At 45.2% G+C, this 115,343-nt stretch carries 92 protein-coding genes and 2 tRNA genes (1 of these 94 running past the window's edge); 37 read left to right on the top strand and 57 right to left on the bottom strand.

The annotated features are described in order from the left end of the window. From VHA02S_RS00475 to rlmE, 16 genes are all read right to left on the bottom strand, one after another. Positions 1-230: the 5' portion of a MarR family winged helix-turn-helix transcriptional regulator gene (locus VHA02S_RS00475; RefSeq protein ID WP_038898001.1), read on the bottom strand. 184 nt of this gene lie to the left of the window's left edge; 230 of the gene's 414 nt are visible here — the first part of the coding sequence; the start codon lies at positions 228-230; the stop codon falls past the left edge of the window. Between the two features lie 97 nt (positions 231-327). Then, positions 328-1,251 (bottom strand): lipoprotein NlpI, encoded by a 924-nt coding sequence (gene nlpI / locus VHA02S_RS00470; protein ID WP_005449143.1) that lies wholly within the window; start codon positions 1,249-1,251, stop codon positions 328-330. 183 nt (positions 1,252-1,434) lie between these two features. Beyond that, complete coding sequence (gene pnp / locus VHA02S_RS00465) at positions 1,435-3,567, bottom strand: polyribonucleotide nucleotidyltransferase (RefSeq protein ID WP_005449145.1); 2,133 nt, start codon at positions 3,565-3,567, stop codon at positions 1,435-1,437. 313 nt (positions 3,568-3,880) lie between these two features. Next, the gene (gene rpsO / locus VHA02S_RS00460) at positions 3,881-4,150 is read right to left on the bottom strand and encodes a 30S ribosomal protein S15 (RefSeq protein ID WP_005449146.1); all 270 of its coding nucleotides are present in this window, start codon (positions 4,148-4,150) and stop codon (positions 3,881-3,883) included. 149 nt (positions 4,151-4,299) lie between these two features. Beyond that, the gene (gene truB / locus VHA02S_RS00455; RefSeq protein WP_038898000.1) at positions 4,300-5,244 is read right to left on the bottom strand and encodes a tRNA pseudouridine(55) synthase TruB; all 945 of its coding nucleotides are present in this window, start codon (positions 5,242-5,244) and stop codon (positions 4,300-4,302) included. Further along, complete coding sequence (rbfA, locus tag VHA02S_RS00450; protein ID WP_005449148.1) at positions 5,244-5,651, bottom strand: 30S ribosome-binding factor RbfA; 408 nt, start codon at positions 5,649-5,651, stop codon at positions 5,244-5,246. The genes truB and rbfA overlap by 1 nt, the downstream gene beginning before the upstream one ends. A gap of 109 nt (positions 5,652-5,760) precedes the next feature. Beyond that, positions 5,761-8,448 carry a translation initiation factor IF-2 gene (infB, locus tag VHA02S_RS00445; protein ID WP_005449149.1) on the bottom strand — a complete coding sequence of 896 codons (2,688 nt, stop codon included), beginning with the start codon at positions 8,446-8,448 and terminating at the stop codon, positions 5,761-5,763. Positions 8,449-8,469: 21 nt separating this feature from the next. After that, a complete protein-coding gene (nusA, locus tag VHA02S_RS00440; RefSeq protein WP_005449151.1) occupies positions 8,470-9,957 on the bottom strand; it encodes a transcription termination factor NusA in 1,488 nt (495 codons plus the stop codon). Positions 9,958-9,993: 36 nt separating this feature from the next. Further along, complete coding sequence (rimP, locus tag VHA02S_RS00435; RefSeq protein WP_005449153.1) at positions 9,994-10,449, bottom strand: ribosome maturation factor RimP; 456 nt, start codon at positions 10,447-10,449, stop codon at positions 9,994-9,996. A gap of 231 nt (positions 10,450-10,680) precedes the next feature. Then, a tRNA-Met gene (locus tag VHA02S_RS00430) sits at positions 10,681-10,757 on the bottom strand. Between the two features lie 56 nt (positions 10,758-10,813). Beyond that, a tRNA-Leu gene (locus VHA02S_RS00425) sits at positions 10,814-10,897 on the bottom strand. A gap of 18 nt (positions 10,898-10,915) precedes the next feature. Next, on the bottom strand, positions 10,916-11,254 hold the full coding sequence (gene secG / locus VHA02S_RS00420; RefSeq protein ID WP_005449155.1) for a preprotein translocase subunit SecG: 339 nt from the start codon (positions 11,252-11,254) through the stop codon (positions 10,916-10,918). Positions 11,255-11,479: 225 nt separating this feature from the next. Further along, the gene (gene glmM, locus VHA02S_RS00415) at positions 11,480-12,820 is read right to left on the bottom strand and encodes a phosphoglucosamine mutase (protein WP_005449157.1); all 1,341 of its coding nucleotides are present in this window, start codon (positions 12,818-12,820) and stop codon (positions 11,480-11,482) included. Between the two features lie 18 nt (positions 12,821-12,838). Further along, positions 12,839-13,669, bottom strand: a complete 831-nt coding sequence (folP, locus tag VHA02S_RS00410; RefSeq protein ID WP_009698723.1) for a dihydropteroate synthase — start codon at positions 13,667-13,669, stop codon at positions 12,839-12,841. 68 nt (positions 13,670-13,737) lie between these two features. Continuing rightward, positions 13,738-15,717 (bottom strand): ATP-dependent zinc metalloprotease FtsH, encoded by a 1,980-nt coding sequence (gene ftsH, locus VHA02S_RS00405; protein WP_009698724.1) that lies wholly within the window; start codon positions 15,715-15,717, stop codon positions 13,738-13,740. Between the two features lie 108 nt (positions 15,718-15,825). Next, entirely contained in the window at positions 15,826-16,455 is a 630-nt protein-coding gene (rlmE, locus tag VHA02S_RS00400) for a 23S rRNA (uridine(2552)-2'-O)-methyltransferase RlmE (RefSeq protein ID WP_005439450.1), read from the bottom strand. A 138-nt stretch (positions 16,456-16,593) separates the two neighbouring features. Between rlmE and yhbY the strand changes: the two genes are divergently transcribed. Further along, positions 16,594-16,890, top strand: coding sequence for a ribosome assembly RNA-binding protein YhbY (yhbY, locus tag VHA02S_RS00395; protein ID WP_005425257.1), 297 nt, complete (start codon positions 16,594-16,596; stop codon positions 16,888-16,890). A 91-nt stretch (positions 16,891-16,981) separates the two neighbouring features. Here the strand turns inward: yhbY and greA are convergent, their stop codons facing one another. Beyond that, positions 16,982-17,455: a transcription elongation factor GreA gene (gene greA / locus VHA02S_RS00390; RefSeq protein WP_005439449.1), complete on the bottom strand. Its 474-nt coding sequence runs from the start codon at positions 17,453-17,455 to the stop codon at positions 16,982-16,984. A gap of 537 nt (positions 17,456-17,992) precedes the next feature. Here greA and VHA02S_RS00385 point away from each other — a divergent pair. Then, the gene (locus tag VHA02S_RS00385) at positions 17,993-19,003 is read left to right on the top strand and encodes a porin (RefSeq protein WP_038897999.1); all 1,011 of its coding nucleotides are present in this window, start codon (positions 17,993-17,995) and stop codon (positions 19,001-19,003) included. Positions 19,004-19,119: 116 nt separating this feature from the next. Further along, positions 19,120-20,544 (top strand): serine-type D-Ala-D-Ala carboxypeptidase, encoded by a 1,425-nt coding sequence (gene dacB, locus VHA02S_RS00380; RefSeq protein ID WP_009698726.1) that lies wholly within the window; start codon positions 19,120-19,122, stop codon positions 20,542-20,544. On the opposite strand, the gene VHA02S_RS00375 is transcribed toward dacB, so the two are convergent. Next, positions 20,523-21,368 (bottom strand): magnesium transporter, encoded by an 846-nt coding sequence (locus tag VHA02S_RS00375; RefSeq protein ID WP_038897998.1) that lies wholly within the window; start codon positions 21,366-21,368, stop codon positions 20,523-20,525. The genes dacB and VHA02S_RS00375 overlap by 22 nt on opposite strands. A gap of 424 nt (positions 21,369-21,792) precedes the next feature. Next, a complete protein-coding gene (gene tyrS / locus VHA02S_RS00370; protein WP_005449169.1) occupies positions 21,793-22,980 on the bottom strand; it encodes a tyrosine--tRNA ligase in 1,188 nt (395 codons plus the stop codon). A gap of 130 nt (positions 22,981-23,110) precedes the next feature. Between tyrS and shyC the strand changes: the two genes are divergently transcribed. Then, positions 23,111-24,400: a peptidoglycan DD-endopeptidase ShyC gene (gene shyC / locus VHA02S_RS00365; protein WP_005449171.1), complete on the top strand. Its 1,290-nt coding sequence runs from the start codon at positions 23,111-23,113 to the stop codon at positions 24,398-24,400. Positions 24,401-24,436: 36 nt separating this feature from the next. Here the strand turns inward: shyC and VHA02S_RS00360 are convergent, their stop codons facing one another. From VHA02S_RS00360 to erpA, 3 genes are all read right to left on the bottom strand, one after another. Further along, positions 24,437-27,571 (bottom strand): efflux RND transporter permease subunit, encoded by a 3,135-nt coding sequence (locus tag VHA02S_RS00360; protein WP_038897997.1) that lies wholly within the window; start codon positions 27,569-27,571, stop codon positions 24,437-24,439. Between the two features lie 9 nt (positions 27,572-27,580). Next, positions 27,581-28,696 (bottom strand): efflux RND transporter periplasmic adaptor subunit, encoded by a 1,116-nt coding sequence (locus VHA02S_RS00355; RefSeq protein ID WP_038897996.1) that lies wholly within the window; start codon positions 28,694-28,696, stop codon positions 27,581-27,583. A gap of 113 nt (positions 28,697-28,809) precedes the next feature. Next, entirely contained in the window at positions 28,810-29,151 is a 342-nt protein-coding gene (gene erpA / locus VHA02S_RS00350; protein ID WP_005449174.1) for an iron-sulfur cluster insertion protein ErpA, read from the bottom strand. 246 nt (positions 29,152-29,397) lie between these two features. On the opposite strand from erpA, the gene hemL reads away from it, so the two are divergent. From hemL to rsmC, 3 genes are all read left to right on the top strand, one after another. Continuing rightward, positions 29,398-30,693, top strand: coding sequence for a glutamate-1-semialdehyde 2,1-aminomutase (gene hemL / locus VHA02S_RS00345; protein WP_005449175.1), 1,296 nt, complete (start codon positions 29,398-29,400; stop codon positions 30,691-30,693). Between the two features lie 359 nt (positions 30,694-31,052). Further along, positions 31,053-32,138, top strand: coding sequence for an AI-2E family transporter (locus VHA02S_RS00340; protein WP_005449176.1), 1,086 nt, complete (start codon positions 31,053-31,055; stop codon positions 32,136-32,138). Positions 32,139-32,214: 76 nt separating this feature from the next. After that, the gene (gene rsmC / locus VHA02S_RS00335; protein WP_009698733.1) at positions 32,215-33,240 is read left to right on the top strand and encodes a 16S rRNA (guanine(1207)-N(2))-methyltransferase RsmC; all 1,026 of its coding nucleotides are present in this window, start codon (positions 32,215-32,217) and stop codon (positions 33,238-33,240) included. Here the strand turns inward: rsmC and VHA02S_RS00330 are convergent. After that, positions 33,237-33,470: a hypothetical protein gene (locus VHA02S_RS00330; protein WP_029790366.1), complete on the bottom strand. Its 234-nt coding sequence runs from the start codon at positions 33,468-33,470 to the stop codon at positions 33,237-33,239. The genes rsmC and VHA02S_RS00330 overlap by 4 nt on opposite strands. On the opposite strand from VHA02S_RS00330, the gene VHA02S_RS00325 reads away from it, so the two are divergent. The 11 genes from VHA02S_RS00325 to VHA02S_RS00275 all read left to right on the top strand — a co-directional run bounded on the left by VHA02S_RS00325 (position 33,469) and on the right by VHA02S_RS00275 (position 52,238). Beyond that, entirely contained in the window at positions 33,469-36,855 is a 3,387-nt protein-coding gene (locus tag VHA02S_RS00325) for a response regulator (protein WP_009698734.1), read from the top strand. The two genes, VHA02S_RS00330 and VHA02S_RS00325, sit on opposite strands and share 2 nt — an antisense overlap. 820 nt (positions 36,856-37,675) lie before the next feature. Beyond that, a complete protein-coding gene (locus VHA02S_RS00320) occupies positions 37,676-39,358 on the top strand; it encodes an ABC transporter substrate-binding protein (protein ID WP_005446317.1) in 1,683 nt (560 codons plus the stop codon). 170 nt (positions 39,359-39,528) lie between these two features. Further along, on the top strand, positions 39,529-40,515 hold the full coding sequence (locus VHA02S_RS00315) for an ABC transporter permease (RefSeq protein ID WP_005446316.1): 987 nt from the start codon (positions 39,529-39,531) through the stop codon (positions 40,513-40,515). 2 nt (positions 40,516-40,517) lie between these two features. Next, positions 40,518-41,543 carry an ABC transporter permease gene (locus tag VHA02S_RS00310; protein WP_005446315.1) on the top strand — a complete coding sequence of 342 codons (1,026 nt, stop codon included), beginning with the start codon at positions 40,518-40,520 and terminating at the stop codon, positions 41,541-41,543. 2 nt (positions 41,544-41,545) lie between these two features. After that, complete coding sequence (locus VHA02S_RS00305; protein WP_005446313.1) at positions 41,546-42,529, top strand: ABC transporter ATP-binding protein; 984 nt, start codon at positions 41,546-41,548, stop codon at positions 42,527-42,529. A 48-nt stretch (positions 42,530-42,577) separates the two neighbouring features. Next, positions 42,578-43,573 carry an ABC transporter ATP-binding protein gene (locus VHA02S_RS00300; RefSeq protein ID WP_005446311.1) on the top strand — a complete coding sequence of 332 codons (996 nt, stop codon included), beginning with the start codon at positions 42,578-42,580 and terminating at the stop codon, positions 43,571-43,573. 71 nt (positions 43,574-43,644) lie between these two features. Further along, on the top strand, positions 43,645-45,384 hold the full coding sequence (locus VHA02S_RS00295; protein WP_038897995.1) for a glycoside hydrolase family 9 protein: 1,740 nt from the start codon (positions 43,645-43,647) through the stop codon (positions 45,382-45,384). Between the two features lie 2 nt (positions 45,385-45,386). Continuing rightward, complete coding sequence (locus tag VHA02S_RS00290) at positions 45,387-46,277, top strand: glucosamine kinase nucleotide-binding domain-containing protein (RefSeq protein ID WP_009698737.1); 891 nt, start codon at positions 45,387-45,389, stop codon at positions 46,275-46,277. An 8-nt stretch (positions 46,278-46,285) separates the two neighbouring features. After that, the gene (locus VHA02S_RS00285; protein ID WP_009703765.1) at positions 46,286-48,205 is read left to right on the top strand and encodes a beta-N-acetylhexosaminidase; all 1,920 of its coding nucleotides are present in this window, start codon (positions 46,286-46,288) and stop codon (positions 48,203-48,205) included. Positions 48,206-48,291: 86 nt separating this feature from the next. Beyond that, complete coding sequence (locus VHA02S_RS00280; protein ID WP_009703764.1) at positions 48,292-50,700, top strand: glycoside hydrolase family 94 protein; 2,409 nt, start codon at positions 48,292-48,294, stop codon at positions 50,698-50,700. A 125-nt stretch (positions 50,701-50,825) separates the two neighbouring features. Then, on the top strand, positions 50,826-52,238 hold the full coding sequence (locus VHA02S_RS00275; RefSeq protein ID WP_009698740.1) for a phosphoglucomutase/phosphomannomutase family protein: 1,413 nt from the start codon (positions 50,826-50,828) through the stop codon (positions 52,236-52,238). A 103-nt stretch (positions 52,239-52,341) separates the two neighbouring features. Here the strand turns inward: VHA02S_RS00275 and VHA02S_RS00270 are convergent, their stop codons facing one another. The 10 genes from VHA02S_RS00270 to hrpB all read right to left on the bottom strand — a co-directional run bounded on the left by VHA02S_RS00270 (position 52,342) and on the right by hrpB (position 68,809). Beyond that, positions 52,342-53,373 (bottom strand): ABC transporter ATP-binding protein, encoded by a 1,032-nt coding sequence (locus VHA02S_RS00270; RefSeq protein ID WP_038897994.1) that lies wholly within the window; start codon positions 53,371-53,373, stop codon positions 52,342-52,344. Continuing rightward, positions 53,373-54,998 carry an ABC transporter permease gene (locus tag VHA02S_RS00265; RefSeq protein ID WP_038897992.1) on the bottom strand — a complete coding sequence of 542 codons (1,626 nt, stop codon included), beginning with the start codon at positions 54,996-54,998 and terminating at the stop codon, positions 53,373-53,375. Before VHA02S_RS00265 ends, VHA02S_RS00270 begins: the two co-directional genes overlap by 1 nt. Positions 54,999-55,097: 99 nt before the next feature. Next, positions 55,098-56,111 carry a Fe(3+) ABC transporter substrate-binding protein gene (locus VHA02S_RS00260; RefSeq protein ID WP_005446300.1) on the bottom strand — a complete coding sequence of 338 codons (1,014 nt, stop codon included), beginning with the start codon at positions 56,109-56,111 and terminating at the stop codon, positions 55,098-55,100. A 152-nt stretch (positions 56,112-56,263) separates the two neighbouring features. Beyond that, entirely contained in the window at positions 56,264-57,493 is a 1,230-nt protein-coding gene (gene amtB / locus VHA02S_RS00255) for an ammonium transporter AmtB (protein ID WP_005446299.1), read from the bottom strand. A 25-nt stretch (positions 57,494-57,518) separates the two neighbouring features. Beyond that, complete coding sequence (locus VHA02S_RS00250; protein ID WP_005439398.1) at positions 57,519-57,857, bottom strand: P-II family nitrogen regulator; 339 nt, start codon at positions 57,855-57,857, stop codon at positions 57,519-57,521. A 188-nt stretch (positions 57,858-58,045) separates the two neighbouring features. Then, a complete protein-coding gene (locus VHA02S_RS00245) occupies positions 58,046-58,414 on the bottom strand; it encodes a YacL family protein (protein WP_009698742.1) in 369 nt (122 codons plus the stop codon). A gap of 281 nt (positions 58,415-58,695) precedes the next feature. Further along, positions 58,696-61,284 (bottom strand): bifunctional aconitate hydratase 2/2-methylisocitrate dehydratase, encoded by a 2,589-nt coding sequence (gene acnB, locus VHA02S_RS00240; RefSeq protein ID WP_009698743.1) that lies wholly within the window; start codon positions 61,282-61,284, stop codon positions 58,696-58,698. 270 nt (positions 61,285-61,554) lie between these two features. Then, the gene (locus VHA02S_RS00235) at positions 61,555-63,873 is read right to left on the bottom strand and encodes a patatin-like phospholipase family protein (RefSeq protein ID WP_038897991.1); all 2,319 of its coding nucleotides are present in this window, start codon (positions 63,871-63,873) and stop codon (positions 61,555-61,557) included. A gap of 87 nt (positions 63,874-63,960) precedes the next feature. Further along, on the bottom strand, positions 63,961-66,348 hold the full coding sequence (gene mrcB, locus VHA02S_RS00230) for a penicillin-binding protein 1B (protein WP_009699580.1): 2,388 nt from the start codon (positions 66,346-66,348) through the stop codon (positions 63,961-63,963). Continuing rightward, positions 66,341-68,809, bottom strand: a complete 2,469-nt coding sequence (gene hrpB, locus VHA02S_RS00225; RefSeq protein ID WP_038897990.1) for an ATP-dependent helicase HrpB — start codon at positions 68,807-68,809, stop codon at positions 66,341-66,343. The genes mrcB and hrpB overlap by 8 nt, the downstream gene beginning before the upstream one ends. A gap of 66 nt (positions 68,810-68,875) precedes the next feature. Between hrpB and sfsA the strand changes: the two genes are divergently transcribed. The 7 genes from sfsA (at position 68,876) to panC (ending at position 74,837) form a co-directional block, all read left to right on the top strand. Then, positions 68,876-69,592, top strand: a complete 717-nt coding sequence (sfsA, locus tag VHA02S_RS00220; RefSeq protein WP_005446293.1) for a DNA/RNA nuclease SfsA — start codon at positions 68,876-68,878, stop codon at positions 69,590-69,592. Between the two features lie 136 nt (positions 69,593-69,728). Beyond that, positions 69,729-70,175, top strand: coding sequence for an RNA polymerase-binding protein DksA (gene dksA, locus VHA02S_RS00215; RefSeq protein WP_005439389.1), 447 nt, complete (start codon positions 69,729-69,731; stop codon positions 70,173-70,175). A 113-nt stretch (positions 70,176-70,288) separates the two neighbouring features. Then, complete coding sequence (gene gluQRS, locus VHA02S_RS00210) at positions 70,289-71,173, top strand: tRNA glutamyl-Q(34) synthetase GluQRS (protein ID WP_005446291.1); 885 nt, start codon at positions 70,289-70,291, stop codon at positions 71,171-71,173. 81 nt (positions 71,174-71,254) lie between these two features. Continuing rightward, on the top strand, positions 71,255-72,622 hold the full coding sequence (pcnB, locus tag VHA02S_RS00205; RefSeq protein WP_005446289.1) for a polynucleotide adenylyltransferase PcnB: 1,368 nt from the start codon (positions 71,255-71,257) through the stop codon (positions 72,620-72,622). Further along, complete coding sequence (gene folK, locus VHA02S_RS00200; protein ID WP_029790349.1) at positions 72,619-73,104, top strand: 2-amino-4-hydroxy-6-hydroxymethyldihydropteridine diphosphokinase; 486 nt, start codon at positions 72,619-72,621, stop codon at positions 73,102-73,104. The genes pcnB and folK overlap by 4 nt, the downstream gene beginning before the upstream one ends. A 24-nt stretch (positions 73,105-73,128) precedes the next feature. Next, entirely contained in the window at positions 73,129-73,923 is a 795-nt protein-coding gene (gene panB / locus VHA02S_RS00195; protein WP_017189142.1) for a 3-methyl-2-oxobutanoate hydroxymethyltransferase, read from the top strand. Positions 73,924-73,934: 11 nt separating this feature from the next. Further along, the gene (gene panC / locus VHA02S_RS00190) at positions 73,935-74,837 is read left to right on the top strand and encodes a pantoate--beta-alanine ligase (protein ID WP_029790348.1); all 903 of its coding nucleotides are present in this window, start codon (positions 73,935-73,937) and stop codon (positions 74,835-74,837) included. 61 nt (positions 74,838-74,898) lie between these two features. Here panC and VHA02S_RS00185 read toward each other — a convergent pair whose 3' ends face one another. The 4 genes from VHA02S_RS00185 to VHA02S_RS00170 form a co-directional block, all read right to left on the bottom strand. Then, entirely contained in the window at positions 74,899-75,828 is a 930-nt protein-coding gene (locus tag VHA02S_RS00185; RefSeq protein ID WP_005446281.1) for a Kdo(2)-lipid IV(A) acyltransferase, read from the bottom strand. Positions 75,829-75,969: 141 nt separating this feature from the next. After that, a complete protein-coding gene (locus VHA02S_RS00180) occupies positions 75,970-76,740 on the bottom strand; it encodes an ABC transporter permease (RefSeq protein WP_005446280.1) in 771 nt (256 codons plus the stop codon). Continuing rightward, entirely contained in the window at positions 76,740-77,657 is a 918-nt protein-coding gene (locus tag VHA02S_RS00175) for an ABC transporter ATP-binding protein (RefSeq protein ID WP_005446278.1), read from the bottom strand. Before VHA02S_RS00175 ends, VHA02S_RS00180 begins: the two co-directional genes overlap by 1 nt. Positions 77,658-77,890: 233 nt before the next feature. After that, entirely contained in the window at positions 77,891-79,561 is a 1,671-nt protein-coding gene (locus VHA02S_RS00170; protein ID WP_009698752.1) for a SulP family inorganic anion transporter, read from the bottom strand. Positions 79,562-79,843: 282 nt separating this feature from the next. Here VHA02S_RS00170 and can point away from each other — a divergent pair, with 282 nt between their 5' ends. Further along, a complete protein-coding gene (gene can, locus VHA02S_RS00165; protein WP_005446273.1) occupies positions 79,844-80,512 on the top strand; it encodes a carbonate dehydratase in 669 nt (222 codons plus the stop codon). Positions 80,513-80,600: 88 nt separating this feature from the next. On the opposite strand, the gene hpt is transcribed toward can, so the two are convergent. Then, entirely contained in the window at positions 80,601-81,131 is a 531-nt protein-coding gene (gene hpt, locus VHA02S_RS00160; protein ID WP_005446271.1) for a hypoxanthine phosphoribosyltransferase, read from the bottom strand. A 321-nt stretch (positions 81,132-81,452) separates the two neighbouring features. Between hpt and opaR the strand changes: the two genes are divergently transcribed. Further along, positions 81,453-82,067, top strand: a complete 615-nt coding sequence (gene opaR / locus VHA02S_RS00155) for a transcriptional regulator OpaR (RefSeq protein WP_005446268.1) — start codon at positions 81,453-81,455, stop codon at positions 82,065-82,067. A 321-nt stretch (positions 82,068-82,388) separates the two neighbouring features. On the opposite strand, the gene lpdA is transcribed toward opaR, so the two are convergent. From lpdA to ampD, 5 genes are all read right to left on the bottom strand, one after another. Next, entirely contained in the window at positions 82,389-83,819 is a 1,431-nt protein-coding gene (lpdA, locus tag VHA02S_RS00150) for a dihydrolipoyl dehydrogenase (RefSeq protein ID WP_005446266.1), read from the bottom strand. Between the two features lie 243 nt (positions 83,820-84,062). Beyond that, positions 84,063-85,964 (bottom strand): pyruvate dehydrogenase complex dihydrolipoyllysine-residue acetyltransferase, encoded by a 1,902-nt coding sequence (aceF, locus tag VHA02S_RS00145; RefSeq protein ID WP_017817680.1) that lies wholly within the window; start codon positions 85,962-85,964, stop codon positions 84,063-84,065. A 30-nt stretch (positions 85,965-85,994) separates the two neighbouring features. After that, entirely contained in the window at positions 85,995-88,658 is a 2,664-nt protein-coding gene (gene aceE, locus VHA02S_RS00140; protein WP_005446262.1) for a pyruvate dehydrogenase (acetyl-transferring), homodimeric type, read from the bottom strand. 55 nt (positions 88,659-88,713) lie between these two features. After that, positions 88,714-89,481 carry a pyruvate dehydrogenase complex transcriptional repressor PdhR gene (gene pdhR, locus VHA02S_RS00135; RefSeq protein WP_009699648.1) on the bottom strand — a complete coding sequence of 256 codons (768 nt, stop codon included), beginning with the start codon at positions 89,479-89,481 and terminating at the stop codon, positions 88,714-88,716. A 404-nt stretch (positions 89,482-89,885) separates the two neighbouring features. Further along, a complete protein-coding gene (gene ampD / locus VHA02S_RS00130; RefSeq protein WP_038897989.1) occupies positions 89,886-90,437 on the bottom strand; it encodes a 1,6-anhydro-N-acetylmuramyl-L-alanine amidase AmpD in 552 nt (183 codons plus the stop codon). A 92-nt stretch (positions 90,438-90,529) separates the two neighbouring features. Between ampD and nadC the strand changes: the two genes are divergently transcribed. The 8 genes from nadC to yacG all read left to right on the top strand — a co-directional run bounded on the left by nadC (position 90,530) and on the right by yacG (position 97,674). Continuing rightward, complete coding sequence (nadC, locus tag VHA02S_RS00125) at positions 90,530-91,417, top strand: carboxylating nicotinate-nucleotide diphosphorylase (protein ID WP_029790346.1); 888 nt, start codon at positions 90,530-90,532, stop codon at positions 91,415-91,417. Between the two features lie 264 nt (positions 91,418-91,681). Next, complete coding sequence (locus VHA02S_RS00115) at positions 91,682-92,146, top strand: pilin (protein ID WP_005446258.1); 465 nt, start codon at positions 91,682-91,684, stop codon at positions 92,144-92,146. A 3-nt stretch (positions 92,147-92,149) separates the two neighbouring features. Next, positions 92,150-93,835 (top strand): type IV-A pilus assembly ATPase PilB, encoded by a 1,686-nt coding sequence (pilB, locus tag VHA02S_RS00110; RefSeq protein WP_005446257.1) that lies wholly within the window; start codon positions 92,150-92,152, stop codon positions 93,833-93,835. 33 nt (positions 93,836-93,868) lie between these two features. Further along, the gene (locus VHA02S_RS00105) at positions 93,869-95,092 is read left to right on the top strand and encodes a type II secretion system F family protein (RefSeq protein ID WP_005446256.1); all 1,224 of its coding nucleotides are present in this window, start codon (positions 93,869-93,871) and stop codon (positions 95,090-95,092) included. Between the two features lie 72 nt (positions 95,093-95,164). Continuing rightward, the gene (locus VHA02S_RS00100) at positions 95,165-96,034 is read left to right on the top strand and encodes a prepilin peptidase (RefSeq protein ID WP_005446255.1); all 870 of its coding nucleotides are present in this window, start codon (positions 95,165-95,167) and stop codon (positions 96,032-96,034) included. After that, positions 96,035-96,649, top strand: a complete 615-nt coding sequence (gene coaE, locus VHA02S_RS00095) for a dephospho-CoA kinase (RefSeq protein ID WP_038897988.1) — start codon at positions 96,035-96,037, stop codon at positions 96,647-96,649. A 27-nt stretch (positions 96,650-96,676) separates the two neighbouring features. After that, a complete protein-coding gene (gene zapD / locus VHA02S_RS00090; protein ID WP_038897986.1) occupies positions 96,677-97,417 on the top strand; it encodes a cell division protein ZapD in 741 nt (246 codons plus the stop codon). A 62-nt stretch (positions 97,418-97,479) separates the two neighbouring features. Further along, the gene (gene yacG, locus VHA02S_RS00085; protein WP_005446249.1) at positions 97,480-97,674 is read left to right on the top strand and encodes a DNA gyrase inhibitor YacG; all 195 of its coding nucleotides are present in this window, start codon (positions 97,480-97,482) and stop codon (positions 97,672-97,674) included. A gap of 366 nt (positions 97,675-98,040) precedes the next feature. Here yacG and rplS read toward each other — a convergent pair whose 3' ends face one another. The 5 genes from rplS to ffh all read right to left on the bottom strand — a co-directional run bounded on the left by rplS (position 98,041) and on the right by ffh (position 101,625). Then, on the bottom strand, positions 98,041-98,394 hold the full coding sequence (rplS, locus tag VHA02S_RS00080; protein ID WP_005379971.1) for a 50S ribosomal protein L19: 354 nt from the start codon (positions 98,392-98,394) through the stop codon (positions 98,041-98,043). A gap of 41 nt (positions 98,395-98,435) precedes the next feature. After that, positions 98,436-99,179 carry a tRNA (guanosine(37)-N1)-methyltransferase TrmD gene (gene trmD / locus VHA02S_RS00075; RefSeq protein WP_005446247.1) on the bottom strand — a complete coding sequence of 248 codons (744 nt, stop codon included), beginning with the start codon at positions 99,177-99,179 and terminating at the stop codon, positions 98,436-98,438. Positions 99,180-99,206: 27 nt separating this feature from the next. Further along, a complete protein-coding gene (gene rimM, locus VHA02S_RS00070; RefSeq protein ID WP_005446245.1) occupies positions 99,207-99,755 on the bottom strand; it encodes a ribosome maturation factor RimM in 549 nt (182 codons plus the stop codon). Between the two features lie 28 nt (positions 99,756-99,783). Beyond that, positions 99,784-100,032, bottom strand: a complete 249-nt coding sequence (gene rpsP, locus VHA02S_RS00065) for a 30S ribosomal protein S16 (RefSeq protein WP_004410028.1) — start codon at positions 100,030-100,032, stop codon at positions 99,784-99,786. A 210-nt stretch (positions 100,033-100,242) separates the two neighbouring features. Continuing rightward, entirely contained in the window at positions 100,243-101,625 is a 1,383-nt protein-coding gene (gene ffh / locus VHA02S_RS00060) for a signal recognition particle protein (RefSeq protein ID WP_005446242.1), read from the bottom strand. A 213-nt stretch (positions 101,626-101,838) separates the two neighbouring features. Between ffh and VHA02S_RS00055 the strand changes: the two genes are divergently transcribed. Then, the gene (locus VHA02S_RS00055) at positions 101,839-102,633 is read left to right on the top strand and encodes a cytochrome C assembly family protein (RefSeq protein WP_038897985.1); all 795 of its coding nucleotides are present in this window, start codon (positions 101,839-101,841) and stop codon (positions 102,631-102,633) included. Between the two features lie 154 nt (positions 102,634-102,787). Further along, entirely contained in the window at positions 102,788-104,062 is a 1,275-nt protein-coding gene (locus VHA02S_RS00050; protein ID WP_005446238.1) for an HlyC/CorC family transporter, read from the top strand. 92 nt (positions 104,063-104,154) lie between these two features. On the opposite strand, the gene luxS is transcribed toward VHA02S_RS00050, so the two are convergent. From luxS to VHA02S_RS00005, 9 genes are all read right to left on the bottom strand, one after another. Continuing rightward, positions 104,155-104,673, bottom strand: coding sequence for an S-ribosylhomocysteine lyase (gene luxS, locus VHA02S_RS00045; protein ID WP_005448429.1), 519 nt, complete (start codon positions 104,671-104,673; stop codon positions 104,155-104,157). Positions 104,674-104,759: 86 nt separating this feature from the next. Then, positions 104,760-105,365, bottom strand: coding sequence for a transglycosylase SLT domain-containing protein (locus VHA02S_RS00040; RefSeq protein ID WP_029790340.1), 606 nt, complete (start codon positions 105,363-105,365; stop codon positions 104,760-104,762). A gap of 19 nt (positions 105,366-105,384) precedes the next feature. After that, positions 105,385-106,953: a glutamate--cysteine ligase gene (gshA, locus tag VHA02S_RS00035; RefSeq protein WP_017817672.1), complete on the bottom strand. Its 1,569-nt coding sequence runs from the start codon at positions 106,951-106,953 to the stop codon at positions 105,385-105,387. A gap of 163 nt (positions 106,954-107,116) precedes the next feature. After that, a complete protein-coding gene (locus VHA02S_RS00030) occupies positions 107,117-109,960 on the bottom strand; it encodes a M16 family metallopeptidase (protein ID WP_038897984.1) in 2,844 nt (947 codons plus the stop codon). A 9-nt stretch (positions 109,961-109,969) separates the two neighbouring features. Next, complete coding sequence (locus tag VHA02S_RS00025; RefSeq protein WP_009698760.1) at positions 109,970-110,431, bottom strand: YqaA family protein; 462 nt, start codon at positions 110,429-110,431, stop codon at positions 109,970-109,972. Then, entirely contained in the window at positions 110,425-111,375 is a 951-nt protein-coding gene (locus VHA02S_RS00020) for an NADP-dependent oxidoreductase (RefSeq protein ID WP_005448434.1), read from the bottom strand. Before VHA02S_RS00020 ends, VHA02S_RS00025 begins: the two co-directional genes overlap by 7 nt. 148 nt (positions 111,376-111,523) lie before the next feature. Further along, positions 111,524-112,654 (bottom strand): sodium ion-translocating decarboxylase subunit beta, encoded by a 1,131-nt coding sequence (locus VHA02S_RS00015; protein ID WP_005438059.1) that lies wholly within the window; start codon positions 112,652-112,654, stop codon positions 111,524-111,526. A gap of 9 nt (positions 112,655-112,663) precedes the next feature. Continuing rightward, positions 112,664-114,457 carry a sodium-extruding oxaloacetate decarboxylase subunit alpha gene (oadA, locus tag VHA02S_RS00010; RefSeq protein WP_038897982.1) on the bottom strand — a complete coding sequence of 598 codons (1,794 nt, stop codon included), beginning with the start codon at positions 114,455-114,457 and terminating at the stop codon, positions 112,664-112,666. A 33-nt stretch (positions 114,458-114,490) separates the two neighbouring features. After that, positions 114,491-114,748, bottom strand: coding sequence for an oxaloacetate decarboxylase subunit gamma (locus VHA02S_RS00005; protein ID WP_005448441.1), 258 nt, complete (start codon positions 114,746-114,748; stop codon positions 114,491-114,493). Positions 114,749-115,343: the final 595 nt, after the last annotated feature.

Raw genomic sequence — 115,343 nt, 5'->3', positions numbered from 1 at the left:
ACCAAGCCCTTTCTCTCCAAACGAACCACCATGTTTGAAGCCGAAGGCTTGGTAACTTGAAGCTCTTCCGCCAAGTCAGTAATGCGTATACCTTCTGGATGAAGCTGGATCACTCGCAAGTAATCAAACTCATTAAAGCTCAGATGCGAAAGCGGATCTTCTTTGGCATACACTCGCCACGCCTTTGCACAAAAGCGTTCTAAATCGATCAGGCTTTTTTCTAATGCCATTACGTTCCGCCTATTTAGTTAGCAAGGCTAACTATTTTAGAGAAGCTCACCAAATTCTTCAAGCACAAAAAAGCCGCTCTAGTTGAGCGGCTAATGGCTATTTTTCTTCTTGCTTCTGTTGCTCAGCTTTGAGCTTAGCAAGTTGTTCTTGCTGCAACTGATCGTAGATTTGCGCCAGTTCCAAGAAGGAGTAACGGTGCTCTACGTATTCATAAACGTTGAAAGAGATTGCTAGCTTGTACAATGAAATCGCATCAGCAATATCACCTTCTAGTTGGTAACGCTTACCAAGGTAGAAGTAAGTTTCTGTTAGACGCTCAGCAAGACGGTAGTTTTCACGCGTACCATCCATGATGGCTTTTAACGCTGCGTCATCAGATACATCACGCAACATGATGGCAACTAGAACCCAGCCCCACTCTTCACTGCGATCGCGTTGGTAACGCTTTTCTAGGTTCGCTTTCGCTTGCTCTGGATTTTGTTCTGCTTCGATGATGTACAACCATAACGCGCGGAATGGGTCGCTCGGCATTTCTTGGTAATGCTTGGTCATGTCTTCTAAAGCCAGATCGATACGACCACCATAGTAAAGCGCAATCGCGCGGTTACGCTCTGCGTATGAATTCTCTGGTGCAAGCTCTAATGTCGAATCAAATGCTTCGTAAGCCGCATCAAACTCACCAACTTGAGTGAAATACACCCCTAGTAGGTTAAAGATATCTGGTTGAGCAGGGTTAAGTTGCAAAGACTGATTAAAATCCAAACGGGCAAGATCACGCAAACCAACGCTGTCGTAGTAGTTACCGCGCTCGTAATGCATCTTAGCGCGAACTTCGTCACTCAAATCTGGACGTTGTAATAACTGAGAAAGACGAGCAATCTGGACTTCTTGTTGCACGCTTGGTTGTAGCGGTACCGCCATCGGAGGATAGATCCACTTTTGTGCCGATTGTTGAGAGGTGTTAGCACAACCGGTCAGCGCGATAGCGACACATAAACTTGCGGTTTGAAACCATTTCACTAATTGGTACTCCTGTTTGGACCGCTCTGGGTCTGTTTCTCTTTATGCACTATAGGATATTTAACTTCGCTTGAGGCTAAACTTGACGAAACAGGCCAAAAAAAAGGGGAGCGAAAATGCTCCCCTTTTATAGCATGCTTTCAGGCTCTTAAGCTAATAAAAGACCAAAAGTCGAATCTTAGATTACTCGCCTTTAGCTTCAGATGCGTCAGACGCTTCTTCTGCTGGCTTCTCTACTGCTTCTTTCATGCTTAGACGTACGCGACCTTGACGGTCGATTTCAAGAACTTTAACTTGAACTTCTTGACCTTCAGTTAGGTAGTCAGACACTTTCTCAACGCGTTTTTCAGCGATTTGAGAGATGTGTACTAGACCATCTTTACCAGGAAGAACCGTTACGAATGCACCAAAGTCAGCTAGACGTGCAACTTTACCAGTGTAGATACGGCCTACTTCAACTTCAGCAGTGATCTCTTCGATGCGGCGGATAGCTTCTTTCGCTGCTGCACCTTCAGTTGCAGCAATCTTGATCGTACCGTCGTCTTCGATTTCGATAGTAGTACCAGTCTCTTCAGTTAGAGCACGGATAACTGCACCACCTTTACCGATAACGTCTTTGATCTTCTCTGCGCTGATCTTCATTGTGTGAATGCGAGGAGCGAATTCAGAGATGTCTTCACGAGCACCAGAGATAGCTTCATCCATTACAGATAGGATGTGCTTACGTGCGCCTTGAGCTTGGTTAAGCGCAATTTGCATGATCTCTTTAGTGATACCTTCGATCTTGATGTCCATTTGAAGTGCAGTGATACCAGTGTTAGTACCCGCTACTTTAAAGTCCATGTCACCTAGGTGGTCTTCGTCACCAAGGATGTCTGAAAGAACAACGAAGTCGTCGCCTTCTTTAACAAGACCCATTGCGATACCCGCAACAGAAGACTTGATTGGCACACCTGCATCCATAAGAGCAAGAGAAGTACCACATACAGAAGCCATTGATGATGAACCGTTAGATTCAGTGATTTCCGATACAACACGTACTGTGTATGGGAACTCATCAACAGAAGGCATTACTGCTGCGATACCGCGTTTAGCCAGTTTACCGTGACCGATTTCACGACGCTTAGGAGAACCTACAAAACCAGTTTCGCCTACACAGTACGGAGGGAAGTTGTAGTGTAGTAGGAAGTGATCTTTACGCTCACCCGTTAGTTCGTCGATGATTTGAGCATCACGCTGCGTGCCTAGAGTCGCAGTTACTAGCGCCTGAGTTTCACCACGAGTAAATAGTGAAGAACCGTGTGTACGTGGAAGAACACCAGTACGTACGTCTAGCGCACGAACCATGTCTTTTTCACGACCATCAATACGTGGGTTACCAGCGATGATGCTACGACGTACAACTGTCTTCTCTAGATCGTGGAAGATAGTGTGGATTTCTTTTGTGTTTGCTTCTGGATCTTCAGCAAGAAGAACTTCGTTAACTTCACCAGCAATCTCGTGGATGCGGTCGTAACGAGCCATTTTCTCAGTGATTTGGTAAGCTTCAACCAGTTTAGCTTCAGCAAGTTCAGCAATCTTAGTTACAAGCGCTGTGTTTTCTTCTGGTGCAACCCAATCCCAAGCAGGAGTAGCGACTTCAGCTTTGAATTCGTTGATTGCTTTGATTACCGCTTGTTGTTGATCGTGACCGAATACAACAGCAGATAGCATTTCTTCTTCAGTTAGGTTGTCAGCTTCTGATTCAACCATTAGTACTGCAGATTCAGTACCCGCAACAACTAGGTCTAGCTTAGATGCTTCTAGCTCAGTGTTGCTTGGGTTAAGTACTAGCTGACCGTCGATGTGACCAACACGTGCAGCACCGATAGGACCGTTGAACGGGATACCAGAGATAGCTAGCGCAGCAGACGTACCAATCATCGTTGGAATGTCTGGTTGAACGTCTGGGTTCACAGATACTACTGTCGCGATAACTTGAACTTCGTTTTTGAATGCATCTGGGAATAGAGGACGGATTGGACGGTCGATTAGACGAGCCGTTAGCGTTTCGCCTTCAGAAGGACGACCTTCACGCTTGAAGAAACCACCAGGGATTTTACCTGCTGCGTAAGTACGCTCTTGGTAGTTAACTGTTAGAGGGAAGAAGTCTTGACCTTCAACCGCTTCTTTTTTACCAACTACAGAAACGAATACTGCTGTATCGTCCATAGTAACCATTACTGCAGCCGTAGCTTGACGTGCGATAACGCCAGTTTCTAGAGTAACTGTGTGGTTACCGTACTGGAACGTTTTAACAACTGGTTTTTCGAACATTGTTATTCCTTGTTTCCAAGCGCATCGATTGATTTGCTTAGAGAGTATTGATTGATACCCAAGGCATTACGAATCGCGACTAGTAAAAACAAACTAACTTAGTATTCAGTTCACTTTTAATAGTCGCGACCTTTTGGTCGACGAGGTTGACTGTAATGCAATGAGCTTAGTGAAAATCTCTAAACGAGATTAAGCCGCGTGTAGTATAACGGCATAAGTCTGATTTGGCTAAGCTATAGCAGTCAAAATAAGTAACAGGCAACAAAAAAGGGGCATAAAGCCCCTTTTAGACAAACTGCTATGCAGTCGCTTATTAGCGACGTAGGCCTAGACGCTTGATTAGGTCTTGGTAGCGAGCTAGATCTTTACCTTTTAGGTAATCTAGAAGCTTACGACGACGAGAAACCATACGTAGAAGACCACGACGGCTGTGGTGATCGCCTTTGTGTGCTTTGAAGTGACCTTGTAGGTGGTTGATAGAAGCTGTAAGTAGAGCTACTTGAACTTCTGGTGAACCAGTGTCGCCTTCGCCTTGTGCGTATTCTGCAACGATTGCTGCTTTAGTTTCTGCATTCAGAGACATAATTCTCTCCTAATAAGAGTAGGTTAATATTTGTGCCAGCCAATCTCTGATTCAGCCGACACGAGGAGCGCGAATTATAAGGAAGTTTCCTCACTCGCGCAATATAAAAATACCGGCAATGATGCCGGTATTTTTTAAGCTTTGCGAAGTTACTCTTCGTCGCGGAAAACCACTAAACGTTTTGGTGCTACTTTTCCATCGTCGTTAACTTCTGCTACACCGATAAACAGCTTCTCTTCACCAGAAGTCATACGAATTGGCGTACCCTCTGGCGCACCAAACACCTGCACGGGCATACCGTGTTGTACTAGGTTAGTCAGCTCTGCGTTTAGGTTTACCTCGGGTAAATCTTCAACGGCAGTGTCCATTGGCAGTAGCAGTGGATCAAGCAACTCTTTTGGTGCCACTTCATCACGATGCGCTTGCTCAAGCAGCTCATTAAGTTGCTCTAGCGTCACCATTTTTTCGTACGGGTATTTAGCAACACCAGTACGACGAAGCATAGTCACGTGTGCGCCACAACCAAGCATCTCACCTAGGTCATCAACAATTGTACGGATGTAAGTACCTTTTGAGCAGTGCACTTCCATCTCAACTTCATCACCTTCAAAACGGTGAAGTACGATTTCATATACCGTGATCTTGCGAGATTCACGTGGTACTTCAATGCCTTTGCGAGCGTACTCGTACAACGGCTTGCCTTGGTATTTCAATGCTGAGAACATTGAAGGTACTTGGTCTGATTCACCACGGAACGTATCAATGCACGCTTCTAGCTTCTCCAGATTCACATCAATAGGACGTGTCTCTACCACTTCGCCATCAGAGTCAGACGTATCAGTGCGCTCACCCAGTTTTGCGATTACACGGTAGCGCTTGTCTGAATCCAACAAGAACTGAGAAAACTTGGTTGCTTCGCCTAAGCAGATTGGCAACATGCCCGTCGCTAATGGGTCCAATGCACCCGTATGACCCGCTTTCTCAGCAAAGTAGATACGCTTTACTTTTTGCAGTGCATCATTTGAAGAAATACCTGTTGGTTTATCCAACAAGATAACGCCATTAATTGGACGACCTTTACGACGACGAGCCATTACTCTTCCCCTGCCTGATCTTCTTCGCGACCAGAATCTTGTTGTTTGCGTTTATCTTCGCTCACAACTTCAGAAACTAGGTTCGACATGCGCATACCTTCTACTAGCGTGTTATCGTAGTAGAAACGGATTTCAGGCGTTAGACGTAGGCGAATACGCTTACCTAGCATCATTCGGATGTGCACTTCGTGCTCACGTAGCGCTGCTAGGCATGATTCTGGCGTCTGCTCACCCACGCATAGGAAAGTAACGAATACTTTTGCGTAAGCAAGATCTCGTGATACTTCTACATCTGAAATCGTAACCATGCCTAGGCGAGAGTCACGAACTTCGCGTTGAAGGATCATCGCTAGTTCTTTTTGCAGCTGCTGTGATACGCGCTGCGTGCGGCTAAATTCTTTTGACATATTCATTCTCTTAGATAGAAAGAATGGGGGGATGGTCAAGCCAGCCCCCCATGGTGTATTCAACAACCAATTACTATTTGTCTTTCAGACGGTTAGTAATTTTAGTCAATTAGTCTAGAGTACGTTTTACTTCAACGATTTCGAATACTTCGATCTGGTCGCCCACGCGAACGTCGTTGTAGTTCTTAACGCCGATACCACACTCGTAGCCATTCTTAACTTCTTGAACGTCATCTTTAAAGCGACGAAGTGATTCTAGCTCACCTTCGTAGATAACAACGTTGTCGCGTAGAACGCGGATTGGGTTGTTACGCTTAATTAGACCTTCAGTAACCATACAACCAGCGATTGCGCCCAGTTTCGGTGACTTAAATACGTCACGTACTTCAGCAAGACCAATGATTTCTTGCTTGAATTCTGGAGCAAGCATACCGCCCATTGCTTGTTTAACTTCGTCAATCAATTGGTAAATGATTGAGTAGTAACGTAGATCAACGCTTGCTGCTTCAATCGCACGACGAGCAGATGCGTCAGCACGTACGTTAAAGCCAAGGATGATTGCGTTAGAAGCTTCTGCAAGAACTGCATCAGTTTCTGTAATACCACCAACACCAGAACCAACGATGTTTACTTTCACTTCGTCAGTAGACAGTTTCAGTAGTGAGTCAGCAATCGCTTCCACAGAACCTTGTACGTCTGCTTTAAGAACTACGTTTAGCTCAGCAACTTCACCAGCAGTCATGTTAGAGAACATGTTCTCTAGTTTAGATTTCTGCTGACGAGCAAGTTTCACTTCACGGAACTTACCAGCACGGTAGTTCGCTACTTCACGTGCTTTACGCTCGTCACGTACTACTGTTGCTTCGTCACCTGAAGATGGTACGCCTGAAAGACCTAGGATCTCTACAGGGATAGATGGACCAGCTTCTGTGATTTCTTTACCTAGTTCGTCACGCATTGCACGAACACGGCCGTATTCTTGACCACAAAGAACGATGTCGCCTTTGTTTAGCGTACCTGATTGAACAAGTACTGTTGCTACTGGACCACGACCTTTATCTAGACGAGATTCAACAACAACACCAGACGCCATGCCTTCTGCTACAGCTGTAAGCTCTAGAACTTCAGACTGAAGAAGGATTGCTTCTAGAAGACCGTCGATATTTGTACCCTGTTTAGCAGAGATGTGAACGAACATGTTCTCACCACCCCATTCCTCAGGGATTACGTCGTATTGAGCTAGCTCATTCTTAACGTTGTCTGGGTTCGCGTCTTCTTTATCGATCTTGTTCACAGCAACAATCAAAGGAACGCCTGCCGCTTTCGCGTGCTGGATCGCTTCAACTGTTTGTGGCATTACACCATCGTCTGCTGCTACTACAAGAACAACGATATCTGTCGCTTGAGCACCACGAGCACGCATAGCGGTAAACGCCGCGTGTCCAGGAGTATCAAGGAACGTGATCATGCCGTTATCAGTTTCAACGTGGTAAGCACCGATGTGCTGCGTGATACCGCCCGCTTCGCCTGAAGCAACGTGAGTACGACGGATGTAGTCAAGTGTTGACGTTTTACCGTGGTCAACGTGACCCATGATTGTTACAACTGGAGCACGAGGTACTGCTTCTGCGTTTGTATCACGATCAGATAGTACTGCTTCTTCCAGTTCGTTCTCTTTACGAAGAACTACCTTGTGACCCATTTCTTCAGCAACAAGTTGTGCTGTTTCTTGGTCGATCACTTGGTTGATAGTCGCCATAGCGCCCATCTTCATCATTACTTTGATAACTTCTGTCGCTTTAACCGACATCTTGTTAGCAAGTTCAGAAAGAACGATTGTCTCACCAATTACTACATCTTGTTTCGCTACAGTCGCAGACTTGTCGAAACCGTGTTGCATAGAAGTTGGTTTAGCAAGTTTGCCTTTGTTACGACCCTTGCCACCACGTTGGTTACGACCACCACGTGATTGTTCTTCTTTGCCAGCTGGTTTCTTCTTCTTACGACGTGCACCGCCTTCTTGTTGACGGTCAGCTGCATCTTCAGCTTCACGTGCGTAACGAGAAGTAGTTACGTGGTAGTCAGAGTTCTCTAGCTCTTTCTTCTTAGTCTCTTCTTCAGACCAACGAGCTTCGTTCTCTTCTGCAAGCTTACGAGCTTCTTCAACGAGTTTTGCAGCTTCTTGCTCTGCTTTACGTTGAGCTTCTTGTTCCTGACGTGCTTTTAGCTCATCAGCTTCTTTCTTAGCTTGCGCATTAGCATCCGCATTTTTTGCATTCATTTCTTTCTTAGCCTTATCAGCTTGTGCGCGTTTTGCCTTTTCTTCAGCTTCACGTTTTGCATCCGCTTCACGTTTCGCTTTCTCATCGGCTTCGCGCTGTGCTTTCTCTGCAGCTTCACGTTTGGCTTGTTCTTCAGCCTCACGCTTCGCAAGCTCTTCAGCTTCACGTTTTGCTGCTTCCTCAGCCTCACGTTTTGCGTCGTCTTCGATAGTGCTGCGCTTCACATATGTGCGCTTCTTACGCACTTCTACTTGAACATCCTTACTTTTGCCGCCACCTGCTGCAACACTTAGCGTGCTACGAGTCTTACGTTGAAGCGTCAGTCTAGTAGGTTCAGATTCGCCCGACTTATCGCCGTGCTCTTTCTTCAGGTGAGAGAGAAGCTTCTGCTTCTCCTCATCCGATACATGGTCAGAACTCGCTTTGTTCATGCCAGCGTCAGCAAGTTGTTCCATTAAGCGGTCGACTGGAGTACCAATCTCTTCACTCAGAGCTTTAACTGTTAATTGTGTCATGCCGCTTCCTCCTTGCTGATATTATGCTTCTTCGCCGAACCAACAGATGTTACGTGCAGCCATGATAAGCTCGCCTGCACGCTCTTCTGTCAGGCCTTCAATACCTTCTAAATCGTCGATACCTTGGTCAGCTAGGTCTTCTAGTGTTGCCACGCCTTTAGCTGCCAGTTTAAACGCCATTTCGCGCTCTAGACCTTCAAGACCTAGCAGATCTTCAGCAGGCTCTAGACCTTCGAATGACTCTTCTTGTGCTAGAGCGATTGTCGTTAGTGCGTCTTTCGCACGGCTACGAAGCTCTTCTACAAGCTCTTCGTTCAGACCATCAACTTCTAGTAGTTCGTTAACAGGAACGTACGCAACTTCTTCTAGTGTTGAGAAACCTTCTTCAACAAGCAATTGAGCGAAGTCTTCTTCAATGTCTAGGTACTTCATGAAGTTTTCGATAGACGCTTGAGACTCTTCAGCGTGTTTCTTCTGAAGATCTGCCACAGTCATTACGTTCAGTTCCCAACCAGTTAGTTGAGACGCTAGACGTACGTTCTGACCGTTACGACCGATAGCTTGCGCTAGGTTGTCCGCTTCAACAGCGATGTCCATTGAGTGAGCATCTTCATCAACGATGATAGAAGCAACGTCAGCAGGAGCCATTGCGTTGATAACGAATTGAGCTGGGTTATCGTCCCAAAGAACGATATCAATACGCTCACCACCAAGTTCGCCAGATACTGCTTGAACACGAGCACCACGCATACCAACACACGCACCTACAGGGTCGATACGTTTGTCGTTTGTTTTAACAGCGATCTTAGCGCGAGAACCTGGATCACGTGCAGCGCCTTTCAGTTCGATGATTTCTTCAGCGATTTCTGGCACTTCTACGCGGAATAGCTCAGCCAACATTTCTGGCTTAGAGCGAGTGATGAACAGTTGGAAACCACGTGCTTCAGGAGCAACTTTGTACAGAAGACCACGAACACGGTCACCTGGACGGAAGTTTTCACGAGGAAGTTGGTCATCACGTAGGATTACCGCTTCAGCGTTGTTACCTAGATCAAGTACAACTGTATCGCGGTTCACTTTTTTAACAACACCAGTGATCAGATCACCTTCGTTGTCGATGAACTGTTCTACGATTTGTGCACGCTCTGCTTCACGTACTTTTTGTACGATAACTTGCTTAGCAGTTTGAGTCGTAATACGGTCGAATGTAACTGACGGGATATCGTCTTCTACGAAATCACCTAGTTGAATGTCTGCATCTTCGTATTGTGCAGCTTCTAGAGAGATTTCTTTTGTTGGGTTTTCAACGTCTTCTACAACCAACCAACGGCGGAATGTTTCAAACTCACCTGTTTTACGGTCGATAGCTACACGTACATCGATTTCGATTTCGTATTTTTTCTTTGTAGAAGTCGCTAGAGCAATCTCAAGAGCTTCAAAGATACGCTCACGAGGTACCGCTTTTTCGTTCGATACCGCTTCTGCTACCGCTAAAATTTCTTTACTCATTGTATTTAGCCTCTAAGCTTCAAATTTTTTAGGGAACTAAAATTTAGGGATCAGGTTAGCTTTTGAAATGTTACTTAGAGCAAACTCTTCTTGTTGCCCTTCACAAGTAACTGCGATTGTCTCACCATCTACGCTGTGGATAATACCTTTCCACTTACGACGGTTTGCAACAGCCATTTTCAATACGATGCTGACCTCGTGACCAATAAATTGCTCGTAATGTGCTGCTTTGAAAAGTGGTCTTTCTAAGCCTGGAGAAGAAACTTCTAGGCTGTAAGCAACAGAAATTGGATCTTCAACGTCTAGTACTGCGCTAACCTGATGGCTTACTTCTGCACAAGCATCTACGTTGATACCATTTTCATGGTCGATGTAGATGCGTAACGTTGAGTGCGCACCCGCACGAATAAATTCTAATCCAACCAACTCGTAGCCTGATGCCTCTACTGGAGCTTCAAGCATTTCAGTAAGTTGTCTTTCTAAACCAGTCATTTGAACCACTCCAGAAACAAAAAAAGGGCTCAGAGCCCAATCAAAAAACCAAGCAGTATCTGAGTTCATTTACAAAAACTCAGATAACAAAAAACCCCGAAAGTCGGGGTTTTATGCTGCTGGACCCTGATACGTTAAGAATAGCCAAGAAATGCTTTTCTTAACTCACAGTGTGGTTAGCACTGTGCAAACTTGCCAATCGAATCATCCTTTCCAACTGAAAGAAGAGATTGGTTGCGGGGGCCGGATTTGAACCGACGACCTTCGGGTTATGAGCCCGACGAGCTACCAAGCTGCTCCACCCCGCGTCCGACTTGATGAGCATTATACGCTCACACAAGTGATTTACAAGTTTGTAAATTCATGGTGCCGAGAGAGGGACTCGAACCCTCACACCTAAGGCACTAGCACCTCATGCTAGCGTGTCTACCAATTTCACCATCTCGGCTACATAAACCTTTACAGCTTATTGTGGAATCTCATCACCTGCTGGTGCTGGAACTTCACTTGCTGCATCTTTAACTTGTTCTACAACTGGTTGACCTAGTGTTGGGTCTACCCATTGTGACTCAGTCTTGTGCGTAGACATACGACCAAGTAGCAAGCTAACGATAAAAAATACGGTTGCTAAAATAGCAGTTGTTCGGGTTAAGAAATTACCTGAGCCGCTTGCACCAAACACTGTGTTTGAAGCACCTGCACCGAACGAGGCTCCCATATCTGCGCCTTTACCTTGTTGAATCAACACAAGGCCAATCACACCAAGCGCCGCCAACAGGTAAATCACAAGTAGAACTGAAAACATTTTTTTCCACCTATGTTCCAAATTGTTGAGCCAGCGCCGTTCAAAAACAATCGTGTTTATTTATGAACAAGGCTAGCGACCTCCTAACGGGAGGCGGAGCAATACTAGCGAAAGCCAGTAACGCTGACAAGGGAAAATTAGTAAAAAGTCACCACTAACGCATTAAGCGCTCAAAAAAAGGGCAAAAGATGCCCTTTTCTCTCGCAAAACAGGTTAAAGCAATGATTAACAACTTGCTTTTACAGCTTCTGCAATCTTAAGCGCAGAGCTTTGTACAAGTTCAGCATCTTCACCTTCTACCATGACTCGGATTAGAGGCTCTGTACCAGATTTACGTAGTAATACGCGACCTTTGTCACCAAGCTCAGCTTCCACTTCCGCTACTGAGTCTAGTACAACCTGCGCTTCAAGTGGGTTACTTTGACCTGCAAAACGCACGTTTTCTAGTACCTGAGGATAAAGCGTCATGCCTTGTGACAAGTCGTGTAGTGTCATATCACTGCCAACTACAGAAGCAAGAACTTGCAGTGCAGCAACAATTGCATCACCCGTAGTGACTTTGTCTAGTAAGATAACGTGACCTGAGTTTTCAGCGCCAATCTTCCAGCCTTTAGCAAGTAGTTGCTCCATCACGTAACGGTCACCAACTGCGGCACGAACAAATGGGATACCCAGTTGTTTTAGACCATTTTCCATACCTAGGTTGGTCATTAGCGTACCAACAACACCGCCTTTTAGTTCGCCACGACGCAGAGCATCACGAGCGATAATGTAGGCAATTTGGTCGCCGTCAATCTTGTTGCCCAAATGGTCAACCATCATGATGCGGTCGCCATCACCATCGAATGCAAGACCAAGGTGAGCTTGCTCTTCCACAACACGCTTTTGTAGGGCACGAACGTCTGTCGCACCGACTTCTGCATTGATGTTAGTGCCGTTTGGCTCAACACCCATAGCAATCACTTCTGCACCTAACTCTTTGAATACGTTAGGAGCGATGTGGTAAGTCGCACCATGTGCACAGTCAACAACGATCTTAAGGTTTGCTAGGCTAAGTTCTGACGGGAAGGTGCTCTTACAAAATTCAATATAACGACCAGCGGCGTCATTAAGGCGAGTTGCTTTACCAAGTTCAGCAGACTCTACACATTCGATATCTTTATCTAGCTCAGCTTCAATAGCCAGTTCGATGTCATCAGGAAGTTTAGTCCCCTCAGATGAGAAGAACTTAATACCGTTATCGTAGTATGGGTTATGTGACGCTGAAATAACGATACCAGCTTCCGCTCGGAAAGTTTGTGTTAGGTATGCAACTGCTGGCGTTGGCATCGGACCAGTAAAGGTAGCCTTTAGACCTGCAGCAGCAAGACCAGCTTCAAGTGCAGACTCAAGCATGTAACCTGAAATACGGGTATCTTTACCGATGATAACTTTCTTAGTGCCTTGTTTTGCTAGTACACGACCAGCCGCCCAGCCAAGCTTTAGTACAAAGTCCGGAGTAATTGGGTATTGTCCTACTTTCCCGCGTACACCGTCAGTACCAAAATAACGTCTTTTATCAGACATAAAATTTCCTTAATTTTTTTAGATATTATTGTTCGTCATCTCAACAACTTTCATTGCCTCAATGGTTTCTTCAAAGTCATGTACTCGAATGATCTGCGCACCTTTCATCGCAGCAATTGTCGCGCAGACAACGCTAGCATTTGCGCATTCTGCTGCTGGTTTTTCCAACAATTTAAAGATCATTGATTTACGTGACATACCGGCCAAAATTGGCAGACCGAATTCATGAAACTTATCGAGGTGTGCCAGCATATGATAATTGTGTTCAATGGTTTTGCCAAAGCCAAAACCTGGATCAAGAATAAGTTGAGACTTATCGATGCCCACGGACTCACAGGCAGCAATGCGTTCTTGAAGAAATGCAGAGACATCATCCATCAGATCATCGTATTGAGGATTAGTCTGCATAGTGCGCGGTTGACCTTTCATATGCATCAAGCAAATAGGAAGGTTTGCTTTCGCGGCAACTTCTAACGCCCCCGGCTCTTGGAGAGCACGCACATCGTTAATCAAGTCTGCCCCAGCTTCAATAGCTTGACGCATGACTTCCGCTTTACTGGTATCAATAGAAATCCACACATCATGTTTTGCGCGAATCGCTTTGATTACAGGGACCACACGCTGCAACTCATCTTCTAATGCAACATCTGGAGCCCCTGGACGCGTAGACTCCCCGCCAACATCAATAATGCTAACGCCAGCAGCAATCATTTTTTCGACTTGAGCAAGTGCACGCTCTAACGAGTTGAATTTACCACCATCAGAAAACGAGTCTGGAGTGACATTGAGGATCGCCATAACATGCGAGTGGGAAAGGTCGAGAGATTTGTTGTTTGCTTTAATAATCATAGCTTTAATAATCACAACAGAAACAAAAACCCCGAGCCTAACTCGGGGTTTTTTATTAACGCTACTCTTTATTCAGAGTCTTTCTTTTCTGGAGCTTCACTTGAAGTCGCTTCTTGAGACGTTGGTTGTTCTACCGGTTTAGTCGGTTCAACTGGTTTCTCTTCCGCTTTCACTTCAGGTTTAGCCTGAGGCTTATCGTTATCTTCTGGTTTGTTTGCAGGCTTATCACCCCAACCAGCAGGTTCACGAATCTCAGTCTTACGCTCCATCAGGTCATCAATCTGGCCAGCATCAATGGTTTCATACTTCATTAGCGCATCTTTCATCGCATGCATGATGTCCATGTTGTCTTCCAGAATTTGCTTCGCACGGTCGTAGTTGCGGTCGATGATCTTACGAACTTCATCATCGATTAGCTTCGCTGTGTCATCAGACATATGTTTAGTCTGTGTCACGCTACGTCCTAGGAACACCTCACCTTCTTCTTCCGCATATAGAAGCGGGCCAAGTTTTTCAGAGAAGCCCCATTGCGTCACCATCTTACGAGCAATATCAGTTGCACGCTCGATATCGTTCGATGCACCCGTCGATACTTTATCAGCACCGTAGATTAGCTCTTCAGCAAGACGACCACCGTACAAACTAGAAACCATAGATTCTAGGTGTTGGCGAGACATGCTCACACGGTCTTGCTCTGGTAGGTACATAGTCACACCAAGCGCACGACCACGTGGAATGATAGAGACTTTGTACACAGGGTCATGTTCTGGTACTAGGCGACCAACAATCGCGTGACCTGCTTCGTGGTAAGCAGTTGACTCTTTTACTTCTTCAGACATCACCATTGAACGGCGCTCTGCACCCATCATGATTTTGTCTTTCGCTAGTTCAAATTCAACCATAGAAACGTTGCGCTTGTTGCCACGCGCAGCAAATAGGGCTGCTTCGTTTACTAGGTTTGCTAAGTCAGCACCAGAGAAACCAGGTGTACCACGTGCGATTAGAGAAGGCTCTACGTCACCTGCTAGAGGTACTTTGCGCATGTGTACTTTAAGAATCTGTTCACGACCACGTACGTCTGGAAGACCAACAACAACTTGACGGTCAAAACGACCAGGACGCAGTAGTGCTGGGTCCAACACGTCTGGACGGTTAGTCGCTGCGATAACAATGATACCTTCGTTACCTTCGAAACCATCCATTTCAACGAGCATTTGGTTTAGGGTTTGTTCACGTTCATCGTGACCACCACCTACACCAGCACCACGCTGACGACCTACTGCATCAATCTCATCGATAAAGATGATACAAGGTGCCGCTTTCTTCGCTTGTTCGAACATGTCACGCACACGAGACGCACCAACACCAACAAACATTTCTACGAAGTCAGAACCAGAGATAGTAAAGAAAGGCACTTTTGCTTCACCAGCAATGGCTTTCGCTAGAAGCGTTTTACCAGTACCTGGAGGACCAACCATAAGTACACCTGTCGGGATCTTACCGCCCAATTTTTGGAATCGGCTTGGATCGCGTAGGTAGTCAACCAGTTCTTTAACGTCTTCTTTTGCTTCATCACAACCTGCGACATCTGCAAAAGTCGTCTTGATCTGCTCTTCGCTCATCATACGAGCTTTACTCTTACCGAAAGACATGGCGCCTTTACCGCCGCCGCCTTGCATTTGACGCATGAAGAAAATCCACACACCAATCAGTAAGATCATAGGGAACCAAGAAATGAAGATTGTGCCAAGTAGGCTTTGCTCTTCAGGAGGTGTACCTTGCACTTTCACGTTTTGGTTAATTAGGTCATCTAGAAGCTTTTGATCGTACACAGGCATGTAAGTGACCATTTTGGCACCGCCGCCACGACGAACAAAACTAATTTCACCGTCTTTAAAAGTTGCTTCTTGAATCTGGCCTTGGCCAACTTCCTGTACAAACGTGGTGTAATCCACGGTTCTGCCATTGCTCTCTCCAGGGCCAAAGCTCTGGAATACCGACATCAACACGACAGCGATAACAAGCCACAGAATTAAATTTTTTGCCATGTCACTCAAGGTGTCAGCCTCTCGATAACTAATTGTAATTAAAGGTAGGGTACTACAGTTTATTAGCTGTAGCTATAGTGTTAACCATGCTCTAAACGAGCGAAATAGTTAACCTTTGTAACCAGTGGCTACAACAAAGACTTCTCGTGAGCGAGCTCGCGATGAGTCTGGTTTTCTGATTTTTACGACTTTAAACATGTCTCGGACTTCTTTCACAAATTGATCGAAGCCTTCACCCTGGAAAACCTTTACGACAAAGCTACCATTAGGTGCTAGAACTTGTCGACACATATCTAAAGCCAATTCAACTAAATACATAGCTCGTGGCTGATCTACGGAATTGTTACCAGCGATGTTTGGAGCCATATCAGACATTACTACGTCCACCATCGAAGGTTGGATTCTTTCCAATAGAGCGTCTAAAACCGCCTCGTCACGAAAGTCGCCTTGCAAAAAACTTACACCAGCGATTGGATCCATAGGTAATAAGTCACATGCGATGATTTGACCTTCTTCACCTATTATCTTAGCAGCATATTGAGACCATCCACCTGGAGCTGCGCCTAAATCGACGACTGTCATCCCAGATTTCAACAATTTATCTTTTGTTTGGATCTCTTCAATTTTGAAGTAAGCACGAGAACGATAGCCTTTTTTACGAGCTTCGTTCGCATATTTATCGTCAAAGTGTTCTTTCAACCAACGACCAGAACTAGCCGAATGTTTTTGTTTACTCATCTTAATCCCAACAAGGCGTAATTAGGAGCTATTGTTTTAATAGGCTCAACCTATTACTCAATAAATTATAGTCTTCAGCAATAGATGGCGTTAAAATAGCTTTTTTCAACCCTTATTTTAAAGAAAATTGGCCGCGTAATGAACCTAAGCACCAAACAAAAGCAGCACCTAAAAGGCCTGGCTCACAGTTTAAAACCTGTTGTGCTAATGGGCGCAAATGGACTTACAGAAGCCGTGCTAGCAGAAATTGAAATCGCTCTTGACCACCACGAACTGATCAAAATTAAAGTTGCATCAGAAGACCGTGAGACAAAACAGCTGATCATCGACGCTATCGTACGTGAGACGGGCGCTGAAAAAGTTCAGACAATCGGTAAGGTACTTGTGCTATACCGCCAGTCTGAAGAGCGTAAAATCGAAATCCCACGTAAGTAATATCTGCTTGCGCAGCGGAAGAAGAAAAGGTCGCCATGGGCGACCTTTTTTGCATCTAGAGTTTATTTCAACTAACCGTTAGAACACGAAGTTAGATGTACTCAACGCTGTCGATTTCGAAGTCTTTCGCTCCGCCAGGAGTTTGAATAACAACTTCGTCACCTTCCATTTTACCGATCAAGCCACGAGCAATTGGCGAGCTAATCGAAATACGACCCGCTTTAATATCTGCTTCGTCATCACCCACGATTTGGTAGGTTTTCTCTTCTTCTGTATCACAGTCAATCAGAGTAACGGTTGAACCAAAAATCACCTTACCAGTGTTGTCCATCGTTGTTACGTCAATGACTTGAGCAACAGATAGCTTGTATTCAATGTCACGAATTTGTGCTTCACAGATCCCCTGCTCTTCACGAGCGGCGTGGTATTCTGCGTTTTCCTTCAAGTCGCCTAGTTCACGCGCTTCTGCGATTGCTTCTGAAATTTGCGGGCGAAGCTTTAGTAGACGATCGAGTTCTGTACGTAGCAACTGTTCGCCACGTAGTGTCATTGGAACTTTTTCCATTATATAACCTCAAGGCCAAAGGTGTCTTTGGACAAAAAAATCCCACCCAATCATAGGGACTGGGTAGTACGTTCAAAGATTCTGTTTTGGTTAGTTTAAACAAACTAGGGTGTGAAATCACCTTAATTCGATTTCGCGACTCAGTTGTGTGGTTAATACCACGCCATCAATCGTTTTTAGATTTACGCATCATCGCAATTTATTGAAAAACAACACTGTTCATTACACTAAAAACATCAAAAAAGATAAAAACAAATCAATGTCAGACCAATGTTAGGCAAGATATAATCATTTAAAAACAACACTTTAAGATGAAATAACAACCAATTGAACAGTGTTCATTAGTTGGATTTATATCATTTTACTAACTCATAAGGAAACTTTAGCAGTAAAACATGTCCGGCAAGTTATTTCGTTATGGCTTTTTCGAGTGTGGGCATTTGCCGCGAATGAAACTATACGAACAACAATAGCTTGTGAGAGATAACCTCTCCCCCATAAAACAATGATTATGGACAGCTAACTAGGACAAATAAGATGAAAAAGACTCTAATTGCTCTTTCTGTATCTGCAGCAGCTATGGCAACTGGCGTTAACGCAGCTGAACTTTACAACCAAGACGGCACTTCTCTAGAAATGGGCGGTCGTGCTGAAGCACGTCTATCTATGAAAGATGGCGACGTAGCGGACAACTCTCGTATCCGTCTAAACTTCCTTGGCACACAAGCAATCAACGACAACCTATACGGTGTTGGTTTCTGGGAAGGTGAATTTACTACTGCTGAAGAAGGCGGCGTAGACGGCAAAAGCAACCTTGACACTCGTTACGCATACGCTGGTCTAGGCGGTGCATTCGGTGAAGTTACTTACGGTAAAAACGACGGTGCGTTAGGCGTTATCACTGACTTCACAGATATCATGGCGTACGCTGGTAACTCTGCTGCTGACAAACTAGCTGCAGCTGACCGTTCAGACAACATGCTGTCTTACAAAGGTCAATTCGAAAACCTAGCAGTTAAAGCTAGCTACCGTTTCGCTGACCGCGTAGAAAACGCAGCTGGTACTGAGTACACTGATAACGGCGAAGATGGCTACTCTCTATCTGCTATCTACACTCTAGGCGACACTGGTCTTGACCTAGGTGCTGGTTACGCAGACCAATCTGACGCTAACGAATACATGCTTGCTGCTTCTTACACAATGAACGACCTATACTTTGCAGGTCTATTCACTGACGGTGAAAAAGAAGCAACATTCAAGAAAACTGTAGATTACACTGGTTACGAACTAGCAGGTGCTTACACTCTAGGTCAAACAGTGTTCACAACGACGTACAACAACGCAGAAACTAACAACGAAACTTCTGCAAACAACTTCGCAGTTGACGCGTCTTACTACTTCAAGCCTAACTTCCGTGGTTACGTATCGTACAACTTCAACCTAATTGATGCTGGCGATGCTATGGGCTCAACGACTTCTGCTAACTACAAAGCAACGAAGATCGATTCTGAAGACGAGCTAGCTCTGGGTCTACGTTACGACTTCTAATTCAGTCTTACGACTTGAAGATAAAATGCTCGCTTATGCGGGCATTTTTTATATCCAGAATTCTGCGATTTTTCGGTATATACTCAATTGCATAACTAACCTCACGAACTATTACTATGCGCTTACGTTGGTCATTGTTACTACTCTCTAGCCTTACTCCACTTCTCTCTTTTGCTTATCCCCACCAAGAGGTGCTGCCAGACGGAGCACGTATCAGTTTGGTTGCTGAAAAACTTAATGGGCAAAGTGAGCTAAAAGGCATTCATCCTACTGAGCAGTATTTCCCCCCAGCAAGTACATTAAAAGTTGTCACAGCCTTGGCTGCAAAGCTTGAGCTGGGCAATGGCTTCACTTTTCGTACAACGTTAGAAAGCTCCAACTCTGATGCCGTCTTTACTTTTTCCGGCGATCCTACGCTTGTAACGCAAGATCTTAAAACCATGCTGACACGAGCGAAGAAAAACGGTCTAAACCGAATCAATGGGGATCTTTGGTTAGATAACAGCGCTTTTACTGGCTACAACCGTGCCGTTGGATGGCCATGGGATATTCTAGGCGTTTGCTATAGCGCACCAGCATCTGCTGTGACACTGAATGAAAATTGCGTTCAAGCATCGATATACACACAAAAAAACGGAACAACTCGTGTTTATGTTCCTGAGCATCAACCAATTAATGTCGCCACCAGCGCTCAAACCGTGTCAAAAAGCGTCCAGAAGAGCCGTCATTGTGATTTAGAGCTCATCGCTAACCCAAACAACCAATATCAACTAACCGGCTGCTTAGTAGACCGTGGCGATAAACCACTCCCCCTCAAATTTGCAGTGCAAGATCCTGAAGGCTACACAAGCCAAAAAGTAGAGAAATTGCTCAAGCAAGTCGGCATTTCATTAAAAGGAAAAATTCGAGTCGGCAAAGCACCTGAAAAGTCACGCAAGTTGTTGGCAGTACACAAATCAAAACCATTACCACAGTTGCTTGATGAGATGTTAAAACGCTCAGATAACTTAATTGCCGATACTCTTACTAAAACACTTGGCGCTAAGTTCTTTGTGCAACCTGGCAGTTTTACTAACGGCACTGAAGCAATCAAACAAATCATTTTCTCCAATACGGGGATCGACATTCGCAATGCCCGATTAGAAGATGGGTCAGGTTTATCACGCAATAACCGCATTTCAGCGAAGTCGATGGCTGCTATCTTGCGCTACATTTGGCAACACGAACAAGAACTCAACTTGATAGCAATTATGCCAAAGTCCGGTGAATCAGGAACATTGCAGTACCGCCAGAGTATGCGTAAAGCTCCTATTAAAGGACAGTTGATTGCAAAAAGCGGGTCCTTGTACGGCACGTACAATATGGCGGGGTATGGGCTTGATAAAAACGGCAAACCAAACACGCTATTTGTTCAGTTTGTGTCGGACTATTTCCCAGAAAAAAGGGACGATAACAAGCCTGTCGTCGCCCCTATTACTCGTTTTGAGAAATTGTTTTACCAAGACATTGTGAGTTTTAGTCAGGCAATGCCTAAGAAGTAGTTCACCACGGTAAAGTAGATCCACATACCTGAGATATCGACGATCGATGCTAATACTGGGCTCACCAATACGGCGGGGTCCAGTTTACATGCACGCGCTATGATAGGAAGTAATCCTCCAAGTGTGGTTGAGATAGTCACCTGAATAAATAACGCAACCGCAATGGCTAATGCGATATCTTCCAGTGCAAAGCCCCCTGTTGATTGCCCACCACTAAATAGCATGATTCGACCAATCATCACGATCGCAATCGCCAAGGCAATAAACAGCGCTACGCGACTTTCTTTCCACAAAACTTCTAACCATTGGCGTTTCTTTAACTCTCCAGTGGCGAGTGCGCGAATGACTAAGGTCGCAGCCTGAGTTCCGGTATTACCACCAGCAGCAGCGATTACGGGCATATACACGGCAAGCAATACAAGTTGACTTAAAGTGTTCTCATACTGAGCAATGATCAAACCCGACACTATCCCTAAAAGGGCAAGAGCAATGATCCAACCAATACGCTGCTTCACATGTTCCAACACACTAGTCGATAAGTAGCCATCTGGTGTATCGACTTCCGACATATGCAAACCTAATTGGTGAGCATAGTGACGAGCACGTTTATCATATCCAGCTTGTTCAAGTTGAGCGATAAGGCTATTCACATAGCCAACCGAGCAGTGCTGCAAAATACCAACCGCCTCATCAATAGGCATGATCGTTAGTAGGTGCAATTGTTGCTCTTGTTCGTATTGCAAAAAGGCATTACGAGCGGCACCAATCTCCACTTCTGAGAAGTTTGGTGTTGTTTCAATAAAAGTGTTGTTCATTACCGTCATGGCGAATCTCCCGATTGGCATTGGTAACGACCATCGACAACGCACGCAAAAAGCTTTCTGCACACCCGACTCGTATAAATACAAATGCAGGACGCGCGAAAACATCAATGCCAAAGCACTGTCTATTCAGAATTTATGAAAGGAAATAATAAAAGGAAAACTAGAAGAAAAGATGCCTCACCACTAAGGTAAGGCGGAGATCGCCAATACCGAAGCGGGTTATTTCGCTCCCTTAATCTTACTCACCCAACAACTGGGAGGATGGTCGGTATTGTTCATGTAAATCTCCGATAAAGCTGCTCACGTAGCAGCGCGCGTATAGTAACAAAGTTCGACCATTTTTACAGTCAATCTCGCGTGTATTCACCAAATTTTAATACAAAAAAAGCGCCTATAAGGCGCTTTCATTTTGAACAGTTATTGATTACTTAATAGTAATACGTGCGAATTTACGTTTACCTACTTGGAATACGTAAGTGCCTGCTTCAGGAACAAACTTCGCATCAGCAACTTTCTCGCCTTCGATCTTAGCTGCGCCTTGCTTAACCATGCGCATAGCTTCAGAAGTTGAAGCACATAGACCCGCTTCTTTCAATAGATTTGCTACTGGCGTGCCAGTCTCAAAATCAAACTCTGGCATTTCGTCAGGAATTTGATTTTTCGCGAAACGGTTAACGAACTCTTGCTCTGCCGCATCTGCATCTGCTTCACTGTGGAAGCGTGCAATGATTTCTTTTGCTAGCAGTACTTTGATATCACGAGGGTTCTTGCCTGCTTCTACATCCGCTTTAAATTGTGCAATTTCTTCTAGAGGACGGAAAGACAACAGCTCGTAGTAGCTCCACATTAGATCATCAGAGATTGACATGATCTTACCAAACATTTCGCTTGGTGCTTCGCTGATACCAATGTAGTTACCAGAAGATTTAGACATCTTCTTCTCACCATCTAGACCGACTAGAAGTGGCATCATAAGAACAACTTGTGGTTTTTGACCGTGAGATTTTTGCAACTCGCGACCCATCAGTAGGTTGAACTTCTGGTCAGTGCCACCCAGTTCAACGTCAGTTTCCATTGCTACTGAGTCCCAACCTTGAAGTAGTGGGTACATGAACTCATGGATAGCAATTGGCTGACCACCAGCGTAACGCTTTTTAAAATCATCACGCTCTAGCATACGAGCAACAGTTTGGTTTGCAGCAAGGCGGATCATGCCTTCTGCACCAAGCTCAGATAGCCACTCAGAGTTGAACTGAATTTTTGTCTTAGCTGGGTCTAGGATTTTGAACACCTGTTCTTTGTACGTTTCTGCGTTACGTAGCACGTCTTCACGGCTTAGCGGTGGACGAGTTGTGTTCTTACCTGTTGGGTCACCAACCATTGCAGTGAAATCACCGATAAGGAATGTCACTTCATGACCTAGTTCTTGGAACAAGCGAAGCTTATTGAAAATAACCGTATGGCCTAGGTGAATGTCAGGTGCTGTTGGATCGGCGCCCAATTTAATACGTAGAGGACGACCTTCTTTAAGTTTTGCGATCAGCTCTTCTTCTGGAATCAGCTCTTCAACACCGCGCTTAATCTCGGCTAGTGCAGCTTCAATGCTCGCCATTCTTGTTCACTCCCACAGATTTGGCAAAAATATAATAGCTGAACATCTTACTTGAATAGCGATGCATTTTGAAACACGTTAGACTAGGTAGTTGTCAATTTTTACGTTTAATTTAGTAATCAAGTACCTCATGCATTCGATTTTTGTCCGACTCCCACTCTTGCACAAAGTACTGATCGGCTTTTTTAGTGCGCTTATCATCGTCGCGCTATTTTTCTTACCCGATCCGCAAGACCTCGATCCGCAGCAAAGCCGCCTTAAAGTTGGCGAGCATTATCCAGTGTCGATATCTGTCGAATCACCAGAGCGCAGCGCTTCTTCTAATCTTCCTTCTGTCTTGCGTTGGGAAACATATAAGGTCAAAAATGGGGAAAGTGCAGCGGTACTTTTTAACCGCGTCGGCTTATCCCCTCGTCTTTTGCATGAACTGATCACTTCAGATAAAGAAATCAAACAGCAGCTCTCTCGTCTTCGTCCAGGAGATAAGCTGAAATTTGGGTTTGATGAAAACAACGACTTTGTTCAACTTCAACGTACGCTGAATGCGTTTGAAACTTTCCGCATTAAGCTGCAAGGCAACAAATACGTCTCAGAGATCGATAAAAAAGAAGTCGATTATCAGTACAACTACGCTGAAGCGACGATTAAATCTAACTTCTGGAATGCCGGTATTTCATCTGGGTTGAATGCAAACCAAATTATGGAACTGGCAGGCATTTTTGGTTGGGACATCGACTTTGCATTGGATATTCGTAAAAACGATACTTTCCGTGTGCTTTACCAAGAAGAAGTCGTCGAAGGTGAAGTCATTGGGCGAGGAAAAATTATTGCTGCAGTGTTTAAGAACCAAGGTGATACCTTTACTGCAATTTTGGATGAAAAGAGCGGCAAGTATTACGATGAAAATGGTCGAGCCATGAAGAAAGCCTTTTTGCGTGCGCCATTGGACTTCCGTCGCGTAACGTCTAATTTCAACCCTCGTCGTTTACACCCTGTCACTGGTAAGGTTCGTCCTCACCGAGGCACCGACTACGCTGCGCCTGTTGGCACACCGATCTGGGCTGCTGGTGATGGTGTGGTACAAAAGTCTGCCTACAATAAGTTTAACGGCAACTATGTGTTCATCAAACACAGCAACACTTACATTACCAAATACCTGCATTTAACTAAACGCATGGTTAAGACAGGACAACGAGTGAAACAAGGACAAACCATTGGTACGCTCGGCGGCACTGGGCGGGTTACGGGACCTCACTTGCACTACGAATTCTTGGTAAACGGCGTACACAAGAACGCTAGAACAGTTAAGCTTCCGCAGTCAAAATCTTTAACGGGTAAAGCAAAACAAACCTTCATGGCGAACGCAAAAGTGAGCATGGCAAAACTAGAACGCTACAGTAAGTTGCTCGCAATGAAATAAATAAGTCGTGATTCACGACAATACCTAAGAGGCAGCTTACGCTGCCTCTTTTGTTTCAGGTTCAGGTTCATCAATATTGTGCTCTCTACCTAGCATCAATAAACATGGAGTAAGCACTAGAGTTAACACGGTTGCAAATGCGAGCCCACCAGCAACTGCAGTTGCTAATTGAGACCACCACTGCGTACTCGGCGCACCAAATTCAATCTTCTGGTTAACTAAGTCGATGTTCATCTCTAGCACCATTGGCAGCAAGCCAAGTATCGTCGTTACTGTGGTCAACAATACAGGTCGCAGACGCTGTACTCCGGTACGCAAAATTGCCTCTGACTTTTCTAGCCCTCGTTTACGCATCTGATTGTAGGTATCTATCAATACAATATTGTTGTTCACAACAATCCCGGCCAGTGCGATCACCCCAATGCCCGACATAATAATGCCGAATGGTTTTTGGAAAATCAGCAATCCAGCAAACACACCGACCGTAGAGAAAAGCACTGCACTTAGGATCAAAAAGGCTTGATAGAAGCTATTAAACTGAGTAATCAAAATAAGCGCCATCACACCAAGAGCAACCATAAAAGCATTTTGCAAGAAAGCGGAAGAGTTCTCTTGCTCTTCGTTTTGCCCACGAATTTTAAACTCAATCCCAGCAGGTAAACCCAATTGCGCCACTTCCGCCGTTATCTTTGGTAGCTCCAGTGCGAGGTTATACCCCTCAACCATATCCGCTTTGATATTTACCACTCGGCGCCCATCAACTCGGCGAATCGTATCCTGCTTATGATCCGGTTTAATTTGAGCAAAGTTAGTAATCGGTACTAAGCCCGCAGCCGTTTTCACTCTTAGCTGATCAAAACGCCCAATATCACGCTTATCTTGCGGATAACGTACTAAGATATCGACTTCTTCATCGGCATCATCCGGAAGATAATCACCAATCTTCAAACCGTTGGTAACAAACTGAACGGTGTTTCCAACCAACGTTGCATCGGCCGCAAAGCGAGAAGCATCGTCTCTGCGGATATCAATCTGCCAATCAATTCCTTCTTTATTCGTTGTATCACTTAAGTTAGTTAACGCAGGGTTACGATCAGCCCAGTAACGAACCATTTTGGCGGCACTGTCCAATTGATCGATACTTGAGTTTTGCGCCGACATTTCAATCACGAGATCATGCTCAACTGGTGGTCCTGCATCGGGGAATTTGTATTCCAACTCAACACCGGAGAATTGATTGGTGGTTTGCTTAAGTTCCTCAATAATATCTTTGACTTTACGGCGATATTGCCAATCCACCGGCGTGATCTGAATTTGACCAATCTCATCACCGTCATTTGAATCGGAACCGGTACGTGTGTAGACGCTTTCAAACTCATCATGCCCTAACATTACTTTCTCAATCTCTTTCATTACGATGTCTTTCTCATTGATCGACAAATCACCATAAGAACGAACTTTGACCGTAAAGAAGGCGGGATCCACTTCAGGAAAAAACTCCGCACCTAAGCCGGCTTTGTTGTAAGTAAAGCCAACACCACCCGCGAGCAAAATTGCGCTGAGTAACACTTTCAATGGATGTCGGATCGCGATAGACAGGGTTTTGTAATAAAGCTTGGTAATGCCTGTCGCTTTATCAAATTCACCATTATGCAGGTCAACCATCTCTTGCTGACGCTGTGCATCGACGACTTGAGGCTTACCAATGATTCCACCAATCACAGGGACGAAAAGTAATGCCATCATTAGCGAAGCACTGAGGGTTGCAATGAGAGTTAATGGTAAGTATTTCATGAACTCACCAGTAATATCCGGCCAAAATAGCAATGGTGCAAACGCTGCCAAAGTGGTTGCTGTAGAAGCGGTAATCGGCCATGCCATACGTTTTGCTGCATCCCTATATGCTTCTTTACGTGGTGTGCCCTCTTGCATCCGCCTATCAGCAAATTCCGTAACAACAATGGCACCATCGACTAACATGCCTACAGCCATAATCAGTGCGAATAGCACCACGATGTTGACGGTCAAACCAAAAACCGACAACACCAATAAGCCAGTTAAGAAAGAGCCCGGAATAGAAATACCAACTAACAGTGCAGTTCGAACACCCAGAATGGCAATGATGACAATAACGACCAGAATAATTGCAGACAGAATGTTGTTTTGCAGATCGCTAAGCATCAGCTTAACGTCATCAGACTGATCCCAAGTGTATTTAACTTGCAGGTTATTCGGCCAACCAGTCTGCTTTTGCGCTTCAATCAGAACTTGTTTAACGAGCTCAACCGTTTCTATGATGTTTTCACCGGCACGCTTTTTCACATTGAGCACCACCGCTGGTTCACCATCTAAACGAGCAAAACTTTCAGGGTCACGGAAGGCTCGGCGCACTGTCGCGACATCACCAAAAGTGATCACCTCTTTGCCATTTACCTTGATCGGTAGTTCTAATACATCTTTTAACGAATCGAATACGGAAGGGACTTTAACCGAGAAGCGACCATAACCAGTATCGACAAAGCCAGCAGCAACCACTCGGTTGTTTAAAGCAATCAAATTGTAGATATCGGCTTGATCCAAACCGTAACTTTCCATCAATAACGGATCGACCACGATCTCAACGATATCTTCGCGATCCCCCGCAATATCGACTTCCAATACCTGACGATAGCTTTCCAACTTATCACGTAAAGCTCGTGCGATTTGTACTGTTGTACGCTCAGGGACTGTGCCATACAGAACCAGAGTGAGGACAGGCTCTTCAGATGCGAATGTTACTTCGTTAACTGTTGGCTCATCACTGTCTTCAGGCAATTTAGGTTTAGCAAGATCCACCGCATCACGAACATCAGCCATAGCTTCAGCTAAGTCAACGCCGACACTGAACTCTAGAGTAACCGACGCATGTCCCTCTGAAGCAATCGCGGTCATCTCCTTAACGCCTTCTATTGAACGAAGCTCTTGCTCTATCGGACGAACCAATAAGCGCTCCGCATCGGTCGGGGAAATACCTTGGTGGCTAACCGAAACATAGATAATAGGGATGGTAATGTCGGGGCTCGACTCTTTCGGAATCGTAATGTAGGTGATCACTCCGGCAATCAAAATCATCACCAACAATGTAAGCATGGTACGTGCACGCGATAACGCAGCATCAATCAAAGCAAACATATTGCCTCCTTATTGCTGGTTCGCAGCTTCAATGGCATCGTCGACTTTTGTCGCCATCACTAAATCGCCATCACGTGCAAAGCCTTGTCCAAGCACAATGATGTCAACTTGGTCTCCTAAGCCGGATAACCAGACACCGTCTTTCTCAGCTTTGACCAGTTGGATAGGCACAAAGTGAACATGCTGATCACGAAGCGTTTTGATACCAAGATTGCCTTCTTCATCTAACGCCAACATGGCTGCGGTCACTTTCACTGCCAGAACTTCACTTAGCGACAGTACCACTTCAGCACTGACACCCGCAGGCATCGCACTCTCTCGATTATCAATCTCGATTTCTATAGGGAATGTATTGGTCGAAGTTGAAGATACGCGCCCAATATAACGAATGGTGCCTTGATGATGGATGTTATCAATGGTTCTAACATCGGCTTGCTGACCTTGTTTTAAATACTGAATATGACGTTCACTCACATCCGCTTCAATGACTAACTTCTCTAAGTCAATTACAGTGGCTATTGGGTCGCCGACGCCAACGAAATCTCCCACTTCAACGAATCGATGGTCCAGAATGCCGTCAAAAGGGGCTCTTACTTTGGTATTTTTAAGTGCAGTTTCAACATTGCTTAAGTTTGCTCGGGCATCGACAAGTACCGCTTGAGCAGTGGCAAAAGCAACTTCACCTTGCAACCCTCTATTCTTCAAAGATTCTGCGGCTTTAAATTCTTTTTCTTTTACACGCAGCATTGCTTTGGCACGTTTAAGTTGAATATCTAGATCGCGCTCATCAATGTTGGCAATCACCTGCCCTTGTTTAACACTTTGTCCTTTTTGCACGTTCAAGCTCACAATCTTACCTGCGACTTCTGCCCCTAAACGAGCTTGCCGATTCGGCGCAGTTCGACCGTAAAGTTCAATCGTTTTACTGGTTGGTTGTGCTTCAAAAGAGTTGAACATCACCTTTGCGACAGGCGTATCATCTGATTGAGAGGATGGAGAAGAGACCGATTCGTCTTGTGCATTGAGTTGACCCATTGCGAGCCAAGCAGCCAAAGTGATAACAAGCGTTAGAGAGACTAGCCATGGACGTTCGACAAAACGACGTCCGAAAGAAGTTCCAGACATATAAAGTCCTTTTTATTTTTACCCCCACTTCATCATGAAAGCGAGGGGGCGTTTACGTGACTTCCTGCTACGTAAAACTCAGGCAGCCGATTGGCTGCCTGTTGTCGTATTAATTACACACTGAATGATGCACCACAACCACAGGTTGTCGTCGCATTTGGGTTATTAACGAAGAAGCGAGCTCCTTCTAAACCTTCTGTGTAATCAACCACGCCACCGATTAAGTATTGCAGGCTCATTGGGTCTACAACCAGTGTTACGCCACTGTTTTCGATCGTAGTATCACCTTCATTTACGCTCTCATCAAATGTGAAGCCATATTGGAAACCGCTACAGCCGCCGCCAGTAATGTATACGCGTAACTTCAGTGCTGGGTTTTCTTCTTCCGCAATCAGCGCTTTAACGCGTGATGCTGCTGCATCAGAAAAAGACAATGGTACGTTTACTTCGCTCACGAAGACCTCTCTCACTCGTGTAATGCGTCAAGCCTGTAGCGAGACGTCAAATTTGTGCTAATTAGAGCGATTATCCAATACCTGACCAACTCGTTCAAGTATTCACCGACGATTCTTTAGATCAGATGCTGATATGTAAGATTACACCGCCAGACAACACATAAATTACCCAAAACGTTTCTAACTTGAGATTAGCTAGGTACAATGCGCTCCACTTGGTCCGAGCAATCAAAAGAGGATAACCCCATGACCAAATCATCAGAGCTATATCAAAAGGCTCAGCAAACCATTCCTGGCGGTGTGAACTCACCAGTTCGTGCATTCAACGGCGTTGGCGGTTCTCCGCTATTTATCGAACGAGCAGACGGTGCCCTGATTTTTGATGCCGATGGTAAAGCGTACATTGATTACGTTGGCTCTTGGGGTCCTATGATTCTAGGTCACAACCACGCAGTTATCCGTGAAGCAGTTATCGATGCTGCACAACGCGGTCTAAGTTTCGGTGCGCCAACTGAAATGGAAATTGCCATGGCCGAGCTTGTATCTGAGCTAGTGCCATCTATGGAACAAATCCGCATGGTAAGTTCTGGTACGGAAGCAACAATGAGTGCTATCCGTCTTGCTCGTGGCTTTACTGGTCGTGACAAGATCATGAAGTTCGAAGGCTGTTACCATGGTCACGCAGACAGCTTGCTAGTAAAAGCAGGTTCAGGTGCACTAACTCTAGGTCAACCAAGTTCTCCTGGCGTTCCTGCCGATTTTGCAAAGCACACACTAACGGCAACATTCAACGACTTAGATTCAGTACGTGAACTATTCGCCGCAAACAAAGGCGAAATCGCATGTATCATCGTTGAGCCAGTAGCGGGCAACATGAACTGTATCCCTCCAGTAGAAGGCTTCCACGAAGGTCTACGCGAAATCTGTGACCAAGAAGGTGCTCTACTGATTTTTGATGAAGTAATGACAGGCTTCCGTGTAGCTCTAGGTGGCGCGCAAGCACACTACAACATCAAACCAGATCTAACGACACTAGGTAAAGTGATCGGTGGCGGTATGCCAGTGGGTGCTTTTGGTGGTCGTAAAGAAGTCATGCAATATGTTGCGCCAACAGGTCCTGTATACCAAGCGGGCACACTTTCCGGTAACCCAGTAGCAATGGCGGCAGGCTTTGCATGTTTGAACCTGCTAAAAGAAGAAGGTAACGAGAAACGTCTTGCTGCAAAAACCAAACAACTTGCTGAAGGCTTCAAAGCTCTTGCTGAAAAACACGGCATCCCAATGGTAGTAAACCAAGTGGGTGGCATGTTTGGTTTCTTCTTCACTGACCAAGAAACCGTAACGTGCTACGAAGACGTGACTAAGTGCGATGTCGAGCGCTTTAAGCGTTTCTTCCACCTAATGCTAAAACACGGTGTATACCTTGCACCATCAGCATTCGAAGCAAGCTTTACCTCTCTTGCTCACGGTTCAAAAGAAATCGACGCAACACTAGAAGCTGCGGATCGTTGTTTCGCAATTCTGGCAGAAGAATCAAAATAAGCGTTCCTTACCAGAACATAAATTCCAAAAAAAGGACCTTCGAGGTCCTTTTTTATTATTTGAATTATGCTTGCCAATTAAAGATGACTAAGATAGCAAGAATCCCAAGAACAATCCCAAACCAAGGAATGCGTCTGGCCTTCTTTTCGCTCTGGCATTTCTTATCGCTGTTACAACAACCCATTTTTCCATCTCTTGATTGATAACCACCTGATTTGTGGTCATTATAACAAGGTCAACTGCACCTTCCCAATTCAGCTATGTCATAAGCTTGAAAGAATCGTCGGTGCAAAGTAATAAAGATTTTGCGCTGTGGTATAAGGCGTAAACGTAAATATTCCGTAATTTGGATTAATCACATGCCGAATAATGTAAAAATCACGTCGAGTCATCGAGTGCTAGTTGTTGCGCTGCTCGCCGCTGCTTTTGCCTGCTATTTGTTGGTCGAACCTTACATCAACTCGATCGTCATGGCGTTTATCATTTCACTGCTCATGTTCCCAATACATGAATGGTTTGAACGAAAACTACCTAATCACAAAAACTTGGTCTCACTGCTCTCTTGTGTGGTTTTAACCTTTATTATCGTGATTCCATTACTATTTGTTTTTGCCGCTATCGTGCAGCAAGGCTCGGTATTTTCGCAAAATACCTACAAGTGGGTAACCAATGGTGGCATCCAAGATATTTTCCAACATCCTTGGGTAGTCAAAGGTTTAGCGTTGGTTAATGAGTACTTACCTTTCGACAAAATCGAACCACAAGCCATCGCAGAAAAGATCGGGCAATTCGCAACATCATTTGGTTCAAACCTTGTAGCTATAAGCGCAAAAATCCTGGGTGATGCAACGAACTTCCTAATGGATTTTTTCCTAATGTTGTTCGTTTTGTTCTTCCTGTTACGTGACCACGACAAGATCATTTCAGCAATGCGTCATATTCTGCCCCTCTCACGCAGCCAAGAAGACAAAATTCTGACCGAGATTGAACAAGTCTCGAAATCCGCTGTAATGGGGTCATTCTTAACCGCGATTGCTCAAGGCTTTGCTGGTGGTATCGGTATGTGGCTTGCAGGCTTCCCTGGTTTATTCTGGGGAACCATGATGGGCTTTGCATCATTTATCCCTGTAGTTGGCACAGCACTAATTTGGATTCCAGCCGCAGCGTACTTGTTCTTAACCGGTGACACCACTTGGGCAATCTTCTTGACGGTATGGAGTGTCGTGGTAGTCGGCTCTATCGACAACCTATTACGCCCTCTGCTAATGCAAGGCAGCGCAGGTATGAACACGCTAATGATATTTTTCTCTCTATTGGGTGGTTTGCATCTATTTGGTTTGATCGGTCTTATCTACGGTCCACTGATTTTTGCCGTCACCATGGTGTTGTTTAACATCTACGAAGAAGAGTTTAAGGATTTCCTCAACCAACAAGACAACAGTTAGTCGCTGCTTAATCACTTCAAGCTTGGGGCAGATTGTGCGAAAATCTGCCCCTAATTATTTCTGATGAACCAAATTTATGTCTGCTTATATTGCTCCTAGCCAAATAGCTCAGCGCCAACTTGAGTACTTTAACGGAAAACACGTTTTAGTCGCTGGTGAAGTTGAAGATCTATTTCCTCTCGAGTTAGTGGCTCATTGTGAGTCAGTGGAGGTTTTTACTTCTAACTACAGCTACTACCGTCAAATTCGCACATCGAACAAGGTGAAGAGCCACTTTGGCTCAGAGTTTGATATTGAGACACAAGCAGACATGGTGCTTCTGTACTGGCCAAAAGCTAAATCTGAGGCAGAATACTTGCTGGCAATGTTGATGGCGAAACTTGGCATCAATACAGAAATCGTCGTCGTTGGTGAGAACCGTTCAGGTATCAAGAGCATTGAGAAAATGTTCAAAGAGTACGGTCCAGTGAACAAGTACGACTCAGCTCGCCGTTGCTCATTCTACTGGGGTACTTGCCTTAACCAGCCAAAGCCTTTCAATCAAGCAGATTGGTTTAAATCCTACACCGTCACTTTGGGTGAGCAATCACTTACAGTTAAGAGCCTTCCTGGTGTATTTAGCCATGGTGAGTTTGATTTAGGCAGTCAATTACTGCTTGAGACTTTACCTAAACTATCTGGCAAGGTGCTCGATTTTGGCTGTGGTGCAGGAGTGCTGGGTGCATTCATGGCCAAAGCCAACCCAGATATCGCGATTGAGATGTGTGATATTAACGCTTATGCCATCACATCAAGCCAAGCAACATTAGAAGCGAATGGCATAACTGGACGTGTGTTTGCTTCAGACATCTATTCCGATACGGCAAAAGATTATCGCTTTATCGTCAGTAATCCGCCGTTTCACAGTGGTCTAGATACAAACTACAACGCTGCGGAAACACTCTTGGGTCAAGCACCACAATACATGACTAAACAGGGTGAAATGGTGATTGTGGCAAACAGCTTCTTAAAATACCCACCAATTATTGAGCAAGCATTCAATAATTGCGAGACGCTAAATAAGACCAATAAATTCTCGATATACTACGCGAAAAAATCCTAATCTCTCTTTGCGCAGGTGAAATCCTGCGCAAACCTTTGCCAAAATTCATTCAACTCAACGAAAAACTGCGTCTCTCCCCACGCTTTCCAATCAACTTTCTTGTCAAAGAAAAAAAACTCGTTAATTTTGTTAATTCTATCGAATTTAACTTCTTGTCCGTTTTTAACGAGAACCTTGGCAAGCCCCAGTAAATTGGTCGCTGCCCTTTTATGAGTTGTAATCTTATCCATGTTTAAATTCTACAAAAAGCAGAAATTTAAGCGCCTGCAAAGCACGCTAATGACCGCGTTTTTGGTTCTTAGTATCACGCCACTGACGATAACTGCGATTTTCTTCCTGCAATCACACAGTAAAGATCTTCAAGAACAAAGCACATCGCACCTTCTTTCAGTTCGTGATACCAAACAACAACAAATCATCGACTACTTTGCAGCTCAAGAGACTGAAGTCATGGGCTTCGTACGCTCCGAACTTGCTTACGCCAGCGGCGGACGATTCTACGGTTTGGTCAATGCGTTTAGTCGCTTGGGTCACGATATTGATGAAGCCAGAGAAAACGCACAGCAGCGCTATATCAAAGGCAGTGGCGATCAAATCAAAACCTCGATTTTACCGGAATCATCTAACTACGTTGGCAGCGAACGTTACCGCCTATTGCACAAACGTTACCACTGGGCATACCTAGAGCTGTTAAAGCGATCTGATTTTAATGACATTTTATTGGTTGATATCGATGGTAATGTCACTTACTCAATCAATAAAGACGACAACTATGGCACTAACCTACTGACAGGACGCTACAAAGATACGGCGCTAGGGCGCACCTTTAAACGTTTGTCTGAAGATGTGAGTGCACGTCGTAAGGTCAATGAAGATTACACGCCAGTTGTCGTGTCTGACTTTGATATCGAAAACGGTAAACAAGTCGCTTGGCTCGGCGCACCGATTGTCCAACAAGGCTACCTGCACAGCTATGCGATGTTCCGCTTACCAAACAACGGCATTACTAAGCTTATTGCTGAAATCAACCGCGATTCCTCGATTGAAACCTTACTAGTGGGCAGCGATCATAAACCTCGCACCATTAACACCAAACAGGAAGAAATCCAAAACAGCTTAGAGATTGTCGATAAAGCACTCGCAGGCGACACAGAAGTAGGTACTTACAGCAACCGCTTGGGTGAAGAGATGATTGCGGCATTTGCGCCAATTGAAACTCGCGGTCTAACTTGGGCGATTGTCGTACAACTTCCAGAAAAAGAAGCCTTTGCTCGAGTCCACCAGCTCGAGAAGCTGTTTGTTATTGCGATGCTGATTGCGATCATCTTGGTTGTGATCGCCTCACACTACTTATCTAATTTCATCACCTCCCCGCTTCTTAAGCTGACTTGGGCAGCAGAGAAAGTATCTGCTGGTGATCTGGACGAAACGACCTTTAATACAGAGCGTAAAGATGAAATCGGTCGACTCGCGATCAGCTTTGAGCGCATGCAACGCTCAATTCGAGAAAAGATCCAAACCATTAAGCAGCAAAATGAAGAGCTAGAAAGCAACATCAAATTGATCCAAAAGCAAAACGAAGAATTGCAGTTGGCAGACAAGCTGAAAGATGAGTTCCTAGCGACAACCTCTCACGAGTTACGTACACCATTACACGGTATGGTCGGCATTGCAGAGACTTTAGTATCTGGTGCTAATGGTGCAATTCCTGCGAGTCAAAAATACCAATTGGATATCATCATCAAAAGTGGTCAACGTTTGGCAAATCTTGTTGACGATTTATTGGATTACCACAAGATGCGCTATGGCAGCATGGATATCCAAAAATCGGCAGTGAGCCTAGCAAGTGCGACTCGCTTGGTGCTTGAGCTTTCAAGTCATCTACTAGGTAACAAGACGATTCGTATCATTAACCAGGTCCCTGCCGATCTAAAAGCGGTGTCTGCCGATCCACAACGCTTGGAACAAGTACTGTACAACCTAATTGGTAATGCAATTAAATATACTTCTGAAGGTAAGATCGTAATTTCTGCCACCGTCGTGGACGATCAAGTCCGCGTACAAGTGGTTGATACTGGCCAGGGTATCCCGGCTGAACATCTTGAGCATATCTTTGAACCTTTAATTCAAGCCGGCCAAGACGCTAGTCGCTACCGTCAAGGCGCTGGTTTGGGTTTATCAATCAGCCGTCAACTAATCGAATTGATGGGTGGATCGTTATATGTAAGTAGTCAACCAATGGTCGGCACTACATTTAGCTTTACTCTGCCACTTGCTAATGAAGAAGAGATTCAAGCAACACAGAGCCTTGCGGCGCGTGGACACTTCCAAATTCCAGAAGCGAACTTTGAAAACAACGACGACTTATCATTACCAGAGAACCCTGATGGTCCGCTGTTGTATGTTGCTGATGACGAACCGGTTAACTTACGCGTTCTTGAAAGCTTCCTAAGGCTTGAAGGCTACCGCGTACGCACTATTTCTGATGGTCCTGAAACACTTGCTTTAATCGAGCAAGAAAAACCAGAGTTGCTTCTACTCGATATCATGATGCCAGGCATGAGCGGCTATCAAGTATGTAGTGAGCTTCGAGAGACCTATGATCACGCAGAGCTTCCGATCATTATGTTGACGGCCTTAAGTCAGACAGAAGATCGAGTAAGAGGCTTCGAAGCAGGTGCGAATGACTACTTAACCAAGCCATTCAATAAGCAGGAACTCGCCGCACGTATTCAAGCGCACTTGACCGCAAGTAAAGCAGAAATGCGCCACATCGAGAACAAGTTACTGGAATCGGAGCTGCGCCAGCGTGCTGAAGTAGAAGCTAGCTTGCTTGAGACTCAAGGTCGATTATTAGAACAACTAGAATCAGCACCTGAAGCCATTATTTGCCTTCGCGAGGATCAACGTATTCGTTTTGCGAATGAAGCGGCATGTAAGCTATTTAAACGCAGCTTAGAGCAGTTAAAACGCTCTTCGGCAGATGAACTTATTGCACCTAAATTCCTGACAGTTAAACAACCACATTACTGTGGCAAGATTGATATTTACATCGAAGATATTCGTCAAAACATTGAAGCAGACATTCTCAAATTACCTGAAGGCTCTGGTCTAGATGTTATGTACATCTTTAACGTAGGCGGTGGTGCAAACGCAGCTCGTATCCATAATCTAGAAACCGCGGTTGAAGTTCTATCAAGTTATGCGTTTGATGGTGATAAAGACCAATTGCAGAAGCTGAAAGAACTTGGCGGTGAGTTTACTCGCCTTGCAGATAAAGCATTGGGGAACAAGAAAGATAAACAAGAGCTGATGCGCGAAGTGTTGGTCGATACGATGACTCATGCATTGGAATACTGGGAATCAGTGACTGGAGAAACTAAGTTTGCTTTTGCGGAGCAAAGTGGTTTATGGCGTGTCTACCTCGACCGCAGTACGTTGCAAACTCGGACACTCGATAAATACATGCGCATTGAGACATTACCAAAAACACCGCGCTGGAGAACGGTTCTAAGCTCAATCGAGTTCATTCTTGAGCACTGTAAAGAACAAAGCCCTGAACGAGCTTACATTGAAGCGCAACGCGATAAAATGCAAAGGCTCCTTACAAGTTAATACCAAACAGCAAATACTAGCCCCGCCACTTAGGCGGGGCTTTTTTATCCCTGCCATTATCCATTGCGCAGTAATGCTTCTCCATACTCACCGTAAGAAGCAAGCAATGGAGCTTACAGAGCAGCGATGGGACTGAGCAATTAACGTATAAGAAGCTGGAAGCAAGCTATCAAAACCAAAAGCAACGGCATTTGTAGAAACAATTCAAGTCGTGTTATTCCTTGCTCATTCCTTACCGTAAATTTTCTTAAAAAGTACCTTTAAAACACTTCCTTTCCTGAATAAAAAAAGCATAATCAGCAGCCCATTTTTGCTGTTAAAACGCACTTATTTTTCCTCAACAAGGGAAAATTGAGCAACATTTGATACAGATTGCGAAGTCAATCACAACAGAACGGCAGATTAAATTTCACCTAGTTAATTAACAAAAATTTCAGGTGTGAGCCAGATCCCCAATGCAATACAACCACAGAAAAGCCTCTACATGACTACATAGTTAAGTAAGCGAACACTAACACACAATGTTAAAGTGGATATAAACTGCGACGCATATCAACGTTTATTTTTTAGCCTTGAGTGACTTAAAAACGAGCAAAATGACGTTTATGACGGAGTTGGTATGGTTTTTAACGTTTTTAACGGGAATCGAGTTTGATTATTTTGTGGATAAGGTGTTTTCTTACTCCTGCCTAAGGCCTACAGGCCACTCTTAGAGCGACGCAAATTACAGTGAAGCGAAGAGGTGGGTCTTGGAGAGTGTTTATCAATTGATGACATTCAATTCCATTAGTGAAATGAAAGCAAATAGTAAGGAACAGCTATGCTTGCCAATATTAAAAAAACAGCACTAGCAACAGCAATTATTGCAACGGCTACTACAGGTTTCGCATCAGTAGCTACAGCCGCTGAGCGCAGTGAACTGACTATCCACCCTAAAGAGTTTACAACTTTTGTTCGTAACTTTAACCCTTTCTTGGGTGCAACAAACCTGCACACAACTACTGACTTTATCTACGAGCCACTAGTTGTTTTCAACGAAATGCACGGCAACACGCCAGTATTCCGTCTAGCAGAAAACTTCCAAATGTCTGACGACCTAATGAGCGTAACTTTCGACATTCGTAAAGGCGTGAAATGGTCTGACGGTCAAGCGTTTACCGCTGATGACGTTGTTTACTCTTTCAACCTAGTAAAAGAGAAGCCAGAACTAGACCAATCTGGTATCAACTCTTGGGTTACTGGCGTAGAGAAAGTTAACGATTACAAAGTTAAGTTCCGTCTAAGCGAAGCAAACTCAAACGTTCCTTACGAAATTGCTAAAGTACCAGTCGTACCTAAGCACGTATGGAGCAAAGTAAAAGATCCTTCAACGTTCACGAACGAGAACCCAGTAGGTACTGGTCCGTTTACAGAGATCGACACTTTCACTCCGCAACTATACATCCAGTGTGAAAACCCGAACTACTGGGATGCAGCTAACCTAGACGTTGACTGTTTGCGTGTTCCTCAAATCGCGAACAACGACCAGTTCCTAGGTAAGATTGTTAACGGCGAAATGGACTGGACTTCTTCATTCGTTCCAGACATCGACCGCACTTACGCAGCAGCAAGTCCTAAACACCACTACTGGTACCCGCCAGCAGGTACTCAAGCGTTCGTAGTTAACTTCAAGAACCCAGATGCAGCGAAGCACGAAGCACTAACTAACGTTGACTTCCGTCGCGCATTCTCTATGGCTCTTGATCGTCAAACTATCATTGATATCGCATTCTACGGCGGCGGTACAGTGAACGACTTCGCATCAGGTCTTGGCTATGCATTCGAAGCTTGGTCTGACGAGAAGACTCACGACAAGTACAAAGGTTACAACTCGTACAACGCTGAAGGTGCTAAGAAGCTTCTAGCGAAAGCTGGCTTTAAAGATGTAAACAAAGACGGTTTCGTTGATACGCCATCTGGTAAGTCTTTCGAGCTACTGATCCAATCTCCAAACGGTTGGACTGACTTCAACAACACTGTACAGCTTGCTGTTGAGCAACTTGCAGAAGTAGGCATCAAAGCACGTGCTCGTACGCCAGACTTCTCTGTGTACAACCAAGCAATGCTTGAAGGTACTTACGACGTTGCGTACACCAACTACTTCCACGGTGCAGACCCATATACTTACTGGAACAGTGCTTACAACTCAGCACTACAATCTGGTGACGGTATGCCTCGCTTCGCGATGCACTTCTACAAGAACGACAAGCTAGATGGTCTTCTAAACAGCTTCTACAAGACAGCTGACAAGCAAGAGCAGCTAGAAATCGCTCACGGTATTCAGCAAATCATCGCTCAAGACCAAGTTACTATCCCTGTGATGTCTGGTGCTTACATGTACCAATACAACACAACTCGCTTCACTGGTTGGTGGAACGAAGAAAATCCTAAGGGCCGTCCAAACATTTGGGCTGGTATCCCAGAGCGTCTACTTCACGTACTGGACCTAAAACCAGTTAAATAAGTAGAAGTTCATTTCTAGCGGCACACATCCCGTGTGCCGCCTATAAAAATCCCCTTGTGACCAAACCAACATATGGCGCTCGTCGTCAGGGGATTTTTCGCTCTAAATTTCGCTAGGAGCGACCTGAAACCAGAAACAGGGAAAAAATCTGGGTGAGTAAGGTGTGAGTTATGGGTTATTTTTTAAGACGTTTGTCGTTCTATCTTGTCGCGCTCTTGGTTGCAGCGACGTTAAACTTCATTATTCCGCGAGCAATGCCTGGTGACCCAGTTACCATGATGTTTGCTAACGCATCAGTACAGGTAACGCCAGAGCGAATCGCAGCAATGAAAGAGCTGCTAGGTTTCGTAGATGGTCCAATTTACATTCAGTACCTGTCATACATCAAAAACATTCTAAGCTGGGAGCTAGGTACTTCTATCCAGTTCTACCCGCTTTCAGTTAACTCTCTACTAGGTGGTGCATTCGGTTGGTCATTGTTCCTAGCAGGTACTGCAGTAGTGCTATCGTTCTCGATTGCTTCTGTACTAGGTATCTTCGCAGCTTGGAAACGTGGTAGCCGATACGACGCATTCGTAACACCGGGCACACTTATTGTTCAGGCGATTCCACAAATGGTAATCGCGATGCTAGCACTGTTCATCTTTGCCATCGGTCTTAAGTGGTTCCCATCAGGCTACGCATACACCCCGGGTACTGTGCCAGATTGGACAAGCTGGGAGTTCCTAAAAGACGTTGGTTACCACGCTATTCTTCCATTGTTCTGTGCGACGATTGTTCAGATCGGTGGCTTCCTAGTAAACATGCGTAACAACATGATCAACCTTCTTGCTGAAGACTACATCACGATGGCAAAAGGTAAGGGTCTGAGTGAAAACCGTGTGGTATTCAACTACGCAGCTCGTAACGCACTACTACCAAGTGTAACCGCACTTTCAATGTCTCTAGGTATGGCAATCGGTGGTCAGCTAATCATCGAAATGATCTTCAACTACCCAGGTCTAGGTACGGTTCTTCTTAACGCAATTCACGCACGTGACTACCAAGTACTTCAAGGTCAGCTAATCATCATGACGATGTTCATGCTTTGCTTCAACCTAATGGCTGACATGCTGTACATGATTCTAGACCCTCGCCTACGTAAGGGAGGCAAATAATCATGAAAGAACTATTTAAACTGATTTTAGGTAACGCGTTCGCACGTGTTGGTTTGGCAATTATCTCGGTATTCATCTTTGTAGCAGTAGCTGCACCTTTGATTACTCAACATGCGCCAGATAAGCGCACTGGTAACCCACATGAATACCCTGGTTTTGTTGTAAAACAAGCACAAAATAACCCTGATGGCTGGGTTGCAAAAAACCTAGCAGATGATCGTCGCACGCTGCTGATGTCGAAAAAAGCAGACCACGTTCTAGGTACATCTCGTATGGGGCGTGATATCTGGTCTCAAGTTGCTTACGGCGCTCGAGTATCGCTGGGTGTTGGTTTCGGCGCGGGTATTATCGTGTGTTTCTTAGCAACAGTTATTGGTATCTCAGCGGGTTACTTCGGCGGTCGTGTCGATGACGTATTGAGTGCTGCAATGAACATTATGCTGGTAATCCCACAATTACCATTGCTCTTTGTACTCGCAGCCTTCATCGGGGAGGCTGGACCGCTCACCATTGCATTGATTATCGCCGGTACCTCCTGGGCTTGGGGTGCACGTGTTGTGCGAGCTCAAACCATGGCACTACGCGAGAAAGAATTCGTTAAAGCAGCAGAGGTTCTTGGTGAATCATCCATTCGCATCATCTTCGTTGAGATTTTGCCAAACCTTATCCCAATCGTAGGCGCAAGCTTCATCGGTTCGGTAATGCTAGCAATCAACACAGAAGCCGTCATCTCGTTCCTAGGTCTAGGCGATGCCAATACCATCAGTTGGGGCATCATGCTGTACAACGTACAAACTTCATCAGCAATGCTTATCGGAGCATGGTGGGAAGTGCTAGCTCCTTGTATTGCACTGACTCTATTGGTTACTGGTCTTGCTCTACTGAACTTTGCAGTAGATGAAATTGCTAACCCACAACTTCGTTCTCACAAAGGCATGAAGCGCTGGAAGAAAATGGCAGCACAAGACAAGAAAGAGCGTGAGCCAGAATTGGCACCACAAAATGCACTATGGAGCGGAGATAAATAATCATGACTGCACCACTAATTTCTATCCGTAACCTATGCGTAGACTACATTACAGACGCGGGCGATGTCCGCGCATGTAACAACGTTAGCTTCGACATTGCACCAGGCGAAGTATTCGGTCTGGCTGGTGAATCTGGCTGTGGTAAATCCACTGTTGCTTTCTCGCTAATGCGCCTTCATAAGCCGCCAGCATTTATCACAGGTGGTGAGGTTATTTTCAATGGTGAAGATATCCTCAAATACAGCGATGAACGCATGCAAGCGTTCCGCTGGAGCGAAATGTCGATGGTATTCCAAAGTGCGATGAACGCTTTGAACCCAGTACTAACGATGGAAGAACAGTTCTGTGACGTCATTATGCGCCACACCAACATGACTCGCGCTCAAGCAAAAGTACGTGCAGAAGGTCTGTTGGAAATCGTAGATATCCACCCTAGTCGTCTGAGCGATTACCCGCACCAGTTCTCTGGTGGTATGCGTCAGCGTCTGGTTATCGCTATCGCTTTGGCTCTGAATCCAAAAATGATCATCATGGATGAACCAACAACAGCGCTAGACGTTGTGGTTCAACGCGAAATCCTGCAAAAGATTTACGCACTTAAAGAAGAATTTGGCTTCTCGATTCTGTTCATCACCCATGACTTGTCATTGATGGTCGAGTTCTCTGACCGCATCGGCATCATGTACTCGGGCGAGTTGATTGAAGTCGCGCCTTCTAAGCAAATTTTGGAAAGTCCTTACCACCCTTACACCAAAGGTTTGGGTAGCTCTTTCCCTCCACTAACTGGTCCTAAGACCAAATTAACTGGTATTCCGGGCAACCCTCTGAACTTATTAGAAGTTCCACAAGGCTGCCGTTTCCAAGCTCGCTGTGACCGCGTCCATGAAGCTTGTACAAGAGTACCAACTCAGCTACGTCAAATAGAACCTGGTCGTCTCTCAAACTGCCACTTGTACGGCGACACCATTGCTCAAGCTAAGGTTTAACAACAAAAAATAACGCTAGCTAAGAAGAAAATTACACTGGAGAGAATTATGAGCAAACAATTCGGCGAACTGCTGATTGAAGGTAAAAATGTCGTTAAAGACTTCCCTTTAAACAGTAACTCAATCAAACAATCTAAGATGCGTGCAATCAACGACGTATCTTTCAAAATGTACAAAAGCCGCGGTTTGTCAGTAGTAGGTGAATCTGGTTCAGGTAAATCTACTACCGCAAAAATGATTGCGAAAATGTATGCACCAACGGATGGCATCATCGAATACAAAGGGCGTGACATCCAAGACATCACCTCTCGACACGATTTGATGACCTACCGCGAAGGCGTACAAATGGTATGGCAAGACCCGTTTGGCTCGCTAAACCCAACACACAACATCTTCCACCATATTGCTCGCCCACTGCTGATCCACAAAAAGATCGCTCCGGGCAACAAGAAAGAGTTGGAAGAGCGCGTGTATGATTTGTTGGAACAAGTTGGTCTGATTCCACCAAAAGAGACGGCACAAAAGTTCCCGCACCAGCTTTCTGGTGGTCAGCGTCAACGCGTGAACTTGGCTCGCAACATTGCGGTTGGTGCAGAAGTGGTATTGGCTGACGAACCAACATCAATGCTTGATGTATCGATCCGTGCTGGTGTTCTCAACCTAATGGAAGAGATGAAGTTTGAGAAGCAAATGTCTCTGCTTTACATCACTCACGATATCGCGACAGCACGTTACATTGCTGAAGATCTTGCAGTTATGTACGTGGGTCACATGGTTGAATGGGGAGACACTGAAGAAATCATCCACGATCCGCAACACCCATACACACAACTACTGGTTTCAGCGGTACCCGATCCATCGAAGTCAATTCACGAGAAGTTGAAAGGTAACAAAGGTGAAATCCCACTGTGGACACCAGAATCAGTCGGTTGCCCATTTGCAGGACGCTGCGTTCATGCCACAGAAAAATGTCGTGAGCGACTGCCAGGTGTGACTCAATTGTCCGATAACCATTTTGTTCGTTGTTACTTATTCGAAGATTAATCATAACGAGGGTCAGGTATCAATCTGACCCCTTTTTCCCTTTGTATTTTATTGTTTCCCGGAGAAATTGAATGCTGCTACTGACTAACCATATTGGTTACGAGCGTCTGGGTCCTAAGAAAGCGATCATCCAGACGAGTCAACCACGTCTGTCTTCTTATACTGCTTTATTGGTTTGTGCCGACAGCCACCAAACTGTTGCGACACTGACAGTAGAAAAGCAAGGCAAAGTGGCAAATTGGCATCAAGGTCATTTTTACCTTGTCGACTTTTCTTCATTTAACACTCCCGGTAACTACTACCTTCGCTTCGATCATTTGCGCTCATCTCACTTTGAGATTGGAGAGCATGTTCTTCTCGATCGTACGCTGTCTGATGTGATCCATTATTTTAAATCTCAACGCTGCGGCGGCATTTTCGATCAACAAGATCGCCAAGCACCGCTACTTAACTCTAGCGAAACCGCAGATGTTCACGGCGGTTGGTATGACGCATCAGGCGACGTCAGTAAATATCTAAGCCATTTGTCATACGCAAACTACCTAAATCCACAACAGACACCGATGGTAGTTTGGAACATGTTGAAAGGATTATCTCTGCTCGAAGGTAACGACAAACTGGCTAAGTTCACGGCCACTCGTCTTGTTGAAGAAGCGTTATTTGGCACAGACTTCCTTGTTCGTATGCAAAATGAAAAAGGCTTCTTCTACATGACCGTGTTCGACAAGTGGAGTAAAGATACAGCGCAACGCGAGATTTGCGCGTACGAAACTCAACTTGGTCATAAGTTCGATGACTATCAAGCAGGCTATCGACAAGGTGCAGGCATCAGCATTGCAGCATTAGCTTCAGCAGCACGCCTAGATGTTCATGGCGAATTCGACCAACAAAAATACCGTAATGCGGCAGAAAACGGTTACTGGCACCTAAAAGAACACAACACCCAATACTTGAACGATGGTGAAGAGAACATCATCGATGAATACTGTGCGCTTCTTGCCGCTGTAGAGCTATTTAAGACCACCAAAGAGATACGCTACCTAGAAGAAAGCCGCGTATGGGCAAAACGTCTTTCAACTCGCCAAACAAGTGATGAGAACATTCAACACTTTTGGAGCGCTAATCAAGATGGCAGTCGACCTTACTTCCATGCAGCAGAAGCAGGACTTCCTGTGATCGCACTATGTGAATACTTAACCATCGAAGACGACTCTGAGCGCGCATCGGTAGCAAAGCAAATCATCACTCAAGCGTGTGAATTTGAAGTCTCTATCACCAACAAAGTTAAGAACCCATTTGGCTACCCACGCCAGTACGTTAAAGGCGTAGATGAAGCGAAACGTGATGCGTTCTTTGTCGCACACAACAACGAATCAGGTTACTGGTGGCAAGGTGAAAATGCTCGCCTAGGTTCACTGGCAACCATGGCTTATGGGGCACTCCCTTTCATTGAGTCAAAAGCGCTAAAACAGCAGCTTTCTAAACTCGCACAAGATTCTATTAACTGGATTGTGGGGCTGAACCCATACGACATGTGTATGTTGGATGGTCATGGTCGTAACAATCCGGACTATCTTCCTCAATACGGTTTCTTCAATGCAAAAGGTGGCGTGTGTAATGGCATTACCGGCGGTTTCGAAGATGAGGAAGACATTGCATTTAATCCACCAGCGCAGAAAGACGACATGCTTCAGAACTGGCGCTGGGGTGAACAATGGATCCCACATGGTGCTTGGTTCCTACTCGCGGTGATGAGTCAGGCTCAGCACATCTCGACTTTAGCCAACTCTCAAGCCTTCAAGGAGCAATAAACATGGGGATGTATTTTGTAGGTATTGATGGAGGCGGCACGTCATGCCGCGCTCGAATCAAAGATGCACAAGGCAACTTCATTGGTGAAGCCAAAAGCGGCAGTGCAAACATCATGCTGGGCGCAGACATCGCGATGGCGTCGATTCTGGAATCTATTGCTTCAGCGGCAGCACAAGGCGGGCTAACTCAACAAGATTTCGCTTCTATGCACGTAGGGCTGGCTCTAGCAGGTGCGGAACATAAAACCTCTTGGCAAGCATTCATGGCTTTAGAACACCCATTTGCCAGTATGACACTCAATACCGATGCTTACGGAGCATGTATTGGTGCGCATAACGGTGAAGATGGCGCAATCATGATCGCAGGAACAGGTTCATGCGGCATTTTCCTCAAAGGTCTCGAGCAACATGTCGTTGGCGGTCGTGAGTTCCCAATCTCCGATCAAGGTGGCGGCGCAGTCATGGGGTTGCGTCTGATCCAACAAGTCTTGCTGGCAGAAGACGGCATTCGTGAAAAAACACCTCTAGCAGCACACGTAATGGCACATTTTGAAAATGATATCGACAACGTAGTGGCATGGTCTAAGCAGGCTCTACCTCGCGATTACGGTCAATTCTCTCCAGCAATTTTCCAACATGCTGAACAAGGTGATGCACTGGCGATTGAAATGCTAAAGCAAACCGCAGCCGATATAGAAATGTTCTTAGTCGCGCTGAATAAGCGTGGGGCTACTCGTATCTGCCTAATGGGCAGTATCGCAGAGCGAATCCTGAACTGGTTATCTCCACCAGTTCAACAGTGGGTGGTTGAACCTCAGTTTGATGCGATTGAAGGAGCCATTATGTTTGCTGGTAAGCCAGAACATAACCTTTACTCGGTGAGTGTTGAGTAGGAGTGAACATGGAATATCGTGTTGATTTAGTGGTCCTTTCTGAACAAAAACAAAACTGTCGCTTTGGACTCACCTTTCATAATTTGAGCGACCAAGACCTAAACAGCTGGGGCTTAACTTTTGCTTTCGATCGTTACATTCTTCCAGATAGCGTTTCAAATGGTCAACTTACTCAGATTGGTAGTTTTTGCACACTCAAACCAGAAGGTATAGTGCTGGCTGCCAACCACCACTATTACTGTGAATTCAGCATTGGCTCTAACCCATTCCGTTATTATTCGGATGGCTTTAATGAAGCGATGATCGACTTTGTTGTTGATGGTCAACCTCAACGTGCTCAGGTCGATGTTACCCCTATTGTTTTGGCTTCACCATATCGGGAACGCAGCGATATTCCAGCAAGCTTAACGCACGCTCAACCGTTATTGCCAAAACCAAACCATATTGAAGTCAGCGACCACTCGTTCACTTTTGACGAACAAGCTGGCGTTGCAATTTATACCGACTTAGCTAACTCAGCAAAAGCGTGGTTACTAGAAGAGCTCCAGCGTATTCACCAATTTACACTTTCTTCTTCTAACAGCGGCAAAATCATTTTCAAAAGCAACCCAACACTGGATGAGGGGGCATATAAGCTCAAAGTATCAGAAGAGTCGATCAAGATTGAAGCAGGCTCTTCATCTGGCTTTACCCATGCTTGTGCAACTTTATTGCAGCTACTAAAACGAGATGAAGCAACCAAAACCATGGAAGCAGTGTGCTGTTCGATTATAGATAGCCCACGCTTTCGTTATCGCGGCATGATGTTGGACTGTGCTCGCCATTTCCATTCCGTAGAGCAAGTAAAACGCCTGATCAACTTGTTGGCGCATTACAAGTTCAACACGTTCCATTGGCATCTCACTGACGATGAAGGCTGGCGTGTCGAGATCAAATCACTGCCTCAGCTTACGGAAATTGGCGCATGGCGTGGTATCGATGAAACCATCGAGCCACAATACACCCATTTATCTCAACGCTACGGCGGCTTCTACACGCAAGAAGAAATCCGAGACGTTATCGCATTTGCAGAGCAACGTGGTATCACCATCATTCCTGAAATTGATGTACCTGGTCATTGCCGCGCCGCAATTAAGTCTCTGCCTCACCTGTTAATTGAAGCAGAAGACACCACTGAGTACCGCAGCATTCAGCATTACAACGATAATGTCATTAACCCAGCTCTTCCGGGCAGTTACGAGTTTATCGACAAAGTACTTGAAGAGATCGCTGCTCTATTCCCTGCTCCTTATGTTCACATTGGCGCGGACGAAGTGCCTAACGGCGTGTGGTCGAAAAGTCCTGCTTGCCAAGCCCTAATGGAGCAATTGGGTTACACCGATTACAAAGAGCTGCAAGGTCACTTCCTGCGTCATGCAGAAGACAAACTGCGCAAACTGGGTAAACGCATGCTGGGTTGGGAAGAAGCTCAACACGGCAACAAGGTCAGCAAAGATACCGTGATTTACTCATGGTTGAGCGAAGAAGCAGCATTGAACTGTGCTCGCCAAGGCTTTGATGTGGTGCTGCAACCTGCACAAACTACTTATTTGGATATGACCCAAGACTACGCACCAGAAGAGCCTGGAGTGGACTGGGCTAACCCGCTGCCATTAGAGAAAGCTTACAACTACGAGCCGTTAGCAGAAGTGCCTGCTGACGATCCAATCAGAAAACGCATTTGGGGCATTCAAACCGCTCTATGGTGCGAAATCATCAACAACCCATCGCGCATGGACTACATGATTTTCCCTCGCCTGACTGCCATGGCAGAAGCATGCTGGACTGAAAAACAACACCGCGATTGGACCGACTATTTATCACGGTTGAAAGGACACCTACCTCTGCTTGACTTGCAGGGGGTGAATTACCGTAAACCGTGGAAGTAATACCAAGCCAGATGCCAACGCATCACGCTTAAAGAGTTTTTAAATTTTTGGCTGCAGGCGCAGCTTAGTAAAAAGGAAATACACAAATGAAATACGGCTATTTCGATAACGAGAATCGCGAATACGTCATCACTCGCCCTGACGTACCAGCACCATGGACAAACTACCTAGGTACTGAGAAGTTCTGTACAGTTATCTCGCACAACGCGGGTGGCTACTCGTTCTACAACTCTCCAGAATACAACCGTGTTACTAAATTCCGTCCAAACGCGACATTCGATCGCCCAGGACACTACGTTTACCTGCGTGATGATGAGACAGGTGATTACTGGTCAATCTCTTGGCAACCTGTTGCGAAAAGCCTAGATGAAGCAAACTACGAAGTTCGTCACGGCTTGTCTTACTCTAAGTTCAAATGTGAATACAGCGGTATTACCGCGACGAAAACATTGTTCGTTCCAAAAGGTGAAGACGCTGAAATCTGGGATGTAGTGATTAAAAACACCTCCGACAAACCACGCACGATCAGCGCATTCTCATTTGTTGAGTTCTCATTCAGCCACATTCAATCTGATAACCAAAACCATCAGATGTCTCTTTACTCAGCAGGTACGGCTTACAACGAAGGCGTGATTGAGTACGACCTGTACTACAACACGAACGATTTCGAAGGTTTCTACTACCTAGCTTCAACATTTGACCCAGATTCATACGACGGTCAACGTGACAGCTTCCTTGGTCTATACCGTGACGAAGCAAATCCGTTAGCAGTGGAACAAGGTAAGTGTTTCAACACCGCACAAACTTGTTACAACCACTGTGGCTCTCTGCACAAGCAATTTACCATCCAACCAGGTGAGGAAGTTCGCTTTGCTTACATTCTAGGTATCGGTAAAGGCAACGGTGAGCGTCTGCGTGCTAAGTACCAAGATCTTGCAGAAGTTGACAACGCATTTGCTGGTATCAAAGCACACTGGGATGAGCGTTGTGGCAAGTTCCAAGTGAAATCACCAAACGAAGGTCTAGACACCATGATCAACGCTTGGACGCTATACCAAGCGGAAACTTGTGTCGTTTGGTCTCGCTTTGCTTCATTCATCGAAGTGGGTGGTCGTACTGGTCTGGGTTACCGCGATACAGCGCAAGATGCGATCTCAGTTCCTCATGCTAACCCTGCAATGACGCGTAAACGTATCGTTGACCTGCTACGCGGTCAGGTGAAAGCGGGTTATGGTCTACACCTATTTGATCCAGATTGGTTCGATCCAGAAAAAGCTGACGTTAAACCATCGAAATCACCGACAGTTGTTCCTACTCCGTCTGATGAAGACAAGATTCACGGTATCGAAGACACATGTTCGGATGACCATCTATGGTTAGTCCCAACCATCTGTAAGTACGTGATGGAAACGGGTGAACATAGCTTCTTCGACGAAGTGATCCCTTATGCTGACGGGGGTGATGCCACGGTTTATGACCACATGAAGGCAGCACTAGACTTCTCGGCTGAATACGTAGGTCAAACCGGTATCTGTAAAGGTCTGCGTGCAGACTGGAACGACTGTCTAAACCTCGGTGGTGGTGAATCTTCAATGGTTTCGTTCCTACACTTCTGGGCACTGCAAGAGTTCATCGACCTAGCGAAATACTTAGGTAAACAAGCTGACGTTGAAAAATACACGGAAATGGCAGCAAACGTTCGTGAAGCATGTGAAACACACCTTTGGGATGACGAAGGTGGTTGGTACATCCGTGGTCTAACGAAAAATGGTGACAAGATCGGTACAGCGCAACAAGCGGAAGGTCGAGTACACCTTGAGTCAAACACGCTTGCGGTACTTTCAGGTGCGGTATCTCAAGAGCGCGGTGAAAAAGCGATGGACGCAGTCGATGAGAACCTGTTCTCTGAATATGGCTTACACCTAAATTCACCATCATTCGCAACACCAAACGATGACATCGGCTTTGTGACTCGCGTTTATCAAGGCGTAAAAGAAAACGGGGCAATCTTCTCACATCCAAACCCATGGGCTTGGGTAGCTGAGGCTAAATTAGGTCGTGGTGACCGTGCAATGAAGTTCTACGATGCACTAAACCCATACAACCAGAACGACATCATCGAAAAACGTATTGCAGAACCTTACTCGTACGTACAGTTCATCATGGGTCGTGACCACCAAGACCACGGTCGTGCAAACCACCCATGGTTAACAGGTACATCTGGTTGGGCTTACTTCGCCGTAACCAACTTTATCCTCGGTGTGCGTACAGGCTTCGATGGCCTGACCATCGATCCTTGTATCCCAACGAACTGGCCAGGTTTCGAAGTGACTCGTCAATGGTTAGGTGCAACGTACAACATCAAAGTCGTTAACCCTGATTCAGTGAGCAAAGGTGTTAAGTCGATTACCGTAAACGGTGAAGCGGTAAGTGGTGCATCGGTGCCAGTTCAAGCGCAAGGTTCAGTAAACGAAGTTATCGTTACTCTAGGTTAATCATCTTTTAGGGGAGTCCTTCTCCCCTTTTGGTTTATCCGGTGCACTTGAGTTTGATAAGCGCATCGGTTCGCTAGCAAAGATTTAAGAAGCGGTGGGATGCCGCTCTTATAGAGGATCGAATTATGATCAAATTTGGTACAGGTGGTTGGCGTGCATTTATCGGTGAGGAGTTCACCAAAGATAATGTACGTTTGGTTGCTCAAGCAGTCGCAAACATTACGAATAACGAATCCGTGGCTGATCGTGGTTTTGTCATTGGTTATGACCGCCGCTTTCTTTCTGATAAAGCTGGTCGTTGGTTCGCTGAAGTACTAGCAGCAAACGGCATTGTGGTTAGCTTTATCGACAAGTTTGTTCCAACGCCTATTGTGATGTTCAAAGCGAAGGAAATGGGTTGTGCTTACTCAGCATGTATTACCGCATCACACAACCCTGCCGATTACAACGGCATCAAAGTCTTCATTGAAGGCGGTCGCGACGCTGATGAAATCATCACACAAAAAATCGAATCACAAATATCAACGCTAACGACACAAGATGTAAAAAGCGTCGACTTTGAACAAGCGGTTGAAGATAAGCTGATTCAAATCATCAACCCGATGAACGAGTTTGTTGACTCAATCATTGACTTTATCGACATCGAGGCGATCAAAAAGGCAAATCTACGCGTATTGATCGACCCTATGTTTGGTGTTGCAAAAAACGCACTTCAAACGGTACTGATTAATGGTCGCTGTGAAGTCGACGTGATCAACGACGGCAAGAACCCAGACTTTGGTGGATTGATGCCATCGCCAAGTGCAGCAACGCTTTATCGCTTGATGCACCTTGTTGAGCAGGAAGGCTATGACATTGGTATCGGTACCGATGGCGATGCAGACCGTCTTGGCATTATCGACGAGAAAGGTAACTTCATTCATCCAAATGAAGTGTTACTGCTGCTTTACTACTACTTGCTTGAATACAAAGGCTGGACAGGCTCAGTAGTGCGTAATATCGCAACTACACACTTACTCGACAAAGTCGCGGAAGACCACGGAGAAAAGTGCTTTGAGGTTCCTGTCGGCTTTAAGCATATCAGTTCTCAAATGGAAGCTGACGATTCACTGATTGGCGGTGAAAGTTCTGGCGGTCTAACCATTCGCGGTCACATCAAAGGTAAGGATGGCGTATTCGCATCAAGCCTATTGGTGGAAATGATTTCAGTAACCGGTAAAAAACTGTCTGAGTTACTCGATGAAATCTACGGTAAGTACGGCTATGCGTATATGGCTGAAGGCGATTGCAAATTCAAACCTGCGCAAAAAGACGCGTTGTTCAACAAGATTTATATTGAGAAGCAGTTACCTGAGTTTGAGTTTGAGATCGAAAAAGTCAGCTACGAAGATGGTGCGAAAGTTTACTTCAAAAACGGTGGTTGGATTATCGCTCGTTTCTCTGGTACCGAACCGTTGCTACGTATTTTTGCAGAGATGCAAGATAAGGACACTGCGGAACGTGTTCTTCAACAGTTTAAAGACTTCTTGTCTTTATAACTGACACCTTGTGCCTGCTTCGAGCACATAACCTATAGGTGAAGAACACTTGCCCGGCTTTAGCGCCGGGCTTTTTTATGGTGCTGAATTTGGGCTTAACTGATTACGCAAAAGCCAACACGCCTTGTGTTTCCAATTTCACTGCTACGCTATCACCGACATTCAACGCTTGCGTTGACGTCGCTAATAAACGGTCGCCGTTAACATCAATCACATAACGGCAGTGATCACCCATAAAGTGTTGCTCAAGCACTTTGACCGCACTTTCTTCATCAGCGGCAATCTGTACATGCTGAGGACGAAGTAACAGCGCACAGTCTCCATTCATCTTAATGTCTTGCTGAGCGTTCGCTTCCACCACGCCAAGGTGTGTATCAAATTCGTTCTCAGAGATTCGCTTTGCAGCAAGGTAGCTACCACCACCTAGGAAGTCAGCAACAAACTTACTCGACGGTTGATAGTAAAGTTCAGAGGCAGTGCCGTACTGTTCAATCACACCATGGTTCATCACGGCCATCTTATCGGCAAAAGCAAAAGCTTCTTCACGACTGTGAGTTACAAAGATCGCAGTAACTCCCTGCTCCTTAAAAATCTTGCGAATTTCACGGATCAGCTCGTGACGCACCTGAGTATCGATGTTAGAAAATGGTTCATCAAGCAACAGAAGATCCGGCTTATACGCCAGTGAACGAGCAATCGCAACACGCTGTTGCTGACCACCTGACAGCTGATGCGGGTAACGTTCACCAAAGCCTTTAAGATGAACTAAGCCCAACATTTCCTCTACTTTCAGCAGCTTTTGTTGCGCTGTTTCATTCTTTAAACCAAACGCAATGTTCTCGGCAACCGTCAGGTGCGGAAACAAGGCGTAATCTTGAAAGATCATGCCAATATTACGCTGCTCTGGTGGTAACCAATTTTGACCGTCATCAATAGTGAGGCAGTTCAGGCTCATTTGACCTGAACTTAGCGGAAGGAGACCTGCAATGGCTTTCAGAAGCGTTGTCTTACCACAACCACTTGCGCCTAATAGACAAACAATTTGCCCCTGTTCCACTTCTAAGGACAAAGACTCAAGAACAGTTTGTGACTCATACTGGCAAGTAAGATTTTGAATGGATAATGCACAGCTCATTAATGACTTTGCTCCAGTGAACGGTTAACAACAACAAGCGGGATTAACCCAACAAGAACCAGTAATACGGCGGGTAATGCAGCAAGTTCTAAATGCTCATCCGAGGCAAAGTTATACACGTACGTCGCCAAGGTTTCGAAGTTAAATGGGCGCAGCAATAACGCGGCATTGAGTTCTTTCATCGACTCAATGAACACCAACAGACCAGCAATTAAGGCACCACGCTTAACCAATGGAAAATGCACGCGCCACAACATAGTGTTTGGTGTACAACCCATCGTACGCGAAGCCATATCCAACGATGGCGAAATCTTATTTAGGTTACTCTCAACGCTACCGATCGCGACAGCAGAGAAACGAACAACCATCGCGAAAATCAGAGCAAACATAGATCCTGAGAAGATCAGTCCCGGTCTACCCCACTCCATCGCTTTAGCAATATCGTTCACGCGATGATCCATAAACAGCACCGCTACCATCACACCTATGGCGAGCACAGTACCAGGTACCGCATATCCCATTGAAGATAGGCGCATAAAGGCTAAACTTGAACGTCCACCATTGACTCGCTGACTAAAGTTTACCGTTAAAGCAATCGCAACACCGATGATTGCAGCCACGACTGACACCACCAAACTATTCCATGCATATTCACGAAACTCCGGTGTCCAGCTTTGCGCAAAGTAAGTAATAGCGTAATCAATCAACTGTAGCAGAGGGAAAATAAATGCGATCGCAACCAAGCCCCAACACCAAACTAATGCGCCCCACTTTTGCCAACCTTGAAGTTCATAGCGAAAATCTTCATGACTATTAAACTGGCTTTGGAACAGCTTCTGCTTGCGGCGACTGTAGCGCTCAGCACTTAACAACAACACAACTATCACCAACATCATGGCTGAAATTTTCGCTGCGGCATTCAGGTTCGAATACCCAAGCCAAGTATCATAAACCGCAGTGGTAAGTGTGTTCACTGCAAAATAGCTGACGGTGCCGAAGTCACCAATGGTTTCCATCGCGACCAGAGACAAACCAACGGCGATAGAAGGTCTAACAAGCGGTAAAGAGATACGCCAAAAGCTCTCCCAAGGAGAACACTTCAGTAAGCGTGCACTTTGTAACAAAGAGACGTTCTGTTCCATAAATGCCGCTCGGCAGAGTAAGTAAACATATGGATAAAGAACCAGAGAAAGAACAAAGGTCGCACCACTCAAGGTACGAATATCAGGAAACCAGTATTCACCAGGTCCCCATCCGGTTATATCACGTAAGAAGATCTGGATCGGTCCGGCAAAATCAAACCAATCCGTAAAAATGTAACCAATGATATAACCCGGCATAGCAAGAGGCAGAACCAATGCCCATTGTAACCATTTCTCGGTTGGCAGTTTGCACATAGCCATAAACCAAGCGCTTGGGATACCGAGAATCAAAGAAAGAATCATCACACCAGAGGTCAGAGCAACGGTGTTATAGATGTAGGTTGGCATGACCGTCGACATCAAATGCGTAAACAAGTCATCCGTCTCGCCAATGGCGGTATAGAAGATCGCTAAGATCGGCAAAACCAGTAACAGGGTGATCACCCCACTACTGGTTTTCCATAGAGAATATTTATTCTTCATTGCCTAAATACTGCAAGGCTTTATGAAATACAAATGCAGTTGCAAATACATCTCATATCCTTTAATCAAATGGGGGTATAGTTATACCCCCACATGGAATTAAAGGTCAAATTTCACTTCATCTAGTAGCTTAATTGCAGCTTCGTGGTGAGAAGCAATGTCATCTAGAGAGATAGTATCTGCTTTGAAGTCACCCCAAGATTCCACAAGTTCAGAACGCTTAACGCCTTCTTTTACTGGGTACTCGTAGTTTACTTCTGCATACATTTGCTGCGCTTTGTCACCCGTTAGGAATTCCATTAGCTTCACAGCGTTGTCTTTGTTTGGAGAGAACTTCGCCATTGCCATACCAGAGATATTTACGTGAGTACCTGTTGTCTCTTGGTTAGGGAAGTTGATGTATACCGCGTCAGCCCAAGCTTTTTGCTCTTTGTCGTTAACCATCTTACCTAGGTAGTAGCTGTTACCTAGAGAAACGTCACATAGACCTTCTTTGATTGCTTTAACTTGAGCACGGTCGTTACCTTGAGGCTTACGAGCTAGGTTCGCTTTAACGCCTTCTAGCCACTCTTTTGTTTCAGCTTCACCGTGGTGCGCGATCATAGAAGACACTAGAGATACGTTGTAAGGGTGCTTACCGCTACGTGTACAGATTTTACCTTTGAATTCAGGCTTTGCTAGGTCTGCATAGTTGAAATCGTTACCTAGCTTACCAACACGGTCACGTGAAGAGTAAACGTTACGAGTACGTAGAGTGAGAGCAAACCACTCGTTTTCTTTATCTTGGTACTGTGCAGGTACGTTTTCTTCGATGATTTTGCTGTCTACCTTTTGAACCAGACCTTTGTTTGTCAGTTCAGCTAGACGGCTGATATCTGTAGTAAGGATTACGTCAGCAGGGCTGTATTCGCCTTCCTGAGCCAACTTCTCTGCTAGACCTTTTTTCGCAAACTTAACGTTTACTTTGATACCAGTTTCTTTAGTGAACTCGTTGAACATAGGTTCAACTAGGAAAGGTTGACGGTAAGAGTAGACGTTCACTTCTTCAGCAGCCATTGCTGTTGGAGCTAGAGTTGCGCAAGTAATCGCTGAAAGAGTTAGCAGTTTTTTCATTGTTTAATCCTTTACCATGCTAATGATAACGTTTATCAGTTGCGTTATTATATGCATGTTCAATAAGAAAACAATTAATCCATAAAAAAAACCTACTCGTCAGAGCAGGTTTTTGATGATTTACTTTGTAACGAATTGTGTCGTTATGACTGTTATTTCACAGTCACGAATTCTGGGTAAGCGCCAACACCACAGTCGTGCATATCCATACCTTCCAACTCTTCGTCTTCCGACACTCGGATACCAATTGTTGCCTTCAGAATTGCCCATACCACAAGGCTTGCACCGAATACCCAAGCGAAGATAACAGCAGCACCTAGAAGCTGTGCACCAAATGTGGCATCACCATTACTTAGCGGCACAACCATAAGACCAAAGAAGCCACACACACCATGAACTGAGATAGCACCTACAGGATCATCAATCTTCACTTTATCCAGACCAATGATACTGAACACAACTAGCGCACCAGATACCGCACCGATAGCCACAGCATAAAGTGGTGATGGTGATAGAGGATCGGCAGTGATTGCTACAAGACCTGCCAAGGCACCGTTCAGAATCATCGTTAGGTCAGCTTTACCCCAAGTGGTTTTACACACTAGTAGAGCTGCAATTGCGCCTGCCGCTGCCGCAGCGTTAGTGTTCAAGAAAATTTGACCTACCGCTGTCGCGTTCTCAAAGTCAGAAACCATTAGTTGAGAACCGCCGTTGAAACCGAACCAACCAAACCAAAGGATGAATGTACCTAATGTCGCTAGAGGCATGTTTGAACCTGGAATTGGGTAAATTTCACCATTTTTGCCATATTTACCTTTACGAGCACCCAGTAGTAATACGCCAGCTAACGCTGCTGCTGCACCCGCCATGTGTACAATGCCTGAACCAGCAAAGTCACTAAAGCCAGCTTCTGATAAGAAACCACCGCCCCAAGTCCAGTAACCTTCCATAGGGTAGATAAATGCCGTCAGTACCGCAGAGAAGATAAGGAAAGACCAAAGCTTCATGCGCTCAGCAACTGCACCAGATACGACTGACATTGCTGTAGCTACGAATACAACTTGGAAGAAGAAGTCCGACTCTAGAGAATGATCTGCCCCTTCACCTTGTGTGCCAATTAACGCACCAAATGATGGTAGCCAGCCGCCTTCGCCATTATCAACATACATAATGTTGTAGCCGACCAATAAGAACATGGTACAGGCAATCGCATATAGACAGATATTTTTGGTTAGAATTTCGGTGGTGTTTTTAGAGCGAACTAAGCCCGCTTCCAGCATAGCAAAGCCTGCTGCCATCCACATTACCAACGCACCGGAAATGAGGAAGAAAAAGGTGTCGAGTGCGTAACGTAATTCCGTTACCGTTGTTGTTAATTCCATGATAGTTCTCCAATCCCTTGAATTCTTAAAGTGCTTCTGCGTCCATTTCACCAGTACGAATACGCACGGCTTGGTTTAGGTCGTAGACAAAAATCTTGCCATCACCAATTTTTCCGGTTTGAGCCGCTTTAGTGATGGCTTCTACCACGCGTTCCACATTGTCTGCATGGGTCGCGATTTCTAGTTTTACTTTTGGTAGAAAGTCGACTTGGTATTCAGCACCACGATATAGTTCCGTGTGCCCTTTTTGGCGACCAAAACCTTTAACCTCTGATACTGTCATCCCTTCAATACCGACATCAGCCAATGCTTCGCGCACATCGTCTAATTTAAAAGGCTTTATAATGGCATTAATGATTTTCATTGAATCTTCTCCGCAGCTTTCATCCTGAAACACTTGTATTAATCCAAGCTGCGTGCCAACTTTTTATCTATTTGATTTATATGAACTTATTAAAAATAATAATCTTGCAAACAAAAAGGGCGCACCACATCGGTGCGCCCTTTTCACAAATATAAGGCAACCCTAATTAGACTACCCAAAATTGTGCATTAAATGTTCAAAAAGTCTTTCCACTGCTCTATCAAGGCACAAAAGTCCTCAATACCACAACTCGCAGTACTCTCAGCATCATAGAAATCGAACTCACTTTCCATCTCGACTTCATAGTCGTGACCCAGTACGTTTTCTTGAACCAGAACTTCATCGCCGACGATCATTAAACTTATCTCAGATCCAGTTAATCTATGCTCTTGAGATGGCGAAGAAAATGCCTGTTCAACCAAGCTTTCAACTTGCGCAATCTTAGCCGGATCTTTGCCAATTTCTTCTTGTAGCCAGCGACCTACAATCTCATGCCCCATACTGCATTTGACATAATATTCGCCCATCAATGTATTGCGGATGAATTCAAACTCCATCGAGATCGCCTTTTCGTATCAATTTGGTGCGGAGTATACAGGGAGATATGGGATGGGAGAAGCGCGAGACGCGGAGCTCTCTCAATCGCTTGTTTAAAAGAGATTCCCGACAGCACTCCTTTGTCGTTTTCGGGAATGACATCGTTTTTACTCTTGGCTATTTAATCGTCATCCTCAAGAGCGAGGTACGAGCGAGCTGGGGATCTCTCGCAATGCGTTATCTAAAAAAACGCCCACCAAATGGTGGGCGCTTATCAAGTATTAGCAAAGCTCACTAAGAATTATGCAGGCTCTTGGAAAATCACTTCTGCCGCTTTCTTGGTGTACTGATCCATCTTGTGGAAGTTCAAGTAGCGGTATGTGTCTGCTGCTGTCGCATCAATTTGCTTCGCGTATTCTAAGTACTCTTCTTTGGTTGGAATCTTACCTAGAATTGCACCTACCGCTGCTAGCTCCGCAGACGCAAGGTAAACATTAGCACCCGTACCAAGACGGTTCGGGAAGTTACGCGTTGAAGTCGACATTACCGTCGCTTTATCTGCTACGCGTGCTTGGTTACCCATACATAGAGAACACCCTGGCGTTTCAATACGTACACCAGCACGACCATAGATACCGTAGTAACCTTCCTCTGTCAGTTGGTCACGGTCCATCTTGGTTGGCGGTGCCACCCATAGACGAGTATCTAATTGACCACCGTATTGCTCTAGCAATTTACCTGCTGCACGGAAGTGACCAATGTTAGTCATACAAGAACCGATAAACACTTCATCAATCTGTGTACCTTGAACTTCAGATAGAAGACGAGCGTCATCTGGATCGTTCGGTGCACATAGGATTGGCTCGTGAATATCTGCTAGGTCGATTTCAATGATGTGCGCATATTCTGCATCCGCATCTGCTTCCATCAACTCTGGGTTTGCTAACCACTCTTCCATCGCTGTGATACGACGCTCGATAGTACGACGATCGCCGTAACCTTCCGAGATCATCCACTTAAGCATAGTGATGTTCGAGTTTAGGTATTCCTCGATAGACTCTTGAGATAGCTTAACTGTACAACCTGCCGCAGAACGCTCTGCTGATGCATCAGACAGCTCGAATGCCTGCTCTACAGTTAGGTGCTCAACGCCTTCAATTTCTAGTACACGACCAGAGAATTCGTTGATCTTACCTGCTTTCTCAACCGTCAGTAGACCTTGTTGGATTGCGTAGTAAGGGATGGCATGTACCAAGTCACGCAGCGTGATACCTGGCTGCATTTCACCTTTAAAGCGTACCAAGATTGACTCAGGCATATCCAGTGGCATAACACCTGTCGCAGCTGCGAATGCTACGAGACCTGAACCTGCTGGGAATGAAATACCAAGAGGGAAACGAGTATGTGAGTCACCACCCGTACCAACGGTATCAGGTAGAAGCATACGGTTTAACCATGAGTGAATTACACCATCACCAGGACGAAGCGATACACCGCCACGGTTCATAATGAAGTCAGGTAGTGTATGGTGCGTATTTACATCGACTGGTTTTGGATAAGCAGACGTGTGACAAAATGACTGCATCACGAGATCAGCAGAGAAGCCTAGACACGCAAGGTCTTTTAGTTCGTCACGTGTCATTGGACCGGTAGTATCCTGAGAACCTACCGTTGTCATCTTCGGTTCACAGTATTGACCTGCACGCACACCTTCTACGCCACATGCTTTACCCACCATCTTCTGAGCCAAGGTGTAACCTTTATCAGAAGCTGAAGGGTCAACAGGCTTAGCAAAAAGATCGGTTTCTTCTAGACCAAGTGATGCACGAGCACGGCTTGTTAAGCCACGACCAATAATCAGTGGAATACGACCACCAGCACGAACTTCATCAAGCAACACTTTGCTCAGTTCAAAGCTAGAGATCTCTTCACCGTTTTTACGCACAACACCTTCGTATGGGAAGATATCAATCACATCACCCATGTTCATGTTTTGCACGTCTAGTTCAATTGGTAGTGCACCAGAATCTTCCATCGTGTTGTAGAAAATTGGGGCGATCTTACCACCTAGACAGATACCACCCGTGCGCTTATTTGGTACAAATGGGATATCTTCACCCATAAACCAAAGCACTGAGTTAGTTGCTGATTTACGCGAAGAACCGGTACCAACAACATCACCTACGTATGCTAGTGGAATGCCGTCTTTTTGCAGTTCTTCAATTTGATTGATAGGACCAACGCTGCCTGGTTGATCCGGTACAATGCCATCACGTTCCATTTTCAGCATCGCTTTTGCGTGTACTGGAATATCTGGACGAGACCAAGCATCTGGAGCTGGAGACAAGTCATCGGTGTTGGTTTCACCGGTTACTTTAAATACTTTAACAGTAATCTGATCCGCGACTTTCTTCTTCGATGTGAACCATTCAGCATCAGCCCACGATTGTAGAACTTGTTTCGCGAATGCATTACCTGCTTTAGCCTTCTCTTCAACATCATAGAAAGCGTCAAACATCAGTAGAGTATGAGACAGCGCTTTTACAGCAATAGGCGCTAGTAGGTCATCTTCTAGGAATTCAACTAGAGGAGCGATGTTGTAACCGCCTTGCATTGTACCTAGTAGCTCAGCTGCCTTTTCACGGCTCACAAGTGGTGATTCCACTTCACCTTTTGCTACCGCCGTCAGGAAACCCGCTTTTACATAAGCAGCTTCATCTACACCTGGTGGGATACGGTTCTCTAGTAGGTCAAGAATAAAAGCTTCTTCACCTTGCGGGGGATTTTTCAGAAGTTCAACAAGTCCAGCAACTTGTTCAGCGTCTAGCGGTTTAGGAACAACTCCTTCGGCAGCACGCTCTTCGACGTGTTTACGGTAGGCTTCAAGCACGACTTTTTTCCTCTCATTGCGGTTCCTCCTTTTTAATTACTATTTTTCAAAGTAAAGGAGTGAACATCCTTGGAAACTTGGCTCTCCATTGCCCTTGTTTTCATTCAATTCTGATTGAGAAACAGCGCCGTAGAGGCCAAACTGTGGGCGAAAGGATAGCAAATTTAACGTTAAATTAAAATCTCATCATTTTGACCAACATAGCAACTTACGACTAAAGTCCTGTGAATTTCGGCTAAATATGCGGAGATTTTGCTGTCCTATTCCCGGTTATTTAAATGATGTTCCAACGATCAAGTACACAGCATCTAAATTCTGCTCTGTACGACCGTATGCCAACATAACGGGTCCTATTGGCGAATCAACACCAAAGAAAATTGATGCGGCATTGTACAGCGGTGCCTCATTCAGCTTGAGATCGTTATCCGACCAAACACCACCATGTTCAAGGGATGCACCAAGGTAAACTGGCGCTTCAAACAGCCCAAAATCGTTATCCATCCATTTATAACGATACACCAAACTGGTATAGAATAAGTTTTGTCCAATCAGACTGTTACGAGGGATACCAGACAAATTTAAGAAACCACCTAGCTCTCTAGGGTCCAAAGGTACAAAAGAGTTTTTACTCTCAACAAAGCTGTATTCCGCTTGACCGACTAAAGTATGACGACTGTGAGTCACCGCCCCCTTAAAACGAGCGGTAATTTCATAAACCGTATCTTCAATACTGTTTTTTGCGTTTTCACCTCGGAGACCTTCTGGAGTTTTGTCGTGAGAAACAAGGTAGTCCAAGTCAATCAGCATGCCACGAGTCGGAAATGCAAAATCATCCAGTGTATCTAAGCGATAGTTGGCAAATAACCCCAGTCGCTCGTAATCTAAATTGCCCGCAGACTGAATGGTGGAGGCTTCTATCGTCCCTTTGGTATAACGACCACCAACTCGGAACTCTTGCCACAAGGTTGGTTGCACACCCGCTGCTAGCTCAGTAATAAACTCGGTGTAAGAAAATGGTAGGTAATCGTAAACTGAGCCGATATCCGGATTTTCAAACTCGTCATCGAGAGGTAAGTTCCGGTTTTCAGTGTTGTAATTGAGTTTTCCAGAAACAAACAATTCCTGACTCGAAAGCACTGGAGAGTACAACTCCGCTTCAATCAGTTTATCAGTGCCCATATCAACATTTAGAGTCAGTTCCGCACCGTGAGAGTTCAGATTGGTGAAGTTTGCTGACACGCCGATTCCGTACTGGCTGTCAGTGTTAAAGTCATCTTCTAGGAAGAAGCGAAAATTGAGGTAGTTCGGTCCCCATGACTTTTCGTTTACCTCAAAGACCAATAAATTAACGTCATCGATCTCTTCGAAGTGGTAAGTGATCAATTCAAAGCGATCCAGCGCATAAAGGTTTTCGACCGCTTTTTCGATTTCGTCTGTTTTTAATGGTCGCCCAGTATCAAGCTCTAGACGGTTAGTCAGCAACACATCGCTATAGTGCGTATTGTTCACCAATACAATCTGATCAACCACGCGCTGATCACCATATTCCAGATTTTTACGCGCATCTTGCTTGTGCTCAATGTACTTTTGGTACTCGGCATTCGACACACTCAAGCCTTTCAATTTGGACTCAAGACTCTTGGTGATCTCATAACCAGCCTGAAACGCATCGGGCATTTTATTGAACTCAACCGTCTCCATTTGCCCTACATTAGGACGAATATAAACATCATCTCCGCTTAGTGTTTCGGCTTGCTCTTGGGTACTACGACGAACAAGATAGTTAGAAAGCTGATCAGCAACGGTAAACAAACCGGTAAAGTCTTCTTTGCTTTTGTAGTCAGTACTGATATCCACCGCAATAACGATGTCGGCCCCCATAGCACGAGCGACATCTACGGGCATGTTATTGACCACACCGCCATCCACCAGCATATGACCATTTAGTTCATAAGGAGGGAGTGCGCCTGGAACAGACATACTTGCCATCATTGCATCAACAAGATAGCCGTTATCAAGCACCACTTCTTCCAATTCAACAATGTCAGTGGCGACTGAGCGGTATGGGATAGCAAGGTCATCGAAAGAGTCAAAACGACCAAGGTTACCTGTCGTTTCACGCAAAATACGAAGCATATTCTGCCCTTGAACGACACCAGTCGGTGAACGAACTTCACCAAACCTTAAGCCTAGATCTGTCGTGATTTGATAACGGTCTTCATATTCTTTGTCGCGGACGCGACGTTGGCTGCGGTCAACACGGTCTCGATAGCCGCTGTTCCAATCCACACTGTAGATAAAGCTTTCAATTTCATCCGCGCTCATGCCAGTCGCATATAAACCACCGACATAAGCGCCCATGCTAGTGCCGGTAATGATATCAACCGGAATATGCATCTCTTCAAGCGCCTTCAAAACCCCGATATGAGCGGCACCTTTTGCACCACCACCAGCAAGCACGACGGCAATTTTAGGGCGAGGATGATCATCACTGATGTGTTTGGCAAAGGAAGGAGTGGCAATCAAAAAGGAGCAGACCCACAGTGCAATAAAACGCAACCATGAGCTTGAGATCGACTTTTTGAACATTCACTTCTTCCTTTATTGAATATTTAACACCTACTTGTACTAAGAATTGAACAACTGCACAAGTCAGTGATGGTGTTTTTGATGGTCTTACCAATCAAATAAATTATTCAACCAGTTCGACTTTTTCTCGCATTGTTGTTTGATTTGCCCTGTTTTGTCCCACACTGGCAATTTGTACTCACTACGACAATTGATTTCTAACGCGCCGTTCGCTGCTTTTTGGAAGCCAAGTGTCGTCACCTCTTTTGGCCAAGGTAGCTCCAACCTTTCAGGAATACGCTGTTTCAAGTATTCCGCGTAAACACGCAATGCACCGCTTGAACCTGTCAACTTGGTAGACTTATTGTCATCGCGCCCAAGCCAAATCGTGGTAACTTCACGCCCATCAATACCCACAAACCAACTGTCACGACTGTCGTTACTCGTACCCGTTTTTCCTGCTAGTGCTGCCCAAGCAAACTGACTTTGTAGGAATCGTCCTGTCCCTTGTGCGACACCTTGCTTCATAGCATAGGTCGTTAACCAAGCCGCTTGTTCATCTACTGCTGGGGCTGACCGAGGGAGAGATTGATAAAGCACATTGCCGTCCATATCGACAACCGAACGCAGCGCCGACAGCTTGGCACGCTTACCAGAGTTAGTCAGCGTTTGATACATTTGCGCTACTTCAAACGGTGTTAATGAAAATGAGCCCAAGAACATGGATGGCACAGGGCGAATTTCATTCTTATCAACACCAAGGCGTTCTAAGGTATTAGACACCTCTGGGATACCAAGCTGCATCCCCAAACGAACGGTTGGTACATTCAATGATTTTGCCAAGGCTAAATACAACGGAACATCACCACGAAACTTACGGTCAAAGTTGCGTGGCGACCAAACGGAGCCTTTGCTCCCCTTCAAACTCAGAGGCGTATCATGAAGCGTTGTCCCAAGGTTGTATTTTTCAGGTTGCTCCAATGCCGTCAGATAGATAGCAGGTTTAACCAATGACCCAATTGGACGACTGGCATTCAGTGCACGGTTAAAGCCTTCATACCCGACACGTTTACCGCCAACCATTGCGCGAATTTCACCGCTATGACGATCCACGGCAACAGCAGCCGCTTCAAGCTCCTTACCCGCACGTTTTGCCAGTTCAGGGACTTTCTTCGCAATGGCTTTTTCGAGTTTACTTTGCGATACAGGATCAAGAGAGGTAAATAAGCGTAATCCGGTTTCTGCTTTGAAGTTGTCACCCACCTTCTCTTTCAGTTCGATATTCAGTTGTTGGAAGTACGCGGGCTGTCGACTAGCAATACGTGGCTTACTTTGTGTATCAAGTGGACGATTCACCGCTTGTTCGTATTGCTGCGCAGTCAGCATGTCTTGTTGCATCAGTAGACGCAGTACTAAGTCACGACGCGTCTTAGTACGTTCTGGGTAGCGAATAGGGTTGTAGTAAGATGGTCCTTTTACCATTCCCACTAGCATTGCAAGCTGATCGATACGTAGCTCTTGGATAGGCTGACCGAAGTAATAGCGTGATGCCAAAGCGAAACCATGAATCGCATCACCGCCGCTCTGACCTAAATATACCTCGTTGAGGTAAGCTTCCAGAATACGGTCTTTGCTGTAACGATAATCGAGAATTAATGCGATATACGCTTCACGTACCTTACGCCACAAGGTTTTATCACGAGTCAGGAACAAGTTTTTCGCCAACTGTTGAGTTAGCGTACTGCCGCCTTGTACGGTACGACCCGCTTTGATGTTCGCCACTAAAGCACGTGCAATGGCAAGTGGTGATACACCATCGTGTTGATAAAAGTCGCGATCTTCCGTCGCTAATAATGCATCAACTAAGATCTCCGGGAATTGATCGCGGCGTAAGAACAAACGTTGCTCATTTTGGTCTTTTTCCAGCATTCCCAACATCTTAGGTTCAATGCGTAAGTAGCCAAGATCACCTTTCGACTCTAAAGATTGAATACGTTGTAAGCCGCTGCTTGAGAAATGCAACATCACATGACGATCAGGCTCTGGTCCGTCAGCAAATTCAAACGGACGACGAATCAGTTCAATACGCGTTGAAGAGGATGAATACTCACCTGGGTAACGAGGCTGGCTGACTTTACGGTAGTTCAGCACATCGAGTTCATTACGCATCTCTTTAATCGTAATGTTCTGTCCCGGACTTAAATTGAGAATGCGGGCGTAAACCACCGTAGGCAGATCAAACAACTGACCATCAAAGCGATCTTTAACCACACTATCTAGGTAAATACCGACAAACAATAACACCGCAGCCAAGGCAACGCCGGCTTTCCAACTGAACGACCAAATGACTTTAAGCCAAGAACGTTTACCATTGTTTGTTTTTTTCGCTGGTGATTTTCTTGGGCGTTTTGCGCCACTTTTCTTAGTCGTCGTTTTACTTGACGCGGTCTTCTTGGCTGGCGCTCGCTTTGCACCGGGCTTTTTAGTATCAGTCATTGTTCAATTGTCTTTTTGTTTTGGTTGTCGCTACATGCGTCGCTGGCTCGTCAGGCCAAACATGCTTAGGGTAACGACCTTTCATTTCTTTCTGTACTTCTTTGTAGCTTCCCACCCAGAATGCGGCGAGATCTGTCGTCACCTGAAGAGGGCGTTGTGCTGGAGAGAGTAATTCAAGCACCAGGCGCTTTCGTCCCTGTGCCACAGTTGGTGAAGTACTTTCACCAAACACCTCTTGCATACGGACAGAAAGCACAGGCTCATGACCACACTGATAACGAATTCGCTTTTTCGAACCAGTTGGCAGGCGGTACTCTTCAGGCAACCACTCATCAATATGCTGATTCAACGGCCATCCCAATCGAGCATTTAGTGCTTCCACTAAATTTACCTTTGCCAAGTCTTTCACTGAGGCAACCGTACTCATGTATGGCTCTAACCACTCTTCTAAGCTCGCCAGCAAATCAACGTCATCAAAACTTGGCCAAGCCTGCTCTGGTAACCATTCCACTGCGCAGCGAATACGTTCTAGTAAATTCTCCGCTGCTGGTGTCCAGTTTAGACTTTGTAAGCCCTGACGGCGGACATAGGTGAGTAAAGCTTGTGTCATTTTTTCTTTGCCTGGGCTTGGCAAGGCATCCCGCTTGATAATCAAACGCCCAAGCTTAACTTGACGCTCAGCCATCAATCGACCTTTTTTCTCATCCCAATCAACCACATCATCTGTTGTAAAGAGATGCTCAAACACTTCTTCTAACTCATTGATATCTAGTTCACAAGCCAGATTAATTTGACTAGAGTTGGAATGCGATCGCATTAAATCAATCGCGATTAAGTAATCACAATCGCCTAAAGTTTCTTCTGGTCGGCACTCAGCACCATGTCCGTTGGACAATGTAAAACGCCCATGTTGATTCGAACGTTGCTGCGCGACACGATCAGGAAATGCAAGGCTTAATACTAAAGGCAGTGCTCGCTCATCAACCTCTGATAGACTGAACATCGTATCCAGTTTAAGGGCGACGGTTTGAGATCGCTTATGCAATATCGATTTTTTCGGATGTGTACCACTCACCCAACGATGTAAGCTGTGTGCGATATTCGTGATATTACGCTCTGGCTCTTCAATAAGAGCGACCGCAGCCAGTGCAGTGTTTAGCATTTTTACGTCATGTTGCTGTGCTTGAATTAGCATAGCTGCCGAGCGAGGTTCTACGCCAAGCTCATGAGCAATTTTGCCCTCAGGAGTCAGTTGACCTTGCTCAGAAAGCAGCCCTAACGCAATTAACAACTGCTTAGCTTGAGCAAGAGATGCCGCCGAAGGAGTGTTGAGCCATTTGAGCTCGGAAATATCTCCCGCTCCCCAAAAGGCTAACTCCATCACTAGGCTCGCTAAGTCTGAGTGCAGTATTTCTGGCTGTGGCACTTGTGGTTGCTGCTTAAATTGGCTTTCAGAGTAAAGGCGAACGCAAATCCCCTCTTCAATACGCCCTGCACGACCAGAACGTTGAATCGCAGACGATTGTGCCACTCGTACTTGCTCTAATCGCGTAAGCCCATTCTTCAAATCAAAACGCGCCACACGCTCTAATCCAGAATCAACAACTAGTCGAATACCTTCAATGGTCAAAGACGTTTCGGCAATGTTAGTCGCGAGCACGACTTTGCGTTTATCTCCAGAAGCAGGAGCGATGGCTTTTTGCTGCTCGGCAAAGCTAAGTTGACCGTATAACGGACACACTTCTACGTTATCTGGTAGGTGTACTAAACGCTCTTGCACTTGCTTGATGGCACCAACACCCGGAAGAAAAGCAAGCAAAGAACCAGACTCTTTCTGAATTAAACTTTCTATTGTTTTTGCCATTGATGTCGGTAGGTGATCGTTGACTCCTAGCGGCAAGTAACGAGTCTCTACCTCAAAACTACGACCTTGAGACTCTATGTATGCGGCCTCTGGCAGCAAGGTTTGCAACGCACCTTGATCGAGCGTTGCCGACATCACAACAAGCTTTAAATCATCTCGTAATGCCTCTTGAACCTCTAAACTGAAAGCCAACGCGGTGTCTGCGTGAATGCTGCGCTCATGAAATTCATCAAAGATCAGTAAATCGATGCCGTTTAATTCAGGGTCACTTTGGATCATACGGGTCATGATCCCTTCAGTCACAATTTCAAGTTGCGTGTTTTTACTCACCTTCGTTTCACCGCGAACTCGGTACCCAACACGTTCTCCGACTTGTTCACCTAACTGCTGTGCGAGATAACGAGCGATATTACGCGCCGCCAGACGTCGAGGCTCCAGCATCACGATTTTGCCTGTCACAGATTGTTTTTGTAGAAGTTGCAGTGGGAAGTACGTGGATTTACCAGCACCTGGTGCGGCTTTGAGGATCACTTGATGTTGATTTTTGACCGCCGTAAGTAATTGTGGCATCACGGCTTCAATCGGCAATTGTGACAAAGGAAATACCCTGTGGTGTAATGTTGGCAACATTGTACATAAAAACACTCTTGGCTAAATAAGCAAATGCAATTCGAACCCGCTCTAGAGTCAGCGACTCTGCTCAAACGCTACAAACGCTTTCTTGCCGATATCGAACTGGATAACGGTGAGATTCGAACAATTCACTGTGCGAACACTGGCGCAATGACAGGCTGTGCCACTCCGGGCAACAAAGTTTGGTACTCCACTTCCGATAACCCAAAGCGCAAATATCCGAACAGCTGGGAACTCAGTGAAACCGCACAAGGGCATCGGATCTGCATTAATACCGCTCGCGCAAACCAATTAGCCGTAGAAGCAATTGAAAATAATGTCATTTCAGAATTGTTGGGATATGACCAACTTCAAACTGAGGTGAAATATGGCAATGAAAATAGCCGAATTGATATCTTGCTCAGCGCAAGCGACAAATCAAAGTGTTATATAGAAGTGAAGAGCGTCACCCTACTTGATGAAGAAAGCTCATCAGGACAAGGTTATTTCCCTGATGCCGTGACTACCAGAGGGCAAAAGCACCTGAGAGAGCTCACAGAAATGGCACAAAATGGAAGTAGAGCCATACTTTTATTCACTGTTTTACATTCAGGTATTGAAAAAGTATCCGCGGCGCACCATATAGACGCGAAATATTCAACGTTACTAAAACAAGCACAAGACGCTGGAGTGGAAGTTCTCTGCTATAAAGCTGAGTTAAGCAACACTGAAATCAAACTAATCTCGGCGATTGAATTTATCAATTAAGAGAAAAAATGATGTCATCTTCACAATGATGATAAGTTTGCAATTCAGTAATTGCCTGCACCGCCTCTTTTTGCTATAGATACCCGCCTTAAATTGACTGCAAAGCAGTTGACTAGGTGTAAGTAGGAGATGCTGTATGCCAGAATCAAAGAAGAAAACGATAGGCATCCTAGCCATTGCCGGTGTGGAGCCATATCAGGAAAAGCCTGGTGAAGAATACATGTCACCAGAGCAGGTTGAACACTTTACAAAGATCTTAACAGCTTGGCGTAATCAGCTCAGGGAAGAAGTCGATCGCACTGTACACCACATGCAGGACGAAGCAGCAAACTTCCCAGATCCAGTTGACCGTGCTTCTCAAGAGGAAGAGTTCAGCTTAGAACTGCGTAACCGTGACCGTGAGCGTCGTCTGATCAAGAAGATCGAAAAGACTCTAGATAAAATCACTGAAGACGACTTTGGCTTCTGTGAATCTTGTGGCGTAGAGATCGGCGTTCGTCGCCTAGAAGCGCGTCCAACTGCAGACCTTTGTATTGACTGTAAAACACTTGCAGAGATCAAAGAGAAACAGATGCAAGGTTAATCAATCTGGCATTATGATTATTGAAAGGGAGCTCAGGCTCCCTTTTTGTTTTAGCTAACTTCGCAACGTCGAGTTTGTCGCTTTTTATACCCGTATAATTTCGAGATATACGCATGACACGCTATGTAGGTCGATTCGCCCCATCCCCTTCTGGTCCATTACATTTTGGTTCCCTCGTTGCTGCATTGGGCAGCTATTTCCAAGCGAAAGCTAACCAGGGTACTTGGCTCGTTCGTATTGAAGACCTTGATCCACCAAGAGAGATGCCAGGAGCGGCTGAGGCTATATTAAATGCGCTAAAAGCATATCAACTGCATTGGGATGGCGAAGTGGTCTATCAAAGTGACCGTCACGACCTTTATCAGACGCAAATTGATACTTGGTTAGAGAATGGTGATGCTTACTATTGCCAATGCACGCGCAAGCAAATCAAAGAGCATGGTGGTTATTATCCCGGCACTTGTCGCGACAAAGGCTTGAAAGAAGGCGCGATTCGCCTAAAAATGACCAAGCCCATCGCTAATTTTCTCGATCAGAAGCATGGCTTGATGACCATGCCTCCTGCGTTAGTAAATGAAGATTTCATTATTAAACGTCGAGATGGATTATTTGCCTATAATCTTGCGGTAGTATTAGATGACATTGACCAAGGGGTGACTGAAGTCGTCCGTGGAGCCGATTTAATTGAACCTACAGGTCGTCAAATCAGCTTGTACCAAATCCTTGGAAAACCAGAAGTTAGCTACTTACATTTGCCATTAGCGATGGATACTAATGGCAACAAGCTGTCGAAACAAAATCATGCGACAGCGATTGATGTCGATAATCCGAAGCCTGCTCTGCTGCACGCCATGACGTTTTTAGGCTTCCATATTCCAGAAGCCATTCAAGCCGCTAATGTAGATGAAATACTGCGTTGGGGATGTAAAAATTGGTGTTTAGAGCAGCTTCCAGCAGAGATCGAGATCACACCGAGATTCTCAAACGGCACTGCGTAGGCTATTATTAGCCGCAAAATTGGCCCTAGAGGCGTAAAAAACTAACCAAAGCAAGATTGGATTAAACCCAGTTATTGCCAGATGCACATGAATACAAACGACTATACAACAAGCGAATCTGCCATGATCCCAGAACTCGCTCTCAATGTAATTACTCGTGAAGAGCACAACATTTCGCGTAAGCAGATCAGTGACAATGCACTGAAGGTGCTATACCGACTAAACGGTGCCGGTTTCGATGCTTTTCTTGTGGGTGGCGGGGTTCGAGACTTACTGCTTGGACAGAAACCAAAAGACTTTGATATCGCAACCAACGCGACTCCAGAACAAATCAAGCAACTGTTTAGAAACTGCCGTTTGATTGGTCGTCGCTTCCGTCTCGCCCACATTATGTTTGGACGTGACATCATCGAAGTTGCGACTTTCCGCGGTCACCACCAAGAGCAAAAAAACAAGAACGTTTCACAGCAGTCTAAAGAAGGCATGCTGCTTCGTGACAATGTTTACGGCACGATTGATGAAGATGCAGAGCGCCGTGACTTCACGATTAACTCGATGTACTACAACATCGCAGACTACTCAATTCACGACTACGCGCGTGGTATTGAAGACCTAGAAGACCGCCTTGTTCGCCTGATCGGTGATCCAGAAACCCGCTATCGCGAAGACCCTGTGCGTATGCTGCGTGCGATTCGCTTTGCCGTGAAACTCGACTTCGACATCGAAGAAGACACCGCCGCACCAATTGAAGAGATGTCAACGCTACTACGCGACATCCCATCTGCGCGCTTGTTCGAAGAATCGTTAAAGCTGCTTCAATCAGGTCATGGTCTAGAGACCTATCACCTCCTGCGTGAGTACAACCTATTCCAACAGTTGTTCCCAGCAATTGCTGAGCACTTCACGGAAGAATACGAATCTCACACCGAGCAAATGCTCGATTTAGTGCTTGATTCAACCGACATGCGTATTGAAGAAGGCAAGCGCATTAACCCAGCATTCATGTTTGCTGCAATGCTGTGGTACCCGCTATGTGCGATGGCAGATAAGTTAATGGAACAGCGTAATCTGTGCCATTACGATGCCATCATGGAAGCGAGCAACATCATTCTTGATGACCAAGTTCGTACGATTGCTATTCCACGCCGTCATACCGCTACTATCCGTGAAATTTGGCAACTGCAATTACGTCTTCCTCGACGTAATGGTAAGCGTGCATTCCGCCTAATGGAGCTCAACAAATTTAGAGCTGGCTTTGATTTTCTTGAAATGCGCGGTGAAATTGAGGGTGGCGAGACTCAGAAGCTTGCCAAGTGGTGGGAAACTTTCCAAAATGCAGGCCGAGAAATGCGCCAAGCAATGGCAGGTGACCTTGATAGCCAAGCACCTAAAACCGGTCAACGCCGCCGCAAAACCTATCGCAAGAAAAAGAGTAAGCCAAAATCATGATCACAGCATACATTGCGGTAGGCAGTAACTTGGCTGATCCCGTCAGCCAAGCGAAACAAGCGATTGAGGCTCTAAAATCAATCCCAAACTCTGAGTTTGTGCAAGCCTCTTCGCTCTACAGCAGTACGCCGATGGGACCACAAAACCAACCGGATTACATCAATGCGGTTGTGGCGATAAAAACCAATTTGACGCCTCTTGAGCTACTCGATTGCACCCAAGCGATTGAGCAAGAACAAGGGCGTGTCCGTAAAGATGAACGTTGGGGACCAAGAACCTTGGATCTCGATATAATTCTTTACGGCAATGAGGTGATTGATTCCGAAAGACTGACAGTTCCACACTATGGAATGAGAGAGCGCGAGTTCGTACTCTACCCTCTTGCGGAAATTGCACCAAGTTTACAACTCCCAGACGGGACCGAGGTATCGTCACTACTTGAGCAAGTAGATCGTAACGGCCTCAGCATTTGGCAGTCATAGCCAACTCCTAGTGAGGAAAAAACAATGAAAAAAATGACCATTAACGACCTGATTAAGTGGAAGCAAGAAGGTCGTAAATTTGCTACTTCAACTGCATACGATGCGAGCTTTGCCCAACTTTTTGAAAGCCAGGACATGCCTGTTTTATTGGTAGGTGACTCTCTAGGTATGGTTCTGCAAGGTAAATCAGACACGTTACCAGTTACTGTTGAAGATATCGCTTATCACACCCGCTGTGTACGCGCAGGCAGCCCAAACTGTCTATTGATGGCTGATATGCCATTCATGAGCTACGCAACGCCAGAGCAAGCGTGTGAGAACGCAGCAACGCTAATGCGTGCTGGTGCAAATATGGTAAAAATCGAGGGCGGCGACTGGTTAGTTGATACCGTTAAGATGCTAACTGAACGTGCTGTACCAGTATGTGCTCACCTTGGTCTAACCCCTCAATCAGTCAATATCTTTGGTGGTTACAAGGTGCAAGGCCGCGATCAAGAAAAAGCCGATCGTATGGTAAAAGACGCACTGGCACTGCAAGAAGCTGGTGCTCAAATTGTTTTACTAGAGTGTGTTCCTGCTGAATTAGCGGCTCGTATTACGCAAGTTCTTGATGTTCCAGTAATTGGTATTGGTGCAGGTAATGTGACAGATGGTCAAATTCTTGTAATGCACGATATGTTTGGAATTTCGGCGAACTACATGCCAAAATTCTCGAAAAACTTCCTTGCTGAAACAGGCGATATGCGCAAAGCCGTGGCTCAATACATGGCTGATGTTGAAAGCGGTGCATTCCCAGACGAAGCTCATACCATTGCCTAGAGGATAAATGCATGCAAACTTTTGCGGAAATCTCAGCGATTCGTGAACAAGTAAAAACCTTTAAGCGTGAAGGTCGTAAAGTGGCGTTTGTTCCAACTATGGGCAACCTCCATGAAGGTCACTTAACACTTGTTCGTAAAGCTCGCGAATACGCGGATGTCGTTGTTGTAAGCATCTTTGTAAACCCGATGCAGTTTGACCGTGCAGACGATTTAAACAACTACCCTCGAACTCTAGAAGAAGATTTGAGCAAGCTAGGTGGTGAAGGCGTAGAAATCGTGTTCACACCAACACCTGAAATCATCTACCCAGAAGGCTTGGATAAACAAACGTTTGTTGATGTTCCTGGTCTGTCTACCATTCTTGAAGGTGCTTCTCGCCCAGGTCATTTCCGTGGCGTTACTACCATCGTAAACAAGCTTTTCAACATCGTTCAACCTGATGTTGCGTGCTTTGGTGAAAAAGACTTCCAACAACTTGCCGTGATTCGCAAGATGGTTGAAGACTTGGCAATGGACATCGAGATTATTGGCGTACCAACAGTACGTGAGATGGACGGTCTTGCAATGAGCTCACGCAATGGTCTTTTGACGATTGATGAGCGTCAACGTGCACCAGTGCTAGCTCGTACAATGCGTTGGATCAGCAGCGCAATACGTGGCGGTCGTGATGATTACGCATCAGTGATTGAAGACGCAAGCGATCAGCTTCGTGCAGCAGGTCTTCAACCAGATGAAATCTTCATCCGTGATGCTCGTACACTTCAAGCAATCACTGCAGAGACAACCCAAGCGGTAATCTTGATGTCAGCATTCCTAGGAAAAGCCCGCCTAATCGACAACCAAACGGTTGATATGGCAGTAGAAACCAAAGAAGATGAATCAAGCGAAGAAAGCTCAGCGAGCGCAGAGTAAATCTAAGTCTTAAATAAAAAGGTCGGCACTAAGCCGACCTTTTTGTATCTGGTAATGAGATTTATGAGTAGACGCATTGAAGTCCTTCAGGGCGAGTCTTAAATCGCTTGTGCAACCACATCCACGCGGGAATATCTCGTTTTATCATCCCTTCAATCTCTTGATTCAAAATACTCGCGGCTTTAACTGGATTTCGTCGTTCAAACTGCCCACTCAGATCCTCACCAATGTAAAGCGTATATCGGTTATCGTTCATGACCGTCACTCCGGACATCACCGCACACTTGGTTGCATCAATTAATACACTCGATCCCGCCGTACTTGCCGCCTGTTCAACAGCAAAGAAAGGAGCAAACACCGAATTGTTCACCCCATAATCGTGATCTGGTAGGTACCACAGCCGCTGACCATTTTTCAGAACTTTAAGCATCGACTTTACGTCTTTTCGGTCAATCATTTGATGCCCACAGCGCGTTCGACCACGATGCTGAATAAACTCATAAGCAGGGTTTGAGTTCGGGCGATACACACCGTACCCTTTCGCAAATTGGCTAAAAATACGCGCCGTCATCTCTAAGTTAAGATGGTGGCTGCATATCACCAGCACACCACGTCCATTTCTTTCTTGTTCAAGAATGCGCTCTTTACCAACCACCGTCACCAAACGTTTTACCCGCCAATCGGGCCAAAACCAAGCCATGCCCGTTTCAATCAGTGCCATGCCGGTGTATTTAAAGTTTGCCTTCACCAACTCCTCACACTGTTGTTCATTATATTCAGGGAAGCAGAGCTTGAGATTACGCTTAGCAATTTTCCGGCGGCGCTTCATTGGCAGCATAGCAAGGGAGCCAATACCTCTTCCTAGAGCTCGCAGTAGCGGATACGGCAGCGCATTAACAACAAACGCGAGCAAGCCAAATGCAAACCAGACAGACCAGTATTTAGGGAGAAGCAATTTCAAGGTGAAAGGTGGGGACGGAACGGTATTCATGGCTTGACTCATTTACAACAAATGCATTTACAGAAATGAGTAAAACCTAGCATGTAAAAAGTCGAAAAATTGTATGGGAATGTATAGAAATGCATAAAGAAAGAGCAGCTCTCATCGCTGCTCTTTCAACATCTGTTTATGTTAGCTTCTCAAGCCAATTCCTTTGGTCACGAGGTAATGTGCCACGGCATAAAGCGCAACAACGAATACCGTCAGCACGCTAAATGACGTCACAATGCCAACATCAGAAACCCCGAGGAAACCGTAACGGAATGCGTTCACCATGTAGACGATAGGGTTCAGCTTCGACACACCTTGCCAGAACTCAGGCAACAGGCTGATAGAGTAGAACACGCCACCTAAGTAGGTCAGAGGTGTCAATACAAACGTCGGGATTATAGAGATATCGTCAAACGTTCTTGCATAAACTGCGTTGATTAAGCCACCTAGTGAGAACACAACTGATGTCATAAATACCGTCGCGATAATGATGCCCCAGTGGTCGACTTGCAGATCCACAAAAAACAGAGACACAAACGTCACAATGGTTCCCACCAATAAACCACGCACAACGCCTCCCATGACAAAACCGAGGATGATCACGTAGTTTGGTACCGGTGCAACCAAAAGCTCTTCAATATTACGCTGAAATTTCGAGCTAAAGAACGATGAGGCCACATTGGAATACGAGTTGGTGATCACCGACATCATAATCAGACCAGGCACAATGTACTCCATGTAACTAAAACCGTTCATGTCGCCAATGCGAGAGCCAATCAAACTACCAAAAATGATGAAGTACAGCGTCATTGTAATCGCTGGCGGAACTAGCGTTTGTACCCAAATACGAGTAAAGCGATTGATTTCTTTGGTGAGCAGGCTGCAAAAAGCCGTCCAATATAACTTGTACATTATTGGTTACCTCCGCGAACGATGCTGACAAACAACTCTTCCAAGCGGTTCGCTTTGTTACGCATAGACAGCACTTTTACGCCATGTTCGGAAAGCTGACTAAATACTGAGTTCAACCCTTGGCTCTTATCCAGTTCAATTTCTAGCGAACCATTTATCATCACCTGACTATTCACCCCTTTAAGCTCTGGCATCTCACCGTCAAACTCAACATCAAGAATGAAGGTTTCAACACGAAGCTTACCAAGCAGCGCTTTCATCGTCGTATTCTCAATAAGCTCACCTTTGTTGATGATACCGATATTGCGACACAACATTTCTGCTTCTTCAAGATAGTGAGTCGTTAGAATGATAGTAATACCCTGCTCTTGGTTAATCTCTTTTAAGAAATCCCACATCGAGCGACGCAATTCAATATCGACACCAGCGGTTGGTTCATCAAGGATCAACAACTGTGGTTCATGCATTAAAGCGCGAGCAATCATAAGACGGCGCTTCATACCACCAGATAGATTACGCGCACGTTCTTTGCGTTTTTCCCACAAATCGAGCTTTGTCAGATACTTCTCGGCACGTTCTTTCGCCTGAATCTTTGACACGCCATAATAGCCTGCTTGCTGCATCACAATCTGTTCAACCGTCTCAAATTGGTTGAAGTTGAATTCTTGTGGCACCAAACCTAGGTTTTGCTTTGCTAATTCAAGATGCGTATCAATGTCGTAACCAAAGACCTTGGTCGTACCTGAGGTTTTGTTTACCAAAGAAGAGATAATGCCAATCGTAGTGGATTTACCTGCACCATTTGGTCCTAGAAGCGCGTAGAAGTCACCTTTTTCTACTGTTAGGCTAATACCCTTCAACGCTTCAAATCCGCCCGCATAGGTCTTGCGAAGCTGTTCAATTTCTAATGCGTACATTGCGTAATAATTGCCATCTGTTGATGAATCGTGAATGCCAATACCGATAGAGAGTTGATATGACTCAGCGGTCAAAGCGGTATTGCACTGAAGTTGAATTAGTTTATCGTTGAATAACGATGAATACAAATAAACCTTTCTATAAAATTAGAAATAACTATAAATCCCCGATTCTGTATACTAAAAAGCGCCGCCAAACAACTTTGGCAGCGCTTCTAAAAAACAAAACAAGATTACATTGTTAGCATTTGATGTTCATCTGTTTCTACATGCTTTATCGCAGCATTCAATGCCTCATAACGGAACTTGTAAGTGTTCTCATCAGGGACTAAATCAATCACGTGGAACTTCTCTAATTGCTCACGTGTTCGTTGGTTTGGACACAGCAAGTAAACTTCACACTCCGCATCCAACGCATCTTTGATCGCATTCTCAAGCGCTAAGCCTACCGTAACATCAATCATCGGCACATCAGTCAGATCGAGGATCATCACTTCGTAATCCGAAATACTGGAGTGTTGACGAGAAATGGCTTTCGAAACACTGAAGATCATTGGTCCAGACAAGTAGAAGAACAAGACTTTACCATTGGCTCGATCAAGCAGTCCTCGTTCACTGTCCGTAAGCGGAACATCATCTTCATCGGCATCACTGATGGCCTTAACTTGGCGTGCTTGCTCACGACTCAAACGCTCAATGATGATGATATTAGAAATAAATACCCCTAACCCCACAGCAACAATCAAATCAACAAAGACCGTCAGCAGCATGACGCCATACATAACCGCCATACCTGGGAAGCTCACCTTATGAGCACGTTGGATAAAACTCCAATCAAGAATATTGAAGCCAACATACACTGCAATACCCGCCAGCACAGCCATCGGGATAGGTTCGGTCAAGCCACTTGCAACCAACACCACCAGCGCGAGAATCAGCGCACGAATAACACCAGACAAAGGGGAACGAGCCCCTACTTGGATATTGGTTACTGTCCCCATTGTGGCACCAGCACCTGGTAAAGCGCCAAACAAACCAGAAATCATGTTTGCCAAGCCTTGACCACGTAGCTCCTTGTCTGAGTCATGCTCTTTACGTGTTAATGAATCACCGATTACCGCGGTTAATAGCGTATCAATACAACCCAACGTACCCAGAACTAATGCATCAATGACCATCTCGGTGAACATCGCAGGATCGATATGTGGCACGACCAAAGAAGGTAAGCCTGCGGGGATTTCACCAATTCGACGAATGTCTTCTGCATCAAACAAAATCACCGATAACAACGTAACCGCTACTAGCGCGACAAGTTGGGCGGGTACGTACTTACGATACTGCTTCGGAAAGAAGAATAAGATGCCTAACGTCAGCAAACCCAAAAACAACTCGCTAAACTTCAGGTTAGAAATGGTATCAGGCAATGCCGATAATGTGCCTATAACCCCACCAGAAGGTGCAGCATGACCGAGTAAAGGCGACAACTGCAAGATAATCAGAATCACGCCAATCCCTGACATGAATCCCGAGATGACACTATAAGGCATAAGTGTCACGTATTTACCGAGTTTCAATGTACCAAGCACAATTTGAAACGCCCCGGCCATCATCACAACGGTGAATGTCATTGCCATTCCCGTCTCTGGGTACTTCGCCATCATGCTAGTCAACACGGCGGTCATGATCACTGTCATAGGACCGGTAGGCTCAGAAATCAGAGTATTGGAACCACCAAACAGTGACGCGAAAAGCCCCACCATGATCGCCCCCCATAAACCTGCTTCTGCGCCAGCGCCAGATGCGACACCAAAGGCTAACGCAAGAGGAAGTGAAATAATGGCCGTGGTGACGCCACCAAACAGATCCCCTTTCAAGTTGATATCCTTAAAGCGACTACCGAACATTGAATTTGCTCCCTGCATTAAAAAGACAAAATGCCATCAATCTAACAAATATTTCGTCAAAGAAAAAAACACAATAAAACCACGAATTCGCTAGGCTTATTCGCATACTGAATGATGTCTGCATATTTTATGATTTTCACAGCGAGAACTAGTCAGATGAGTCATCTTGAATGAATATTTAACGGGATCGAAATTGTAACATTGTGTATAGTTACAGTGCTGATCGCTTTATAAGCACTGGTGAGTGGTTGGTTTTTTTAATTTTAGGGAAGTAGATGTCAGATGCCGGAAATTAAACAATTATTCGAAAATAACTCTAAGTGGTCAGAAGAAATTAAATCTGATCGTCCAGAATACTTTGCAAAGCTTGCAGAAGGTCAGAAACCAGACTTTCTTTGGATTGGATGCTCAGACAGTCGCGTTCCTGCAGAGCGATTGACCGGTCTTTTCTCTGGCGAGTTATTTGTTCACCGAAACGTTGCGAACCAGGTCATCCACACAGACCTAAACTGCCTCTCTGTGGTGCAATACGCCGTGGACGTATTGAAAGTAAAACACATCATCGTATGTGGTCACTATGGCTGTGGTGGCGTTAACGCCGCTATTGATAATCCTCAGCTAGGTCTTATCAATAACTGGTTACTTCATATCCGTGACCTTTACTTTAAACATCGCCCCTACTTAGACCAGATGCCTCTTGAAGACCGCGCTGACAAACTGGGTGAAATCAACGTAGCTGAGCAAGTCTATAACTTAGGCAACTCCACCATCATGCAAAATGCGTGGGAGCGTGGTCAGGACGTTGAGATTCATGGCGTAGTTTACGGGATTGAAGATGGTCGCCTTGAATACTTGGGCATTCGTTCAAACTCAAAAGAGACCGTGGAAGCCTCTTACCAAAAAGCGCTCTCAACCATTCTTAACTCAGACAACAAATTGCTTTGTCGCTGAGTTAAAAACATAAGCCGAACCAAATAAAAGAAAACGCCCGTTAATTGCTTAACGGGCGTTTTTTGTATTCTTCTATCAAGACTAATGACTACTCTTGAGGCACCACTTTACCAATGAACGGTAGATGACGGTATTTTTGAGCGTAGTCGATACCCACACCAACTACGAATTCATCAGGAATAGCAAAACCAACATAATCAACTGGCACTTCAACTTCACGACGTGATGGCTTGTCTAGCAGCGTACAAATCGCAATAGACTTCGGCTCACGTAGAGACAGGATTTCACGGATCTTGTTCAGTGTGTTACCTGTATCAATGATGTCTTCCACGATCAGTACGTCTTTGCCTTTGATGTCGTCATCAAGGTCTTTCAGGATACGTACGTCACGAGAGCTTTCCATCGTGTTACCGTAGCTAGAAGCGGTCATAAAGTCGACTTGGTGAGTCAGTTCGATTGCACGAGCCAAATCGGCCATAAATACAAATGAACCGCGTAGCAAACCAACCAGAACCAGATCTTCGCTACCTTGGTAACGCTCTGTAATTTGCTTGCCTAATTCACGAATACGTTCCTGAACTTCTTGCTCAGAAATCATGACTTCTACTGTATGTTTCATACTGTGCTCAATTTTCTTTGTGGGTTGAGGTAGGTCGTACGCAAACGATCACCTTATCTTGCGGCGTGTAGTGTAACACCCCACTCAATAGGTGGAAAGTCGCATCCCATTTCGTTGAATTCTTGGATGAAAGTCTTAATTTTAGAACTTATATCATTGAATGAAACATCAATAATGACATTACTGTCTATAAATTACGCATCAGATGTTGACCTTGCACATATGCACCATTACACTCATCAATGCTTTAAGCAACTATTAAAATAATCAATTAGGGGACTATCCCCAAAATATCAACTCAAATGGCAAGGAAAATGGATTATGGACTCAATTGCAAAGAGACCTCGTACTAGGCTTTCCCCTCTAAAACGTAAACAGCAATTAATGGAAATCGCTCTTGAAGTGTTTGCTCGTCGCGGCATTGGTCGTGGTGGTCACGCTGATATTGCAGAAATTGCTCAAGTTTCTGTTGCGACAGTATTTAACTACTTCCCAACTCGCGAAGACTTGGTGGATGAAGTTCTGAATCACGTGGTTCGTCAATTCTCGAACTTCTTATCAGATAACATCGACTTAGACATTCATGCACGCGAGAACATCGCTAACATCACTAACGCAATGATTGAACTAGTAAGCCAAGATTGCCATTGGTTGAAAGTTTGGTTCGAGTGGAGTGCATCAACACGTGATGAAGTGTGGCCACTATTCGTAACGACAAACCGCACCAACCAACTGCTGGTGCAAAACATGTTCATCAAAGCTATCGAACGTGGGGAAGTTTGTGACCAACATGAACCGGAACACTTGGCGAATCTGTTCCATGGTATTTGTTACTCTATCTTCGTACAAGCAAATCGCTCTAAGAGCGAAGCCGAGCTATCAACACTCGTTAGTGCTTACCTAGATATGTTGTGCATCTACAACCGCGATCACTAAGCTAAAACGCGAGTTTAACTAAATGAAAGGCTGACACTGGAGTGTTGGCCTTTTTCGTTTTAGACAGCTGCGAAGCTGGATTTTATTTTGCCTTTCTAGGAACAAGTTCAGCCAACCCCTTCTTAATCGAAACTCCTTTCATGATTATCCAAATACATACCTCTCGATTCCTTGGTGTTAAACCAAGAGATTTCCAACTATCAAGCACAATCGCCTAAAAGGAGACCTCATTCCCTCTTCAAGTTCCGCGCATAAAAAAACCGCTGACGAATCAGCGGTTTTTATCATTCAAGTTTTAAGACTCTCGGTCTTCAAAAGAAATTATTTTTTCTTTTTAACTGCTTTTTTGTTTGGAAGGTCAGTGATTGAACCTTCAAATACTTCAGCAGCTAGACCCACTGACTCGTGTAGAGTTGGGTGAGCATGGATAGTTAATGCGATATCTTCAGCATCACAACCCATCTCAATAGCTAGACCGATTTCACCAAGCAGTTCGCCACCGTTAGTACCAACGATTGCACCACCAATAACACGGTGAGTCTCTTTATCGAAGATTAGCTTAGTCATACCGTCTGCACAGTCAGATGCGATTGCACGACCTGATGCAGCCCATGGGAATGTTGCCACTTCGTAGTTGATGCCTTCAGCTTTCGCTTCTTTCTCAGTCTTACCAACCCATGCCACTTCTGGCTCAGTGTAAGCAATTGAAGGAATAACTTTAGGGTCGAAGTAGTGCTTCTTGCCAGAGATAACTTCTGCAGCAACGTGACCTTCATGCACACCTTTGTGAGCAAGCATTGGTTGACCAACTACGTCACCGATCGCGTGGATGTGAGGAACGTTAGTGCGCATTTGCTTATCAACGTTGATAAAGCCACGCTCGTCCACCTCAATGCCCGCTTTTTCAGCGTCGATAAGCGCACCGTTTGGAACACGACCGATAGCAACAAGAACCGCATCGTAGCGCTCAGCTTCTGCTGGTGCTTTTTTGCCTTCCATTGAAACGTAGATACCATCTTCTTTCGCTTCAACTGCTGTTACTTTCGTCTCAAGCATTAGCTTGAACTTGTCTTTAATACGCTTAGTGAAGACTTTAACGATGTCTTTGTCCGCAGCAGGGATAACTTGGTCAAACATCTCAACTACGTCTACTTTAGAACCTAGTGAGTGGTAAACCGTACCCATTTCTAGACCGATGATACCACCGCCCATGATAAGCAGCTTTTCAGGTACTTCTTTCAGCTCTAGAGCATCCGTTGAATCCCAAATACGTGGGTCTTCATGCGGGATGAATGGCAGTTTGATTGGGCGAGAACCCGCAGCAATGATAGCGTTGTCGAAGTTAACCGTTGTTGACTCGCCTTCGCCTTCTACAAGGATAGAGTTAGGGCTTGTGAACTTACCGTAGCCGTTTACTACAGTAACATTACGCATCTTCGCCATACCGCTAAGACCGCCAGTCAGTTGATTTACAACTTTCTCTTTCCAGATACGGATTTTGCTGATGTCTGTTTGCGGTTCGCCAAACACAACACCGTGCTCAGCCATCGCTTTCGCTTCTTCGATAACTTTTGAAACGTGAAGAAGTGCTTTAGATGGAATACAACCAACGTTTAGACATACACCACCAAGAGTGCTGTAACGTTCAACTAGTACTGTTTCTAGACCTAAGTCCGCACAACGGAATGCAGCTGAGTAACCAGCAGGACCAGAACCAAGTACAACAACTTGGGCTTTAATTTCTTTGCTCATTGTGACCTCTTGTAGTCATTATCCCTAACAGGCTGAGTAGATGTTCTTAAATTATTAGGCTTTCAAACGATCAATATTTTACAGAGATGTTAACAGTGTGAAAGCAGCTTTAAGTTAGCCTGTGAGCTAGACAACAATTCATCTTTCAGATTCTGAACGATGTGAGAAATTGTCGTCTAAAAATAGTCTTTTATATAAAGAAGTAAGGTGACTCGAAAGCCACCTTAACTATTACTTTCTATATTACAGTACTAGGCGACGAATGTCTGATAGTGCACCGTTTAGGAAAGTAATGAAGCGTGCACCTTCTGCACCATCAATCACACGGTGGTCGTATGATAGAGACAGTGGAAGCTGTAGACGTGGTTCGAACTCTTTGCCGTTCCACACTGGCTTCATTTCAGATTTAGATACACCTAGGATACCTACTTCTGGCGCGTTTACGATTGGCGTAAACGCTGTACCGCCGATACCGCCAAGGCTAGAGATTGTGAAACAACCGCCTTGCATGTCAGCTGCCGTTAGCTTACCTGCACGTGCTTTCTTAGAAACTGCCATTAGCTCTTCAGATAGCTCGTAAATGCCTTTCTTGTTCACGTCTTTAAATACAGGAACAACAAGACCGTTTGGCGTATCTACTGCGATACCTACGTTCACGTACTTCTTAAGAATGATGCTTTCGCCATCTTCAGAAAGTGAAGAGTTAAACGCAGGGAACGCTTCTAGTGCTTTCGCTACTGCTTTCATGATGAACACAAGAGGAGTGATCTTCATGCCAGTGTCTTTCTTCGCTTCGATTGCATTCTGCTCTTTACGGAACGCTTCTAGCTCAGTGATGTCAGCGTTGTCCCACTGTGTAACGTGAGGGATCATTACCCAGTTACGGTGTAGGTTTGCACCAGAAATCTTCTTGATCTTAGAAAGCTTCTGAACTTCCGTCTCACCGAACTTGCTGAAGTCAACTTTTGGCCAAGGTAGTAGACCAAGCGCTGCGCCGTCGCCCTTACCAGATGCTGCCGCACCAGCGCCAGACTCAAGACGCTTAAGCGCATCTTTAACGTAAGCTTGAACGTCTTCTTTTAGGATACGGCTCTTACGACCAGTACCTTTAACCTTAGATAGGTTAACGCCAAATTCACGAGCAAGACGACGGACAACTGGAGACGCGTGTGCGTAGTCGTTGTTCTCTTGGAAATCGTTCGCTGCAGGTGCAGCTTCAACTTTTGCTGCTGGAGCAGGAGCCGCTGCAGGTGCTGGAGCTGCTGCTTGTGCAGGTGCTGCAACAGGAGCTGGAGCTGCGCCAGCTACTTCGAATACCATGATTAGAGAGCCAGTCGTTACTTTATCGCCAGCTGCAATCTTGATTTCTTTTACCGTACCAGCGAATGGAGCTGGAACTTCCATTGAAGCTTTGTCACCTTCAACAGTGATTAGAGATTGCTCTTCTTCTACTGTGTCGCCAACTTTAACCATGATCTCAGTAACTTCAACTTCGTCACCGCCGATATCTGGAACATTCACTTCTTTGTCAGCTGCTGCCGCTGGAGCTGCTGGAGCTTCTACTCGGTCCGACGCCTCGGCTGCTGGAGCCGCTGCTGCGCCTGAACCGGCAGTTTCGAATACCATGATTAGAGAACCAGTTGTTACTTTATCACCAGCAGCAACTTTGATCTCTTTTAGAGTACCGGCGAATGGTGCTGGTACTTCCATTGATGCTTTGTCGCCTTCAACCGTTAGAAGAGATTGCTCTTCTTCGATGCTGTCGCCAACTGCAACCATGATTTCAGTAACTTCTACTTCGTCGCCACCGATATCTGGAACGTGAACTTCTTTCAGTTCTGCCGCTGCAGGAGCTGCAACTGGTGCAGCTTCAACTGCTGGAGCTGCCGCAGGAGCCGCTTCTGCAGCGGCACCTTCAGCTTCGAAAATCATGATTAGAGAACCAGTCGTAACAGAATCACCTTCCGCTACTTTGATTTCTTTAACGATACCTGCTTGAGACGCTGGAACTTCCATAGAAGCTTTGTCGCCTTCTACAGTGATAAGAGACTGCTCTTCTTCAACCTTGTCGCCAACGCTTACAAGAATCTCAGTAACTTCAACCTCATCCGCACCGATGTCAGGTACATTAATTTCGATTGCCATTGCTTATTTACCTTCTAGTTAAGCGCTGTATTAAGCGTAAAGTGGGTTTGTTTTTTCAGTGTCGATGTTGAACTTAGCAATCGCTTCAACGACGACTGACTTCTCAACATCACCACGTTTCGCTAGTTCAGTAAGAGCTGCAACAACTACGTAGCCCGCGTTAACTTCGAAGTGACGACGTAGGTTCTCACGGCTGTCAGAACGACCGTAACCATCAGTACCAAGTACTTTGTAAGACTCAGAAGGCATGAACGCACGAACTTGCTCAGAGTAGTTCTTCATGTAGTCAGTCGCTGCGATTGCTGGCTCAGTACCCATTACTTGTGCAATGTAAGGTACTTTTGCTTCTGCTTCTGGGTGAAGCATGTTGTAACGCTCTGCGTCTTGACCGTCACGAGTTAGCTCGTTGAACGATGTAACAGAGAACACGTCAGATGCGATGCCGTACTCTTCGCTTAGGATAGTCGCTGCTTTACGTACTTCGTTCATGATAGTACCAGAGCCCATTAGCTGAACTTTAGACTTGTCACCTGCGTAAGACTCAAGCTTGTAGATACCCTTACGGATACCTTCTTCAGCGCCTTCTGGCATTGCTGGCATTGCGTAGTTTTCGTTCATTACCGTTAGGTAGTAGAACACGTTCTCTTGGTTCTCACCGTACATGCGACGGATACCGTCTTGCATGATTACTGCAACTTCGTAAGCGAATGTTGGGTCGTAAGAGATACAGTTAGGAACTGTATTCGCCATGATGTGCGAGTGACCATCTTCGTGCTGTAGACCTTCACCGTTTAGCGTTGTACGACCTGCAGTAGCACCTAGTAGGAAACCACGAGCTTGTTGGTCACCAGCCATCCACGCCATATCACCTACACGTTGGAAACCAAACATTGAGTAGTAGATGTAGAACGGGATCATTGGTAGATCGTTCGTGCTGTATGACGTTGCGGCTGCAACCCATGAAGCCATTGAACCTAGTTCGTTGATACCTTCTTGTAGAACCTGACCTGAAGTTGCTTCTTTGTAGTAAGAAACGATGTCGCGATCTTGAGGTGTGTAGTTCTGACCGTGCGGGTTGTAAATACCGATCTGACGGAATAAACCTTCCATACCGAACGTACGAGCTTCGTCACAGATGATAGGAACGATGTTCTTACCAATGTTCTTGTTCTTAAGCAGGATATTAAGAGTACGAACGTAAGCCATTGTTGTAGAGATATCACGCTTCTGCTCACTTAGTAGCGGAGCGAACTCTTCTAGCTCAGGTGTTTTGAATTCTTGAGTGAACTTAGGTAGACGCTGTGGCGTGTAACCTTTTAGTTCTTTACGACGAGCGTGTAGGTATTCGTACTCCGCTGTACCTTCTTCAAGTTTCAGGTATGGAAGTTCTTTCACTGCTTCGTCAGTTAGGATGTCTTGAAGACCTAGACGATCACGTAGGTGTAGTACGTGAGTCATATCCATCTTCTTAACTTGGTGCGCGATGTTCTTACCTTCAGCCGCTTCACCCATGCCGTAACCTTTAACAGTCTTCGCTAGGATTACTGTTGGACGACCTTTAGTTTCTGCTGCGTTTTTGTAAGCTGCGTACAGTTTAGAAGACTCGTGACCACCGCGCTTAAGTGCGAAAATTTCGTCATCAGTCATGTCTGCAACTAGTGCTGCAGTCTCTGGGTACTTACCAAAGAAGTGTTCACGTACGTAAGCACCGTCTTTAGATTTAAATGTTTGGTAGTCACCATCTACAGTTTCGTTCATCAACTGTAGAAGCTTGCCTGTTGTATCTTTAGCAAGTAGAGCATCCCAGTTGCTACCCCAGATAACTTTAACAACGTTCCAGCCAGCGCCTTTGAATAGACCTTCTAGCTCTTGGATGATGCTACCGTTACCCATTACAGGACCGTCTAGACGCTGTAGGTTACAGTTGATTAGGAATGTTAGGTTGTCTAGTTTCTCACGCGCAGCGAAAGAAAGTGAACCACGAGATTCTGGCTCATCCATTTCACCGTCACCTAGGAACGCGTATACACGCTGTGCAGAAGTGTCTTTCAGACCACGACCGTCTAGGTACTTAAGGAAACGCGCTTGGTAGATCGCAGAAATTGGACCAAGACCCATAGATACTGTTGGGAACTGCCAGAACTCAGGCATCAATTTAGGGTGCGGGTATGATGGGATACCTTTACCGTCTACTTCTTGACGGAAGTTGTCTAGCTGCTCTTCAGTTAGACGACCTTCAACGAATGCACGAGCGTAGATGCCCGGAGAGATGTGACCTTGGTAGTAAACTAGATCGCCACCGTCCGTCTCGTTTGGAGCACGGAAGAAGTGGTTGAAACAAACTTCGTAGAACGCCGCTGCTGACTGGTAAGAAGCCATGTGACCACCTAGGTCTAGGTCTTTCTTAGAAGCACGCAATACGATCATGATTGCGTTCCAGCGAATAATCGAACGAATACGACGCTCAAGAGTTACGTCACCAGGGTAAGCTGGTTCTTGTGCTGCTGGAATAGTGTTGATGTAGTTTGTGTTGATGCCAGTTGGCATATCAACGCCGTCTAGACGTGCTTTTTCTAGAACGGTTTCTAATAGAAACTGTGCACGTTCTACACCTTCTTCACGAACAACTGATTCAAGGGCTTGTAGCCAATCTTGAGTTTCCAGTGCATCTACGTCATGCTTCATGTCAGACATGGCGATCTATCCTTCTGTTGGTTGGATCTACTTATTTAAGTAAGCGGTTCTTGTATTAAGAATCGTTACCTTGCTGAATTCGACGCAGAGAACGCTCTCGTCGAGACTCTTCTCGAGTCAAATCCAACAATGTTTCTTCAATATAAGCTAAATGTGAGTGAGACATTTCACGTGCCTTTTCAGGCTGACCAGAAACAATCGCATCCACGATATTAGCTCTGTGTTTACTTACTTTATCGACCACTTCATCGCGGCGATGTAAGAGCTTTAGATTCTGTAGAACATTTTGCTCAAGCAAAGGCGCAAGGCTGCGAACAATATGAAGCAGGACGACATTGTGTGCCGCTTCAGTCAAAGCAATCAGAAACTGCATCACTGCAGCGGCTTCTGCCTCAACGTTATCGCTTTTTTGCTCTTCGCTAATTTGATTCAAACAAGCTTGAATGCGTGCAAAATCTTCATCGGTACCACGCAAAGCTGCAAAGTACGCTGAAATCCCCTCCATCGCATGGCGCGATTCAAGTAGGTCTAACTGCGTTTCTGAGTGAGTCGACAACAAGTTCAACAACGGATCTGAAAAGCTTTTCCAGATGTTTTCACTAACGAATGTGCCACCGCCTTGACGACGAGTAAGCAAACGCTTTGCTTCTAAGCGTTGAATGGCTTCACGGACAGATGGACGAGACACATCGAACTGCTTAGCGAGTTCGCGCTCTGGTGGCAACTGCTGCCCCGGAGACAATGTTCCTTCCACAATCAACCTTTCTAGCTCTTGTTCAATAACATCAGAGAGCTTTGGCTGACGAATCCTTTGATAAGCCATAATTTATTGTTCTTCTACTCTTGCAGGTAATTGGTAATACCAATTTTAAGATGGTGCAGAAATTAACATAATTAAAACGCCACTGTCCAGCCAAAAATTGACCTAAATCATAGAATGGACTTACAACCAACACTCTGATAACAATCGACTATTAAAACAGCAATAAAATTGGTCTTACCAATTACATAAACAAAACAGATGGGAGCTCTGCGTGCTAGTAATTTTGATCAACAAAAACAAAAAATGACAAAATTATCCGTACATTTTTTCACCAACCGCTGTTTTGAGCGTTCAAAATGTAGTTAACTTTTAACAAGCATTCATATTTCTCGTATCAAAAAAAGGCATACTTGAGTGTATGCCTTATTTATTTCTGTTTTTTGAATTTACACTTTCGCTACAAGTTAGCGTTGTATTTGTTGCCTGAACTTGACCCAGTCAAAGCTTAGACCAGGATCGGCTTTTCTCAAGGGAGCGATATACTGATGCCCCGTGATTCGGGGTAAGGTGATTTTGGGGTAAGAATGCATGACCGCATGAGCCAAAGCTGTAAGTGATTGATATTGCTCTTCTGTATAAGCCACAAACTCAGTGCCTTCTAACTCAATACCAATCGAATAGTCATTGCAACGTTCACGACCAGCAAAGCTAGATTGCCCTGCATGCCAAGCTCTATTTAAAAACGAAACAAACTGAACAATTTCGCCATTACGCTTTATTAAGCAATGTGCCGAAACGCCCATTTTGTGAATTACTTCAAAAAATGGATGTGCTTTAGGATCGAGATTGCCAGTAAAAAAGTCCTCTATATATGAGCCACCAAACTGCCCTGGCGGCAAACTGATGTTATGAACCACCAGCAGAGAGATGTCATCTTTGTCTGAACGAGCATCAAAGAATGGCGATGGAACATGCTTTGCTTGCGTCAACCAACCATTCTCGATTTTTAGGCACATATCAACCTCTCTACTTTGCAAATTAACTGCTGAAATTATTGACACCGGAGAGTATCATTCGTTGCCATCTCCCTTTCAAGACAAGATTTGCGATGAAGAACACACACAACAGCCAAGAACGCCTAGAATACCTTAAGCAACAGCTTCCATTAGAAATCACTCGCGCCGTAGCCGATACCCTAAAAGAAGACCTAGGTGGCACATTGGATGCAGACAAAGACGTCACCGCATCGCTTATCCCAGCAGACGCTATTAACACAGCAACCATCATTACTCGTGAACACGGTGTATTTTGTGGTCAAGCATGGGCAGATGAAGTATTTAAACAACTGGGTGGCAAAGTCGCGATCGAATGGCATGTAAAAGATGGCGACAAGGTTGAACCAAACCAAACACTTTGCACACTGACTGGTCCTGCTCGTGATTTGCTCACTGGCGAGCGCAACGCAATGAACTTTATTCAAACCCTTTCAGGTTGCGCGACTATTACCGCTGAGTACGCAGAGAAAATTGCTCACACTGAGTGCCGTCTATTAGATACTCGTAAAACCATTCCGGGCTTACGTAGTGCGCTAAAATACGCAGTAGCCTGTGGCGGTGGTTTCAACCACCGTATCGGTGTATTCGATGCCTACCTTATTAAAGAAAACCACATCATTGCATGTGGCGGGATCACTCAAGCGATTACCACAGCAAAATCATTGAACCCAGGTAAACCAGTTGAAGTGGAAACGGAAAGCTTGGACGAGCTAAAAGAAGCGATTGAAGCAGGTGCAGATATCATCATGCTCGATAACTTCACCACAGATATGATGCGTGAAGCAGTCGCTATCAACGCAGGACGCGCTGCGTTAGAAAACTCTGGCAACGTGACTCTAGAAACCATCGCTGAATACGCAGAAACAGGCGTTGATTACATCTCGGTGGGCGCTTTAACTAAGCACCTAAAAGCGATGGATCTTTCGATGCGCTTCAAGTAATCCAAACTAAATAAGCAAAAGTAATTCTCGTTAACTCATAGAGTTACTGCCATTAAACACCAATAAAGAGCCGCACGGCTCTTTATTTTTATCCGCATAAAAAATAACACCACTCGCAAAACCTTGCATGCAATATGCAACTTGAGTGTAAAGATTTTTATCTCAGTCGAGAGCTTCTCCCTTCCCAGTTTTCTCTTTCCCCTACTCTTTTTACTCTTCTGCCCCATGCATAAGCATTAACTAAATTTATCTTAAGGAAACAAGATGAAAACGAATAAACAGAAGAAGCAGCAGGGTTTTACTCTAATTGAATTGATGATTGTGGTTGCAATTATTGGTATTTTGGCTGCATTTGCAGTACCTGCATATCAAAACTATACAAAAAAAGCGACATTAGCGGAGTTCCCAAAAGCAGCAGCAGCTATGAAGTTAGCAGTTGAATTGTGCGCGCACGAAAATGCTTCAGATGCAGCGACCTTTAAAACAAACTGCCTTTCTGGTAGCAATGGAGTGCCTTCAAAGATTGCTGATTTAAACGATATATCTATTGAAGCTGTCGCTGGTTCCTCTGGCGTAAATGTCATTGCAAAAGCAATTGCAGTGAAAGGACCTATCGCAGCTAATGAACAATACACAATGGCATCAAACTACACTGCAAGTGGTATTGAATGGACTGGCTCTTGTCAGGATTCTGGGGGGAACGCTCAGACTGATTACTGTCCTGAATAATTAATGTTAACCAACCTCTCAACAGTTCTTCGTCAAGCGGGAATACTGACCTTTTCCCAAGAAGAATCGTTACTTGAGCAAGCAAAAGCTTCTGGCATTTCGATGCCGGAGGCTTTACTCAGTTCTGGCTTTTTCCAATCACATGAATTGACTGAGCACCTTAGCTCCATCTTTGGGCTTTCCTGCACATCACTCAGTCAGTATGAGTACTCGTCGCTGTGCCAAAAGCTTGGCTTACGCGATCTGATCACTCGACATAATGCCTTGCCACTCAATCGCACATCTTCCACATTAATACTTGCGGTTGCAGACCCAACTAACTTGCAAGCGGAAGATGACTTTCGTTTTGCTACCGGTTTACAAGTCGAGCTTGTTCTGGCGGACTTTAAAGAACTCACCGCAGCCATTCGTCGTTTATATGGTCGTGCACTCGGTCAAGAAAAGTCCGGTCTTAAAGAAATCAACCAAGATGAACTGGCAGGTCTCGTTGATATTGGTGAGGACGAAATTGAGAACATTGAAGATCTCAGCCAAGATGAATCGCCTGTTAGTCGTTATATTAACCAAATTCTGCTCGATGCCGTTCGTAAAGGGGCTTCTGATATTCACTTCGAGCCCTATGAAAACATGTATCGAGTGCGTTTGCGTTGCGATGGCATCTTGATCGAAATTCAACAGCCTCCGAGCCATTTAAGCCGTCGCCTCTCAGCCCGAATAAAGATCCTATCTAAGCTTGATATCGCTGAGCGCCGTTTACCACAGGATGGTCGCATCAAGCTCAAATTAAACCAAGACACCGCGATTGACATGCGAGTCTCCACGCTGCCAACTCTGTTTGGGGAGAAAATCGTACTGCGTTTGCTCGACAGCAGTTCTGCAGCATTAGATATCAATAAACTCGGATACAGCGATCATCAAAAGCAATTGTATTTAGAAGCACTGCGCCGCCCACAAGGCATGATCCTAATGACGGGACCAACGGGCAGCGGCAAAACGGTTTCTCTTTACACTGGTTTGAGCATCCTCAATAAAACCGAGATCAACATTTCCACCGCTGAAGACCCCGTTGAGATCAACTTACCCGGCATTAACCAAGTTCAAGTTCAACCTAAGATCGGCTTTGGCTTTGCAGAAGCGCTTCGCTCTTTCTTACGTCAAGATCCCGATGTAGTCATGGTGGGTGAGATCCGAGATCTCGACACGGCAGAAATCGCGATCAAAGCGTCACAAACCGGACACTTAGTCCTTTCTACCCTGCATACCAACTCCGCCGCCGAGACGGTCATTCGCTTATCAAATATGGGGGTAGAAAGCTTTAACCTCGCATCCTCTCTTAGCTTGATCATCGCTCAGCGTTTAGCACGAAAGCTTTGTCCACATTGCAGACAACCTCAAGAACCTAACAGCCAACTTCAACATATTGGAATTACCAGCACTGAAGATATCTTCCAAGCGAATCCTGATGGTTGTAACGAATGCACCCAAGGATACTCTGGTCGCACTGGCATTTACGAAGTGATGAAGTTTGATGAATCCCTGTCAAATGCGCTCATCAAAGGCGCTTCAGTACATGAATTAGAAAAGCTAGCGATTGCCAATGGTATGCAGACTCTACAAATGTCCGGCATTGAAAAGCTCAAACAAGGCGTCACCAGCTTTAGTGAGCTGCAACGCGTTCTCTATTTTTAACTTCTCAGATTTTATTAGGCAGTTACTTACACTATGAAAACCATCGCTCCACAACTTAAGAACTACCGTTGGAAAGGCATTAATAGCTCGGGTAAAAAAACCTCTGGTAATGTGCTCGCAATGACAGAAGTCGAGGTAAGAGAGCGCCTTGATGCTCAGCACATCAAGATAAAAAAACTCAAAAAAGGCAGTATTTCTTTTATCACCAAGATAAGTCATCGAGTAAAAGGCAAAGACATTACGGTGTTTACTCGTCAAATCGCCACCATGTTGATGACTGGCGTCCCTATTGTTCAGGCACTCAAGTTAGTTTCAGAGAACCATAAAAAAGCTGAAATGAAATCGATCCTAATGAGTGTGACGCGAGCGGTAGAAGCAGGGACACCGATGTCGAAAGCCATGCGTACCGCTAGCACGCACTTTGATCCACTTTACACCGACTTAATAGCAACAGGTGAGCAGTCCGGTAACTTATCCCAAGTCTTTGAGCGTCTGGCAACCTACCGAGAAAAAAGCGAGCAGTTGCGTGCAAAGGTTATTAAAGCGCTCATTTACCCGGCGATGGTGGTATTAGTAGCACTTGGGGTTTCTTATTTAATGCTGACAAAGGTTATTCCTGAGTTTGAAAAAATGTTTACAGGTTTTGGTGCCGAATTACCCGCCTTCACCCAGATGGTACTCAACCTTTCTGCTTGGACCCAAAATTGGGGTCCCTTCATTGGGCTGAGCTTTGTGAGCTTACTCATTTCTGGCAAAATCATGTCACAACGCTCCGACTCATTTCGTCTTTTGACTGCACGGTCGAGTTTAAGAGTACCTATTTTAGGACCAGTTTTATCCAAAGCTGCCATTGCGAAGTTTAGCCGTACTTTGGCGACCAGTTTTAGCGCAGGTATTCCTATCCTAACCGCCTTGAAAACTACCTCAAAAACCTCTGGTAACATGCACTATCAATTGGCAATCGAAGAGGTATATCGAGATACTGCCGCTGGTATGCCAATGTACATTGCCATGCGTAACTGTAACGTCTTCCCAGAATTGGTATTGCAAATGGTCATGATTGGTGAAGAGTCAGGTCGCTTAGATGACATGCTCAACAAGATAGCCGCTATTTATGAGTTCGAAGTCGATAACACCGTCGACAACCTAAGTAAGATTTTGGAACCGTTGATCATTGTTTTTCTGGGTGTCGTTGTCGGTGGTTTGGTGACAGCAATGTACTTACCAATCTTTAACTTGATGAGCGTATTGGGATAGAATGATCCTTTAGCAAATTAATTCTATCAAAACAGCACCTTGCTCGTTTGATTTACCGCTCAAGAGACTGATATGGAAGTATTCCAGTACTACCCATGGCTATTCGTTGTATTTACCGCTATTTTTGGTTTGATCGTGGGTAGTTTCCTCAACGTAGTTATTTACCGTTTACCTAAGATCATGGAACTAGAATGGCGACGCGAGTGTGCTGAATCATTCCCTGAATACAAGATCGAGCCACCAAAAGAGACATTAACCTTAAGCGTGCCACGTTCATCTTGTCAGCAATGCGGTACACATATCCGCATTAGAGACAATATCCCTGTGATTAGTTGGTTATTGCTAAAAGGTAAATGCCACAACTGCCAATCGCCTATCAGTGCTCGCTACCCTCTTATCGAACTGCTTACCGCTTTTTGTTCGGGTTTTATCGCTTTTCATTTCGGTTTTAGCTACTTCACTGTGGCGCTGGTTTTCTTTACCTTTGTATTGATTGCTGCCACATTTATCGACCTTGATACCATGTTGCTGCCAGACCAACTCACACTACCATTGATGTGGGCGGGTATTGCTCTTGCTCTTGCCGGTATCAGCCCTGTGAGTCTTCAAGATTCTATTATTGGAGCAATGGCAGGCTACTTATGTCTTTGGAGTGTTTATTGGTTATTCAAACTCCTCACAGGCAAAGAGGGAATGGGCTATGGCGACTTTAAACTCCTTGCTGCATTAGGAGCTTGGTTGGGCTGGCAATCTCTGCCGATGATCATTTTGCTTTCTTCGGTAGTAGGCGTCATTTTTGGTCTTATCCAACTGCGCTTGCAAAAGCAAGGTATCGAAAAAGCCTTTCCTTTTGGTCCTTACCTTGCAATTGCAGGATGGGTGAGCCTAATTTGGGGCAATCAAATCCTCAACTGGTACTTTACGTCGATTCTAGGAGTGTAAATGGCTTTTGTTATTGGCCTAACCGGCGGTATTGCGAGCGGCAAAACCACCGTGGCAAACCTATTCAAACAACAGTTCAAAATAGACATCGTTGACGCTGATATTGTGGCTCGTGAAGTCGTAGAGCCAGGCACACCTGGACTTAATGCCATCATTGAGCACTTTGGCGCTGATATTGTCCGAGATGATCAAACACTTGATAGAGCCAAATTGAGAGAAAAAATCTTCTCTAACCCAGAGGAGAAAGCATGGGTGAATGGGTTATTGCACCCAATGATTCGCGAAAAGATGATCGAAGACTTGGAGCAAGTCACATCAGACTACGCTCTTTTAGTTGTACCTTTATTGGTAGAAAACAAGCTCGATAGTTTGTGCGATCGTGTACTTGTTGTTGATGTCGAGCCACAAACCCAGATCTCAAGAACGGTGAAACGCGATAACGTCAGCGAAGAGCAGGCAAAAGCTATCTTGGCATCTCAAGCATCTCGTGAACAACGACTTGCTCTGGCTGATAATGTGGTTAAGAATAATCCAGATGACCCGGATCTTTTGCTTCAAATCACAGATTTACACGAAAAGTACCTAGCCATGTGTAAGAAAAATCTGCGAAAATAGGAATGAAACTCACCAAGGCTACTGTCGATGACCACGCACAAATTTGAACATCCGCTAAATGAAAAAACTCGTATTTATTTAAGAGTTGAGTCTTTGTTGCGTCAGGCTCATCTAGCCTCTGGTTTTGCTGACAATCATCAGTATCAACTGTTCTTCCGTGCACTCTTCGATATGGTCGAGATCTTTGAGCAAATTCAATTAAAAAGCGAACTGGCAAAAGATCTTGAAAAGCAACGTTTAGCTTATCGCAATTGGCTTAATGTCGATGGTGTCGATCAGCAAGCCCTTAGCGAACTCTTAAAAGAGATCGACGTGGTCCATAGCCAACTGATGACTGCTGAGCGTTTTGGTCAGGCACTTAAAGAAGATCGCTTCTTAAGTTCAATTCGCCAACGCTTTAACTTACCTGGAGGGTCATGTTGTTTTGATCTTCCTGCGTTGCACTACTGGCTTCATTTACCTATTGAGCGTAAAAAACACGATGCAGAACAGTGGCAAGCGAGTTTAAAACCTTTATCTGATGCCTTAGCACTCTGGCTCAAGCTGACTCGAGAAACAGGACATTTCAAAGCACAAATCGCTCGCACTGGATTCTTCCAAAGCGATGCAGACGAAGCCAACATCCTGCGTTTACACATTCCAATGGAATACGGTGTCTACCCGATGATCTCGGGTCATAAAAACCGTTTTGCCATCAAATTCATGGCTTTTGAAAGCGGTCAAGCTTGTACTCAAGACGTTGAGTTTGAACTCGCTGTTTGTAGCTAAGCGCAACTCGCACTACTATTGCCATAACACCTTTGAACACCGAATAAATAGGACGAATGACGATGTCTAAAATTACAGTCGTTCCATGCCCACAATGTGGTGCCGACGTAGAGTGGGGAGAGCAAAGTCCTCACCGCCCTTTCTGTAGCAAACAGTGCCAAATGATTGATTTTGGCGAATGGGCTGACGAAGAAAATACCATTCCTGGCGCACCAGATATGTCGGACAGTGATGGTTGGTCTGAAGACCAATACTAAGAAGCTAGAACTCAGAAACGAGAGCACCACGCTTCGAGAATAAAAAGAAGGGTTGATGTGAGAACATCGGCCCTTTTTGTTTTTTATTACGCCGAAAGAGAGATTCCGACAATGCGCATTCGTCGCTTTCGGGAATGACACCGTTTGGGTTCATTTGTTTTTTATTCGTCATCCTCAAGAGCGAGGGACGAGCGAGTTGGGGATCCCTTTTTTACTCTCTCGCAGGACAAATGCCGCTCACTAACCGAAGCGCTCCACTATATCAGAGCAAGTATTCCTGATTCTCGAAGCGTAACGTCCTTTTTCGCGCATAAAAAAACGGAGCCCAAATGGGCTCCGTTTACTATGAGAACGCTAGTTATAGCATTACTTCTTAGCAAGTTTCTCTTTGATACGAGCAGACTTACCAGAACGCTCACGTAGGTAGTACAACTTGGCACGACGTACTGCACCACGGCGTTTAACTTCGATGCTATCAACGATTGGAGAGTGTGTTTGGAACGTACGCTCAACACCTTCACCGTTAGAGATCTTACGTACAGTGAAAGCAGAGTGAAGACCACGGTTACGGATTGCGATTACAACGCCTTCGAAAGCCTGTAGACGCTCACGGTCACCTTCTTTAACTTTAACCTGAACTACAACAGTGTCACCTGGTGCAAATTTAGGTAGGTCTGATTTCATTTGCTCTTCTTCAAGAGCCTTGATGATGTTACTCATTTTTTAAATTCCTAGAATAAACTGATACTAAATAAATTAGGTTACTTTGCACTATGTTCACTAATGAACTCAGCAAGTAATTGTTCCTGTTCGTCAGTCAGAGCTAGGTTTTCCAGGAGCTCTGGTCTTCTAAGCCAAGTTCGGCCCAGCGACTGTTTTAGTCGCCATTGACGAATGTCCTTGTGATTGCCTGACATCAGTACCGCTGGTACTTCTTTGTCATCCAATACTTCTGGACGCGTATAGTGAGGGCAATCTAACAAACCATTTGCAAAAGAATCTTCTTCTGCTGACGCGAAATCCCCTAGTACACCCGGAACAAACCGAGAGACAGAATCGATTAACGTCATGGCAGGTATCTCACCACCCGTCATCACAAAATCCCCAATCGACCATTCTTCGTCGACTTCAGATTGAATGATGCGCTCATCTACCCCTTCGTAACGACCACAAATCAGAAGTAAATTCTCATTCGTTGCCAGTTCTTCAACGCCTTTCTGGTCGAGTTTACGACCTTGAGGAGAAAGGTAAATGACTTTCGTCTTACCCGGTGAGGCTGCTTTCGCGGTATGAATGGCATCGCGCAAAGGCTGAACCATCATTAACATACCAGGACCACCACCGTAAGGTCGGTCATCGACAGTGCGATGTTTGTCATGAGTGAAATCACGAGGATTCCAAGTCTCAATCGACAAAAGACCTTTTTTAACCGCTTGACCTGTTACCCCAAAATCAGTAACAGAACGGAACATTTCAGGAAAAAGGCTAATAACGCCAACCCACATGTTTATCTCGCTCTGTAATTTTGGAGATTAGAATCCAGGATCCCAGTCAACTTCGATCCGTTGAGCTTCGCGATCAACTTTGATGATCACTTGCTCTTCAAGGAACGGGATTAATCGTTCCTTTTGCCCGAAAGCATCTTTTAGATTTGCTTTAACAACCAGAACATCGTTTGAGCCAGTTTCTAGAATGTCAGATACGACACCGAGATCGTAACCTTTAGTGGTTACTACTTGCATCCCAAACAATTCACGCCAGTAGAATTCATCTTCTGACAATTCAGGTAGTACCGCAGGGTCAATAGCAATCTCAAAGTTCGTCAGTAAGTGTGCGTCTTCACGAACTTCCAGACCTTCAAGCTTAGCCACCATACCTTTGTTATGGCGCTTCCAGCTTTCTACTTTGAACTCAACCCACGTACCCTTTTGGTTAATAAACCAAGGGCTGTAATCGAAAATGCTTTCAGCATTGTCTGTGTAGGAAAAAACTTTAAGCCAACCACGAATGCCGTAAGTAGCACCAAACTTGCCTACAACAATCTTTTCGTTGCTCATTGTTTCTTTACCTTTCATCGACATAAACTAGTTTCTACTTCTAAAGTAAAAATTAAGCCGCTTTTTGAGCGTCTTTAACTAGCTTAGCAACGCGGTCAGATAGAGACGCGCCTTGACCAACCCAGTGGTTAACGCGGTCTAGGTCTAGACGTAGACCTTCTTCTTGACCTTGTGCAGTTGGGTTAAAGAAACCAACTTTCTCGATGAAACGGCCAGTTGCAGCGTTGCGGCTGTCCGCTACTACGATTTGATAAAATGGACGCTTCTTAGCGCCGTGACGTGCCAAACGAATGGTTACCATGTCGTCCTCTTTGCTTTCTCAAAAATAAAATTAACCCCAACAATCATCCAAAAAACTGAATAATCTGGGGTCTCGTGCCAAAATAAAGCTCCGGAATTTTACTCTTATCCCGGAGCAATGCAAGGGGTTTAGTTACTTTTTCACCAACATAAATTGAAATCCAAGTTTGTGACGTAGCTAACACCCTGAAACTAAAGTCTAGGCAATCGTTTAACGACCAAATGGGTTGAAGCCACCGCCTCCGCCCATGCCACCCATCATGCCTTGCATGTTACGCATCATGCCTTTCATGCCGCCCTTCTGCATTTTCTTCATCATCTTCTGCATTTGGGTGAACTGTTTCAGCAGACGGTTAACGTCTTGAACCTGAACACCAGAACCCGCAGCGATACGTTTCTTGCGCGACCCTTTGATGATTTCTGGGCGTTGACGTTCTTTCATTGTCATTGAGCTGATGATCGCTTCCATTTGCTTGAACATCTTGTCATCAACTTTGTCTTTCACGTCTGATGGTAACTGAGACATGCCTGGAAGCTTGTCTAGCATGCCCATCATGCCACCCATGTTTTGCATTTGACCCAGCTGTTCACGGAAGTCTTCAAGGTCGAAGCCTTTCTTCTCCTTGAACTTCTTCGCTAGCTTCTCTGCTTTGTCTTGGTCAACATTGCGTTGTAGGTCTTCAATCAGTGACAGTACATCACCCATGCCTAGAATACGCGATGCAACACGATCAGGGTGGAATGGTTCTAGTGCGTCGGTTTTCTCACCCACACCGAGGAATTTGATTGGCTTACCCGTAATGTGACGAACTGATAGCGCCGCACCACCACGTGCATCACCATCCACTTTAGTCAGAATCACACCAGTTAGTGGTAGTGCATCACCGAATGCTTTTGCTGTGTTCGCCGCATCTTGACCTGTCATTGCATCAACAACGAACAGTGTTTCAACCGGGTTAATCGCTGAGTGAAGATCTTTAATCTCACCCATCATTTCTTCATCGATAGCCAAACGACCAGCGGTATCGACAATTAATACGTCGTAGAATTTCTTCTTTGCGTGGTCAATTGCTGCATTAGCAATATCAAGTGGCTTTTGATCTGGTGAAGATGGGAAGAAATCGACACCGATGTCTGATGCTAGGGTTTCTAGCTGCTTGATCGCTGCAGGACGGTAAACGTCGGCAGACACAACCAAAACTTTCTTCTTATCACGCTCTTTTAGAAGCTTAGATAGCTTACCTACCGATGTAGTTTTACCCGCACCTTGTAGACCCGCCATCAAAAGCACTGCTGGCGGCTGCGCTGCTAGGTTCAGTGCTTCATTAGATTCACCCATTACCGCTTCAAGCTCAGCTTGAACGATCTTGATGAACTCTTGACCCGGCGTTAGGGATTTAGAAACTTCTACACCTACCGCTTTTTCTTTAACGCGGTTTACAAATTCACGTACAACAGGAAGCGCAACGTCCGCTTCCAATAGTGCCATGCGTACTTCACGTAGGGTTTCTTTAATGTTGTCTTCGGTCAGACGACCTTTACCACTGATATTCTTCAGCGTTTTGGATAATCGATCCGTTAAATTCTCAAACATCTTTGTCTCTTCGCTAAAATGGCGATTAATTAGTGTGAGTATACCTTAGCCAACGTCACAGTCATACCCGAACACGGCTCTTATCCTTAACTTGAGGGCTAACTCGTTAATTTCAATATCTCATCTCTCGTGATTGATGAGGCATAGCCCATAGCCCCAAAGAGTAATGCAAGGTATAATTTTCACCATTGTGCACAATAACTCTTAAGATTCATGGATAGCTTAATTGCCATCGCAGCCGCCATTCTTTACGTTCTGGCAATTGCGACCATCATTCCCGGACTCTCTCAACAGTCAGGAATTAAAGCGAAAACCGTATTTGCCAGCGCGGCATGTGCGTTGGTTTTTCACGCTTGGATTCTGAGTGATCTGATTTTCGACGGTTCAGGGCAAAATCTCAGCATTCTTAATGTCGCCTCTCTTATCAGCTTTATTATCTCACTGGTGATGAGCGTTGCGATGTTGAAGAACCGCTTGTGGTTCCTTCTTCCTGTGGTTTATAGCTTTGCTGCCATCAATTTAACTGCTGCTACTTTCTTACCAAGCACTTTTATTAAGCATTTAGAGAACGACCCTAAGCTACTTATACACATTTCATTTGCGCTCTTTTCCTACGCAACTTTAACTATCGGTGCCCTATACGCACTGCAACTTGCGTGGCTCGACCACAAACTAAAAACCAAGAAGTCGTTAGCAATTAATCCGAATTTGCCACCTTTGATGATGGTAGAGCGTCAACTGTTCAAGATTATTTTGATTGGTAACTTGCTCCTAACGGGAACCTTGATTACTGGTTTTGTTTTTGTACAAGACATGTTTGCTCAAGGAAAAGCTCATAAAGGTATCCTTTCTTTCATCGCTTGGGTTGTGTACTCAATTCTACTTTGGGGGCATTACCAGAAAGGCTGGCGAGGCAAGAAAGTGACATGGTTCGCGGTAGCAGGGGCGACCTTGTTAACCTTAGCGTACTTCGGTAGTCGCTTTGTGAAAGAAATCATCTTAAGTTGATGTTCTCCATCTATAAAATGCAATTAATAAGGAGCCTAGGGCTCCTTATCCTTTATATTAAAGGGCAAATAAAATAGAGTAACCCTTATTGCATTGACTTAATGGCCAAGCTCGGTCATAAATTAACCAAACACATACAAGGAACAGCAGCGTTTTGGACGACATATCTACGGGTATCTTATTTGCGCTACTCGCGTGTCTTATCGTCATATCAGGTTACTTCTCCGGTTCAGAAACAGGGATGATGTCTTTGAACCGATACCGCTTAAAGCACTTAGCCAATAATGGGCATAAAGGGGCGAAGCGAGTCGAAAAACTACTAGACCGCCCAGATCGACTGATTGGTCTTATTCTTATCGGTAACAACCTCGTCAATATTCTCGCGTCTGCCATCGCAACCATTTTAGGTATGCGGTTATACGGAGACTTAGGGGTTGCGATTGCCACTGGCGCACTCACCATGGTTGTCCTTGTGTTTGCAGAAGTCACACCGAAGACCATCGCCTCGCTTTACCCTGAGCGCGTCTCTTACGCGAGCAGCATTCTCCTCACCATTCTAATGAAAATTCTGTCACCTCTGGTGAGGTTAGTGAACTTCATTACTAACGGTTTTATCCGTTTGATTGGTGTGAAAGCCGACCACACCACAGAAGATCATCTAAGCTCAGAAGAACTGCGCACCGTCGTTAACGAAGCAGGCGGTCTTATCCCTCGTCGTCACCAAGACATGCTGGTATCGATTCTGGATCTAGAACACGTCACCGTTAACGACATCATGGTGCCACGCAATGAGATCACAGGGATCGACATCAATGATGATTGGAAATCTATCGTCCGTCAGCTGACTCACTCTCCTCATGGTCGCATTGTGTTGTACCGTGATCAGATTGATGAAGTCGTTGGTATGCTGCGCCTACGTGAAGCATACCGATTAATGCTAGAGAAGAATGAATTCAACAAAGAAACACTACTGCGCGCTGCTGATGAGGTGTACTACATCCCAGAAGGTACGCCACTGAATGTGCAGATGTTGAAATTCCAGCGTAACAAGCAGCGTATCGGTTTGATTGTCGATGAGTATGGTGACATTAATGGTCTCGTCACTTTGGAAGATATCTTAGAAGAGATTGTTGGTGAATTTACGACTTCCATTGCACCAAGCTTGTCAGAAGAGATTACTCCTCAAGGTGACGGCAGCTTCCTGATTGAAGGTAGCGCCAACATTCGTGACATCAACAAAGGCTTGAAATGGAAACTACCAACCGATGGTCCACGCACTTTGAATGGTCTGATTCTAGAGCATTTAGAAGACATTCCTGAAAGCCACTTGAGTGTGCAAGTTGCCGGACATCCAATGGAAATTGTCGATATTGAAGAGAACCGCATCAAGCTGGTGAAGGTGTACCCAAAGCTCAAGAAGAGCAGTTAACTTCACCACTTTGAATATTCTAATCAACAAAAAAATAGCCTGACAGTGTCAGGCTATTTTTTTGTTTTCAGAGATCTAAACTCAACGCTAAGTTAGTCGATACGTAACTCTTTCAGCATAGATTCTGGCAGTGCCAAATCATCATTCTTATTGACTGCAACGCCCGCTTCTAGAATGTTTTTCGCGATTTGCTTTGCCTCATCTAAAGAGTGCATTGCAGCTGTACCACATTGGTATTCATTCAGCTCAGGGATCTTGTTTTGACTTTCTACTTTCAATACGTCTTCCATTGCTGCAACCCAAGCATCCGCCACTTGCTGCTCTGAAGGCGTACCAATCAAGCTCATGTAAAAACCGGTACGGCAACCCATTGGTGAGATATCGATGATCTCAACGCTATCACCGTTTAAGTGGTTGCGCATAAAGCCAGCGTACAAATGCTCTAAAGTGTGAATTCCCTTCTCAGAAAGGATGTCTTTGTTCGGTGCAGTAAAACGTAAGTCAAATACTGTGATGGTGTCTCCCTTTGGAGTTTGCATCGTTTTAGCCACACGAACTGCTGGCGCATGCATACGTGTGTGGTCTACGGTAAAACTGTCTAATAAAGGCATTACATCTCTCCTGATTGTAACCTCCAATACTTACACGTATTGGTCATTATTTCGGTTCATTTCCCCTCTGACTATTAGGGGGGAGACTAAAAGAACCAGCTGCTGTTGTCTTCTAATTCCTGACGACATTGCTTCAGCTGCCAGCCATAAGTCTTGGCGGTTTGCTCCACGCGTCTTGCAACTTTAACTAAGCTAGGTTTGCTTTTATAGGTCCCACGCTTATAGCCACCACGTCCTTCATGGTACGCAAGATACTGGTTGTAAGGGTCCCATAACGAAATGCCTAATTGACGACGAGTCTCATGGGTATACCAACCGACAAACATCATTGAATCGTCAAAATTGGTGCGTGAACCACCTTGTCCTGTCGCTTTTTGAAAATCTTCCCAAGCAGGGTCTTGAGCTTGAGCATAACCGTAAGCACTGCTGACACGTCCCCATGGAATAAAACCGAGAATGTAATCTTTTGGCGGTCGAGCATCATGACGAAAGCTACTTTCTTGCTTAATGATCGCCATGGCAACATTTATCGGTGTGCCCCACTCTTCTTCCATGTCTTTGGCATCTTCGTACCAACCGGATTTTTCTCGGAATATTTCACATAGGTTATCTTGTTGCTTTGGGGGCGCAGTTGCACAACCGGCTAACATCACGCTCCCAAGCACAGACACCACTAACGGCTTAATGTCCAATCCCTGCCCTTACTGCTGGTTATTGTTTTAAGTAAGCAAAGTAATCTTCTAGGAAATCATCGAACGATAGAGTATCGCTTTGCTCTGCTTGTTTTTGTTTCTCTACCGATGTTGCAACTTCCGTTTCCATTGCATCGGCTGAATATTGTTCATAGTTGTGTGCTAGGTTTTCTTCGCGGAATTTCATGCCAAGCGCACAACCCACTTTACCTAAACCACCATGCTCTTTTGTCAGCTCAAGCAACTGACCAGAAATGGTTAGCTCTGGCTCATCAATCCAAGACTCAAGTTTGTCACAAACTGCTTGGTACGCATTTCCACCAGCAACCGAGTCCATTTCAACCGCAATCTGACGAAGGTCAGCAAACACACGATGTGCCCAGTCTTGTAGAGACAGGCGCTCACCTTGGCAACCGATTTGTAGCATCAAACCTTTCTCACGACCAGACACAATGACCTTGTTCCAGTTGTCACGCCAGCATTCAAGCTCACAGTTGTCCATTGGGTCAGAATCTGAAAGTGCCGCCCAAGTAAGGAATAGATCAAGGAAGCGAACCTGCTCTTCACTCACACCAACGGCGCTGAACGGGTTCACGTCTAGCGAACGAACTTCAATGTACTCTACACCGCCACGTTTAAGCGCTTCAGAAGGTTTTTCACCACTCTTAGTTACACGTTTAGGACGAATTGGCGCGTACAGTTCGTTTTCAATTTGCAGAATGTTCGAGTTAAGTTGACGGTATTGACCATCCACTTTTACCCCAATCTGAGCAAACTCTTCCGATGGGTGACGAATTGCATCGTCTAGACCATCAAGATACTGCTCGATAGAGTTAAAGCCAATCTTAAGTACGCTTTGTGCGCTGTTGGTGTAACCGAGATCACTTAGGCGCAGCGACGTCGCTTTAGGCAAGTATAGAGTGCCGCCAACTTTCTCAAATGGTAGGTCAGTTTCACGACCTTGAATGAATGAACCACAAAGTGCTGGTGACGCCCCAAAGAAGTACGGAATCATCCAGCCAAAACGGTAGTAGTTACGAATCAGCGCAAAGTACGCAGCAGATTTCGTTTCTTGGCGTGCTTCTTCATCTTGTTCACCATGCAAAGCGTCCCAGAATGATTCAGGAAAAGAGAAGTTAAAATGCACGCCCGAGATAATTTGCATCAGGCTACCGTAGCGGCGTTTTAGACCTTCACGGTAAAGCGTTTTCATTTTAGCTGAGTTCGATGAGCCATATTGTGCCAGCTGAATATCATCCTCCGAGCCCACGTAACATGGCATTGAAAGTGGCCACATTTTCTCTTCACCCATTTTGGTTTGAGTGAAGTGATGGATATCTTTCAACTGCCCCATTAATTCAGGGATCTCGTGCGATACAGGAGTAATGAACTCCAGCAGAGATTCTGAAAAGTCGGTCGTAATCCATTTGTTTGTGAACGCTGAGCCCAAACCCTCGGGATGAGGTGTTGTTGCTAGGTGTCCATCCTGACGATAGCGCAAAGTTTCTCGCTCAACACCGCGTCCAAACTGCTTAAATACTTCTGGGTTTGATGCAACTTGTTTTAGTCGCGCAGCAAAATCAGTCAAAATGAGGTTCGCTTATATTGGGAGCAGGACACTCGCCAAGCGTGGCAAGTGAAAGCTAAGTTGTTGATATATAATCCATCTAGATAAATAACCCATCAAAAAGTCATTTATCTAGTTAGAAACGAATAGCGGAGAGTCTCCTCTCCGCTATTAAATGTGTACTCTATCGAATGATTTCAAGCTCTTCCACGTCTTTCCCTAACTTTTCTAGTTGAGGGCGAAGGGATTTCGCGTCCCCGACAACAACTATCTGGTAGTCATTCGGGTCGAACCATTTCTGTGCTAGAGCGTTGAGAGTCTGTTTGTCGACAGTCTCAACAATAGCGTTTCGTTGCTGTAAGTAGTCTTTGTCTAAGTTGTATTTCAAAATATCACTGATGAGTTTGCTTTTCTGTGTAGGCGTCTCATATTTCAGTGCATCTTTTTGACCGACTGCTTGGCGCATAAATTTCAATTCATCTTCAGTCATGCCCGATTGTGAGAACTCATTCAACTCATTCTCCATTTCTACAATAGAGGCAATGGTCGAGTCCGCACGCACTTGCGCTGTAAATACAACAGAACCCGTTTCTACATTTCCAGAGAAATAGCCATAGGCACCATAAGTGTAGCCTTTGTCTTCACGAAGGTTTTGGTTGATACGACTGTTAAAGTTACCGGCTAAGTTGAAGTTTGCTAACTGACCCAGATAGAAATCTCCCGTCGCATCATAAGGCATGCCTTGACGGACCATCATGACCACACTTTGCGGAGCTCCTGGCTTATCAACCAAATGAACTTTTTGTGGACCTAGCGGAGCAATGGCTTGAGGGGCATACAAAGGTGCCGCTTCATCTTCCCAATTTGCCCAAAACGACAATTGTTTCTCAACGTCAGCTTTGCTGATATCACCAACCGCAATAATTTGCGCACTTTGAGGTGTGTAGTGCTTCGCATAGAAATCACGCACGTCATCGAGAGTCAGAGCTTGGAGCCCCGCTTTGGTGCCATCTTTTGGACGAGCAAAAATAGAATCTCCGTACAATACTTGACGGCTAGCTTGCGACGCCATCCAACTAGGTTTTTGATGCTCATACACCAAGCCTTCTAACGCTTGCGTCTTAACTCGGTCAAAGTCTTCTTGCTTAAATGCCGGAGACAACAACATCTCTTCGACAATCTTAAGTGTTGGCGCTAGGTTTTTCTTCAGGGCGGAAACACTAATGTCTGTTGTGTAACCTGTCGCATCGACAGAAATAACACTACCCAACTTATCAAGTTCAGCTTGAATCTCTTCTACTGAACGTTTGGTTGTTCCTTCTTGCAGCATAGCGGCAGTCAGTTGAGCCAAACCTTCCTTACCAGCTTCAACGAAACGTGTTCCAGCAGGTAAACTAAACTGCATGGTGACGGTTGGTGTTTCACTGCTTACTGTACCCAACAACTCAGAACCATTGTTGAAGTGGATGTCATACAACTTCGGCATGGTTGCCTCAACAGGCTCACCCACTGGCGGTTGAACAGAACGGTCAAAGTTGTCAGTTGCTCGGCGGTAAGCCAATTGATCGTCTGAGATTTTTTCATACTTAGGAAGAGTGCGTTTTGGTGTCACGAATGTCGCTGGTTTCACAGCAAGCTCTGTTTTACCTTTTGGCACAACACTCAAGGTAACCTTGTTCTTACCTTGAATAAAATCACTGTATGCTTTTTCTACCGACTCAGGCGTTACAGCACGAAGTTGCTCAAGCTGTTCCTCAATCAAATCTGGCTTGCCGAAGAAAGTTTGATTCGACGCTAGCTGTGTCACTTTACCTTTCACACTTTCTAAAGCGAAAATCGCATCGGCTTCAGATTGACCTTTAAGTTGCTCCAAACGATCTTTCGTCACCCCGTCCTTCGCAAACTTACCCAACGATGTCATCAGCTCATCATATAGCTTGGTGAGGTCGCCTTTATCACCAGAATCACCCATCGCGTAGACGTAAAAATTACAAGAAAGCTCAGCACAGTCATGGAAAGAACCTGCATCTACTGCTTTTTGTGTTTTTACTAGGTCTTGGTAAAGCACGCTGTTAGTACCACTACCTAACACGCTTGATAGAGTATCAAGTGACGCTTGAGTGGCTTCGCCATTGTAGGTTGTCGGCCATGCCACCATAACCATTGGTTGCTGGATACGATCTTCTAAGGTGATGAACTTGCTTTCTGCTAGCTTTGCAGGCTGCTTAGGTGCATTTTCCACTTCAGGTCCGCGAGGGATTGAACCAAAGTACTTATTCACCCACGCTAATGTTTGCTCAACATCGATATCACCACCAATGGTTAGTACTGCGTTGTTTGGACCATACCAACGTAGGAAGAAGGCTTTCAGATCGTTCACATCAACGCGGTCAAGATCTTCAACGTAACCGATCGTTTGCCACGAGTATGGATGACCTTCTGGGTACAGCGCCTCTGCCATGCGTTCCCAAATCAAACCATAAGGACGGTTGTCATAACGCTGCGCGCGTTCGTTTTTAACTGTTGAGCGTTGAATTTCAAACTTATGCTGTGAGACGGCATCGAGCAAAAAGCCCATGCGGTCTGACTCAAGCCACAACATTTTTTCTAACTGATTAGCAGGAACAGTTTCAAAGTAGTTCGTGCGGTCACGGTTAGTCGTGCCGTTTAGTGTACCGCCAGCTTCTGTAATGATCTTAAAGTGCTCTTGGTCACCAACGTTCTCAGAACCTTGGAACATCATATGCTCGAAGAAGTGAGCAAAACCAGATTTGCCAATTTCTTCACGTGCCGAACCAACGTGATATGTGACATCAACGTGTACAAGTGGATCCGACGCTTCAGGTGCCAGAATGACCGTCAAACCATTGTCCAACTGATACTTCTGGTATGGAATTTTCACTTTGCCTTCTTCCGCTTTTGATTGCTCTACGAAAGTAACTCCATCAGGCAATGATGATACAGGGGAGTTTGATGCACAGCCCGTGATCACTAATAGTGAACACGCGCTAACCCAAAACATTCTCATGCGCTTTCCTTAAAATAAACCGAGATAGATGGCGGCCAACAAGCTATACCTTGCGGCTTTGCCTAAAAATATAAGAACCAAACACGGCAGAAATTTCATCCTTAACCATCCTGCCGCTAAACATAGCGGGTCGCCAATCACTGGCAACCAACTAAAAAACAATCCCCAATACCCGTATTTGGACAGCCACTTCAATGCGGTATGCCCATGCTTCTCATCCTGAGTTCTATTTGGAATCCACAAACCCAACCAATAGTTGGTGAGACCGCCCAAGGTATTACCAATGGTGGCAACAATAATGATGGAAGAAACCGAGTATTGGTTTAACGATAAGGTGGCAATCAATCCAGCTTCAGAGCCACCTGGCAATAGAGTGGCACTAAGAAAACCAGTAATGAATAGCACCCACAATGCGGAGTCAGAAAACCATAAAGCTAAGTTTTCAAAGGCAGCATTAAATGCCTCTAACATGTCATATCAAGCAAGATCTTGCCTCGCGTCCGCCCCGATTCGACTTGTTTGTGAGCTTCAATAACATCGGTCATCGGATAGACGTGTTGTACTTCAGTTTTTAACAGCCCAACGCCAACCATGTACAACAAAGTGTCAAGTTGTTCACGGTCAGGTTCGACTAACATGCCGCTGGCTTCAAAACCAAGTAACTTGGCTTTTTCACAAATCAGTTCTGCAGTAATCGTTGGAACAGTAATGACTCGAGCATTATCTGTCAGGCATTTGAGTGCGTCTAAAGCGGCATCGCCACCAACAAGATCAATCAAAACATCCACATCTTCAACACGTTCTGACACTGGTGCAAATTGATAGTTCACTGCGTGTGCACCTAAAGTAGCGAGGTAGTCCAAATTTCGTTCACTACAGGTGGTAAACACTTCTGCTTTGGTCGCAACTGCAATTTGCACGGCTAAGTGACCAACACCACCCGCTCCGGCAAGTATCAATACACGGTCACCTTCAGTCACATTAGCTTTACTCAGCGCTTGAGCCGCAGTTTGACCTGCAAGTGGCAATACTGCCGCTGCCTCTAAGGCGACCGAATTGGGAACGTAACTTAATTCAGATTCAGGAACACAAACGTATTGGCTGTAACCGCCTCCTCGAATAGGGAAACCGATAAAGCCAGCTACCTCATCCCCCTCTTGAAAACGAGAGGTATCTTCGCCACATGAAACGACTTTCCCCGAAATATCATAACCGGGTACCCAAGGTAAGTTGTCTTTGTTTTGTGCCGCAGCCCAACCAAGCCCCGCTCGCGTTTTGACATCAATAGGGTTAACGCCAGAGTATGCCACTTTAACTAAGACTTCCCCTGTTTGTGGGGTTGGTGTTGAGGTGGTTTGAATTGCAAGAACTTCTGCGTTGCCGAATTCGGTAATAGCGATCTGTTTGTGTTCCATAACCCATTCCCTGAGAGAAAACAAAAAGGGATGCAAGAGCATCCCTTTGACTATAAACCATTTTGTTTACCGAAGTTAATCGTCAATTTGTAAATTGGTAGATAATTCTATTTCACCAATTTTCCAACAAACAACTCAAGATGGTGTACTACCCCACCAGTGCCAGTAAGATACCAGCGGCAACCGCCGATCCAAGAACACCGGCTACGTTTGGTCCCATTGCGTGCATCAGCAAGAAATTTTGTGGGTTTGCTTCCAAACCGACCTTGTTCACAACACGCGCTGCCATTGGTACTGCAGAAACGCCTGCAGCACCGATAAGTGGGTTGATGTCTTCTTTCGAGAACTTATTGAGAAGCTTCGCCATCAAAACACCTGCCCCAGTACCGATACTGAATGCGACTGCACCGAGTCCCAAGATACCTAGCGTTTCTAGATTCAAGAACTGCTCAGCTTGCAGCTTAGAGCCCACACCAAGACCTAAGAAGATCGTTACGATATTGATCAGCTCGTTCTGAGCGGTTTTCGATAAACGATCCACCACGCCAGCTTCACGCATCAAGTTACCCAGACAGAACATACCAACCAACGGTGTCGCGGAAGGTAAGAACAAAATCGTCATCAGTAACACAGCAAGCGGGAAGATTACTTTCTCCCACTTACCAACGTGACGCAGCTGGGCCATCTTGATCTGGCGTTCTTCCTTCGTGGTTAGGGCTTTCATGATCGGCGGCTGAATGATCGGCACCAGTGCCATGTAGCTGTATGCCGCCACGGCAATCGCACCTAACAAGTCTGGAGAGAGCTTACTCGCCAAGAAGATCGCCGTTGGACCATCCGCACCACCGATAATCGCGATAGACGACGCATCCGCCATGGAGAATTCCATACCCGGAACATAGTTAAGCAGAATCGCCCCAAACAGCGTCGCGAAAATACCAAACTGCGCCGCAGCACCTAGCCACAAGGTTTTTGGGTTTGCAATCAAAGCACCAAAATCAGTCATCGCCCCCACGCCCATGAAGATCAGCAGCGGGAACACGCCCGATTCGATACCAATGTAATAAACGTAGTAGAGCAAACCACCTGGATCGGTAAAGCCCGCATTGGGAATGTTCGCTAAAATGGCACCAAAACCAATAGGTAATAACAGTAAGGGTTCAAAGCCTTTTTTGATCGCCAAAAACAGCAACGTGCAACCAACCAGCATCATACAGATTTGGCCGAACTCAAAGTTAGCGATCCCTGTTTCTGACCATAAGGTCATCAATCCGTCCATGATACTCCCTTACGCCAGACTCAGCAGTGGTGAACCAACAGTAACGGCATCACCTTCTTTCACGTTCAGTTCTTGAACCACCCCACCGCGCGCAGCACGAACTTCTGTTTCCATCTTCATAGCTTCTAGGATGAGTAGAACGTCACCTTCCGCTACTTCAGCACCAGGCTGAACATTCACTTTAAAGATGTTACCAGCAAGAGGTGCAGGAACCGCTTCAGCAGCACTATTAACAGGAGCATTTGGCGCTGCAGGTTGAACCGGTGCGGCTGCCCCACTTGGCGTTACCGATGTTAATTGCCCCTGTGGACCTACTTCAACTTCATAAACTTGCCCATCAACTCGCACGCTGTATGTTTCAACACCACCAGCCGTAGCCTGTGTTACTTGTGCAGCGGCAGGTTTCGCAGCTTCTAACGTTGGTGCTGGCTCAAACGCATCTGGGTTGCCACGGTTTTTCAGGAATTTCAGACCAACTTGAGGGAATAACGCGTAAGTTAATACGTCATCGACACGTTCGCTCGCAAGCTTAATGCCTTCAGATTGCGCTTTCTCCATCAAATCAACAGTTAGGGTTTCCATTTCCGCTTCAAGCAAGTCCGCTGGACGACAGGTAATTGCCTCTTTACCATCAAGTACTTTCGCTTGTAACTCAGCATTAACTGGCGCAGGAGCGGCACCGTATTCACCTTTTAAAACACCTGCCGTTTCTTTGGTGATGCTCTTGTAGCGCTCACCTGTCAGAACGTTGATTACCGCTTGAGTACCAACAATCTGAGATGTCGGCGTGACCAGTGGAATAAAGCCAAGATCTTCACGTACACGTGGGATCTCTTCCAATACTTCATCAATTCGGTCCGCAGCGCCTTGCTCTTTTAACTGACCTTCCATGTTGGTCAGCATGCCCCCTGGAACTTGGGCGATTAGAATGCGTGAATCCACACCTTTTAGCTGACCTTCCCACTTCGCGTATTTTTTACGTACTTCACGAAAGTAAGCCGCGATAGGCTCGATTTGGTCTAGTTTCAGATTGGTATCGCGCTCAGTGCCTTGCAGCATCGCAACCACGGTCTCAGTAGGCGTATGACCGTATGTACAACTCATCGAAGAAATCGCAGTATCAAGAATATCGATACCCGCTTCTACAGCTTTCACGGCAGTAGCAGTAGATAGACCGGTCGTTGCATGACAGTGAAGCGCTAGTGGCACATCACAAGATGCTTTGATGCGTGTGATCAGCTCTTCCGCTTCATAAGGTTTAAGCAGACCAGACATATCTTTAATACAAAGAGAGTGACAACCTAAGTCTTCAAGACGTTTAGCAAGGTCAACCCATGTGTCTGCGTTATGCACTGGGCTCGTGGTATAAGACAATGTTCCTTGCGCATGTGCACCAACATCAACAGTGGCTTTCACCGCTTTTTGGAAGTTACGTACGTCATTCATTGCATCAAAGATACGGAATACATCCATACCATTCACGTGCGCACGCTCAACAAACTTCTCTACTACGTCATCGGCATAATGGCGGTATCCTAAAAGGTTTTGACCACGCAGTAGCATTTGCATTGGTGTATTTGGCATTGCTTTTTTCAATTCGCGTAGGCGCTCCCATGGGTCTTCACCCAAGAAACGGATACACGCATCAAATGTTGCGCCACCCCAGGTCTCTAACGACCAGTAACCAACCTTATCTAACTCAGCTGCGATAGGCAGCATATCTTCGATACGCATACGCGTAGCAAACAGGGATTGATGGGCGTCACGAAGGACCACATCAGTGATAGCTAGTGGTTTAGACATGCTCTTAAACTCCTTTTTAATCCTATCTTTCGGCTACTTCGCGACTGAGGCGCGATGTTTATGAATCGCAGCCGAGATCGCCGCCACTACTTGTGGACTAACAGCTGAAGAGGTTGATTGAACGTTGGTATTTGTTTTCGGTGCTGCGATCGGCGCTGGTACTTCTTCTGGCACCAATTTAGACATTAGCCGAACGAGATAAACTAGAATGGTGAGGAAAATAAATACGACCGCCATCCCTGTTAGCATCAGGGTGGCCGCATCTACTAGCAGGCTTCCTATATTCGTCATGTTGCTTCCTTTCTTTGTCATCCTGACAATGCGCAGGACTTTAATAGCGTCAAATCCCGACCAATGGATTATCTCGATTGGTTAAATTTTGTCAATTTTGTTTAAGGAAGCTTTTAAATAATCTCTAACATTGATTATTTATTCACTACTCAGATCACAAATTGCACTAAAATTCACTTCCCTAGTGGGATCGCTCAACATATAACCACACTAAATTAAAGTACTTGCAAAAACTGCGATTGGGATTTCAAAATGAAAAGAGGCTTTAAGAATAAAGTGAAATAAAAACAAAAGGATAGAATAAATTAACACACCAAAAACACGACATTAACAATAATAAAACATTAGTTTTATTATCGATGCTTGGATGGGGTTCTCTACCATCGTAAATCAATCAGGCTCGAGAAAGCGCAAGGTGGAGCTTTAAGATGACTATTTAAGCGAAACAAGCGTATTAGCGAAAATAGCTCAGGATCAGGCGCTTGAAGCAGAATCTAGCGCGAAGAAGCGGTGATAAATACGCAAGAGAGACACAATATCTTAGCCAAGCAGCAGATACAAAAAAGCCTCGCATAAGCGAGGCTTTTTTAAAGAG

Source organism: Vibrio harveyi NBRC 15634 = ATCC 14126 = KCTC 12724 (assembly GCF_001591145.1).
In the GTDB taxonomy this organism is placed as follows: domain Bacteria; phylum Pseudomonadota; class Gammaproteobacteria; order Enterobacterales; family Vibrionaceae; genus Vibrio; species Vibrio harveyi.
Note: the sequence above shows the minus strand (reverse complement) of the source record. Positions and strands in the feature narration are given on the sequence as shown.

Excerpts from the sequence above, each read along its gene's own strand:
- pnp (WP_005449145.1), bottom strand. The coding sequence starts at position 3,567 with ATGTTCGAAAAACCAGTTGTTAAAACGTTCCAGTACGGTAACCACACA.
- rpsO (WP_005449146.1), bottom strand. The coding sequence starts at position 4,150 with ATGTCTCTGAATGCAGAAACTAAAGCAGCAATCGTTGCAGAATACGCA.
- truB (WP_038898000.1), bottom strand. The coding sequence starts at position 5,244 with ATGGCTCGTCGTCGTAAAGGTCGTCCAATTAATGGCGTTATCTTGTTG.
- rbfA (WP_005449148.1), bottom strand. The coding sequence starts at position 5,651 with ATGTCAAAAGAATTTAGCCGCACGCAGCGCGTATCACAGCAGCTGCAA.
- infB (WP_005449149.1), bottom strand. The coding sequence starts at position 8,448 with ATGACACAATTAACAGTTAAAGCTCTGAGTGAAGAGATTGGTACTCCA.
- nusA (WP_005449151.1), bottom strand. The coding sequence starts at position 9,957 with ATGAGTAAAGAAATTTTAGCGGTAGCAGAAGCGGTATCGAACGAAAAA.
- rimP (WP_005449153.1), bottom strand. The coding sequence starts at position 10,449 with ATGACTGGTTTAGAAAGACAACTTACTGAAATGCTTGAAGCTCCAGTA.
- secG (WP_005449155.1), bottom strand. The coding sequence starts at position 11,254 with ATGTTTTCAGTTCTACTTGTGATTTACCTGTTGGCGGCGCTTGGTGTG.
- glmM (WP_005449157.1), bottom strand. The coding sequence starts at position 12,820 with ATGTCTGATAAAAGACGTTATTTTGGTACTGACGGTGTACGCGGGAAA.
- folP (WP_009698723.1), bottom strand. The coding sequence starts at position 13,669 with ATGATTATTAAAGCAAACAACAAATCTCTCGACCTTTCCCACTCGCAT.
- ftsH (WP_009698724.1), bottom strand. The coding sequence starts at position 15,717 with ATGGCAAAAAATTTAATTCTGTGGCTTGTTATCGCTGTCGTGTTGATG.
- rlmE (WP_005439450.1), bottom strand. The coding sequence starts at position 16,455 with ATGAGTAAACAAAAACATTCGGCTAGTTCTGGTCGTTGGTTGAAAGAA.
- yhbY (WP_005425257.1), top strand. The coding sequence starts at position 16,594 with ATGAACCTAAGCACCAAACAAAAGCAGCACCTAAAAGGCCTGGCTCAC.
- greA (WP_005439449.1), bottom strand. The coding sequence starts at position 17,455 with ATGGAAAAAGTTCCAATGACACTACGTGGCGAACAGTTGCTACGTACA.
- VHA02S_RS00385 (WP_038897999.1), top strand. The coding sequence starts at position 17,993 with ATGAAAAAGACTCTAATTGCTCTTTCTGTATCTGCAGCAGCTATGGCA.
- dacB (WP_009698726.1), top strand. The coding sequence starts at position 19,120 with ATGCGCTTACGTTGGTCATTGTTACTACTCTCTAGCCTTACTCCACTT.
- VHA02S_RS00375 (WP_038897998.1), bottom strand. The coding sequence starts at position 21,368 with ATGACGGTAATGAACAACACTTTTATTGAAACAACACCAAACTTCTCA.
- tyrS (WP_005449169.1), bottom strand. The coding sequence starts at position 22,980 with ATGGCGAGCATTGAAGCTGCACTAGCCGAGATTAAGCGCGGTGTTGAA.
- shyC (WP_005449171.1), top strand. The coding sequence starts at position 23,111 with ATGCATTCGATTTTTGTCCGACTCCCACTCTTGCACAAAGTACTGATC.
- VHA02S_RS00360 (WP_038897997.1), bottom strand. The coding sequence starts at position 27,571 with ATGTTTGCTTTGATTGATGCTGCGTTATCGCGTGCACGTACCATGCTT.
- VHA02S_RS00355 (WP_038897996.1), bottom strand. The coding sequence starts at position 28,696 with ATGTCTGGAACTTCTTTCGGACGTCGTTTTGTCGAACGTCCATGGCTA.
- hemL (WP_005449175.1), top strand. The coding sequence starts at position 29,398 with ATGACCAAATCATCAGAGCTATATCAAAAGGCTCAGCAAACCATTCCT.
- VHA02S_RS00340 (WP_005449176.1), top strand. The coding sequence starts at position 31,053 with ATGCCGAATAATGTAAAAATCACGTCGAGTCATCGAGTGCTAGTTGTT.
- rsmC (WP_009698733.1), top strand. The coding sequence starts at position 32,215 with ATGTCTGCTTATATTGCTCCTAGCCAAATAGCTCAGCGCCAACTTGAG.
- VHA02S_RS00325 (WP_009698734.1), top strand. The coding sequence starts at position 33,469 with ATGTTTAAATTCTACAAAAAGCAGAAATTTAAGCGCCTGCAAAGCACG.
- VHA02S_RS00330 (WP_029790366.1), bottom strand. The coding sequence starts at position 33,470 with ATGGATAAGATTACAACTCATAAAAGGGCAGCGACCAATTTACTGGGG.
- VHA02S_RS00320 (WP_005446317.1), top strand. The coding sequence starts at position 37,676 with ATGCTTGCCAATATTAAAAAAACAGCACTAGCAACAGCAATTATTGCA.
- VHA02S_RS00315 (WP_005446316.1), top strand. The coding sequence starts at position 39,529 with ATGGGTTATTTTTTAAGACGTTTGTCGTTCTATCTTGTCGCGCTCTTG.
- VHA02S_RS00310 (WP_005446315.1), top strand. The coding sequence starts at position 40,518 with ATGAAAGAACTATTTAAACTGATTTTAGGTAACGCGTTCGCACGTGTT.
- VHA02S_RS00305 (WP_005446313.1), top strand. The coding sequence starts at position 41,546 with ATGACTGCACCACTAATTTCTATCCGTAACCTATGCGTAGACTACATT.
- VHA02S_RS00300 (WP_005446311.1), top strand. The coding sequence starts at position 42,578 with ATGAGCAAACAATTCGGCGAACTGCTGATTGAAGGTAAAAATGTCGTT.
- VHA02S_RS00295 (WP_038897995.1), top strand. The coding sequence starts at position 43,645 with ATGCTGCTACTGACTAACCATATTGGTTACGAGCGTCTGGGTCCTAAG.
- VHA02S_RS00290 (WP_009698737.1), top strand. The coding sequence starts at position 45,387 with ATGGGGATGTATTTTGTAGGTATTGATGGAGGCGGCACGTCATGCCGC.
- VHA02S_RS00285 (WP_009703765.1), top strand. The coding sequence starts at position 46,286 with ATGGAATATCGTGTTGATTTAGTGGTCCTTTCTGAACAAAAACAAAAC.
- VHA02S_RS00280 (WP_009703764.1), top strand. The coding sequence starts at position 48,292 with ATGAAATACGGCTATTTCGATAACGAGAATCGCGAATACGTCATCACT.
- VHA02S_RS00275 (WP_009698740.1), top strand. The coding sequence starts at position 50,826 with ATGATCAAATTTGGTACAGGTGGTTGGCGTGCATTTATCGGTGAGGAG.
- VHA02S_RS00270 (WP_038897994.1), bottom strand. The coding sequence starts at position 53,373 with ATGAGCTGTGCATTATCCATTCAAAATCTTACTTGCCAGTATGAGTCA.
- VHA02S_RS00265 (WP_038897992.1), bottom strand. The coding sequence starts at position 54,998 with ATGAAGAATAAATATTCTCTATGGAAAACCAGTAGTGGGGTGATCACC.
- VHA02S_RS00260 (WP_005446300.1), bottom strand. The coding sequence starts at position 56,111 with ATGAAAAAACTGCTAACTCTTTCAGCGATTACTTGCGCAACTCTAGCT.
- amtB (WP_005446299.1), bottom strand. The coding sequence starts at position 57,493 with ATGGAATTAACAACAACGGTAACGGAATTACGTTACGCACTCGACACC.
- VHA02S_RS00250 (WP_005439398.1), bottom strand. The coding sequence starts at position 57,857 with ATGAAAATCATTAATGCCATTATAAAGCCTTTTAAATTAGACGATGTG.
- VHA02S_RS00245 (WP_009698742.1), bottom strand. The coding sequence starts at position 58,414 with ATGGAGTTTGAATTCATCCGCAATACATTGATGGGCGAATATTATGTC.
- VHA02S_RS00235 (WP_038897991.1), bottom strand. The coding sequence starts at position 63,873 with ATGTTCAAAAAGTCGATCTCAAGCTCATGGTTGCGTTTTATTGCACTG.
- mrcB (WP_009699580.1), bottom strand. The coding sequence starts at position 66,348 with ATGACTGATACTAAAAAGCCCGGTGCAAAGCGAGCGCCAGCCAAGAAG.
- sfsA (WP_005446293.1), top strand. The coding sequence starts at position 68,876 with ATGCAATTCGAACCCGCTCTAGAGTCAGCGACTCTGCTCAAACGCTAC.
- dksA (WP_005439389.1), top strand. The coding sequence starts at position 69,729 with ATGCCAGAATCAAAGAAGAAAACGATAGGCATCCTAGCCATTGCCGGT.
- gluQRS (WP_005446291.1), top strand. The coding sequence starts at position 70,289 with ATGACACGCTATGTAGGTCGATTCGCCCCATCCCCTTCTGGTCCATTA.
- pcnB (WP_005446289.1), top strand. The coding sequence starts at position 71,255 with ATGCACATGAATACAAACGACTATACAACAAGCGAATCTGCCATGATC.
- folK (WP_029790349.1), top strand. The coding sequence starts at position 72,619 with ATGATCACAGCATACATTGCGGTAGGCAGTAACTTGGCTGATCCCGTC.
- panB (WP_017189142.1), top strand. The coding sequence starts at position 73,129 with ATGAAAAAAATGACCATTAACGACCTGATTAAGTGGAAGCAAGAAGGT.
- panC (WP_029790348.1), top strand. The coding sequence starts at position 73,935 with ATGCAAACTTTTGCGGAAATCTCAGCGATTCGTGAACAAGTAAAAACC.
- VHA02S_RS00185 (WP_005446281.1), bottom strand. The coding sequence starts at position 75,828 with ATGAATACCGTTCCGTCCCCACCTTTCACCTTGAAATTGCTTCTCCCT.
- VHA02S_RS00180 (WP_005446280.1), bottom strand. The coding sequence starts at position 76,740 with ATGTACAAGTTATATTGGACGGCTTTTTGCAGCCTGCTCACCAAAGAA.
- VHA02S_RS00175 (WP_005446278.1), bottom strand. The coding sequence starts at position 77,657 with ATGTACGCATTAGAAATTGAACAGCTTCGCAAGACCTATGCGGGCGGA.
- VHA02S_RS00170 (WP_009698752.1), bottom strand. The coding sequence starts at position 79,561 with ATGTTCGGTAGTCGCTTTAAGGATATCAACTTGAAAGGGGATCTGTTT.
- can (WP_005446273.1), top strand. The coding sequence starts at position 79,844 with ATGCCGGAAATTAAACAATTATTCGAAAATAACTCTAAGTGGTCAGAA.
- hpt (WP_005446271.1), bottom strand. The coding sequence starts at position 81,131 with ATGAAACATACAGTAGAAGTCATGATTTCTGAGCAAGAAGTTCAGGAA.
- opaR (WP_005446268.1), top strand. The coding sequence starts at position 81,453 with ATGGACTCAATTGCAAAGAGACCTCGTACTAGGCTTTCCCCTCTAAAA.
- lpdA (WP_005446266.1), bottom strand. The coding sequence starts at position 83,819 with ATGAGCAAAGAAATTAAAGCCCAAGTTGTTGTACTTGGTTCTGGTCCT.
- aceF (WP_017817680.1), bottom strand. The coding sequence starts at position 85,964 with ATGGCAATCGAAATTAATGTACCTGACATCGGTGCGGATGAGGTTGAA.
- aceE (WP_005446262.1), bottom strand. The coding sequence starts at position 88,658 with ATGTCTGACATGAAGCATGACGTAGATGCACTGGAAACTCAAGATTGG.
- pdhR (WP_009699648.1), bottom strand. The coding sequence starts at position 89,481 with ATGGCTTATCAAAGGATTCGTCAGCCAAAGCTCTCTGATGTTATTGAA.
- ampD (WP_038897989.1), bottom strand. The coding sequence starts at position 90,437 with ATGTGCCTAAAAATCGAGAATGGTTGGTTGACGCAAGCAAAGCATGTT.
- nadC (WP_029790346.1), top strand. The coding sequence starts at position 90,530 with ATGAAGAACACACACAACAGCCAAGAACGCCTAGAATACCTTAAGCAA.
- VHA02S_RS00115 (WP_005446258.1), top strand. The coding sequence starts at position 91,682 with ATGAAAACGAATAAACAGAAGAAGCAGCAGGGTTTTACTCTAATTGAA.
- pilB (WP_005446257.1), top strand. The coding sequence starts at position 92,150 with ATGTTAACCAACCTCTCAACAGTTCTTCGTCAAGCGGGAATACTGACC.
- VHA02S_RS00105 (WP_005446256.1), top strand. The coding sequence starts at position 93,869 with ATGAAAACCATCGCTCCACAACTTAAGAACTACCGTTGGAAAGGCATT.
- VHA02S_RS00100 (WP_005446255.1), top strand. The coding sequence starts at position 95,165 with ATGGAAGTATTCCAGTACTACCCATGGCTATTCGTTGTATTTACCGCT.
- coaE (WP_038897988.1), top strand. The coding sequence starts at position 96,035 with ATGGCTTTTGTTATTGGCCTAACCGGCGGTATTGCGAGCGGCAAAACC.
- zapD (WP_038897986.1), top strand. The coding sequence starts at position 96,677 with ATGACCACGCACAAATTTGAACATCCGCTAAATGAAAAAACTCGTATT.
- yacG (WP_005446249.1), top strand. The coding sequence starts at position 97,480 with ATGTCTAAAATTACAGTCGTTCCATGCCCACAATGTGGTGCCGACGTA.
- rplS (WP_005379971.1), bottom strand. The coding sequence starts at position 98,394 with ATGAGTAACATCATCAAGGCTCTTGAAGAAGAGCAAATGAAATCAGAC.
- trmD (WP_005446247.1), bottom strand. The coding sequence starts at position 99,179 with ATGTGGGTTGGCGTTATTAGCCTTTTTCCTGAAATGTTCCGTTCTGTT.
- rimM (WP_005446245.1), bottom strand. The coding sequence starts at position 99,755 with ATGTCGATGAAAGGTAAAGAAACAATGAGCAACGAAAAGATTGTTGTA.
- rpsP (WP_004410028.1), bottom strand. The coding sequence starts at position 100,032 with ATGGTAACCATTCGTTTGGCACGTCACGGCGCTAAGAAGCGTCCATTT.
- ffh (WP_005446242.1), bottom strand. The coding sequence starts at position 101,625 with ATGTTTGAGAATTTAACGGATCGATTATCCAAAACGCTGAAGAATATC.
- VHA02S_RS00055 (WP_038897985.1), top strand. The coding sequence starts at position 101,839 with ATGGATAGCTTAATTGCCATCGCAGCCGCCATTCTTTACGTTCTGGCA.
- luxS (WP_005448429.1), bottom strand. The coding sequence starts at position 104,673 with ATGCCTTTATTAGACAGTTTTACCGTAGACCACACACGTATGCATGCG.
- VHA02S_RS00030 (WP_038897984.1), bottom strand. The coding sequence starts at position 109,960 with ATGAGAATGTTTTGGGTTAGCGCGTGTTCACTATTAGTGATCACGGGC.
- VHA02S_RS00025 (WP_009698760.1), bottom strand. The coding sequence starts at position 110,431 with ATGTTAGAGGCATTTAATGCTGCCTTTGAAAACTTAGCTTTATGGTTT.
- VHA02S_RS00020 (WP_005448434.1), bottom strand. The coding sequence starts at position 111,375 with ATGGAACACAAACAGATCGCTATTACCGAATTCGGCAACGCAGAAGTT.
- VHA02S_RS00015 (WP_005438059.1), bottom strand. The coding sequence starts at position 112,654 with ATGGACGGATTGATGACCTTATGGTCAGAAACAGGGATCGCTAACTTT.
- oadA (WP_038897982.1), bottom strand. The coding sequence starts at position 114,457 with ATGTCTAAACCACTAGCTATCACTGATGTGGTCCTTCGTGACGCCCAT.
- VHA02S_RS00005 (WP_005448441.1), bottom strand. The coding sequence starts at position 114,748 with ATGACGAATATAGGAAGCCTGCTAGTAGATGCGGCCACCCTGATGCTA.